This window comes from Flammeovirga sp. EKP202 (genome assembly GCF_014534745.1).
Taxonomy (GTDB): domain Bacteria; phylum Bacteroidota; class Bacteroidia; order Cytophagales; family Flammeovirgaceae; genus Flammeovirga.
Genome location: NZ_JACVVP010000010.1, coordinates 57,672 through 173,014, shown reverse-complemented (window position 1 = coordinate 173,014; position 115,343 = coordinate 57,672). Strand labels below are relative to the sequence as shown.

Below are 115,343 nucleotides of genomic sequence, written 5' to 3'. Positions count from 1 at the left end.
TTCGGATGTAATTCCTGTAGCAAGGTGAATACCGTCATCGCTCCAAACAGAAGAGAGTGAAGCCAATGATAGTAGTATAAGTAATAAGTATTTTATTTTCATTTCAATATCAAATTATGGAATTGATTTGGGGGTGTTTTTGAAGTCAGTGTGTCCATATTGATCTCGATGGTACACTTTATTTATGGTCTATCATAAGCCCACGACTTGAGTCGTGGGTTTATGATGATATCCATTCTAATGCTGTGTGAACACAAGGTGGTCCACTAACAATTGTGGCGTTTCATTAGGTTCAGCAATGAAATCAAATTGTACATTAGCATTAATGAACTCTTTTGAGATAGGTTCATTTGAGAAGTAAGTAATTTTGACCCATTCTCCGTCAATCAATTGATCTTGGAATGTTTTATTCATAGATGAACTAGAGTCTTCATCTTTCAATGTCACTTTTAATACTCTAATATTTCCTACTGCTTTCGCATAGAATTCAAAAGTATAATTGTATTCTGAAGTGATAGGGAAGTAGCCCTCCGTCATCTCGATTGTTAATTTTGATCCGTTACCATTGTTATGTTGGTAAGCATTAAAATCAACTTCTAAATAATGATCTCCATCTACAGCTGTATTGCCATCTTTGATTACTGACATTGCACCAGAACCAACCCATTTTCCATCATTGAAAGGAGCGTAAGTTCCGTTTTCAAAACTTCCATTCGTAAAGAAATTGTGTTGATATCCTTCAACAGCCATTTTTGTGAATTCCTCTAGTTTTACACCATCAATAGATTGCACATCACCAGATTGGTTGGCATGTTGGTATGTCACGAACAATTGTGAGAAAGTTGGATCGATGAAAAGAATCAAAGTATTATTGACCTCTCCAGAAATGGCTAAGTGGTTAATTGCAACTGCATTCCCGTCGGCATCTTCAATAGAGAAATTATTGACAGTGTTGTCGTTGATTTCTGTAAGGTCTAAGTCTCTGTTGAACTTCACAAAGATGTTTCCTTCTTCACTTTGCGTCATTTGATCCACTCTGTATGGAACTGTTGAAGGTACTACTTCAATGAAATCACTTTTAGTAATTGTACCTCCTTTACCATTAACAGGTTCTTTACGAGATGCTGTTAAGCCAATATCATAAATACCAGGTTTCACAAATTCAATTCTGGCTATTGAATCGTTGAAATTCTGATCTGACGGAGTAATCCATTTGAAAGTATCTGGAAAACCTTTGCTCGTACTCTTGAAAGTAACAAAAGCACCTGATTCCATGATATATTTTCCATTTGAAATAATATAATCACCTTCTACATCAATCACCTCAAAGTCTGGAGTAATTACCGAATCAAAAACTGTCACATAGAATGTAGAATCAAAATTTAGAGATTCATCTCCAAAGTCTAATGTGATATTGATCGGGACAATTCCAGTCTTTTCAAAACGTACATGGGCAATGTGTTCTGTAAGAACAGTATCGTCATTGTTAGTGAAATAAGAGGGTCCGTCAATGGTCCATTCTCTTACATATTCACCTCTAGATGCATCAGTAAAAGAAAAGTTACCGCCCACCGTAGTCACAAGGTCATTGGCATTGGATTCAGTACTGAAAACATAAATATCTGTTATCTTATCATACTCAAATTCAGGCCTACAAGAGAAGGCTGTCATTAAGCAGAAAAGTATCGTTAAGATGTTTGTTCCTTTTAATTTCATTTTACTTCAATTTATAGGTTAGGATTTGAAAGTACTTCATCAATTGGAATTGGGAAGTAGTTATGATAGTCAGGCGTATAACTCGCAGAAGCATCTTGAAACTCTTGAAGAACTTCTTCACCTTTTGGTCCTTCAGTAGCATCTTCTGGTAATTCATATAAGATTTTCTTACTCATATAGTATTTCTTCTTCGCCAAACGATCGTATTGCTCTTTGATCACGCCCCATCTTCTCATATCAACCCAACGTGTATCATGACCTTCAAACATCAACTCCAATGGACGTTCTACATACATGATGTGGTCCATTAGTTTTTCTGCCGTATTGTACTCATTATGATCCAAAGGCATTACTGCCGAACGTGTTCTGATTCTGTTGATGTAATGTACTGCTTCAAAAGTACCTGCACCACCGTTATTTTTGATTAAGCACTCAGCATATAAAAGGTACACATCTGCTAAACGAATTACTCTTTCGTTGATTCCTGAAATGGCTTTGTTGCCAATAGCTTCATATTCATCCCACCAGTTTTGGAATTTTCTTAAATAAGAAGATTCTTTGTTTTTGAAAGTACCGTGTACATCAGTAGGGTGTTTTTGATAATAATCGAAATCATCATCCGCCATTACGATAGAATATTGAGAACGGAGAGAGTGCGTCAACCCATCGTTTCTTGCATCTGTAGGGTCCATTTCATCATTTTGATAAAGCATGGTGATCCAATACGAAGGCATTGATAATCGATTGCCGTTGGCTCCACTTGGTGCCAAGAAAACACCTCTTCTAGTGCCTTCCGTACCCGAAGGTCCATCAATAATAACACCGCCACCATTTGGTTTTTGAGTATCAGAGAAAGAAACCTCAAAGATAGATTCAGAATTGAACTCGTGCTCAATATCAAAGTTCCAGCTGATGTCCGGCGTCAATTGATATAAATCCTCTCTGTCGATGATTTTCTTGAACTCATTTTGTGCTTTCAAATATTCATGTTCGTTGATATATACTTGTCCAAGAAAGGCTGTAGCCGCTCCCCATGTTGCTCTGCCTTTGTATTTGTCTTCCCAATTTTCAGGTAATCTTTCTTGAGCATACGTCAAATCACTGATGATTAATGCTAATACATCTTCTTTTGGGCTTAATGGCTTTGCAATCTCTTCTTTACCTTGTGCAACAGTGGTGTGAAGAATAATAGAACCATCGTTATAAGTGCTGTACAGCCAATAGTAGCAAATACCTCTTATGAAGTGCGCTTCTGCTAAGAAAAGTGCTCTAGATTCATCTGTAATTTCAATGATTTCTGGTACTCGGTCCAGCACTTGATTCGTTCTGAAAATGGTAGTATAAAGATCTGCCCATTTCAGTTTTACAATACTTGTATTATCGTTGATCAATAGCTTTGAAAGCTCCACATATTGGTCATTCCAAATACTAGGACGACCAATATCTGATCTTGTAGGCATTTGCGCTGCAGAGTTTCCTCCCATAGAACCGTGATTCTGAAGGCCACCGTACGCCGCCATCAATCCCATAAATGCCTCTTGCTCATTTTGCCAGAACTCACGCTCTTCAATTGTATTTTTATTCTCGATGTCAAACCAATTCTGACACCCAAAAAGGGTGAAAGCAATCAGTAATCCTATATTTATTCTTATTAGATTTTTCATCATTTGTAGTTTTTAGAATTGTAATGAAAGACCCGCTCTGTATGTGGCCGCTACAGGATATTTCCCTGTATCTACACCACGGTAGAAGACATTTTTTGAACCCACTTCTGGATCATAACCCGTATAGTTTGTGATCACAAATGGGTTTTGTGCACTCACGTATACTCTGAAATTATTGATACCTAACTTGCTCATTGTTTTTTGAGGAAGTGTGTATCCAAAAGTGATGTTTTGAATTTTCAAGTAAGATCCATCCTCCAGGAAGTAATCCGAATAAGTTCTGATATTCATATGAGATGAACTTCTTCTTGGTGTCGGAACATCTGAAGTTGGGTTTTCAGGTGACCAAGCATTTACCAATTCTTTACTTGTCTTTTGTTGGTAAGCATAAGCTCTTGGGCCGTTGTAGATTTTAGCACCATAAGAACCAAACAACATCACACTCAAATCAAACCCTTTGTAAGCCAATGCCACCGAAAGACCTGCTTCCCAAAGTGGAGTACCACTACCTTGGTACACTCTGTCATCTTGACCAATTTCTCCGTCACCATTTACATCTACATATTTCAAATCACCAATTTTAGCCGTTGGAATCATCTTTTGATATTCAATCAATTCTTCTTCTGTTTTAATTGTACCGTCAGTTGGGATCAAGAAAAATGCACCTGCTTCATAACCTGGAATTAAGAAAGTTGTTGGCTCAGAAGAGTTACCTAATGGACGTCCACCTGGTACTGATTCCATGGTTGGTGCTAAAGCTGTTACTTCGTTGAAGTTCCTTGTGAAAGTACCATTCACTGTTACTTTCAGTTTATTGATATGTGTGTTATAACCTAAACCTAGTTCAATACCTTTGTTAGTTAAGTTACCCACATTTTGCCACATTTTATTGTAGTTACCCGTAATGGTACCACCTGCTGATGGAGGAAGTTCAACAGGCAATAACATGTCTTTCTTCTCTGATCTATATAAATCAAAATTGAAGAATAAACGACCTGAGAATAACTCACCATCTAAACCGATATTTTGTGAAATATTAGTTTCCCAAGTGATGTTTTCATCCACATAAGTTGGATTTGTAGCACCCGGATATAAGATGTCGTTTTCACCAATTCCTAATACATAATCCACTTGAGGAGTGACGATAGATACATAAGGTAAATCAGCAATTAAGTTACCCAAACCTTGGCCCGCTTTATCACTACCTGTTTCACCATAACCGGCTCTAAGTTTTAAATTACTGATAGTTGGTTTTAAAGCTTCAAAGAATTTCTCTTCACTGATGTTCCAACCAGCTGAGAATGATTTGAAATTACCCCAGTTATTACTTGGGTGGAACCTTGAAGAACCATCTCTACGAATACTCGCACTTACCATATATTTACCAGCATAGCTGTATTGCACACGACCTAATATACCAATATTACTACTTGCTGCATAGCGTTGGTCAACACCTCTAATGTCTTGAGCAACACCAAGGTTAGGGATGTTGTTAGGCATATTAATCGCATGAACTGTTCTTCTGCTTGCTTCCGCTGTTTCCCAAGTATTACCACCTAATAAACTCAAATGATGCTTTCCCCATTTTTTGTTGTATGTAGCTGTATATTCTTGAATGGTTCTAAGGTTGAAAGTATCAATATATCTCAACTCATTCAAAGGCTTTGAAGCTCTAGTAATATATTCGCCGTTGTTAGAGAATACTTCAAAAGTAGGGCTAAACCAAGTGTTATTATCAGTAGAATAAGATCCACCAATATTTGCATTCAGTTTAAGACCTTTTACTACTTCATAAGAGATTTTAGCATTACCATTATAGTTGTTACCAAGCGTCTCGTTGGTTTCATTGATACGAGCCAGAAGGTTGGTCATTCTCTCAGGGTTCGCTCCTTCAATCACATATTCATCACTTCTGCTGATACCAGCTCTGAAAGGATCTTGACGAAGTGCTTGATATTGAATATTATTTGGAGGATTATCCTTAAAGCTGTTTTGGTACCCCATATTGATTTGCACCTTCAATTTATTCTTTTCAAAAGTGGTATTCGCTCTCAACGTTTTTCTTTGATACGCCGAAGATATTTGAATACCCTGTTGGTCAAATAATGTACCCACAATTGAATACGTTAGGTTTTTTGAACCACCAGACAATCTCAATGAATGGTTTTGAATAGGGGCCATATCTACCTGAAGTTCTCTTAGCCAATCCGTATTGTAATGCATCGCATTAGGGTTGTTGTCCAATGGATTGGGAGTACTAGGATCACCTTTCCACATTAAGTGGTTGATGTACATAGCGTCTGTAGTATTGGCTAAATGTATGTCAGAAGTGATTTTCTGTACACCGTAGTACGAATCCAAAGTCACTGACATTTTACCTTTTTCACCTCTTTTTGTTGTGATCAGAACTACACCAGCCGAAGCTCTTGAACCATAGATGGCCGCTGAAGCACCATCCTTCAATACCTCAATGGATTCAATTTCCTGAGGTGCAATATTAGGATTGGTAGTGTACGTGACACCATCCACCACATAAAGCGGTTCAGAACCTCCTTCTTGGAAAGAAGAAACACCTCTAATTGTAATCGTAGCATTTTCACCTGGAGCACCAGACTCAGAACTTACACTTACACCCGCCATTTGTCCCTGAATCGCCGTTGCCAAATCTGAAGTGGCCAAACTGTTGATCTGTTCAGACTTCACTTGTGCCACCGAACCGGTCACTTCACGCTTTTCTTGTTGGCCATAACCAATAACAACTACTTCATCCAATGATTCTACATCAAGTTCCATTTGAAGGTTGATCTCTGACTTTTTGCTCACTTCGATTTCAGCTGGCTTATATCCGATATATGAATAAACAAGCACACTGCCTTTTTCACTTACCATGATATTGTATCTACCGTCAAAATCAGTGACCGTACCAGTTGTCGTTCCTTTAATCAAGACATTGACTCCTGGTATAGGAGCCTGTTCTTCATCTACAATAGTACCGCTTACCTGAAAGGTCTTTTGAGCATAGAGTTTTGAGGTCATTCCAAGAGTAAATAGAATGCCTATCAAAAGCATTTTCCGAAATAGAAGTTGATAAATTACTGATAATTTTCTTTTCATTTCATAAAAAAATTAATTCTTAATAATGACTCAAAGCTAAGCGTACATCTGACACCTATTGCGTACGAATACCTCTAAAAAATGGGGGTGGTAAATATCTTGTTGGTAAATAAAAAAATCCCTTTTGAAATGGTCTGTAAATTATTTCCCCCTACTTTTTTAAAGTAATATTCAAAGTCAAGTTAAGTACAAGTAATACAGTGTTTTATGGTGTGTATTTTTCATTTCATTTAAATTAAAATAGGGCGTAAATACATAGCTTTATTCTGTTTTTGCATCTTCAACTTCCTCTTCTTTTTTCTTTTTATTGCGTAAGAAATGAGAAGGAGGAACACCAAATTCTTTCTTGAAACAGTTTCTGAAATATTTCAAATCACTAAATCCAACCTCATAGGTGACATCACTTACACCATACCTTCCCATTTTCAGTAATTGCGCGGCCCTTTTTAATCGGATATTTCTAATAAAAATTTTGGCCGTTTGTTCCGTCAATGCTTTCAACTTTTGATTCAATCGGAGAGGAGTAGTGCCATATTCATAAGCCAGTTTTTCAACTGTAAACTTAGGATCTGAAATATTTTCCTCCACAATTGCTACCAAACGGTTCAAGAAGCGTTCATCGATGGAAGTAAAGGTTACTTCACTTGGTTGCGTATCAATATTAGTTCTAAAATTCTTTTGCAAACGTCTTCTGTTTTCTACCAAAGTATTGATTCGTGCAAGCAATACTTCTGTATTAAAAGGTTTGGTAACATAAGCATCCACGCCATATTCATACCCTTTCAGTTTACTATCATTTGAGTTCTTTGCTGTCAATAAGATGATGGGTAAGTGACAAACTTGTGCATCCTCACGGATCTTCTTCGTTAACTCATAACCGTCCATGACTGGCATCATAATATCAGAAAGGATAAGGTTTGGCATCACTTCCTTGGCCAATTGGAATGCTTTTTCTCCATCTTCAGCCTTATAGACCTTGAAAGAATCTTTTAATAATTCATACAAAAGGTCTAGAATAGCAGGGTTGTCGTCTGCAATTACAATTTTCGGTTTTGTAGTCAAACTTAATTCCTCTTCCTGAGCCGTTAACTCTTCTTCTTCCTCGCTTTCAATCATTAAAGTCTCTTCAGGAAGAGCTTCTATCTTGACGTCATTTTCATAGGCTACTTCATTGAGTGGGAATTTGATTTTGAACGTTGAACCAGCATTTTTCTCACTTTCCACCTCAATAGTTCCATGATGCAATTCCACTAAACTTTTCGTGAAAGACAATCCAATACCTGTTCCTTCGCTTTTACCTTTAGATTTAGAGTGATTTTCCACTTGATAAAAGGGCTCAAATAAATATTTCAAGTGATCTTCTGAAATTCCAAAACCCGTATCTTTTACTTCAATCACCACATCTTCATACTCTTGCTGAATAGTTAATTTCACCTGTCCAGCATAAGTGAATTTAAAGGCGTTGGATAATAGGTTATTCAGTATTTTTTTGAGTTTATCTTGATCAAAATAACCTTGAATAGAGTGTGTCTTGATGTCCAATGTAAAATCGACACGTTCATGATTGGCAAATTCCTTAAAAGAATGATAGATCTGTTCTGTAAATAATACCCAATCGCCTTCTTTTACTTGAAGAGCAGTATGCCCTTGTTCCATCTTTCTGAAGTCCAGAAGTTGGTTGACTAGATTCATCAAGTGATTGACATTTTTATGAATCAGCTTATAATATTTCTCTTTTTCCAAAGAAGAATAAGTACTTCCCTTACTAATAAGCTGTTCGATTGGAGTATGAATCAATGTCAAAGGCGTTCGCAATTCATGAGAAATATTAGTGAAGAATTGCAACTTCATTTGACTCAAATGCTCTAGTTTTTCCCTTTCAAATTGTTCCAATTCTAATTGGTGTCTTTTTTTGACAGTAATCAGTGAGAATCTTGAGAAGAGATAAACAAAGAAAATAATTGCGATGGCGTATAAGATTTTCGCCCAAACAGTAGCCCACCAAGGTGACGCAATTTCTATGTCTAAGAACAATGATTTAGGGTTCCAAATATTATCTCCATTGGAGGCTTTTACTTCCAAAGTGTAACTGCCTGGCGATAAATTGGTGTATTTTGCAATTCTAAAATCAGCATCCGTTGTGATCCAATCTTTATCAAAACCATTCAGTTTATATTTGTATTTGTTTTTATAGGGAGAACCAAAGTGTAAACCCGCAAACTGAACAGCAAAGCTATTTTGATTATGGTTCAGTTGAATACTCTGCGTATATTGGATGTTTTTACTCAAAATCGTATTGCCATCCAAAGTGTCATTGACATGGATAGATTGGTTCAATACGCTCAATTCAGTAAAAACAAGATCTCCCACCAAATAGTCATCAACAATCTCATGAGGAGTGAAATAATTGATACCATTGACACCGCCAAACATCAAATCACCATTTTTTAATTTACACGAAGCCAAATCACTGAATTCATTGTCTTGAAGACCGTCACTGATGTTGTAATTTTTGATTTCTCTAGAATCTAAATTGATTTTGGTGATGCCATTATTACTACTGATCCAAAGGTTTTGATAATCATCTTCCAAAATCGATTTAATGATATTACTAGGAAGTCCATCTTTGATTGTGATATGTTCAAAATTGATCTCCTCATCTTTTACATTTTCCGGATTGAAAATACTTAATCCACCACCCATTGTACCAATCCATATCTCACCATTGGAAGCTTCAAAGACAGGTAAAACATAATTGTAAGAAAGACTATTACTTTGGTTAGGTTGATTTTGATACAACTCAAATTCAGGTTTTTCTTTCAATTTTTGATCCTTAGGAATGAAAACCAAACCTTGTGAAGAACCGACCCAAAGGTTACCATAGCTATCAATCAAAATACTGCGGATCAGTTTCACTTTCTCATTTTTAAGGTCTTTCTGATTTGTAACACTCGTCCACTCAATTGTATTTCCTTTTTTGATACCTCTAATTAAGCCATCGCCATATGTACCTAACCAAAGCACATCATCACCATCACTTTTAATGGCAAAAGGGGGAGCATCATCATTTTCAGTCAAAAGGTTTTGAGCAGTAATATCCTTTAGTTTTTCGAGGTTAAGATCAATATCGAGGTTATACACTTTTCCTTTTTTACGAATACCAATAATGAGTTGATTGCCCCATTCCGTAATATCAAAAGTGGTATTGGTTTTTATTTTTTCAAACGTCAACTTCTTGTAACCATGATCAAACCCCTCAGCTGTATTTTCCAATACATTTAATGCACCACCTTGTGTACCAATCCAGATTCTGTTTTTACTATCTTCGTAAATGGATCTGATTTTATTATATGAAATACTTGATTTGTCATTGGTTTTATAGATGTCTTTAAATCGTTTACCATTGGGATTGTATTTGATGATACCACCTCCTTTAGTGCCAATCCAAATTACGCCTAACTTATCTTTAAACACTTCTGTAATGATGTTGATTTTTAGTGCATCAAAATTATCACTATGAATATGCTTTTTCTTGACATAGGTTCCACTCACTTCATCATATTCCATAAAAAACAAACCTTTTCTAGTACCACCAAGCATGTGTTTGTTAGGATCAATACAGAGCGTATTAAAACGTTCTGTTGAAACTTTTCTCAGTGTTGACCTTTCTTCATTAAAAAGATGCACGCCGTGAGGGCCACAAAAAAAGACACCTTCTTCAGATTCCTTAATATCTTTTACCGGTGGAATTTTTACTTTTGAGATTTCTTTGAAAGTATAAGAAGGTTGATTGTTGGAAGGTTTAATAGCGATTTGTAATCCCTTTTTCGTTCCTACCCATAAGTTCCCATTTCTATCATTGAAAAGTTTAGCTACGTGATTGGATAAGATACTTTTAGAATTGTGATGATTGGCGTAATATTTTTTAGCCTTGAATTTATCTTTAGTCAATTCCTCTGTTGGAATGCAGTTGAGACCTTTTGTAGTTCCTACCCATAAGTTACCGTCCTCATCCAATGCTAACGAATGAACATTGTTAGAGCTAAGTATTTTTGATCCTTCTGTATTTCGAAAAGAAGTCATTTCACCTGTCTCCAAATTAAAACGGCAAATCCCGGAATTCAGTAATCCAATCCATAAATTATTGTATTGATCTTCTTGAAAACAACTAATGATATTGGAAGTCAATTGATGGGTGTCCATACTATAGTTTGTGAAACTGTAACCGTCAAATCTACTGATTCCGGCGTTGGTTCCAAACCACATCAGACCCTTGCTGTCTTGATAAATACTCGTAATATCATTTTGTACTAAACCGTTTTTTGTAGAGTACAATTGTATGTCAAAGACGATCTCATTTTCCTGAGCAAAAGATAAATGCGAGAAAAATGAAAGTAGTAATAGGGTAATTTTAGCAATTATAGTCCTGTTGATGACGGAGTAGTTGTTTTTCATAAATTCATTTCATTAATGTGGATAGAGTATCTAAAAAATCTTCTCAAAAGCATTGTTTATAGCCCTTTTGAAGTGTTAGTGAACGAATCACTCATTCATGTGGTGTAATTATTTACAAGGGTGAAATTAGTATTATTTATCCCTATTTTTCGCTCAATAGGGTACTTTTTTAAAATAACACCCGTTAATCAGCACTAAAATCAAGTGGTTCTATTTTCAAGGGTAGTCGTATTTAGTTTAAAAAATGATTCTTACACAAAAATAAGGTTTATGTATTAATATTATCTATTGATGTAATGAATCCATAGGTTGTTAAAGGATAATATTTACTAAAAACTACCATCGTATGGATTGATATTCCCAAAAGGTCAATCTCTCATTAAAACCACTTGTTTTTCGATCGGTAAATTATTACCCCAATTGATTTACTAAAATTCTCTAGCCTTCCCATCGTATCAATCTACATTTGTTTCAAGCAATACGGAAATACTTTTCTGTTTGCTTTTTGAAATCAAATCTAAGAGTCGTGGACTTAAGTACAAGAACAAATGAAAATGATGTCTTTTTTAATGAAAAATTAAGAATGATGAATGAAGAAAAATAGTTCGTGTTGTGGATCGTAAAGTGTTTTTTATGGTGGTTCGGCGGACGTTGCTATGCAACGTCCCTACAGCGGTATCCATCATGAAGGATATTCTACCAAAAATTGAAAGTAGACTGTAGAGATGTTGTATTACAACGTCCACTGAACCACAACAAGAGCCATTTCATTCTTGATTTTTAAAATATCTCATTTCTTTTGCCTCAGTACTCCTTTAAAAAATAAGATAGTATGAAATTAATGAAAACACTTTCGCTGTCTGTCATGTGTGCATTGGGTGCTTGCCAAATGCAACCAAAACAGCAGGAACTAAAATCAACAGAAAAATTTACGGAAGATTGGGAGTCATTGGCCAAAGTGAATAAATCTCCAGATTGGTTTAGAGATGCTAAGTTTGGAATTTATACACACTGGGGACCAATTTCGGGCGCTTTTGTCAATATGAAGCCAAAACAAAAATTGGCAGGCTGGCATGGTATGATGATGTACGGTAAAAACGGTATTCCAAATTGGAAGTCAGGTGAATTGCCAAAGCATAAAGATGGTACTGTAAATAATGACCCTACAACTAATTATTTACACCACGTAGAGCAATTTGGCGATCCTGCTGAATTCGGCTATAAGTATTTAATTGAAAATTTTAAACCAACAGGTTTTGATCCACAAAAATGGGCTGAATTATTTGAAAAATCAGGAGCAAAATATGCTGGACCAGTAGCAATGCACCATGATAATTTCGCTATGTGGGACAGTAAAGCGACACGTTGGAACTCGGTCAATTATGGAGGGATTGATGTTTCTAAAGAACTAAAATCTGAAGTAGAGAAAAGAGGGATGAAGTTTATCGCTTCTTTCCACCATGCCTTTACTTGGAAATATTTTGCACCTGCACATGAATACGGTGGTGTAGATCCAGAAGACTACGATTTATACACTGATCCACATGATTTCTATAACAATGAACCTACAGAAAGATTCTATAAAGAATGGTGGGCGAAGTTGAAAGAATATATCGACAACTATCAACCTGATATCATTTGGTTTGACTGGTGGTTGGAAAATATGAACGAAGAGAGTAGAAAGAAATTCTTGGCGTATTACTACAACAAAGGTGAGGAGTGGAACAAAGAAGTTGCCGTACTTTTCAAAGAAGAAACTTTCCCGGAAATTTCAGCAATCCGTGATTACGAAAGAGGAAGACCTAACCAGCCAAAACAAGATGCTTGGATTACAGATACTTCTCCAGGAACATGGTTCTATAGATCAAATGCAAAATTCGTTTCATCAGATGAACTTGTTGATATTTTGATTGATATCGTAGCCAAAAATGGTAACATGTTATTGAATGTTCCTCCAAATCCTGATGGTACAATTCCAGTTGAGATGGAAAACCTTTTAGTTGATATGGGTGAATGGTTAGCGGTAAATGGTGATGCGATCTATGGAACTAGACCTTGGACTATTTTTGGTGAAGGCCCAACAAGACTTCCTGCCGGTGGTCACAAGATTGAAAGAAAGAAAATCAGATACAAAGAAACGGATATTCGTTTCACGAAAAAGAGCAACAGTGAATTCTATGCTTTAGTAATGGATACTCCAAAAGGTGATATCAAAATCAAGTCATTAAGTACAGCAATCGGACTTTTAAATAACAAGATTGAGAAAGTAACGCTTTTAGGAAGTGATGAGGAATTGCAATGGGAGAGAACGGATGAAGGTTTAATCATCAAACGTCCTAAATCATTCCCAACAGAATTTGCACATGCATTCAGAATCTTAAGTGAAGGTTACAGAGAAACTGAACTTGGAGGAGAATTCGAGCAAACATTATAACCGTTGAGGTTGCACCATGTGTCTACTCACCGTATGCATTTATCCACAAATTGTGTCTATCCATATTTCGAATTGGGTAGACACATGGTTTCCTCAGCGTAACTGATCTAAATATGATATGAAATGAAGTACACTATGATCAAAGCCCTAGCAATTAGCTTAATATTTTTTGTTATTTACAGTTTTTCAATGATTCAATCTCATTCTGAAAAACCGCAACATTACGCCTATGATACAAATTGGGAATCCGTACAAAGTTATGAGGTTCCGCAGTGGTTTAAAGATGCGAAGTTGGGGATTTTTGTAGAATGGGGTATTTTTAATGTACCAAAAATCAAAACTCCTTTTTATGCCCGATGGATGGATTTTGATAGTGTACAATACAACGCAAATGGTAAAGTAATCAACAGAGGCCCTCATCCTTTACATGATTTTCATAAAGCAAATTATGGAGCCACAGTACGATACGAGGATTTTATACCTCAGTATACCGCCCTGTCTTTTAATGCAGATGAATGGGCTAGTCTTTTCAAAAAATCTGGTGCTAAATATATTATCTCAGTCGCAGAACATCATGATGGTTTTGCGATGTACAATTCAAATCACACCACTTTTAATAGTGTCAATCAAGGTCCGAAAAGAGACCTTACTAAAGAATTAATGCAAGCCTCTAAAAAGCAGAACTTAAAAGTAGGCTTGTCTTCTCACTTTGCTTACAATTGGAATTTTTACAGCTCAAAATCAGACATTCAAAAGGCGAATAGAATATTGGATTTGGCTTCTCAATTTCCAACACAACCTGTTAGTCAGACTTTTATTGATCATTGGTGGAATAGAACCATTGATATTATAGATCAATATGAACCTGATTTGATGTGGTTTGACTTCTTTATGAATAAAAATGAATTCAAGCCTTATCATGAAAGATTGGCTTTGTATTATTATAACAAAGGCATCGACTGGGAAAAAGGAGTCGTGTTGCAATCCCAAGATAAATACAGCAATGCTCTTCCAAAAGGCACAAATGTGATGAATTTCAATTACTCAAAAGTAAAAGAAATCAAGGAGGAAAAGTGGCAAGCGAATATTCAACTCGCTAAATTTTCAAATTACACGACGGGTGAAGTAAAAAACAAGAAAACACGAAGAGTCATCGAAGACTTTATTGATATCATCAGTAAAAATGGGAACGTACTTTTACATATTTATCCTAATGCTGACGGTACCATTCCTGAAGCTCAAAAAGAGATTTTAGAAAATGTGGGGGAGTGGGTAAATATCAATCAGGATGCAATTTTTGGGGCTTCCACTTGGATCACTTATGGCAAAGGGTCATTGACCACTTACAAAGGTTCTTTCTCAAAACAATTCAAACTCAATTACTCTACACAAGACAATTACCGTTTTACCAAAAACAATGGCAAGTTGTATGTCTTTTTGATGAGTAATTCAGAGGATGGAGTGCTTGAGGTCGCTGATTTGGCCAATACAGATGCTCAATATAATATCCGACAGATAAACTTGTTAGGTAGTGAAGAGAAAGTTGAATGGAAACAGTCGGAGCAAGGGCTTTCAGTATTTATCTCGAAAAACAGACCTAGTAAATATGCTCGTGTTTTTGAAATCGAATTTGAAAACAAAATCCTATAAATAGAATTAACTGAAATGAAATTACGCTTTATTACCCTATTTTTTCTGTTCATTACACAACTCGGTTTTGCTCAGAAAAAACGTTTTACCCTTACTCAGAAAGAGTGGGGCAAAGACGGTACAGAGAAGATATTTTTATTGGATATTAAAAATCCAAACGGCATGCACATTCAGCTTACCAACTATGGAGCTATTTTAGTAAAAGCTGAAGTGCCTGATCGAAATCAAAAAATGGAAGATGTTGTATTAGGTTTTGACAATCTAGCCCAATACCAAAAGCCTAACCCTCTTTTTGGAGCAACCGTTGGTCGTTTTGCCAACCGTATTAGAAATGGTGAATTTGAAATAGAGGGTGTGAAATACCAATTGAATACTAAAGGGGAAAAACACGCCATTCATGGTGGTGGTGAGTTTAGTAGTGCAGTTTGGAAAGTAGAAAGCACCTTCAAAGATAAACATAAAGCAGGAGTTATATTTTTCTATTTTTCGAAAGATGGCTCCAATGGTTTTCCTGGTAATGTACAATCCAAGGTGACTTATACTTTGACAGATAAAAATGAAATAAAAATTGACTTTGAAGCTACTACTGACAAGGATACACACATCAGTATGACCAATCATTCTTATTTTAATTTAAATGGAATGAAGAATACGATTCTGGATCAAAAAATTAAAATTGATGCCAATTCAATCACTGCAATTGATAAAGATATTGTACCTACAGGTCAACTAGAAGATATTCGGAATACAGAAAAGGATTTGACTGTTCAAAAAGCAATTGGAGAGAATATCTTCAAACTGAGTAATAACGGCTATCATTTCTGTTATGTTTTCAATAAAGAAAACGGAAAAGCAAAAAAGGTCATAGAGATTGTGGATCCTACTTCAGGAAGAACTTTGAATGTTATTACAACTCAACCTTCAGTACAATTTTATACAGGTAACTCTTTAGATGGAAAGTTTGTTGGAAAGGAAGGTAAAGCTTATGGAAAACATATTGCTTTCTGCTTGGAAACACAACACCTACCTGATACACCAAACCACCCTAATTTCCCTTCTTCATTAGTGAAAGCGGGTGAAACCTACAAGGAAACAGTGATCTATCAGTTCGGCATAGATCAAAAATTGAATAATTAATGATTGAGATGATGAATTCATTTTTTTAATCTGTATTTTAGACTTCTTAACGAAAAGACTTACAGGGTATTTTTACTAAGAATTAGGGGTAAATAACAATTATTGGTTCTTATTCAATGTCTACTAATTACATGATAAAGAAGTGAATAGATAATTTTGATCATTCTCAAACATGAAATGAATGTATACTTATTAAGCATGAAATTTAAAACTACTTTTTTATTAGCAAGCGTACTCATGATTTGCATTTCATCTGTATATGCAAACATTACTGCTCCACTTTTATCACTTTCTTCTGCTAGCAATTTAGTTCCTAATCACCAATTCAAAGACGGTGATGGAAATCCTTCTTTAGAAGAATGGTCGAATACAGTGGCTACATCTCCTAACAGTATTACCGCTGTAGCAGGAACAGGAGACAATCATCAAATTCTAATTTCTAAGACTGATGTTTCTGGAAATTGGAATACTCTTAAAATGGGGTTAAGTTGGCAAGATATTGACCTAAGTACTCAAGAAGGGAATGCCAAATTCATTTTATCTGGAAAAGTTAAAGCATCAAATGATGATGGTGTGAAATTCAGATTTTATTTCCGTTATAGAACAAAAGACGGAGATGGTCAAACTGTTAACAATAACGTTTACTCAGATGTTTTTGAGCTTACGAGTTCAGAACAAGAATTTATTGTTCCGATTGAAGTCCCTAATGATGCTTTCCAATGGAACCTTGATATTCAGTTTGGTGGTAGTAAAAGTGGTGCGGTTGCCGATATCTATTTTTACGAACCTTCATTGACGTTAGATACTGATGAGGAAGAAAAACCACAAGAGCCAAGTGATCCAGATAATCTTATTCCAGATGATAAATTTGCAGACGCTTTAGGAACCCCAACATTGGCCGTTTGGTCCAATACAGTGGCTACAGCTCCTAACACTATTCAAGCAATTGAAGGCACAACCAACTATAATAAAGTACTGATCAATAAAGTGGATGCAATAACAGGAAACTGGAGTACACTAGTGATGGCTTTACCTTGGCAAAACATTAGCTTACCCCAAGAGACTGAAAATGTAGCCTTTGAGTTATCTGCCAAAGTAACAGCATCCAATGATGATGGAGTCAAATTCAGGTTCAACTTCAGATACAGAACTCCTGATGGTGAGGGAGGTTTTACAAACCATGATGTCAATTCTAATCAATTCACATTGACATCAACTGAAAAAACATTTTTAACCTCTTTTGAAATTCCAAAAGATGCCTACCAATGGAATGTGGCAGTTCAATTTGGAGGAGTTGACAGTGGTGCTCCAGGAGAAATTACTTTTTCTCATCCATTGTTGAAAATTGTAGAAGCAAGTGGTCCTACAGATGAGGAATTAGTTGCTTCAGCAAAAGAAAATCTAGCCATCACTTATGCAACTGGTGAAGATGCTACCACTGTCACTCAAGATATCACACTTCCAACAGTCGGAGAAAATGAAGTAGCTGTAAGTTGGTCTTCTTCTAATACAGATGTCATTTCAAATGCAGGTGTTGTGACGCAACAGGAGGCAGATACTGACGTAGTATTGACAGCTACTTTGACTAAAAATGATGCTTCTGATACAAAAGAATTTACAGTTAAAGTACTAGCGAAAGAACCGACTGATGAAGAGTTAGTAGCTTTGGCAAAGGAAAATCTAATGATTACTTATGCTGCTGGAGAAGATGAAACAATGGTTACTCAAAATTTAACTTTGCCAACTTCAGCAGAAAATGATGTGGTAGTCAATTGGTCTTCTTCACATTCAGATGTTATTTCTGATGCAGGAGTTGTAACTCAGCAACAAGAAGATACAGATGTAGTTTTAACGGCCACATTATCAAAAAATGCTGCTTCAGCAACCAAAGAATTTACAGTTAAAGTGATTGCTAGAGCACCTACAGATGAGGAATTGGTTGCTTTAGCGAAAGAAAACTTGTCTATTATTTATACTGATGATGAAGGAGCAAATACTGTGACGCAAAATATCACCCTTGAAACAACAGCAGAAAATGATGTAGTGGTCAACTGGTCATCTTCTAATGCAGGAGTGGTATCGAATATAGGAGTTGTAACTCGTCAAATTGATGATACAGATGTGGTATTAACAGCTACTTTGTCAAAAAATGCAGCATCGGTTACAAAAGAATTTACAATTACGGTTTTAGGAGAGGGGACACCTCCACCAACTGATGAGGAGCTAGTAGCATTAGCAAAAGAGAATTTGGAAATCACTTATGCAACAGGTGAAGATGCTATGACAGTTACTCAAGATATTATCTTACCGACTTCAGGAGAGAATGGTGTGATTGTGAGTTGGGAATCTTCAAATTCTTCTGTAATTACAGCATCAGGCGAAGTGACACGTTTGGAAGTGGATTCTGATGTGGTGATGACTGCTACATTAACAAAAAATGATGCATCGGATACAAAAGAATTTAATATCAAAGTATTATTGGAAGTTCGAGAACCTACCGAAGAAGAACTTTTACAAGAAGCAGTTGAAGCTTTAGAGATCGTATTTGAAGAAGGGGATGATGCTGATAATGTTTCACAAAATATTACTTTACCAACAGGTGGTTTACATAATTCAGTGATTACTTGGGATGCAAGTGCACATGCTAATATTTCAGATAACGGAGAAGTTACAATTACTGATGATGCAGTTTCAGCTTCTGTAGTTGCAACTTTAACTTTAGGAGAATCATCAGCAACAAAATCTTTTACTTTATCGACTGTACCTACTCCAGATGAAGAAATCGTTGAAAAAGTATCAGACCGTTTAGCGATAGAATTTGCTGATGGAGATAATGCAATGGAGGTTACGCAATCTATGACATTACCTACAGAAGATACAGAATATCAAGATATAGTGATCGAATGGGCCTCTAGTAATGATGCTGTAGTTACTTCTACAGGAATAGTTACAGTGCCAGTGGAAGTAACAGAGGTTACATTAACAGCAACAATCACTTTAAATGATGCGGTATCAACTAAGGATTTTGTGGTGACGGTGCTGAACGATGAAGAAGCATTGTTGCAAGAAGCTTTTGATGCATTGGAAATTGAATTTGCAGAAGGTGATAATGCTGAAAGTGTGACTACTGATATCATTTTAGCAACAACCGGAATGTATAATACATCAGTGGTTTGGGTATCTGATAGAACTACAATTAATAGTGAAGGTAAAGTAACGAGAACTTTCAGAGATATCACTACAAATCTTACTGCAACGCTTCAACTTGGAGATTTCACACTAATCAAGGAGTTTGAAGTGGTTGTAAAAGCGGAAGAGCAAGTCACTTCAATTGATAAAGACAAAGCTATTTTATCGCTTTATCCTAATCCAACATTTGGAGCTGTAAGTGTAGAATCATCACAACCTATCCAATTGATCGAAGTTTATAACTTGATAGGAATAAATGTTAAAACTGTTGAATTAAGTCAACATTCTATGAAGACAACGCTTGAACTAGACGATCTTCCAAAAGGTCAATACATTTTAAGAGTAAATAATCAACCTATAAAATTTATAAAGAAATAGGGGGTAATTAAAATAGGAGAGACGGTAAACAGCCTGAGTGATTGATTTCATTCAGGCTGTTTTTTTGAGTTGAACTTTTTGGATAACAAATGGCTGTATAATGTGGATCTTGAGGGTGTTACAATACAAAAACCCTAAAGTAATGTATACTTAAAAGATCATTACAGAATACTTACCTTTTGATGTTGTAATCAGACAATCTTTTAGTAGTATTCCTTTCGGCCTTGAAGGGAAAAACGTTAAGAATTTCATGGAGTGAGCCGTTAAAAATGATTTTGTTGTTTGAGCTTTAGCGAGTTTAAAATCATTTAGGAGAGAGGAGTGGAATTTAGCTTTTGCGTTCAAAGCCTGGCTTTTTTTGCTTCGTTTTTTCAGCAATGGAAAAAATTAAGAAGAAGGAAGCTTGGAAGGAACACCTTTATAGCCTTTAGAAACGTCAATTAATGTTTAACGACGGTTTGTTTACATTGAAAAAGAAAAGCCTTAGGAAATCATCCTAAGGCTTTACACACACTATTTAAATTATTTTTAGCTACAGAGTATTTCTATGAACGTTAGTGAAAAAGGTCTTATAAATCTTTTTGATCCGCTTTGGTCTCCACGGTAATAACTGCTTTTTTCAAACCTTTGCCTGAAGCTGAAATTGTAATTGTACCACCATCACCTTGGTTGGCTCTTGCAATTACTAACGCCATTCCATTAAAGAATTTCAGTTTCTTACTGTTAGGTAAAACCAAAGAAGAAGGATCTCCGTTTCCAGTGGCTTCAAAAGTACCATCACCATTTACAGCAAATTGGATTTGGCCATTGAATGTTGCACAAAAATTGCCGTCAGCATCCAATGCCCTTGCTGTTACAAAAACAAGATCTTCACCATCTTCAGATGAAATAACTTTACGGTCTGCTGTTAGCTCGATTGATTTTGCTTTCGAAGTTGTTTTGATGATTTCTTCACCTACAATTTGACCATTGATGTAGGCTACAGCCTTCAATTCTCCTTTTTCATAAGGCACATCCCATCTCAATCGGTAAGGTGACGGGAAGTCTGTTGGACCTTCATAATACATGAATTTTACTGGGACAATTCCTTTATCTACTCCTTTGATTTTCTTTCCTAAACTTTTCCCATTTAAAAAAAGCTCTACAGCTTCAGCATTGGTATAAGCAAACACCGGAATTTCTTGTCCTTCAAAACCTTTCCAATTCCAATGAGGAAGAAGGTGAACCATTGGCGTTTCAGTCCATTGACTTTGATATAAATAGAAACGGTCTTTCTTGAAACCACATAGATCAACAGGACCAAAGAAAGAAGATTTGTTAGGCCAGTCATCATTCCAATAGCCGTTTGTGGAATTGTCTCTACCACCATAAGGAGTTGGTTCGCCCAAGTAGTCAAAGCCAGTCCACATAAACTCACCTAAAATGCTTGGATTTTCTTCTAAAAACTTAAATTCCATATCAGGAGGGTAAGACCAAATTGGGCCAATGATGTCATAACCTGTCACCTGATGATCCGTATTTTTTTCATATTTTTCTAAAAACGGAGCATGGTAAACACCTCTAGAGCTTGTGATCGATTCTGTCTCCGAACCGTATACAATCCAATCCGGATAGTTCTTTTTGATCTCAGCATACTTCGCCGCTTTGTAGTTAAAACCAACAATATCTACATGATGTGCTAGCTTGTTTTTGATTGAATTTTCATATTGATTGAAGCCAGCTGTGTTAGGTCTTGAAGGATCTTCCTCGTGACAAATTTCCCCTAACTTTTGTGCTACTTTCCAACCGTCTTTTACTTTCTGCTCTCTGATTTCATTTCCAATACTCCACATAATGATAGAAGGGTGGTTTCGGTCTCTACGAATCATATCTCTCAAATCACGCTCGTGCCATTCCTTAAAAACAGTATGATAACCATTTTCAATTTTTTGGATTCCCCATTCATCAAAAGCCTCATCCAATACCAGAATACCCATTTTATCACAAGCTTCCAACTGTTCTCTACTTGGAGGATTGTGTGAAGTCCTGATTGCATTCACACCCATTTCTTTCATAATCTCCAACTGACGTTCTGTTGCTCTTTTGTTGACTGCAGTACCCAAAGGACCTAAATCATGGTGAAGACAAACACCTTTCATCTCCGTTCTTTTTCCATTTAAGAAGAAACCATCATTGGGTGTGAATTTGATATCACGAACTCCAAATTTTGTAATGTAATGATCCAATACATTTCCATCTACATCTTTCAATTCAGTCACTAATTGATACAAATGAGGCTCTTCTAGTGTCCACAACTGAGGGTGAATCAAATTAAAAGACTGTTCATTGATAATCGTTTTACTGCCTTCCGCAATCGTTTTTTGATTCAAAATCTTTACCGTTTCTCCTTGTTCATTTTGTATTTGTTGAGCAATTGAAACAACCTTATCCGTTTCCGCATAGTTTTGAATTTCCAATTTGATATCAACAGTAGCTACTTTAGAAGATACGTTATTGGCTTTTACAAAAGTACCCCAATGAGCGATTCTAATATCTTCATGAACATTCAACCATACTTTTCTATAAATACCAGCACCAGGATACCATCTTGAAGAAAGGTCTTCAGGCTTTGCTTTTACAGCGATAATATTTTCCCCTTCTTGTTTTAAATAAGGTGTCATGTCATACTCAAAACCTAAATAACCAAAAGGCCTTTTTCCTAAGTAATGACCGTTTATCCAGACCTCAGAGTTTTTCATTACACCTTCAAACTCTACCGCTATATTTTTACCTTTTTGAGTATTTGTTAGCGTAAAACTTTTTCTATACCAACCTTCTCCATGAAAAGGTAATCCACCACAACGAGCATTATATTCTACCGAGAACGGACCTTCAATGGCCCAATCATGAGGGATCTGAACCGTTCTCCATTTCGAATCATCGAGTGTAGGTGATTGCCCTTCCTTTACTTCACCTTTATAAAACTTCCAATCTTTATTGAAGTCAGTATGTCCTGTAGACTGCCCGAAAACCGTGGTGGAGCAGAATAGCAAAACAAAGAAATTAATTAAGTAATATTTCATCTTTATTCATTTAATGATAATGTGAACATCGTTTCTATTGATTCATAAGCAATTTAATTAGTTCGGTTATGTGTAATCATGTAGGATTAATTAGAAAAAAATACCCCCCTTTTATCCTTACTATTATTAGGTTTTTAAAAGGTGAAAACGCTATTTTATTTTTAAATGATAATTAAAATGAACCATGTAATAACCCATTAGATCGTTGTGGACGATAAGGTCATAAATGTCAATTAGTAGTAATTATCCTGCATAATAGGAGGGGATTTTCGGCAATTAGGATTAACGGCCTATGACTACCTAAATATTCTCTTAGCTTTGGAACAAATCGAATTTATAAATGCAGTTGAAATGAAATTATTATATCCATTTTTTTTAAGCTCGATACTATTACTTTTTATATCGTGTAATAAAAAAGAAGAGAAAAAGACATTTGAAAAACCTAATATTATTTGGGTGATGCTGGAAGATATTTCACATGACTTTGAATGTTATGGAATGCCTGCAGTGAAAACACCAACTTTTAATGCATTAGCAGAGGAAGGTACAATTTATTATAACTGTTTTGGAACGGCATCCATTTGTTCTACCAACAGATCAGCAATGATGGTGGGTGCACACCAAAGGTTGACCAACACGCATCATCATAGAAGTAACAGAGATGAACCTTTGTCAGCACCATTCAAACCTTTTACTTATCAGTTGAAAAAACAAGGGTATACTACTATTCTTGGACACACCAATGTAAGAGGAAAAGGACGAAAGATTGATGTCAACTTCAAGCATAATAAAATAGGAGATTGGGATAAGGATTTTGGATTGTTTGATAAATACGATGAGTTCACGGTAGAAGATCAACCGTTTTTTGCTCAGATACAATTGAACGTTACACATAGAGGAGATTGGTGGGATCAAGTAAGAGAAGAATCTGCTCACCCCGTAAATCCGGCAGATGTACAACTGCCACCTGAATACGCAGACCACCCGGCTATTCGTTTGGATTGGGCAAAATATTTGGATCAGGTTGAGTATGCAGATGCTGAAATGCAGATGTTGATCGATGAATTAAAAGAGAAAGGTATTTACGATAATACAGTCATTATTGTAATTGGAGATAACGGTCGATGTAATATCAAAGGCAAAGGGTATTTGTTTGATTCGGGATCAAGAATTCCATTGATCATCAAATGGCCAGAAGGATATGAGCATGATGAGGAATCACGTCAGATCATTGCAAGTACAGATATTACAGCGACGATCTTGGATATTGCAGGCGTTGAACTACCAGACTATCTCACGGGACAATCATTTATTGATGAGAATTTTGATAGAAAAAACGTGTATTCTTTCAGAGGTTTATGGGACGAAATACCGGAGCAATCGTGTTCTATTTCAAACGAAGAATTCAGATACATCAGAAATGATAGACCTGATATTCCTTACGATGCTCACCAAGGTTACTTGGAATGGTACCGTCCAGCAGTGCATGTGATGAGAGCATTGAATGAAAAAGGAGAATTAAATGATATTCAGCAAAAGTGGTTTTCAGCATCAAAACCCAATGAAGAACTTTACAATATCAAAAATGATCCTTTTGAAGTACACAACTTGGCGAACAATCCAGAATACCGAGATGTATTGAAGAAGATGAGAAAAGAAGCTTTGGCAGAAGACAAAAGAATGACGCCAGTTTCTAGCTTCTTTGACCCTAAGCCAGTTCCAGGTTTAGCACCTATTGAATTCATAAAAGAGTACCATACCGAAGCTTACAATAAAATGCTTGCAGGTGAGGAAATCGGTCATAGTAAATACATGAAATTATATAAAAAGCACTTAAAAGAACAGAACGAAAAATCGAGATAATAAACAGACTACATTTACACACTTTCACCTATGCTTTTGTCATCATTAAAAAAACAAATATTAGACGATCTAGTGTGACTACTTGACATAGCATATCAACTTACCAAAAGGCCTTAATATTTAAGGTCTTTTTTTATGGCTTTTACATTGTAAACTAAATTATTGTGAATTATTATTCATTCTTTATGAATGGTAGATGGTTATATATTATCTACACAACTACATTTTAGGAGATTATTATAAGATCTTTGTCTTTTGATTTGTAATCAGATAATCATTTAGGCGAAAGGAATGTAATTTAGCTTTTGCGTTGAAAGCCTAGATTTTTTGCTTCATTTTTCATCAATGGAAAAATGAAGAAGAAGGTAGCTTGAAAGTAGATCCTATAATTGCTTGTAGAAAGACAAAGGTTTTTTATAATAATCTTCTATATATTAATGCGTATTGAATGTATTCAAACTAAATCAAGAAAAATGAATTGATTTGATTAATAGTCTTTTTGTTATGATTTGGTTGGTTATATATATGTTAGAAATGAAACATTATGGACTTAAACTAAGTATATATATTCAGAAGTTAGATGAATGCACTTTTAGAAAAGTGATATAAAGAATTGAGAGAGTTAAGTTCATGAAACACCTCGTTGGTATTGTCAGCGAGGTGTTTTTTTATGCTTAGAGATAACCTTTTTCTTTTCTACCTTTATTCTAGTGCTTAACTTTAGCTACTTTTTGAAATCTCAAGACAAACAAATGGACACTAAGAAATTAAGAATAGGCATTATCAATGTCTCTGATAGAGCAAGTAGGGGAGAATATGAGGACTTGCCAGGAAAAGAGGTTAGAAGATTAATGAATCTTTGGCTTTCAACTCCTTGGGAAGAAGTTTATGCTGTTGTACCTGATGAGCAAGATTTATTAGAGAAAGAAATGAAAAGCATGGCAGACGATAAAGGCTGTAGTTTAATTGTGACTACGGGTGGAACTGGTCCTGCTGTTAGAGATGTTACGCCAGAAGCTACTGAAGCAGTTTGTGAAAAAATGCTTCCTGGGTTTGGAGAATTAATGAGACAGATGAGTTTGAAATATGTGCCAACTGCTATTCTTTCACGCCAAACAGCGGGTACACGTGGTAGTGCTCTTATTGTGAATTTACCAGGTAAACCGAAATCAATTAAAGAATGCCTTGAGGTTGTTTTCCCAGCCATTCCTTATTGTATCGATTTAATTGAAGGAGCTTATATAGAAACAAATGAGGAGGAAATGAAAGTATTTCGACCAAAACAGAAATAATTGAAACTCCTTTATATGAATAGCACAAGTTTCTGAATTACATAAACTTGTGCTATTTTTTTTGATTTATTTTTTCAAATCCTCTACTAATGGAGCTAATTTCTCAATGGTCACATGTTCCATAATAACTACTTTATACCAAGAAGGATTATGATGAACATCAGGAACTAATCCGTATTTAGCCGCTATTTCAGGAGCAATGCCTTTGGCCTTCATTGTGATGATATTAGAATCTTGACTTCTAAAATACTGAATGCCAATTTCATCTAATTTATGGGTAAACCAGTCGCCTCTTTTACTGAGAATATATATTTTTTCTCGCATTCCATAAGGCCCATAAGTCAATAGAATCATCCAAATGGCAATTGCATTGGCACCTGATCGGCTTCCGATCATTGTGAAATCATCACCTTGCACATAATCGGCTTTTGTGTTGCCATATTTAATCCAACCTTTGCGAACTAAAAACAATCCAGTACCATAAGGAGCTTGAAGCATTTTGTGTGCATCTAACGTTACAGAGGAAATATCTTCATTTCTGAAGTCTAGAGAATGATTCTTATGAGAAAAAGGAAAAAAGAAACCTCCATAAGCTCCATCGATATGAAGTTTGAAAGGAAGTTTTTGTTCTTTCAAAAGATCAGTATAAACCGACACATCATCAACCGAACCAAACATGGTGGTCATCATATTGGCGATAACGATAAAATACTTCTTGCCCTCAGCTAATGCTTGTTCAATCTTTTGACGTAACGAATCTTTTTGTAAAGCTCTATCATTTTCTGACACTTCAATTCTATAATAGGAGAGTGATAAAATGTTAGAAGCTTTAGCCATAGAGTAATGACTATCTTGAGAAGCAATGATGGCAATTTCATCATTTCCAGCGTTGTACTCTTCTTTAAAATAGTTTCTGTAAATCCATATAGCTTGCATATTGGCTTCTGTTCCGCCGGCAGCTACATAGCCATCAATACTTTTGGGCTGCCCCTTTAAAATATCAACACCGCAGATCTCAATTAGTTCTCTTTCAATATCTTGAGTTCCTTTGAAAAAGCTTTCACTTTCTCCTTGAGTATGGCATCCAATATGATTAGGATTGTGTAAGAGAGAGGTGATGAATGGAGCTTCTTTAAGAAAAGGAGCATCTTCTGGAAATACTTTACTATCAAGGTGAGAACCTGGTACACCCAATGAGTTATTGCCAAAATAATCTCTATTCTCTTTTAAAGCATCAAACACTCTTTGTCTGATTTCTTCTTTGGTTTTCTTTTCCCAAATATGCATTTCGATGGTTAGTAATTTAGTGGAATGCAAAAATAAGAAAAAAATGCAGCAGTTAAATATTTAATGAAAGAAGAGGAAGGTGATATTTAATGCAAAGAAATTAGCAATACGTTTCACCTTCCTCTTCATCTTTTAAGAATTATTTTATCCCATTGTTACGATGACTTCGTGCGTGCCTTTTCCTAGAATTGGAATTAAGTTACCTTCTATTTTATCACCATTCACAAAAATTTCAGCAATTCCTTTACAGACATTGTTTAGGTTTTGAATGGTAATATTGTAAGTGCCACCTCTAAACTTACGAGTTACCGTATATCCTTTCCATTCTTTCGGAATACAAGGATTTATTAAAAGACCGTTGTATTCAGGTTGAATACCTAAAATATAATGCATCAACGTGTAGAAGTTCCATGCAGCCGTTCCAGAAAGCCAACTGTTTTTCCCTTCTCCAGGAATAAATGCATCTTTTCCGGCTATCATTTGACAATACACATAAGGCTCAACTTTATGTAATTGTTGAATATCTTCTAAGTAAGATGGACATATTTTCTTGAAGTAATCAAATGCTTGGTCACCTCTTCCTAATTTTGTTTCACCGATGATAATCCAAGGATTATTGTGACAGAATATACCTGCATTTTCTTTGTATCCTTTAGGGTAAGTAGAAATCTCACCATATTCGATTTTGTATTCTGTAAATGCAGGGTTGTTTAATACTATGCCATAGGGTGTATCTAATCTTTCTTTTACACTATCAAGTGCTTTTTCCACCATACCTTCTTCCAAACCAATTTCGGCCATTGAACACCATCCTTGAGACTCAATAAAGATTTTCCCTTCTTCATTTTCCTCAGAACCGACTTTGTTACCATAGAAGTCATAGGCACGTAAGAACCATTCTCCATCCCAACCTTTTGTTTTTACTGCTTCTTTCATGGCATTCACAAAAGTAACGGCTCTTTCAGCTTCTTCTGATTTTCCTAATTCATGACATAATTGTATGTATTCTGTTCCATAGACCACAAATAAACCCGCTATCATTACTGATTCGGCTTTAGAACCTTCAGTATTATTTTCGGTAGTTTGAAATGATTCATTGGGATCAGATGAAAAACAATTTAGATTGAGGCAATCATTCCAATCGGCTCTACCAATTAATGGTAATCCATTAGGACCTAAATTATTGATAACGTGATTAAACGATATGGTGAGATGATCAAATAACGTTTGTGCTAAACTAGGATCATTATCAAATGGAACCATTTCATCTAAAATAGAAAAATCACCCGTTTCTTTGATATAACTTACTGTTCCAAGAATTAACCACATTGGATCATCATTGAAACCTCCACCAATGGCGTCATTCCCTCTTTTTGTAAGTGGCTGATATTGATGATAACAGCCTCCATCAGGAAATTGTGTTGATGCAATATCAATAATTCGTTCTCTTGCTCTTTCAGGAACTTGATGCACAAACCCAATCAAATCTTGGTTGGAATCTCTAAAGCCCATTCCTCTACCAATTCCCACTTCAAAGAATGAGGCAGATCTCGACATATTAAAAGTGACCATACATTGATATTGATTCCAAATATTGACCATTCGATTGAGGCGGTCATCTTCGTGATCCAAAGAAATAATTGAAAGTAAATCCGTCCAGTACTCAGATAAAGCTTTAAGTGCTTGATCTACCTTTTCAACTGTATTAAATTTTTGGATTAAATCTTTTGCTTTCGTCTTATTGATAATGCCTTTCGATTCCCATTTATCGTCCTCATCGTTCTCAACATATCCCAAAATAAAAATGAGATCTGTACTTTCTCCAGCCTCTAAAGTTATCTCTTTATAATGCGATGCGATAGGAGACCAGCCATGAGCTTCTGAATTTTTAGGAGATCCCTCAATTACTGCTTGAGGGTTTGAAAATTCATTATATAAGCCAATAAATGATTCACGGTCTGTATCATACCCATCTATATCAGCATTCAAATGATAAAAAGCATAGTGATTTCTTCTTTCTTTATATTCTGTTTTATGATATAGAGTAGCTCCGTCTATTTCAACTTCTCCAGTAGATAAGTTTCTTTGAAGATTGTTCTGATCATCTTCTGCATTCCATAAACACCATTCATTATAAGAGAATAACTTGAAAGTTTTTTTAGTGTTGCTCTTGTTAGTTAAGGTCATTTTTTGGATTTCACACCAATGACCTAACGGAACGAAAAATGTAACTTCAGCTTCTAATTCATTTTTACTTCCCTTGATTTTAGTATAACTCAAACCATGTCGGCATTCATACTCGTCAAGAGGTGTTTTAACCGGTTTCCATCCGGGAGACCAAATAGTATCTTCTTCTTTGATATAAAAATAACGACCTCCATTATCCATAGGTACATTATTGTATCTATATCTATTTAATCGTCTAAATTTGGCATCCTTATAAAATGAATAACCGCCAGCAGTATTGGAAACTAAAGAAAAGAAATCTTCATTACCAAGGTAATTAATCCAAGGAAAAGGAGTAGCTGGGTTAGTAATAACATATTCTTTTTGGGTATCATCAAAATAGCCAAATTTATTACTTTTTGCTGTTGTAACTGTCATTTGTATGTCGAAATTTATAATACTTCTTCTAGTACGTCTGCTTGAGAATTATTTTCCTCTAACGAACGTCTTTTGTTTAATTCAATATTGATTCTTTCAAGGAATTTATCATTTAGAGGATACAGGTACATCAACCCCGCAGCCACCACTCCAATGAGTGCAGGCACCCAACTCATTAACATCTTAATACCTGGAATAGCTCCTTCTATGGTAGTGTGATCTAGACCATCATAATGATAAGCACTCAGCACAAAACCGATGATGGCTGCTGCGATACCTCCTCCAAATTTTGTAGCAAAAGAACCTGCGGAATAAACAAGTCCTGTCGCTCTTCTACCATTAGTATACTCTGAATAATCCGCCACATCTCCGAGCATAGCAAAGAAAAGAGTAGGGAATATAGCAGATGCAAACTCAGAAATAATTCCAAGTGTAAAAATGGCAACAATATCTGCAGTTCCACAAAAGAAGAGTAGTGCATTGACGATTGCTGAAAATAATAAAGCGTAGATAAATAACTTTTTCTTTCCAAACTTCTTACCTAATGATGCCGTAATCATTGCTCCACCAATAGACGCGATCGTTAGTGCTATCATATAAGAAGCAGCTAATAATTGATCATTGAGATAATGAGTGAAGTAAATCACCACAATACCTTGTTTGATTGAATTATAGATATTGAATAATAAACCAATGAGTAACAATACAAACCAAGGTCTATTATTTAGTAAATCTTTGAAATCTGTTCCTAAATCTGTCTTTTGTCTTTTTGGAGGAGCAATACGTTCCTTGGTAGTATAAAAAGTAATAAACATGAACAAAGTCAAGAACACACTCATTACGTAAATGGCTGTACTATATCCCTTTTTCTGATTAATGATCGAGAAACTTTCTTGAGTTAGGTTTTCTTCACCAGTTACTGAAAAAGTGTACTCAAAGTCTGCTTCCATTAAAAAGCTTTTACTTGGTGTAATGCTTTGGTCTTCAAAATTAGCATCTTCCCATTGAAAGGAGGCAATGCCGTTTTTGGTTTTGATGTTAGCATTAGGAACATCATTAGGAGCCGAGACGGTAACAAGGTAACTGTCAGCTGTTATTTGTTCTAATTGTATGCTTGGATTGACATTACCAAATGTTGCAACAAGATAAAGCAAAGCACCTTGAACAATCATTCCACCTGTAAAAGCTCCTACCATTCTATAACTACCTAGTGAAGTTCTTTCTTTATCATTTCCTGTCATTACAGCCATTAAAGCTCCATAGGGGATGTTATTGGCAGTATAAATTAATGTAAAAAGAATATAAGTGGTATATGCATAAATAACCTTGCCTTCATTACTTAAATCAGGCGTTGTGAAAAGTAATGATAGAATAGCACCTAACGGTATTGCTGTCCATAATATCCAAGGTCTAAACTTACCATATTTAGATTTTGTTCTATCACCCACAATTCCCATAAATACGTCACTTAACCCATCACTAGATCTAGCCACCAACATTAAAACCCCCACAACAGCGGGAGCAATTCCAAAGACGTCAGTATAAAATATTAATAAAAATGTTGCCACGCCTCTCCAGGCAATATTAGCAGCACCATCACCTAAAGCATAACCAATTTTTTCCTTTATCGATAAAGGTTGATTGGTTGAATTCACATGTGTATTCATTGGTTTTGTTAGTTTATAGGTTTTTTGAATCTAAGAGATGGAATTTTTTCTGAAGTGAGCCACATGTTATAATAAATTCACCGGCTTCTACTACTGGTTTATTATCTTCTCCTATAAATGATAAGTCGTTTTTATTGATTTTAAACGATACTGTTTTAGATTCTCCAGCTTTCAAATTTATTTTCTCAAATCTTCTTAGTCTTTTTACCGACGGAGAAATTGAAGCTACAATATCAGTCGTGTATAATTGCACGACCTCTTTTCCTTCACGTTGTCCTGTATTTGTGACTTTTATACTTACTTCAAGTTCGTCATCAGTAGATATTTTATCTTTTGAAAGCTTCAAGTCTTCATATTTGAAAGTTGTATAACTTAGACCGAAACCAAATTCATATTGTGCTTTTACTTCATGGTTATTATTAATATTTCCATCATTATGAGCGGTAGAGGATGAGAATTTATGATAATAAGGAAGAAGGTCATTTACAAAACGAGGATAAGTGTAAGGTAATTTACCCGATGGGTTGACTTTTCCATAAAGAATATCCGCTAGAGCATTTCCGCCTTCATTACCAGGAAGGTACAATTGAATGACAGCCTTTAGTTGGTCTTCTATCGATGAGATTACTCTTGGACGTCCCTCATTTAACACTAAGATTACAGGCTTTTTAGTTTTAATCATCGCTTCAGCAAGTTTTAGTTGATTAGCAGATAAGGTTAAATCATCTAAATCACCCGGTTTCTCAGTGTAAGAGTTTTCGCCTAAGCATAATAAGATGTAATCCACATTTTTAGCCAACTTTACAGCCTTATCAATATATACAACTTCATCAACTTTATAATCATTATTTCCTTCTGGATATCTCACGCCTTCTTCAAAAAAGATGTTTGTAGATTGGGCTTTTAATGCTTCTACAATCGTATTGTGATCTGCTGCAAACTTATTTGTTTTTTCACCTTGCCATGTATATGTCCAACCACCATTTAACGCTCGCATTGAATTAGCATTGGGTCCCGTCACTAATATTTTTGCACCTTGTTTTAAGGGCAAAATATTATTTTCATTCTTTAATAAAGTAATTACCTCATGAGCAGATTGACGAGCAATTTGATGATGCTTCTCTCCACCATAATCAGGGTAATTTTTATAATCAGTATATGGATTTTCAAATAAGTTAAGTTCAAACTTTAATTTTAAAATTCGTCTAACAGATGCATCAATACGTTCTTCTGAAATTTGTCCTTCTTTGACTAACTCCACTAAATGCTTACTGAATTCAACATCGTAAGGTACCATTGACATATCAATACCGGCAAGAATGGCTTTTTTTACTGCTTCTTTCTTATTTGCAGCAATATGATGTCTTTCTACTAAATTATTAATATCAAACCAGTCCGTTACAATTACACCTTCAAACCCCAATTCTCCTCTCAGAATATCAGTTAAAAGTTTTTTACTTGCATGTACTGGCACACCGTTTACTTCACCTGAATTGACCATTACACTTTTTGCACCTGCTTGAACTGCAGCTTCAAAAGGAGGGAGGAAGTACTCTCTTAAGAATGTTTCGGGAATCCATGCAGGTGTTCTATCTTTACCACTTCTTGGTGCTCCATAACCAATATAATGTTTCAGACATGAAGCAACATGATTAGGGTTATCGATTGCACCTCCTTCATAACCTTTGACTGATTCTGTTCCCATAATAGACTGTAAATAAGGATCTTCACCATAAGCTTCCCACATTCTTGGCCATCTTGGGTCTATTCCTAAATCCAAGGTTGGGTTGAAAGTCCAAGGAATTCCACAAGCTCTAGTTTCGTAGGCTATTATTTCAGAAGATTTTTTGACAAGTTCTGGATTCCATGATGCAGCCATGCTTATTTCTTGAGGAAACATAGTAGCTCCTGCGCTATACATACCATGAATTGCATCAATTCCATAAAGTACTGGGATTTTTAGACGGGTATCATTTGTTGCAACATCTTGAATTGTTTTGATGACCTTATACCATTCCTCAGGAGTTCTCACTTCTCCAGCGGTATTTAAGATTGATCCTACATGATAATTGATTAGTACATCCTTTAATTTATCATGATCTAATGCCCAAGGCTTATCCATTCGAAAAGGACCTTCACCTTTCGAGACTACTTCTAAAGTAACTTGAGTCATTTGTCCCACTTTTTCCTCCAGGGTCATTTGACGTAGTAACTTTTCTATTTTTTCATTTTCCGGATTGCTACTGTTTCCTTTTACTGAGTAAAGTCCTATACCAATAAGTATAAAAAGAAAGATTGCTGTAATTTTGAGTTTGTGCATGTCTAAAAAGTATAATTATGTTATTCATTTCACCTTTACAATTATACCCTAATAATATATTTAAAGCCTATTTCTCTTTCATCTTAATTCTTCAACTCGTAAAAATGACGTAATGAAATTGAGTTAATGTCGTATTATTTTTAAAGACAGAAAAAACATTTTATTTTCACTTAAAAAAATGTCTGTTGAAGCATTTATTCTCATTTTAAATGCATTATTGATAATTTTAATTTTCTTTATGTGATTTTCTTTCTTTAAATGATAGAATTAGTTTTTAATGAAATATTTTGAAAAATGAATTGATATTAGCTAATTGAATTAGAAAACTACATTACTTATTATGAAATACAAATCTAAAATCAACTATCCATTGGCTGCTTTCACAAATCTGTCAGTGATCATTCCATTCCTTCTTTTTCTGGTAAACGAACAGTGGTTAGGTGCAATTTTATTTGCTCCTGTTGTAGCCTTTGTCATACACTTATTTTCCAATACGTATTATATCGTTCAAAACGAAGTCCTAATCATTAAAAGTGGTTTTTTAGTCAATATTCAAATACCAATAAGTGAGATTACTAAAATCAGAATGACGAACTCATTGTTAAGTTCACCAGCTTTGTCTTTTGATCGGCTAGATATTAGATATACGAAATACAGCAATGTGCTAATTTCACCAGAAAATAAGCATGGATTTATTGAAAATTTGATTCAAATAAATTCAGGAATTGATGTTGACCCTAAAATTATGGTGAAGTAAAATTCTATTAATTGCAAGATCATTTTATAATAGGATAATTCATTGATATATCTGTAGTATTGGAATAATTATAAGTCTTACGTTATATAACTAAAATTAAAGATAGGCTGTTAAAATATGTAAACTTTAATTAATGATTTTATCAAAAAAACATATTTAGAAGGAATTTTAAGCAGCATAATAAAAATTTATTCAAAGTAATAAAAGTCAATATATTATACTTTTCAAGGAGAAATATATACCTAAAAATGGGTATTATTATATAAAATAAATATAATTCCTGTTTAAACAATTGAATTGGCATAAAAATTTCTTACATTTCGAATAGGTTAAAAATTGTTACTTTATCTGGAAAAAAAGACTCTTATTTCCAAACTAATTAAACTCTGTTTTATGAATACACTTCGATATTCTCTCTTATTTATGGTCTTTACCTTCGTAGGCATAACTTCAACTTATGCCCAAGAAGATGATGGTCACTTATCTAAAATCGCTATTGGTCTTTCTGCGGGATCACAAGGCGGTGGTCTTGATGTCTCTAAAAATGTACACCCTAACTTTAACATAAAGTTGGGCTTCAACTATTTTAAGCTAGATGATTTTACTCAAACTCTTACTTTTAGTGGTGAGTCAATGAACACTAACATCAACATTGATTTTACAAATGTTGAATTACTAGTGGAATACATGCCATTTAAAACAAGCAGTTTCAAAATTGTGGGTGGTTTAGCTTATTTAGTAGGAAACAATGTTCAAGCAGTTGGTGAATACGCTGATAACGTTACTTTTGGTGAAGTTACACTTGCTCCTGCTGATATTGGAACTCTTGAAATTAAGTCTGAATGGGCTCAAGTAGCTCCTTACTTTGGTATTGGAGTTGGTCGTGCAGTTCCGAAAAGACGTGTTGGTTTTGGTTTTGATATTGGTGCATATTATGCAGGAAGTCCGAAAACAACAATTACAGGTACTCGTCTTTTAGAAGAGATGAGAACTCAACAAGAAACATTAGAAACAAATTTATCGGGTTATAGCTGGTACCCACGTTTAACGTTACGTTTAGCCGTACGTATTAATTAATTTTTTATCCTTAAAAAGATTACTCTTAAAATGAAAAATAAATATACATATCTATTTTCAGCTTTCGCTCTCATGATTTTAGGTGTATTGACACAATGTAAAGACCCATTAGAAGGTTTTGCAATTGCTGTAAATACATCAGTATTTAATCATGAAGCTAATATTCAATTATTTGACCCACAAGACCAAACAAGGTTAGAGGGTAATCAAGTTTTGAATATTGAAATCCTTGGAAAAGACGCTAGCAAAGTGGTAAACAATGCTGGTGATAAAAAATTCGCAGCACAAGATGGTGTAGTGTCTATTGCATTAAAAGATCAAAACCTAACAGAGCCTGCAGAGTTTGTAGTAAAAGTAAGTGGTGAGGACTATTTGACAACAACAATTCCAGTTACAATTGATCCTGAAGATTCTCTTGTAGATCTTTCTTCATTCTTAGTGAATATGAGTAACCCTCCAGAAGGTGTACAAACTGTTAGTGAAAAAACTTCTTTAAGTCAAGGTAAATTAACGACGTCTTTTACAGTAGAAACTCCAACTACTGAGCCTTCTTGTACAAATGTTACAATTCCAGCCGAAACTTCTTTCATGGATGCTGATGGAAATACATTAACAGGAGGTCAACTTGAAGTTCAAGTAGCTAACTTTGATAGCCGTACTTCTGATGCGATTGAGTCATTCCCAGGTGGTTTTGCTCCAACAGAAGTTGTGGATGAAAATGGAGAAACTCAAGATGATATCTCTTTTATTACAGCTGGATTTGCTTCCATCGATATGTATGTTGGAAACAAAGAAGTTAAAGAATTTTCTGCTCCAGTTGAAATTACAATGCAGGTCAATTCTGATTATGTAAATCCAATTACAGGTGAAGGTCTAAAGGTAGGAGATAAAATTCCGGTATGGTCATATAGTAATGATGATGGTACATGGGAATATCATACAGAAGGTACAGTTTCACAAGGAGAAAATGGTTTAGAAGTAATTTATGAAACTACTCACCTTTCTTGGTACAACTTGGACTTCTATGGTACTCGTTGTAGAACAGGTAGTTCAACTGTAACTGTAAACCTTCCAGGTGTTACTGCAGATGATGGTTATAGACTTTATTCAGATATTGTTTATGCTGGTACAAGTCAACCAATCACAAGCTGGTCAGGTAAAACGACAACATGGTACGATGGTAAAACATTTAACTACTACAATGCTCCAAGTAACGTAAACGTTCAAGTTGTTGTATATTCTGGTACTAGCCGTTATAGAAAAGGTGAGCTGTTATATACTTCTGAACCATTTAACTTATGTAGTGGTGCAGAAGTTTCTATTCCTGCAAGTCAATTCATCAGTCAAATTCCAAAATTAGAAAATGTAACAATTGACTACACTGGATACTGTGGTGATAATATTGTAGAACCTTCAACATACTTATATATGTATGATCCAAATTATGGTTATTGGAGATATGTAGGATATGTTTACAAAGGTAGTATTACAATTTATGGTGTAGAGCTTAACCGTCCATATAAATTTAGAGTGTACTATAACAACCGTGCTTACGAACATGAGTTGACATTAACTAGTACTTATATGGTAGATGATAGTTACGAAATCCCAGATACATTCTGTAACAGATTCTTCTAGGAAGAATTAGAAAATACAATTAGGCTACTTTAAGGAATTTAAACCTTGAAGTAGCCTTTTTTTATGCAAGTTGAATTTGATGAACCTGCTTTTTTCTCAGTGTTTTTTGATTTCTGTTGTTGCTTTTAGGACTTCAGTGTACTAATTTTAATTTTCCCTTTTAGCAGTAGATCATGAAAATACTAAAGATAGAACTTCAAAATATAAATTCTTTAAAATCTGAAATACCAATTATTATTGACTTCGAGGACAATGCGTTTCTTGATACAAATCTTTTTGCAATAACAGGTAAAACAGGTGCTGGAAAATCAACAATTCTTGATGCTATTACCATTGCGTTATATGGTAAAGTAGCTCGATTAAATAAAACAAGTATTTATGAAGTGGTATCTAAAGGTGCTATTGCCGGGCACACAAGGGTAACTTTCGAAAATGAAGGTGTAATTTATAGTGCCTATCGCTCAATGGCGTTATTAACCAAATCATTTAAATTGAGGAAAAAACCTTTGGATGAGTATGAACTAAGTATACAATCCGGGGAACGAAAAGGGCAAATACTAGCGTCTTCAAAAACAGAAATGACTGCAGTTGTAAAAGATATTGTTAAGCTTTCTTTCGAACAATTTTGTAAATCAGTTCTAATTGCTCAGGGAGATTTTGCCTCTTTTCTAAATGCGAATGAAGTAAAAAAAGGAGAATTACTTCAGGAGATTACAGGAGAAGATATTTATAAGCAAATAGGTTATGAGGTACAAAACAGAGTGTCTACTGAAAAAATTAAATTAGAAAACTTAAAAGCAAAGGTCAATACAGAACATTTATTGAGTGATGAGGATAAGAAAAAACTAGAAGAAAGAGTATTACTGATTCCTGGATTAGAAACAGAACTCAATCTTAAGATTAGTAATACCACAAAGAAACTTTCAGTTTTTGAGGAGAATAAGCAATTACAAAATGAAGAAGAAATACTACAGTCTACATTCGAATCTTTTAAAGAAAAGAGAGAAAAACAACAATCTTTATTAGGTCAACTTTCTGAAATTGAAAAACTTACACCTATTTTTCAGGAGATCAATTTACTTGAAAGGAGTCAGAAACAACGTTTCGAAAAAGAACAGACATCATTCAATCTTTCAGCATCATTTGAATTAGCACAAGAGAGTTTAAAGAAATCGAATAAACTTTATAAGGAGGACTCTCAAGGTTTAGAAGAGACTAAACTTAAGTTTGAAGAGTGGAAACCTATTTATAAAGCAGTTGAAAAAATTGAAATTGAAATTGAGACCGAACATCATTCACTAACTAAGCTAGGGCAAGATTTTAAAGATAAAAAAGAGCAAATCACTTTAAAAGAGAAAGACCTTCAAACGTTATCAGAAAATATTTCTGCGCTGGATAAGAGGATCGAAATAGGTGAGGAGTATATACTTGAAAATAAAAAGTACAAGGAACTAGAACATCATTTTGAGGAATGGAATGCAATTACATTAGATTGGAAAAATGCAATTGATCGAAAGCAACAAAATAATGATAAGATAAACGAAACGGTTCAATCACTTGATAAAATAATTGTTCAATTAGAAGAAAAATCAAGTTTAAATAATCAATTAAAAAAGAAATATGAATCAGTAGAAAGTCAAGCTGATAAATATGAAGAAGTTGAACAAAAATTACTTGAAGAGTTAGAATTTTTAGATGATAAAAAATCAAAGAAAACGTCTTTAGAGGGTGCTTTAAAAATCACACAAAATTACAGTAAGTTCAGGCTAGAGATTCATGACTTAGAAAAAGCATTGGATGAACTTCAAGAACAAAAAATATTGGTTTCAAATGAGCTATTTAAGACTACAGAAACAAAGAAAGTAGCTAAGCAAAGTTTTGATGATCAATTTAAGATCTTGTCTTTGCAGAAAGAAATTTTATCCTTTGAAAAAGAACGTGAGAAATTAATAGAAGGTGAAGCTTGTAAGCTCTGCGGATCAACGGAACATCCTTTTGTGGAGGAGTATAAAGATAAATCATTGATTCAATCTGAAGAAAGTGAATTATTAAAAAGAGAAAAAGAACTAATTGAAATTACAGGAGAGGAGCAAGAACTAATTCAAAAAGAAACTCGACTTATTGAATCGATAAAAAATAAGGAAAGTGACCTGAAAAGGTTAAAAGTGAATCTAGTAGAAATTGAGAGTGATTTTAAAGTTTTGAAGCTTGATTTTTCTATTAATGCTACTTCTGAAATAAATGATAAGTTAAATGTAATTCTTCAATCTATCAAAAGTAAAACTCAGGTAATTCAGGATTTGAAAGAGGAGAAAGAAGCTATTTCAAATTTAGTGAAGGAAGCGAAGGTATTGCAGGAAAAGTTGCAATCAAATCAACTAGAAATTTCAAGATTCTCTGAACAAAAAAATCACCTTTCTCAATCTATTGAAACGCTTAAAAATGAAATAATTAGTTTAAGTGAAACTATTGAAAAATGTAAAGCAAAGATTAAAGGTCAGTTAGAAAAGTACAATTATGAAGTGATTGAATATGATGAATGGGTATCTACATTTAATTTGTTCAAAACAAATTGTAAAAACTACTTGGATGCATTAGAGAAATTGAAAAAACTGAAGGGTGAGGTTGAAAACAACAAAATCTTAGCAAAAGAAAAGCAGTCTGTATTTGCGACTGATCAAACTGAATGCATTAGGATAGAAAAAGAAATAAATACTTTAAATTTAAAAATAGAGAGGCTCAAAAGGGATAGAGGTGAAATTTTACCTTGGGAAGTAAATCTTCAGAAGGAGAATAAAAGACTTGAGGATTTAATCCAATTGAAAATAAATCAAAAAGAAAAGACCGAAAAAGAAAAGGTTACAGTAGAGAAGGAGTTGAAAGGAATTGAAGCAAAACAAGAAATTCTATTGAAAGATATTTCTCTTCTTTCTGAAGAAATAAATGAAGTAGAAAAATCGGTAAATGATTGGTTGAAAACTTCTGATTTTGAAAATATTTCTGAAATTAAATCTAAAGCTATTACAGAAGAGGAATTAAACTATTTGAGAGTGATTAAGGAAGAAATTAATAAAGAAGAAATTCAACTAAAAGAAAGACAAAGAGCTTTTAATGAAAAAAATAGTACTATTAATAGCAAGCTCGCTGATATACACGAAAAAGAGGATGACCTAGAACTTCAACTTTCAGAAGATAAAAAATTACTTACTTCTATTTTAGAAGAAAAAGGAGAGGCGAAAGCCACTTTAGAAAAAGACCAATCACTTCGAAATGATCAAACAGAATTAGTAGAAAAAATAGGAATACAAGAGGAAGAATATTTAAGATGGTCAAGACTGAAATCTGCTTTGGGTGGAACAAATGACTCCTTCAATAAATTTGCCCAACATTTGACATTGAAAAACCTATTAGTATTAGCTAACAGACACCTTTCAAAAATGAATAAAAGGTATACGTTGCAACTTAAACCTATTGAGTTTAGAGCAAATGCTATCCCTAAGTCATTTCTTACCTTTGAAATGATAGATCATCACCTTGCAGATATGCCTCGATCTGTGGATACAGCGAGTGGTGGTGAAAAATTTATGATCAGTTTATCTTTAGCATTAGGACTTTCAGATCTCTCTAGTAAAAATGTACAAATTGATTCGTTATTTATTGATGAAGGTTTCGGTACACTTGATGAGACAACACTTGAAGATGTCATTTATGCTCTAAATACGCTTCAAACCGATGGTAAAATGATTGGTGTAATTTCTCATGTTAAGACTTTAAATGAAAGGCTAGGAACTCAGATAAATGTGACAAAACATAGTGGAGGTGTAAGTACAATAGAGATTCACTAACTTGAAAATATTATGATGCATAATTAATCATTTTAGAAAGGTTAATATAATTGAATAGTGATTTATATATGAACCATTTTTCATATATTTCGTCATAATCAATTATGGGAAAAAGACTTTTATATATAGTTAATCTATCACTTGCATTTGTAACATGCATGATCACCTTTTTGTTGATGAACGAGGAGGAGAAGGAAAGCTGTTGCAAATTAAAAGATGATCCCCATAAGATTGAAATAACTAAAGAACACAAGATTTTTTCTACCCAAGGCAATCAAACACAGTGTTGTTTACCTCAAGACCACAAACCGATTGCCAACACAGTTATTTCAATTCATTCTCCTTTTAGTGCCTTATTTTTAAGTACTTTCGATAATGACACTACAGTCATTACAGCTAAAAAGCACACTCTCAAAGAAAAGAAAGATAAAAAGGCAGTTAAAGATTATAGAGCAAGTTTTTTATCCAAAAGGTTAAGTAGATATATCTTTTGGCTATGCCGCTTATTGCTATAAGTCCATTCCTTAATTACATCATCGGCATGATATAACATTGTATTTATCATGTGATTAGTATTCAAAAATTAATACTTTAAATTAAAAATATGGTTGTAAACTCCTATCAAGTTAAATTGATAAGGGTGAATTAGTGTGCTTATTCATTATAAAATCAAGCACTTTTACGATCATTGGAATGGAACTTTTCATACCAAAAAATTAATGAAAAAAGATTTAACGAAGGGTAATGTATTTCAAAATATTATTACCCTAGCGTTACCTATCATTACATCTTCGTTTTTACAATTTGCCTATAATTTTACAGACATGATCTGGGTAGGTAAATTAGGTAGTGATTCGGTAGCGGCAGTAGGAACGTCAGCGTTTTTCCTACAACTATGTTGGGCCATTGCGTCCGTTTTTATACTTGGAACAGGAATTTCTGTCTCACAACAGATTGGGTCAAAGAACTACACAAGAGCTGAAAAAATTAGTAGGGAATCACTGATTGGGTTAGGTGCAGTGGTCACATTGATGCTTGTATTGATCCAAACTATTCCTGAGTATTTAATAGGGTTCTTTAACCTAAATAATTCCATCGTTGAAGATCTTTCAGTCTCTTATTTAAAAGTTGCAGGTTTGGGTCTTTTCTTCTCTCAAGCAGTCTTTTTGTTTACCTCTATTAGTAATAGTCGTGGAGATAGTAAAGCACCCATGAAAATTACCATGATTGGTGTCGTCATTAATATCATATTAGACCCAATCTTTATCTTCTTATTTGACTTTGGAGTAATAGGAGCCGGAATTGCCACTGTTATTTCCCAAATGATTTCTTTTGTGATTTTTTACAGAAGATCATTTACAAATTTCTTCGGAAAGGGAACGTTTGAAGTGACTTTTGATGAGATCTACAATACAATACGTTTAGGGATTCCAACTTCCATTCAAAGGATTGTTTTTACTGTGATTGGAATTATTATGGCAAGAATTGTTGCTCAATGGGGGAGTGATGCTATTGCAGCACAGAAAATTGGTTTACAGATTGAATCAATGACCTTTATGATAACCGGAGGATTGATGGGAGCAATGCTATCATTCACTGGTCAAAATTATGGTGCTAAAGCTTATGATAGAGTACATGAAGGTTATCAGACTGCTATCAAAATTGCAGTGGTTTTGGGCTTGTTAATGGGAATACTATTTTATTGTTTCCCAGAATTCTTTGTCCGTTGGTTTGTGATGGAAGAAACAACAGTTGCCATAGGAGCAAGTTATTTGAGAATTATCGGCTTGTCTCAAGTATTTATGACAGTGGAAATGGTGACATCAGGTATTATAAATGGACTGGGGAAAACAAAAATTCCAGCTTCTATTAATATCACTATGACGGTGATCAGAGTTCCAATGGCTCTTTATTTATCACAAGAACATCTGTTTGGAATTAATGGTGTTTGGATGTCCATTGCTATTAGTACACTATTAAGAGCGATTAGTCTTAGTGTGGCTTATTATTCCATTCAGAAAAAAATGACCCTTTCAACGACTTACTAAAAAAATTATGCATACGATACAAAACATATTAAAAGATAATAGAACTGAACGCATCTTTGAAGGTAACTTCGGTTTAGAAAAAGAAAACGTTAGAATCACAAGAGATGGCAAAATGGCTACTACATCTCATCCAACGGTCTTTGGAAATAAATTAACGCATCCTTATATCACTACTGATTTTTCAGAAAGTCAAGTAGAAATGATTACACCTCCGTTACCTTCAATTAGAGAAGCATTAGGTTTTTTAGAGACTATTCATGATGTAGTGACAGAAAACTTAGGAGATGAACTATTATGGCCTCAAAGTACACCTCCAGAACTTCCAGAAAATGAAGATGAAATTAAAATAGCTGATTTTGGTATTGAAGGCAAAGAAAATGAGGAATATAGAAATCATCTAGCAACCAAATACGGTAAAAAGAAACAGCTTCTTTCTGGTATTCACTATAACTTTTCTTTAGAAGATAAGAACATACAGTTTTTATATCAGCAATATGATGGCGATGTAACTTATGAAGAATTTAGAGAAGAATTGTATTTAAAGATTACAAGAAACTTCCTTCGCTATAGATGGTATCTAATTGCTCTACTGGGAAATAGTCCTGCATTACATAACACCTATTTAAAGTGCTGTATTGATCAGTTACCCAAAGCAACTAAAGATAGTCATCATTTCGATCATGCGGTATCAATGCGATCAACGGTATGTGGTTATAAGAATATTGATGATTTGGTCTTGGATTATAGTTCGATGAAGAATTATAAACAAAGTATTAATACTGCTATTGAAGAGAGGGTATTGAATAGTTATAAAGAGAATTATACTCCAATTCGACTTAAGGAAGTGAACGGCAAACTGAAGTATGTTGAAGTTAGATTGCTTGATTTGGACCCTCATCAAAAAATAGGAATTAGTGAAGATACAGCAAAAATAATCCACCTTTTCTTACTTTTTTGTTTATATAAAGAGGGAAAGGAAATTACAAAAGAGGAGCAAATTCAGGCAACAATGAACCAGGAAATTGTAGCTAGTGAAGGTTTATCAGAAGAGGCACATATTGTTGTAGAGGAGCATAAAGTTAAATTAAATGATGCTATTCAGAACCTTACTGCTGAGATAATTGACATGTTCGTTGCTTTTGCACCCAAGGATTATACTTCGGCTTTTAAAAAGCTAATGTTGCTCTCTGAACATAGGAAAGAACGTCCTTCTTGTCATACGCTAAAAGAGATTCAAGGCAAGGAGTATATACAATGGCATTTAGAAAAAGCAATTGAATATAAAGAAGCTTCTGAAGGAGTTCAGTTTAAATTTCATGGTTTAGAAGATATGGAACTTTCAACGCAATTGGTTTTGAGAGAATCTATTCTTAGAGGCATAAACTTTGAAATCATGGATCGTACTGAAAATTTCATCAAATTGGACCGATGGGGTAAAGAAGAGCATGTAATGCAAGCGACAAGAACGTCATTGGACAATTATGTGAGTGTTTTGATGATGGAAAATAAAGTCATGACTAAAAAGGTCATTGAAAATGTGGGGATTAGGACACCAAAAGGTAAGCAATATACTTCTATAGAGAAAGCAAAAAGTGATTTTATCTTTTACCAAGGTCAGTCAATTGTAATCAAACCAAAGTCTACTAATTTTGGTTTGGGTATTAGTATTCTAAAAGAAAATCAAGATGCTGAGCTTTTTGAAAGAGCTGTAGAAATCGCATTTGAACATGATAATTCTATCTTGATTGAAGAGTTTGTGACAGGAAAAGAGTATCGAATTTTCATTATTAATGATGAAGTGGTTGGAATTCTTCACAGAGTTCCGGCTAATGTAAAAGGTGATGGTAAATCAACTGTTAGAGAATTAGTAATTGAAAAAAACAAAGATCCACTCAGAGGTAAGGGATATAAAACGCCTCTAGAGAAAATAGCTCTTGGCGAAGCAGAAGAAATGTTTTTAAAGACTCAAGGTTATGATTTTGATTTTATTCCATCAAAAGATCAAATTATTTACCTTAGGGAAAATTCAAATATTTCTACTGGTGGTGACAGTATTGATTACACAGATGATATTCCTGATTCTTACAAGAAGATTGCAATAGAAGCCGCTAAAGCATTAGATGTGAAAATTACTGGTCTAGATATGATGATTGACGATATCAGTGAAGAAGCTACGGATGATAATTATGCTATTATAGAAATGAATTTTAATCCGGCAATTCATATTCATTGTTACCCTTACAAAGGAGAAAATCGAAAATTGAATGCAAAAGTTTTAGATGCTTTGGGTTACTAAAGTATCGTGTTTTATGCCCAATAATATAGAAATATGTTATTGGGTTTATTTTTTACATTGTATTATAATTTATGTTATGTTAAATAGGAATTTGTAAACTATCTCCTCTTATTTATGTTGAGGTAATTGTTTTAGGTTATTAATAATATTACTGTAAATATCATCGTAGACAATGGCATATTTTGAAGCATAAAAAAAGGGATAAAAATCCCTTTTAGTGTAATGTAACCTGATGTCAAATTGATCTACATTATCTTGTATGTGAGTCACACATTTTCATTGTTGGATGAACTTCAACTTTCCCTTGTTCATTGACAAATACCTTACTTCTTTCTACTAAGAATGACAACGCTTCTTCCTTTGGAAAAGGAATACCTGAACAAGCTACAAAATGAACGTCCTCTCCCATTTTATCTGCAATTGCTTGATTTAATCCTTCTTCAGTATAAACACCGTCATTGTCTTGAACCAAAAAGATTACTTCATGTATGTGTGTAGTATTCATCTTAAATATTGTTTTGTTTCTGTATGTAACAAATATAATAAAAGATAAATTAGTCTTTTATTATATTTACATATATTTAAACTATTATTTCACAAAAAAATAGCAGCCTATTGCTAGACTGCTATTTCTACGAAAATTAGTTTTCTGAATTTCGATACAAATTCTATTTTCATTTAATTTCCTTCACCACTCGTTACACCAATTGTCATCGAACTAATTGTACTTGGCTTTTGGGTGGTTGGATGCTGCTTCCCTTCTGTCAATTCATCAACTTTCATGGCAATAAACAAATCAAGCTCTCTTAATGAAATAATATTATCTCGTGAATAATCGGCTTTGCCCTCTCCTAGTCCATCAATTAGAGCGGCAGTAAATGCTCCATGTTGCCATTTTGGAGATTCCAAAGAACTTTCGTTACCTGTTGAACCAGACATTATAACAACACCATTCTCATCAGAGGATAATTGTCTTATACTTTCCGTATTGTCTGATCTAGTGATATCTTTTCCGAGTTGACCACTATTACAAGCATCAACATACATCAATACTTGTGAGGGCAAAGATGACATTACATTGGAACAGTCCGACCAACTTACAGCTGTATTTTTAACGTCATCCAATTTTACATCATGTGGAATAATATAAAAGTTGTCTTCATGATTTAAACCATGTGATGCGATGAATACTATAGCTAAATCTTTTGAAGTGGCATTTTCGGAAAGCCATTTAAAGCCTTCAACGATGTTAGATTTATTGGCCTCTTCGTTGGTTAATTTTTTAATATTGACTTCATTGAAAACACTTCTATTCCTTTGTTTACTATAAATATCCGCAATAGCAATGGCATCATTATCAGCAAAAGTTAAGTCTAATTCTGAATTTTGATATTTGGAGACCCCAATCGCTAATAGATAAATATTAGTTTTAAGAGAAGCTTTATTTTCTACCGTGTTAAACATTGCTTCCAAGTCAAAACTCATATCTAGTGAACTATCTTTTGTAGGACCACCAGAAACCACTTTTCTTGCTTCTGAAGTAATTTTAGTAGTCGTATTAGCCGCGAAAATTTGAAAATTCACTTCTTTTTTTTCCACTTTAACTTCAGTGTTGATTGAATAAATGTACTTCCCTCCTTCTTCTACAAGGCCATCTAAAGGAATAACAGTCGGTCTACCATCAATCAATAATTTTAAAGATTTTAACTTGGACGAGCTCTCCACTTTTGCTTCAATTTTAGCATGACCACCAATCTCATGGACATTGTTAGTGAATGTTGGAGATATCCAATTGATTTTAGGTTGTTGTGCCACAACATTAGATAAAGCTACTGTTGTAAACATCATCTCTTTCTTTGCTGCCTCAAATGAACCTAATTGTATAATCTTTATTAGAATATCTTTCTTGTGAAATTCTTTTGATGCAAAGCTTACAGGATAATAAGTCGCAAGGTTACCTACTCCATTATTTTTCAGCCAGCCAATATATTTTTCACCACCTGCTGAAGCATGGTAGTATCCATGTGGTGACCAACATACCCAATCATTAGAAATACTAACAAACAATGAAGCTAACAACTCTCCTGTTTGTAAATTCCAAATCTTAGTCGTTTGATCTGTACTTGAAGAGATTAAATATTTACCTTCTTTTGAGACATTAGCAGTCGTTACTGAGCCACTATGACCTTCAAAAGATCTGATTAGATTTCCTGAGTTGGAATAGAGTTTCAAAGAACCTCCACTTGCAACAATAATATCATCTGAAGGTGTAAAACAATAAGCATTGATTCCTTTATCTCTGTTTTTATCGTTCTGAATTTTAGTAGTACCACATTGTAATATATATGCATTGAGCTTTTTCAATAAAAGCCCATTTTGTTGAATTTCGGGCATTTTGAAATCCGTTTGTATTGGTTTTTGAAGACCCATTGTGAGTGTTTCAAAATCGAAGGTCTTATTGTAGGGTTGTTTGTTTTTTGGTGTGATGGAAAGCGAAAAATTGAGTTTGTCACTCCTTCCAATTCTTTTATTGGAAATACCTTCACCATTAAATTCACGAATTACCTTTTTATTCTTTAGATCCCAAAGTTTAATATTCCCTTCAGAACCAGTAGCAATTACAGCATAATCAGAGGATTTATTAGCAAATGCCGCTGCGGTTATTAATCCATCTTTTACATTAAAAGTATCTCTCTTCAACCAAACGTCAGTACTATAAAAATAGACATTACCTTTAGCGTCAGTAACCATTAGCTTTTCATCATCCTCTGAAAAATTTAAGCTGCTGATAAAACCCTTTGTATCTGAAAGAGTCGCTACTTCAGTCCCATTAGTATTCCAAACGATAACTTTACCATTTGTTTGCCCTCCTACTACATACTGATTATCATTAGAAATATCTACATTCGTAAATTTGCTGTTTGTCTCCCAAACTTTCACAAGACTGGCATTACTCATTGCAACAGCCATGGAATAAAGTTTTACACTACCATCAAAAGAACAAGTTACAAGCTTCGTTCTATCTTCAGAAAAATCAATATTATAAACAATATCCGAGTGATCATCGATTGTCAATTTCTCATAAGGTTCATCATTAAAACCTTCCTCACCTAACTCAGGGATATACCATATTTTAGCAGTCTTATCAGCACTTGCTGATGCTAACCATTGTCCATCAGAAGAGAATTTTAAATCTGTAATCACATTTTCATGCCCTAATAAAGAAGCGATCTGTTTGCCACTTCTAAGATCTATAATTCTAATTTCATTATTTTCTAAAAATCCCCCAACTGCAACAATACTGCTATTAGGTGCTAAAGCTAAGGCATTATATCTCCCCTCTTTTCCTTCTGTATGTTGTCCCCATAGCGTTTTAATCAAAGCATTGGATTTTAAATCCCACAGTCTAATTGTTTTATCTTCGGACACTGAAATGATATTTTGATTATTGGAGGTAAAGGCAACTTTTCTTACAAGTGATGAGTGTCCTTTGGCATCAATAACTAAGTAAGTGTTTTTCTCTTGAGAAAATAAATTCCCAATGCATAGCAAAAAAATAACCAGGGTAGTAAGAATATTATTCATAAGAGTAAATTTTCTCGTTTGAGTCAAAAAAGCAAACATGATTCTATTGACTTGTTTTACAATTCCTTTTTTGAGTATTAAAGTAGACATCCATTTTGAAAAACTTAAAAGCTGAAATAGTTCATTAGCCACTAAAAAGTTATTTCAAACAAGTGCTGTTATAAAAATACATTAACTTACGTGCTAATTTAATCAAGAATTGTATTTTTACGTTGATTTAAAAACTTTTTATTGTAAAAAAATCATTTTCAGTCAATTCTATTGAATCTAAATTTTTTCACTTTTTTAAATAATAGAGTATCAGAAAATATATAAACATATTACAAAATAGCTTCATAGGAAGAAAGGTAAGTGAAATCTTTGAATTAATTAAAGAAGCATGGGACGAATTCAACTTAGATCATGCTTACATTTACGGTTCATCTTTGGCGTATTACACTATCATTTCTTTACCCGCAGGTTTGAACTTATTGTTCTCAGGTTTGAGTTTATTTTTTGATGAGAATAAACTTAAAGAAGGGATGATGGAAGAGCTAGAACTAGTGGCTGGCGATGTCGTTGCTCAGCATTTAGAGTCAATGATCAATAGTCTTACCGCTTTGAAGATAGATAATACGGTGTCTACATTAATTAGTATAGGTACATTATTATTTACTTCTACCCTCTCTTTTCATACATTAAAAATAGCCTTAAATAAGTTTTGGAAAGTACCACAAAGTCAAACTAAAATCAAAGAATTAATTATGGATCGCCTAATTGCTTTTTGTATGGTTTTGGGCTTGGGGATGATTTTTCTAATTCTTATTGCCATAGATACATCAATCAGTTTTGCTTCTTCTTATTTAAAAGAATGGTTACCTGTTGCAGCAATTCAAGTGATTACTGTTATAAGGTTCTTATCCACAATGACCATCTCGTTTACTCTTTTTTCTGGAATTTTTAAATTCATTCCAGATGTGAAGATCAATTGGACGGATGCTTTTGTAGGTGGATTAGTCACGACTATTCTCTTTCAAATAGGTCAATACGGAATACGATATTATTTAGCACATATGCAAACTGCGTCCAGTTGGGGAGCAGGATCACCCATTATTATTGTAATGGCTTGGACTTTTTACTCTGTACAAGTGATGTTTTACGGAGCGGAATTCACCTATGCCTATGCCCACAAATATGGACATGGAATACTACAACAAAAGAAAATAAAAAAGAATGTCTAATTATACTATAAAGGTTGCTTCAGAGAGAAGTTTAATCAATACAATTGCCGAGTTTCAAGTAAACATGGCAATGGAAACGGAAGATTTATCCCTTAATTTAGAAACAGTAAAAAAAGGAGTTCAACATATATTTGACAACCAATCGCTCGGAAGATATGTCATAGTAGAAGACAATGGTAAATGTATTGCCTCTATGCTCAATCTATATGAATGGTCTGACTGGCGATGCGGTAACGTTATTTGGATACATTCATTGTTTGTAATTGAAGAATATAGACGTAAAGGAATCTTTAGTGCTATGTATGAATTTGTAAAAAATGAGGTAGAATCATCTGACGAATTAATGGGATTGAGATTGTATGTTGAAAAAAATAATGACAGAGCTCAAAACACCTATAAAGCAATGGGAATGACAAAAGAACATTATGACATGTATGAATGGCTGAAATAGTTATTTTTCAGAATGTATTTTTATCATTTTTTAATGAAACATTATCTTAAATCCCGAATTAGATTTAACTTTGATGTGCTTAGAAAAGTAACTCGATTATTTTTATCTACGATCTAAATCTACCTTGAAAAAACTTTTATTTATAATATTATCTTTTCTTAGTATTTCTAATTACGCTTTTGCACAAGAGGAAAAAGGAGAAGATGACAAAGAGAAACCTAATAGTGAAGGTGTGGTATTGGAGCAAGATAGTTCTTGGTTAAAAGGCCCTCAAACTACTTGGTACATAAAGCAAGACGATTGGTACAAAATCCATTTCGAAGAGCATATGATGGACTCCTCTTATATGCACTTGCATCGTTATGATGTCCATGGTGAAAATGGCTATAGATATCAGACGTTAGGTAATAATGCATCACCATTGAGAAGTTATTGGGAAAGTCCAGTCTATAATTTAGGACAGTCTGTCGGAATCACAGGTTATGATTTATATGCACAAGATGTATATGATTGGGAATACTATAACTCTTATGTTCCTGTTACCGATTTTAATGGTGTTGTAGGGCATGAAAATAGAGGTAAAGTTGGCGGTAAAGTTTCCAACAATATTAGCCCCTATTGGTCTGTTGGTATGTTATTCCAGAGATACAGTGAACCTTACGTGGTGGGTAAAGACAGAGTAAGTAACTCTTATAATGCACAACAGCATACAGGTTTTGGTTTGAATACAAGGTATGAAAGCGAAAACAACAAATATAAATTGTTGGCAAGCTATTACCAATATATTCATGAAGGACCAGAGTCAGCAGGTTTAAATGTACCTTCTTTGATCAATGAAGATACACAACTTGATGATTTATTTCGTTTGGGTAGAGGACAATTAGCCAATTACTTTTTTGAAGGAGCCTCTTCTTTTAAATGGAATTACAATCATCACCTCTACCATCAATATGCTTTGGTAGATACAGCTAAACTTCAGGTTTTTCATGAGTTTACCAGAGTAAAATATAGATATCAATATGCCAATAGTGCTGACAAGATTTCAGATAACCGAGCTTATTATGATCAATACAATGATTATACTGTAGAGAATTTAAGATTGTTACCGGATTCCGTTTTGAACGATCCAAATGCTTCTCTTCCAATTGCAACAGATTACGAATACGGAGATCAGCCTTATGTAAGTTTAGAACATCAATATATTGATAATAAACTTGGAATAAAAAGCCGTTTAGGACCTACCTTTTGGTCTGGTTTTATGCGATTTAGGTATCAGAAATTCCAGCAAAGAACCGCTGAGGATTATTTACCTGTTCCTATTGATAATCAGCTTTTTGTTGGAGGTGACGTGGAATTTTTATTACCAAAAAATCTTGGAGCTGTAACAGGTCACGCAGAGTTTGAGATGTTGGAGCGAGATGCATATAATATTAATGCAAAAGTGGATGCAAAATACTTGAAAGGTGGTTTTACAGTAGAAAGAACATTGGCTCCTATGATTGCTCAGCATTTCACAACAGTTTTCATGTCATGGAATGAAAAGAAGGAATCAGTATCTAAGCAGCAGATCTATATCGCCCCGCAAGTTCCCCTAGGAAAGCATGGTACTTTTGAGGTATTTGGCGAGCTTAATAATATCAACGATTATATTTATTATGATAAATTCGCAAGGCCTCAACAGCACAACGATGCCATTACCTATAGTAGATATGGTACACGATTCAAATTGAAATTTGGAAATATACAGCAAGTTGCTGAAGTTATTTATACTCAAAATACACATCAGGATGTAATGCCTACACCTGACGTTTTTGCAACTTATGAAATTTCCTTTTTTAAAGAGTTCCGTGATGGTATGATAAGCTTGTATACAGGTTTTGATACAAGATATATTTCATCCTATTATGGTATGGCTTTTAATCCTGTTTCACAACAGTATCATTTACAAGATGATTACAAGACAGATGGATATTTTAATGTTGACCTTTTTGTCAATTTCAAGATGAGAAGAGCAATGGTATTTGTTAGAATTGCTGATATATTAAACCTTGTTGATCAAACTAGTGGATATTGGGCTACACCAGGTTATATGGGACCAGGATTTGGTTTCTCCTATGGTGTGAGATGGCTAATGTTCGAATAAACCTAAATGACAAATCATGAAAAAGACAATACTTCTATTTTTCCTTTTCCTTACCACAGCCCCACTTTTTGCACAGAAGTTTTTGGCTGTTGATAATTATGGACGAAATCGAAAGAAAATATATGAAGGTGATCGTATCATCTTTAAAATAAAAGGTGAAAAGGCGGTTTATAAAGATGAACTTTACGCTTTAAAAGATTCTTCTTTTGTGTTATACAAATCAGGTACTGAAATTCCTTTATCAGAAGTTGAGGTCATCAAGTTTCCTAGGGCCTACCCTAGAGTATTGTTTGGTGGGTTTGGATTGATTGGTACTGGATTTTTAATCTCAAGTGCAGTTCATCCCGTAGTAGGTAATGCCCAATATGATCAAAGACAACACTTTTTTCAAGGTGCTGCATTTTGGGCTTTAGCTTTTGCGATGCGTCCTTTCTTTTGGAAAAACTATAAATTAGGGAAAAACGGTCAGGCACAAGTATTGGATGTAACAATTCGAAAATTACCTTGATCCTTTCTTAAAACATTAGTAAGTTAATGTTGAAAATTTTTTAAATCCCTTATGCAAAAAATCAAACTTACAATCCTACTTTACTTTTTTAGCTTAGTCTTTAACTTTGTTTATGCAGAGAAATCAATCAAAATTGATTTTATGACTGAAGTTCAAGGATTTAAACTTCTTGAGTTAGCCCAAGATTCAGCAAGCATTAGCAAATTGAAAGAACTAGGAGCTGATATTTATATTGGTTTGACTGATTTTTCATCAGAAAGAGTTGAAGCAATTAAGCTTTTTCAAAACAATGGTATAGTTTGTCATGCTTGGCTTTTATTGCCTAAGGGAGAACATTATTGGCCCAATGCACACAATGGATCTGCTGTATTAAAACGCTATGAAACATTTAGAGAATGGACCATAGATAATCAACTTTCGTGGAAAACACTTACGCTGAGTTTAGCACCCTACGGAACTGATGCTAGAATTGTTGAAAGTGGACCTTTATCAATCGGCAAAGTAGTATTGAAAAGATTGATTAGCGGTTCAGTGCAAGAACATGGAGATTTGAATTATGCTCGATTAAGAGCGTTGTCAAAAAATGATAATTTAAAACTAGTCAGCATCGTTTCTCCTTATCAAGTAGACAGTCGTGAAGTAAATGTAGAAACGTGGAAACAAATTACGGGTACTTTTAATATTCTAAATGATCAGGAAGTCCTATCAATTTTTAATGCATATGAGCCGAATTCATCTTTAACATTAGCACAGCTAAAAGAATATCAACCTGGTTTTTCTACCATCTTATTAGGCTCAGCCAATGCTACAAAACCATTGAGTAATCAAGAAAACACAAGAGTTTTAAATTGGGATGAGACTTGTAAATACATTACGCTTGCACGTCAGTACGATAAGAGTATTATTATTTACGGTTTAGAAGGTGCTATCAAAAATGGGATTCTATCGCAGCTTTCTAATCATTTGACGGATGTGAAGTTACCAAACCTTCAGGAGGCGGAGAAACAAATTGCAATGGAGCGTGAGAATACACAAATTCTTTTCACTATTTTGGCTAGTCCAGGATGGGTTGCTTTTGCTTTTTTCTTTTTGGCAATAACTTTTGGAATTGCTATTCTAAGAACTTTAAAACTATTTGTGTAATGCACATAAAAGAGCACTTTAAGAGTTGCCCTAAGTGTCAAAGTGATGCGATTCAATTTGATACAAAACACTTTGTTTGTTCAAATTGTGGTTTTGATCTCTATATCAATGCTTCAGCAGCTGTTGCTGTTTTAATTACAAATCAGAAAGGAGAATTATTACTGACTGTTAGAAAATTTGATCCTTTCAAAGGTACTTATGATTTACCAGGAGGTTTTGTAGATATCAACGAGACAGTAGAAGATGCTGCAATTCGGGAAATTAAAGAAGAGTTAAATCTTGATATCACATCCTTAGAGTATTTTTGTAGTTTTCCAAATACATATACTTATAAGGAAATCGATTATTATACTTTAGATATGGTTTTTAAAGCTCAGATCGAAGATTTTTCACCTCTTCAGGCCAATGATGATGTGAGTAGTATTGAGTTTATTTCACCAAAAAAAATAGATACAACAACCATTGGATTAACATCCATAAAAGCTATTGTATCTAAATATATTGATTCAGTCCGCTAATTTTTAGTTGACATGAACTTCCTTAAAATACTGAGCAAAGATATTCTTTGCTTTTTCAATTTCTTCAGCTGTTGGAGGGTTCACTCCTTCTAGTTCATATTTCAGCCCCATGGCTTCCCATTTATGAACTCCTAATTTATGGTATGGTTGGATTTCAATTTTTTCAATTGTTTTATAGTCTTTGAAAAATTGTCCCAACTCATGTAAATATTCTTCTTGGTCAGACCATCCTGGAACTAATACATAACGAATCCACATTGGTTTACCTTGTTTCTCACGCATTTCAGCTAATTTTAAAGTAGCTGAGTTTGAAACTGTAGTTAACTTATGATGCCAATCGTCATTAATATGCTTTACATCCAACATTAATAAATCAGTATAGTCTAAAAGTTCTTCTACCTCTTTATTCACCAATCGTCCATTAGAATCCAAGCAAGTATGAATTCCGTGCTCTTTTAATCTTTTGAAAAGTGTAATTAGCTTCTTGCGGTGTAATAAAGGTTCTCCTCCTGAAATTGTAATTCCACCTTCGTCACCAAAGTAAGGTCTTTGTCTAAGAACTCTTTTTTCTATTTCGTCTAATTGAATGTGCTTCCCTCCTTTTACATCGAATGTATCCGGATTATGACAGTACAAACATCTGAACTGACATCCTTGAACAAAAACAATAAAACGGATTCCCGGACCATCATGGGTTCCGAAAGTTTCAATAGAGTGAATTCTTAATAACTCTGGGTCTTTATCATTTAAGATAGATGGATCTTGCTGTGGGAAAGTGCTCATATATAATTTTCGTTATTTCTTAACAAATTTACTTATTATATATTATTTTCTTTGACTCCAATTCTTAATAATATTCATTATATAGGGAATTCCTTCCATTATTGTGGCAGGCCCGGGTTGTAACATGAAAATAGGATCTACCTCATGGATTTCATTATTTTTATAGAAAGAAAGAGATTGAATATTCGGTCGGTTTAATACCGCTTCTCTATCCATTTTTTTTCCACACCAACAAAACAGACCAATATCTGGATTTCGCTCTACAACAGGTTCAAAATTGGCCAACACTCTACCTTGAGCATTTTGTTTATCAGCATGTTCAATAAATATATCAACCCCACCACAAAGTGTAATGATTTCAGAAACCCACTGAATTCCTGTAATGATAGGGTCATCCCATTCTTCAAAATATATTTTTGGATTTTCTTTCAAGGATTGGCTAAACTGTTTTGCTTCTTCGATAGTAGCATACATTTTATCCATTAAGGTTTTCGCTTTTGCATCAGCTCCTACTATCCTAGCAATCATCATGAGTGTATTCATGATTTCGCTAATTGAACGCTGGTTTGTAATCAATGTAGGAATCCCCTTTTTGATAAGTCTTGAGGCAATATCTGCTTGAAGGTCGGAGAAACCTATTACCAAGTCAGGTTGTGTTGCCATAATTTTCTTAAAGTTGGCACCTGTAAAACCACAAACCATTGGTTTCTCTTTTTTAGCTTCTTCGGGTCGATCTGCAAAAGCTGAAATACCAACAATTCTATCTTGCTCACCTAATAAATATAACCACTCTGTTACTTCATCTGTAAGACAAACTATCCTTTGAGGATATTGATGATCCATAAGTCAAAAAAATTAAAGTTATTCTTGCTCTAATTTAACACCAATAACTAATATATCGTCAGTCTGTCTGTGATGATTCTCCTCATCAATCTTCACCCAATCATTCAAATATTTATCCAAAATTTCTTTCTGCAATGTGAGTTCAAAATCACAATTTTCCTCTAATATTTTACGGAATCTCTTAGATCCAAACTTTCTATCATTTGGTCCTCCAAATTGATCTTGGAAACCATCAGAGTACATAAATAAGGTTGTAGAAGAATCTATTTTGAGGCGATGTTTTGTAAATGATACTTTTGGATTCGTTGAACCAATGGAATTTCGGTCCCCTTTTATCATTTCAAATTTACCATTTTGACTGTAAACTAATGGGTTACGAGCACCTGAGAACTCTAATTCTCTTGTTGTTTCATCAAAAACAATTAAACTCATATCCATTCCATCCTTCAATTGATAATTTTCTTGATGCAGACTTTTTAATATTTGAAGGTGAAGTGCTTGTAAAATTATTTCAGGAGATGTAATCTTAGTTTTCACAACAATATCTTGTAAAAGGTGATATCCTACTAACGACATAAATGCACCTGGTACACCATGTCCAGTACAATCTACAGTGGCTAATATCCTTTTGTTCCCAACTTGAGCACACCAGTAAAAATCTCCAGATACGATATCTCTAGGCTGAAAAATCAAAAATGAATCGGGAAATAAACTCTTCAGATGAGACTGAGAAGGAAGCATTGTAGCTTGAATCCTTTTGGCATAATTGATACTCGCTTGTATTTTATCTTTGGATTCAATGAGGTGAACTTTTTGTTTTTCGACCATATCTCTTTGGGTCGCTATCTCTTCATTCTGCTGTTCTAGTTCCACATTTTTTGCATTGATCTCTTCAAACGCCTCTTTCAAAGATTGAGCATTATTCTCCAATTCAATTTGTTTTTCTTGGAGTTCAGCAGTTCTTTCATTCACTTTTACTTCAAGAGTAGCATTCGTCTGTAACTGCTGTTCTAAAAGTTCTTTCTGAGCATTTTCCTTTTCTCTTTTGTAAAGTTTGTATTTATCACTTAAAGCCAACGATAAGAAGAGTACTTCTATAATACCTCCATAAGCCAATACATTTTTTGTGAATTCATTTTGCTCAATAAAATTGTATTTCATCAGTGCAAAGATAAATGTACCTGCTAAGTATGCCGTCCAAGCTAATATGAAGAAACGAGCTGACTTATTTCCTTTATACCAAATCATTAAACCGGCAACAAACATTACCAAAGAGTTGACTAAAGTAAGTTTACTGTTGACTCTTACTGCAAAGGCATAGCTACTGATGAAAGGTAATAAAATACCAACTGCTCCCAAGATCATGGTTACAATTAGGGCTATATCAGCAACCTTTGAATACTGTTTAGATTGTAAGGAAGATTTTGCATAAAAAGAGGAGGTTAGAATCCATGCTGCTATGGAAATCACCGTGACATTGTTAGCTACATTGGGAGAATTAGGAAATAAGTATTGAAAGTGATGACCACTTAAAGAAAGGAAGAACGTTGTATTTGCTAAAATTGGGAAGGCATAATACAGGTAATTCAAATCCTTCAATGATAAGAAAATGAGTATATTATATAAAACCATCACTAACATAATCCCAATGTATATGCCGTAAGCAGTTTCTGTTTTAAGGTGATTTATAAAAAATTGAGTGGGTGTAGCTATAGTAAGCGGTACTTGTAATGCACCATTTGTTTGAATTTTCAAGTACAATTCTTTTTCAGTATTGGACTCAATTTCAAAAGGATAAAGGTTATTTCTAAATTGAATAGCTCTTTCAAAGAAAGGGATTTGATCCCCCATTAGCTGAAAGTTGATGAGTTGATCATCTTTTATTTCATAAACCTCGATCACATCAAGGTTACTATTTCCAATTTCTAATATGAAGTCTTTATTTTCTTCCAAAGAAATATTAACCAAACGTAGTTTCAACCAAAGTGAAGCTTCATTAAAACCAACATTTATAATTTCCTGAGTGTTAGGAGTAAAAGCATCCGTTGTTAAAATTTTTTCAAAGGGTATAGCATTACTTGAGTCCAAGAAAATTTCAACATGTTCTGATACGTTTTCAAGGTGAATAGATGATTCATCAACTAGAAGTTTATCATTCGAAAAAGCAAGCGAAATGTTGAATAGTAAAAGAAGAGTAGTTAATAGTCGCATAAATTAAATAGACAATTAAAAAGTTGGATGCATAAGTAATAAGTCTTATCCTTCAAAATCATAACAAGTTAAAATAAAAAAGTCACTTTCCAATAATTTAGAAAGTGACTTTTCATGAGAATTTATACAGAGTGTTGAGTGTTACTTCCCTTTTATTGTCTCCATCACTCTACCGCAGTGTAACATCTCATCTCCAAAATAAGGGTTAACTACCTCATTTGTAGCACTTAGCCAGTTAGCACCTGTATTGTTAAATGCCATAGGACAATGTACTAAATAAATATCCATCCCTGCTTCACCTTTTTTGGCTACCTCTAAGAAATATGCTGTAACTGTTTCAAAACTTTTTCTTTGAGCAGCTAGGTCATCAGTATTGATAATCGCATCAATAGCTACACTTACTTCTTCTGCTGTTTCAGAAGGCATAGCACTTTTTAATCTTTTGGCATACGTTTGTGCGGCCGTGGGATTGCTTGCGATCAAGCACTCTGATAATTTCATGTATGCTTGTGGAGCCTTAGCTTTTTCAGCATTATAGATAACCGCTGTTAATTTCTCTTCCTCTTTCGTTGTTTCTTGTTTATGATGTGATTTTTGCTCTCCACCACAACTCATTAGGAAAAATCCTAAAACGAATGATAATACTATTGTTCTCATAGGTTTATAAATAATTAAAATAGATCACTTGATAAATATTTGTCTCCTCTATCACAAACGATAAAGACAATCACTCCTTTTTCAATTTGTTTTGCAGTTTCAATAGCAGCATAAGCTGAACCTCCACTACTCATTCCTGCGAAAATACCTTCTTCTAATGCCAATTTTCTAGTCATTGCAGTTGCATTTTCTTGGCTAACGTCAATTGTAGTATCTACTCTTGAGGCATCAAAGATTTTTGGTAAATATTCTTGTGGCCATCTTCTAATACCAGGAATTCGAGCTCCTTCTGCAGGTTGAGTACCTACAATAGTAATGGATGGATTTTGTTCTTTTAGGAATTTTGATGTACCCATAATTGTTCCTGTTGTTCCCATTGCAGAAACAAAATGAGTCACTTCATGCTCCGTATCTCTCCAGATTTCAGGGCCAGTTGTTTTATAATGAGCCATATAGTTATTTGGATTATCAAATTGATTTAACATCAAATGTCCTCCTTCATTGACTTTACTCAAAGCATAATCTCTAGCTCCTTCCATAGATATAGCTGCAGGCGTCAATGTCACTTTGGCACCATATGCTTTCATCGATTTTACTCTTTCAATCGTCGCACTATCAGGCATCACTAATTCAATTTCTACACCAAATAAAGATGCCATCATAGCTAAAGCAATTCCGGTGTTGCCACTAGTTGCTTCGATTAATTTCATGCCTTTTTTTAACTCACCACTTTTAATCGCTTCATTGATCATATTAAAAGCAGCTCTATCTTTTACACTTCCGCCAGGGTTTTGCCCTTCTAACTTAGCATAAATAGTGACGTTAGGATTAGGATTAAGCTTTTCAAGCTTTACTAATGGAGTATTTCCTACTAGCGATAATACTGATGACATAATCTTTATTGTTGATAGTTTAGAGATTTAAGCAAGCAAACATTTAAATGTCGAATTTATAAAGTTCAACTGCTTAGTACAAAGTACTCTTTGAAAAAATTTAAGCAAAGATACATTTACTTTAAGCAGTTGTACAATTAAAATCAGAAGTTTTGAATTTTCTTTATACCCTACTTGGTGTGTAGTTATACTCTTCTTTTCTGCATTGATTGAACGAAATAATAACTCAACTTATCCTAAGTTCGAATGTACTACTGCTTACTATCTATATAGTACTTCTAAATCATAAATTTGTTTTCCTGCATAAAAATTTAAACAAAAAAAGAGCCTATGCAATCTACATAAGGCTCATTTCTGATTTAAATTAATTAGTAATTGGGTTATTGATAAATCTTTAAATCATGTTTGAATTAAAAAAAATTAGACTCCAAACATGTTTTATTTTAAGTGAATAATATGTTGTAAAAGCTTTTTTTAAAAACACTTCCCTTTCCAGTGATTGGATTTGTTTTTTCTTCAGGAAGTGGCACTATATCCTCTTTGCTCAACTTAATTCTTTTTACTTTAGAATAGTGATCAATCGTATTGTCAATTCTGATTTGTAATTCCTTCAATGATACTGGTTTTTCAATGAAACCCGCAATACCATTGTTCAACAATTCTCCTTTTTGGGCCAAATCAAATTGTCCTGAATAAACTAATATTGGTATATCTGAATAGTGAGGTGTATTTCTAAGTTTTACGATGAAATCAAAAGTATTTTCCTGATCTAAGTTCAGGTCAGTAAGCACTAACTTAACAAATTGAGATTTTAATATTGCTTTCGCTTCATTTAATGTCTGAGCCGAAAGAACTTCGTATTTATCTTTTAGCGTGTTGATAGTCAAATCACGCATAAATTGATCGTCTTCTATAACAAGTATCGGATACTTCATATTTCTTTTTATTTGGGTGTTTTTTAGGTTATTTTACCTCTAGAACGTTGTCATTTGTTGATAAGTTCAATAATTATTAATATTTACTCACACTATTAACAAAATTCTTGACTAGGCTGATTTCCTAAACTTCATTAAATTCAAAAACCAATTCTTAAAATGAAATTCCCGCCTCTTTTTTTGCATTTTACGGGGATTACTTTGGAGTAAGAGGTCTTGAATCTTTACTTCAAGTTCATTCATATTGAAAGGTTTTTGTACATAATCAACTATTCCAAGATCAATGAAATTATCTCTGATCATTGGATCTTTGTTACTAGAAAAAATCATGACAGGGATTTCATTTGTCTGTTGTAAATCATCAAAGAGGCATTCGCTAGTTTCTTTTTCTAATTCAATATCCAACAGCACAAGATCTACATGATTATTTTGAAGTATTTTACGAGCATTTAGAACGTCATGAGCCAATAATATATCATTATTTACTCCCAAAACATGTGAAGTGATATCTCTAATAAATAGATCATCATCAACAACTAAGATTGATTTTCTCATATCAAAAAAATGTAATACTGAAATATAACAATCTTAATTCATGATAGTTATCTCTTTGCTTTATAAATACAAGACATTTATAAAAAAATACAATTCTTAAAATATTATAAAAAAATACGACTATGATGTCTAAGAAAAATGATGTGTAAATAGAACTAATTTAAGATAGATAGTGTTGAAACGAATAACTGATACAGGACATTTTATTAACCTATAATTACCTAATATGTTTAACGAAATACTACTTTTGGATGATGACAGGTTCATGCAAAAGTTTGTCAGAAATCTATTGTCTAAAAAATACACTGTTTATTGCTCAAGTACTATTGAAGAGGCATTGTCAATCTTAGAAAAACATCAGATTGACCTCGTAATTACGGATATTAATCTTAAAAAAGAATCAGGTATTACCTTTATCAAGGAAGTAAAAGATAACCCCCTTAAATCTCATTTACCGATCATTACATTGTCTGCTGAAGATTCATCTGCAAAGAAGATAGAAGTACTTGACCTTGGTGTGGATGACTACATTTCAAAACCATTTAATCCTACAGAACTAGATATCAGGGTGAAAAATGTATTGAGTCGCTACACAAAACATAAAGAGAGAAAAAGAATAGAGAGGGAAGAAAGAAAATCATTCAAAGAAACACTTAGTTATATTTATGAAAATAAAAGCTTGATTGGTAAACGTGGGTTTGATATTGTATTTTCCTTATCACTTATTATCTGCCTATTACCTATCTACCTACTCATCGCCATTGCAATTTATATTGAAAATCCAGGACCTATTTTTTACGTTTCTAACAGAATCGGTAGAGATTATGAAATCATTCCTTTTCTAAAATTTAGATCCATGAAGGTCAATGCAGACCAACTTGTCGAAGGCTTGTTACAAAAGAATAGTTATTCAAAAATTGAAAATTTGGAAGATATCACTCCATGTGATACTATGATTACAGGTGATGAAGGCTTTACGGTAAGTGAAAAGGTGTATAAGGCACAAAAGAACCGTACTACTTTTTTTAAGCTAGAAAATGATCCAAGAATTACAAAAGTAGGAGCATTAATAAGAAAAACGAGTTTAGACGAATTACCCCAGTTAGTCAACGTATTACTTGGTCAAATGTCAGTTGTTGGAAACAGGCCTCTCCCCCTTTATGAAGCCGAGCAATTGACAAAAGATACTACTGTAGAAAGGTTTAATACTCCCGCAGGAATTACAGGATTATGGCAAATTCAAAAATCAGTAGATCCATTTATGGATAGTGATAAGAGAACAAAATTAGATAATAAATACGCTGGTTCTCGAAATACTGCAATGGATTTTAAATTGATTTTCAAGACGTTACCAGCTATGATGCAGAAAGAAGAATAGTATTTATATGTTCATAAAAACCTTTCAATTGGGCCTCATTCTTTTATTTTAGAATGAGGCCTTTATTTTGTTTTATAACTACGTAATCATTTAGTAGTATCTAAATCGGCATTGAGGGTAAAAACGTCAATAAAATTATAAACAAACCGTTAAATATGATTTTTGTTTGAGCATCTCAAAACGATGAAGTTTTGATCGAGTTATCCTTTCAATAGGCGAAAGAAATGGAATTTAGCTTTTGGCTTCAAAGCCTTGCCTTTTTTGGTTCGTTTTTGTGTGTTAAGACAAAATAAAGAAGATGGAAGCTTTAAAGTAGAACATAAGAAACTTATAGAAAGTTGAGGTTAATGTAGTTTACAGTGCACATAATCATAGCTTCAATGATTAAAAATAAACTTCCTACGCTATGAGTTTAAGCTTCATTTTAGATCCTTTTGAACCTTAATCAAGAAAATAATAGATAGAAAAAGACCATCAATAATGATGGCCTTTCCATTACAACTAATATGAAACTTGAAATCTAATCTTCAGCTGCTTCAAGATCTAAATACATTTTATCAGTATTTCTATTACCCTCATCATCGGTATACCAATTTCTAAAGGATAGACCATTGGAAGTTACAAATCTTCCAAAATTATTGTAAGCAGTAGTAATATCTATGTTTTCTTTAGGAGGATGGAACTTATGGATAATACTAAGTCCCCATGGGTGACCTGTAGTTGTTCTATAATCACCTGTATCTTCTCCCGCTGTTCTGTAGGCCGTATTGAATTTAATTGTTGGCTCAAAACCTGGAAGGTGAATCTCTCTTTCTCTTTCATTAGCAAAGATGAAAGGATTAAACTCCTCAAAAGCCAATGTTTGAACTGAAATTGGTGAGGTGAAAATCATTTCCATGTCTATAACATCACTATACTTGATATTGCCGTTGTTGGTGACAATTGAGTTTTGATTATCAAAAACAATAACTACTGGGTTTTCATCACTTACTCCTGTCTCTGTTCCTTTGGCATTCAACGTGACCAAATTTGTATTCAAGATTGAACCAGTAACAGATGCAATTGAATCGATATGGAACGGTAAAGCGAAACCAAAACCAGAGTTGAATGTTGCCTTAACGCTTTTAGCCACATATTTTGATTTAATTTTCACTACTTCATTATTTGCATTTGTAATGTAGTTATGTCTGTAGTGAACTATAACGTCATTAAAGTCATAGTCTCCTTCATTTGGATATAAATCTTCAAAAGCAAATGTACCAAATCCATTTCTTCCTGGATAGTAATTATTAAATGCCATCGTAGGGTCATTTGGATATTCATCAAAACCATCACTTATGCCATCCCCGTCTGCATCATCATTCACAAAATCATTTTCAGAACAGATAAATGCAGCCAAGTCATTAATGTTTCGATTATAACGTTGGACAATGGCATAAGACCCGTCATTTTTATCCATTCTTATAATCTTAGAATTTTTTCCATTGGTCGAAACATAAATATTATCAAAACGGTCAATGGCAACACCTGTTAAATAGTAAGGGAAATTATCAGCACTAATTCTTGTGGCAGTGTAAACAGTTGTATCAGCATTCATTTCTAATCTGTACAATCCTCCACTACACGCTTGGTAAAGGTCTCCTTTAGAATCAAAGACTAAATCACCGCCTGCATTTTTATTATCTGGTAAATTTTGAACTGAAATATTTTTTAGAACCGCACCGGTAGAAGGGTCAAGAATTGCATAAGCTCCTTTTGTACCGATAAATAATTTCCCATCTTTCATCGTCATTCTTGGGTAACCATTATTAAGGTTATCATCTGTAGTTCTCATTGTGTCAATTAAAACAGACACCCCTGTTGATAAGGTATGGCTGTATAAATTACCTTTTACATCATAGTACATGACATCATTTTCCTGATCGTAAGCCATTGCATAGCTTTTCTCATAGATATCAGGGTATTCAGTAATTGTGTAATCATTTTCTTGATGAATCGTAAATGCTTTACCTTTACCGTTTATCGCTACTAAATAATCTTCACATGAACTCCTTGTTCTTTTATTTGAGGAAAATTGATCGTAAGCAAAACTATCAATAACATTAGAGTTTTCATCAAATGAGAACGTTAAGAAATTTGAGACGATATTTACTTCTTCTTCCCAAATCAAACCTACTGCATTTTTTGTCATATATAGTTTTTCTACATATGAAGGTACGGTAATGATGGTTTCAAATGCTCCCGCTTCTGTAGAAACTGCATTTTGAATTTCAACTTTTTCATCATGGTTATCAATGTAGTACAGTTGAAGCATACTTTGTCTTGGATAATTTGGAGATATTACTTTTATGTGTAACTCCTTTGAGGTTGAATAATTGAACCCTTCTGGTACTGTTACATCTGCAAAAGTACTTGTTGTAGTTTGAGGCGTGTTATCAGTGATAGATGTCGTGTCGTCAGTGATAGTGGTCGCACATGACCAAAGTAATGACAGAATCGCTATTTGTAATAGGTAGTGAACTTTCATAAGGTTTGACATTATTGAATATTTTCAAATCTGAACCTATAACCAAGAATCAAGAATAATAATTCATAGACAATAAATTACTTATGTAATGTGATCACCTGAAAAAGCACTAAAAATGGGGGTTTATGAAGTTAGATTAAGGTAGAAATTAAAATAATACCATAAAAAAACATAATAGTTCATGTACTAAACATTGGTTTATGCGTGAGTTTTTATTCAAAAAAAATACATTTTCTCATCTATCATCATTCACTTACTTGATCATTATTATAGGGAGAGTCATATATATTGACTGAAGGACCTAATGTGGATAGAAGTTATATCTTCATTTTAAATAAAGGGTATACAATTAGAACTTGTCTCCTAACCATAGGAAAAAAACATCCATACATAATGATAATTTGGAAACATCTCTCTTGTCCAATAATAAAGTACAAGACTTTCAAATAATTAACTCATTTGAAAGTCTTTTTCATTCAATAGTAACATCCTCAAAGCAGTGTCATATTTATCAAAAATGATAAATAATTACCTATTTAAAATGTACATTTTTTACCTTTTCTTATTTGAAATACCGCTTTTAAAATAAAATTTACCCATTCCTCTTACCCCGCTCGAATAGATTTGTAAACAATACAATTCTAACTCTTTATTTTAATAAGTATGTCGATGAATAAATATTACCAACTACAACTGATCGCGGGTATATTAAGTATGAGCTTAATTTTTTTAACCTCTTGTCATAAAGTAAATCAAAATCAAAAAATGAACAAACAAACCATTTCCCTATTAGATCATTGGGAATTTAAACAAGTTGAAAAGTCAGAGTGGATGAAAGCCGAGGTGCCGGGAACTGTACACACCGACCTTATGAATAATGGTAAAATTGAAGATCCTTATTACCGAATGAATGAAAGAGAGGTACAATGGATTGACAAAGTAGACTGGGAATATAAAACGACATTCAACATTGAACAATCTTCTTTAAATAATCATCATATCAACCTTCATTTTGATGGTATTGATACGTATGGTATTGTTTATATCAATGATCAAAAAATAGGTGAAACAGACAATATGTTTAGAGAATGGGATTTTGATATCAAACCATTCATAAAAGAAGGTCAAAATACTTTGAAAGTGGTATTAAAGTCTCCTATTCAAAAAGGATTAGTGGAATTAGAAAAGCATGGTTATGGACTTCCTGCAGTCAATGATCAGTCTGAAATTGGTGAATTGGGTGAGAAGCAAGTTTCAATTTTCACACGTAAAGCAGGTTATCATTATGGTTGGGATTGGGGTCCAAGGTTAGTGACTTCTGGAATTTGGAGAGATGTAACGGTTCAGTTATGGGATAATAATAAGATTGATAATGTTTTAGTTCATCAAAATACAAATCATGAAAAAGCAAATTTAACCATTACGACGGCATTAGATCAACCTTCACAAAAAGCATTGAAAGTGGTGGCTAAAATTGACGGTAAAGTGGTCAGTGAAACTACTTCTAAGGCTAATGCAACTTCTATTTCTCAACAATTTACAATTGAAAATCCTGAGTTATGGTGGCCTGCTCATTTGGGCGATCCACATTTATATCAATTGGAAATTGAGCTTTATGAAGATAGTGAATTATTGGATATTCATAAAGAGAGAATTGGACTAAGAACCATCAAAGTTGTGCAAAAACCGGATGAAGACGGCAAAGGGAAAAGTTTCTATTTTGAAGTAAATGGCCGTCCGGTGTTTGCCAAAGGTGCAAACTATATTCCTAATGATTTATTCCTTCCAAGAGTATCTGATTCTACTTACCATCATATGATTCAGTCTACTTTGGATGCCAATATGAACATGTTAAGAGTTTGGGGTGGTGGTATTTATGAAAATGATATTTTCTATGATTTATGTGATGAGAAAGGAATTTTAGTTTGGCAGGACTTTATGTTCGCTTGTTCGATGTACCCAGGTGATAAAGCCTTTTTAGAAAGTGTGAAACAGGAAGCGATTGATAATGTAAAACGATTGAGAAACCATGCGAGTATTGCACTTTGGTGTGGTAATAACGAAATGGAAATGGCTTGGGCTCCAGGTCGTGAAGATATGGGTTGGGGTTGGAAACAACAATACACTCCAGTTCAACGAAAAGACATTTGGGGTGATTATGAAAAAGTGTTCCATGAGTTATTGCCTGAAGTAGTGACTGAATATACGGATGATCAATTCTACTGGCGTTCTTCTCCTACTGGAGGCGATGGAGAAATTGCACATTACGAACATCGTTCTGGAGATATGCACTATTGGGGTGTTTGGCACGGTGAACATCCATTCTCAGATTTCAGAAAGTACATTGGACGTTTTATGAGTGAATACGGTTTCCAATCATTCCCTGAATTCAAATCGGTTAAAAAATATACAATTCCAGAAGATTATGATATTGAATCGGAAGTAATGGCATCCCACCAAAGAAGTGGAATTGGTAATTTGAGAATCAAAAAATATATGGAAGATCATTATCAAGTGCCTACTGATTTTGAGGATTTCCTTTATGTTGGACAACTCTTACAAGCAGAAAGTATTTACTCTGCAATCCAAGCACATAGAGAAAAAATGCCTTATTGTATGGGTTCTTTGTATTGGCAACTCAATGATTGTTGGCCTGTAGCTTCTTGGTCTTCTATGGATTTCTATGGTGAATGGAAAGCCTTACAGTATTTCGCAAAAGATGTCAATAAAAATACTTCTTTGATTGTAAATCATGATGATCAAAACCTTTCTGTTAAAATTGCTTCTGATATTGAAGTTAAAACTGAGTCAGAATTGAATATCAAACTAATGAATTTTGAAGGCAAAGTATTATTTGATATTTCTAAGTCAATCCAACCTATCGAAGCCAACATGACAGCAGAAGTATTCTCAAATAAAATTGCTGATGTTATAAAACAAAGTAAATCGGATGAGATCTTATTGGTAACTACTCTAAAAAATAAAGAGGAAGTTGTAGATACAGATTATCATTATTTTGTTTTGCAGAAGGAATTGAATTTACCTCAGCCTAAGGTGGAGTATACATTTACTGAGAAAGGTAATGATTTATTAGTGACGGTCTCTTCTGATCAGTTGGTTAAGAATTTATTTATTGAAGTAAATCAAGAGCAAGTGGAATTGACGGACAACTACTTTGACGTCTTACCACATCAAAAAGTAGAAGTATTAATTTCTAGTCGCAAAAATGAGAAAATTTCAAAGAATAACTTGAAATTTAAGCACCTTCAACAAACTATGGTAGAGGTTGTGAAATAAATTCATCCATCATTCAACCCACCAATACCTATGAATCGGTTATTGGTGGGTTTTGTGATTAAGAGAACTCCTCTTAACTTTGGCTCTCAATAAATAAAAAATGAAATATGAAAATTAAATACTTTACTATCTTACTTACTTCCCTCCTATTTTTTAAATGTTCTAAACCAAGTGAAAATGAAAAAACAACGGATCAGTATGAACAACAAGCCAAGCAACTCATTGGCTTTTTTGATGATCATGCATGGTCTGAAGAACTAGGAACCTATTATTCAGAAATTGATAATGAAGGAAAGGTAGTTTCCCAAAAAGTTTATACAGTAGCCACAAGTAGATTGATCTATGGCCTTTCATTTGCATCAAAATATGATCCTGCCTATTTAGAAAAAGCCCAAAAAGTTGCGGAATTCCAAAAGCAACATCTTATTGGAAAATCTAATAAGGGGTCTTTCTCGCATTCATTTGTTGAAGATGCAAAGGCAGGAAAGCAAAGCTCTTTAGATGTTTGGCAACAGGCCTACGGGTTGTGTGGATTGTCAGAGCTGTATCGTCAAACAAAAAATCCAGAATTATTGCCTATTCTTCATCAGCTTCATCAAGGGTTTATTACTCGATTTAGAGATACAGAAAAAGGTGGTCTTTGGGGAAATTATGATGTAGAAAAAGGACAGGTTTCCGGATCAAAATCATTACAATCATTGATGTATCCATTGACGGCTTATATGCTCAATCTTTGGGAAGCTGATCAAGAACATAAGGAACTTTATGAAGGTCAGATTAAGGAAAACTTATCTCTTTTGTATCAATATGGATGGAATCAAAATACAGAATGGGTAAATGTTCAACTTAATGATGATTGGTCTCCAAAAATGAAAGAAGATGGAACAATGGATTTTACCGTTACTGTAGGACATAATTTCCAGTTATCCGCATTATTATTAAGAGCTTCAAAATTTCAATTTCTAGATCATCAAACAAAAGTGCTTTATAAAAAGCTAGGTGAACAAATTATTGATATCACTTTGAAGAAAGATATTTTTCATCAGCAAAAAATACAAAAAGGATTTTATTCCGAATTTGACCCCAATACTTCTAAAGTGTTGGACGACAGAAAGACTTGGTGGCAACATGCTGAAGCAATAATAGCACTGTCATTGTATGAAGGAAAATATGGTGACGAAGGACATTTGTTTGAACAATATTTCTTTGATACCTTTGTTGACAGTAAATATGGAGGTGAGTATTTTTATGCTACAAAAGATGATCAACCGATCACTTCTGAACTGAAAGGAAGCATAGGGAAATCTACCTATCATACAATAGAAATGATACGATTTTTAAATAAGAAATAATAATTAGACCTATAAATAAAATGATGATTCTAAATGATGGGAATCAAATCCCAAGCCTAGGTTTTGGTACCTATTTATCAAAAGACGAAGAAGTAAAACAAGCTGTATTGGCTGCTTTAAAAGCAGGTTATCGTCATATTGACACCGCTATGATTTATGAAAACGAAGCTGGTGTAGGTGAAGCGATTAAAGAATCTGGTGTTCCAAGAGAAGAGTTATTTATCACAACTAAGCTTTGGAATGAAGACATCAGAAAAGAAAATGCTGAAGAAGCATTAAAATTAAGTTTAAAGAAATTACAATTAGATTATATCGATTTATATTTGATTCATTGGCCTGCAAAAGGTTATGTAAAAGCATGGAATCAATTAATTGAATTACAAAAATCAGGTTTGATCAAATCTATTGGGGTGTCTAACTTCAACCCTCATCATTTGAAAGATTTAGAGGAGTCAGGAGTAGTTCCAGCGATCAACCAAGTGGAGATTCACCCTAAATTACAACAAGCAGACTTGATTGCTTACTGTAAAGAAAGAGGTATTCAAGTACAAGCATGGGGCCCATTGATGCAGGCGGCTTTATTCCAAGACGAAACGCTAAAAGCAATTGGAGAAAAGTATAATAAATCTACTGCTCAAGTGATGTTGAGATGGCACTTACAAAGAGGTGTAAACGCATTACCAAAGTCAGTCACTCCATCAAGAATTGAAGCAAATTATCAGATCTTTGATTTTGAATTATCAAAAGAAGACATGAATCAAATTGCAGAGATGAATGAAGGTAAACGTGTTGGGCCAGATCCTGAAACATTTGATTTTTAAATTAAAGATTTAGATTTCAAACTACACAATTTATAAAACAAAGAATCCACTTCAAAACTTGGAGTGGATTTTTATAAATTACAATTTTATACTACTAAATTTATATCTAAGTCTTCGATAAACAACTTCTAGTTTGCTTTATCCATGTTACAAAAGTAGTTATTTGAACCTCCAATGATTTACACAAAAAAATCAACAATTTACACAAAAGCTCTAAGTTGACTTTTTAAATGAATTCTGAAATTAGCATCTCTTAAAGATATATCTAAAATTGTGTGCTATAGTATCTGAAACAGAGAGGTTTCAATATTAAAAAGCCCGAAAAGGATTTGTACTTTTCGGGCTTCATTTTATACAGTATTTTCAAAAAACAAGAAACAATTCCTCTACATTGCTTTCTTATTTAATTTATGATCTAATGCTGGAGTTACATCCATATTATACCAAGCAAAACCAAAGATATCAGCATACTCTTCAATAATCATACTTGTTGGCTTACCTGCGCCATGACCTGCGTTTGTAGCGATTCGGATTAACACAGGATTTTTGCCTGCATCTTTCGCTTGTAATTCGGCAGCAAACTTAAAGGAGTGAGCTGGAACAACACGGTCATCGTGGTCAGCAGTTGTAATCAAAGTAGATGGATAATTAACTCCATTTTTTACATTATGATATGGAGAATAACCCTTTAAGTATTCAAACATTTCCTTTGAATCTTCGGCTGTACCATAGTCATATGCCCAACCTGCACCCGCAGTAAACTTATTATAGCGTAGCATATCCAATACACCTACAGCAGGGAAAGCTACAGCTGCTAAATCAGGACGCTGTGTCATTGTTGCACCTACCAAAAGTCCACCATTTGATCCTCCACGTAAAGCTAATTTTTCAGTAGAAGTAAATCCTTCTTTTTTCAGATACTCCGCAGCAGCAATAAAATCATCAAATACATTTTGCTTGTTCATTTTAGTTCCTGCAGTATGCCATTTCTCACCATATTCTCCACCTCCTCTAAGGTTTGGAACTGCATAAACTCCACCATTTTCTAACCAAACCACATTGGCGATAGAAAAACGAGGTTGAAGACTTACATTAAATCCACCATATCCATATAGTATTGTTGGATTTTGTCCGTTCTTTTCTAACCCTTTTTTGTAAGTAATGATCATTGGAACTTTAGTACCATCTTTTGAAGTATAGAATACTTGCTCTGAAGTATAATCATTAGGATTGAATTTCACATTCGGGCGGATGTATTCTTTGGATTCACCACTTTCGATAGTATACTCAAAAGTAGTTGAAGGCATTGTGTAAGAGGTGAACGAATAGAATAAAGTCTTGTCCTCATCGTCTCCATAAAAACCAGAAGCTGTACCTACACCTGGCAACTTGATTTCTCTTTCTTTGTTACCTTTTAGGTCATATTGGTATACTTGTGAAATAGCATCTTTCATATATTTTGCAAAGATTTTCTTTCCACACATACTTACAGAGAGTACATTTTCAGACTCTGGAATTAAATCCTTCCAATTCTCTCTTTGAGGTGAACTAACAGGAACTACCACAACTCTGCCATTTGGAGCATTAAAGTTTGTTTCAATCCATAAATTGGTCTTATTCGAGTAAATAATGTTATGATCATTGTCAGTATTATCAACCAATGTAACAATCGGAGCATTATTTTTAGATAGTTCTTGAATATAAAGCTCATTTCCAGAAGTATTAACCGCTGCAGAAATCACCAAATATTTCTCGTCATCCGTTACATAAGCACCAACATATCTTCTAGGTGTTTTCTCACCACCAAATACCAATTGATCTTTGTCTTGCGTAGTACCCAATTGATGATACATCAATTTATGATGTTGTGTCATACCTGACAGTTGAGAACCCTCTTTAGGTTTATCATATTTGCTATAATAAAACCCTTCATTATTCTTCCATGCTATATTAGTAAACTTAGCATCTTTAACAGGATCTTCTACAATCTGTTTGGTTTCTGTATCAATCACATAGATATCTCTCCAATCTGATCCACCTGTTGATGTTGCATAAGCAGCTAATTTCCCATCATTTGTAAATTTCACGGTGGACAAAGAAGTTGTGCCGTCTTCTGAGAAGGTATTAGGGTCTAAAAACACCTCTTCTGTTTCAGAATTAGCCTTTTTTCTATAAAGTACATATTGATTTTGAAGTCCGTCATTTTTATAGAAATACAACCAATCACCATGTTTTCTTGGAGCAGTGATTTTTTCATAATTCCATAATTCAGTTAAACGATCTTGAATTCCTTTTTTGAAAGGGATTTTTGAGAGAAAAGCCTGAGTGGCTTCATTTTCTGCGGTAACCCATTGAGCAGTTTCTTCCGATTTATCATCTTCTAACCAACGATAAGGATCTTCTACATTTGTTCCAAAATACTCATCGTTTACAATTTCTTTTTTTGTTTGTGGATAGTTATATTCCATTTGCTGTTGACAAGCAGTAACAGCAACAACACTCGACAGCAAGAGAGCCGATGCGACTTTATTGTTCATGTTTAAATAATTAAAATTGGTAATCAGCTATAAATTTATAACTCAATGGGAGGTTGTCAAAAAATATATGAACAAAAGTTTATGATTAAGGTCAATTTCTGCTATTACATTTAAAAAATTGCTTGATGGTCATAAACAATCCGTTCCGTTACTTGATTCATTTTAAATGATTAGTATATTTATTCAGTATATAGTTATCTATTGAAATTCATTTCTGTCACTATTTCTTTTTTAATTTAATGAGCAAAGAAAAGTTTCAATCCTCCTCTGAGATACTCAAATTTCATCAAATTACTCAAGGAGCTTATATAGTAGGAGTAATTGGTCACATTAATGCTACATTACTTTTTTGGTACTTAGAAGTATCTGAATTGGTCTATTTTAATATATTCTTTAGTGTACCTGCATTTGCAATCGCACTTTATCTAAATTCAACAAAGCACGAAAACTTTGCTTTCTCCATAGCTTGCATAGAATTGCTTTTTCATCAAGTAGCATCAACCTATTATCTTGGATGGGACTTTGGAGCTCATTTTTGGTTGATTTACTTAGCCGGGCTTTGTTTTTTCAATCCCAATTGGCATCGCTTTTTTCAGTACGGCTTACTCTTTATTATTTGTTTTGTTTACGTGACCATTTCTTATGTTTTTCATGATGGAGTCTACACGCTATCTGAAAATATGAGCCATATTTCCTACATCACTAATGCTATCTCCACTATTTTAATTACTTCATTACTCATCAATTATTATTCAAATACCACCAAGAAGTTAGAACAAAACCTATTGGAAGAACAAAAGGTGATTGAGAATTTATTAAATAAAATCAAGTCCTTATTCGGGCAACAGATTTCACATAAAATTGCTAAACATATTATCGAAAATGAGGAAGGTATAAAAACCACTAATTTCCATGCTTCTATCATGTTTTTGGATATTCGTGACTTTACCGTTTTTGCAGATTCCAAACCTCCTTCAGAAGTGGCTAAATTTCAAAACATCGTATTTGGAGAAGTGATCAAAATAATTAGTGAGAATCATGGTGTCGTATTACAGTTGCTTGGCGATGGATTGATGGCCGTATTTGGTGCCCCTATTCGATATAAAGAACATGAAAAAAACGCTGTAAATTCAGGTTTTGGTATTTTAAAATGTATCGATAATATGATCAAGGCAGAAAAAATCCCTCCTATTAGAATTGGTATCGGTTTGCATGCTGGAAATATTGTAGCAGGAAATATTGGTAATCAAGAACGACAATCCTATTCGCTTACAGGTCGAAATGTGATTATTTCGGCAAGAATTGAATCTTTGAATAAAGACTTTAATAGTCAATTTTTGGTTTCTGAAAGTATCTTTCAAAAAATGAATCATGACGAAATAAAAGGTGAAGATCTTGGAGAGGTAAAATTAAAAGGTTTTGGAGAACCAACAAGGGTATATAAACTAGCCTAGTCTTATAGAAAATTTAGGACGAAACACGCTCATTTTTTACTTTCTAAAAAATCCTTTGCAGAGCATTATCCAGCTGTTATCAATGCACTGTTATGTGTTGTATGTATTCATAAATGAGTTGATTTTGTCAAAAGTAGAGTTAATCATTTTATACTTTTGTGTTTGACTAGCATCAAGTGAAAGTGTTGTTACCACTTCTCTCCTAATATCATGAGCATTTTGAAACTGATTGGCATGTGCTTTTTTATGAATTCAATAGTAATATATGTTGATCTTTATCCATAAAATATTGTAGTTCTCTTTCTTGATCTTTGAATGATCTTTTTACTTTACTCAAATGGAGTCTATTCCCTGATTTCATACTCAAATCACTCTTATGAATTAGTTTTTTCTCTTCCAGTTATATTCTTTGACTACAACATAGAACACCTTTTTTGTTGAGATGTTAAATCAAGTTTACCCAAAGTTATAAAGTACATTTCAATACTTTCATTGATGAAAATACACAAGGAAAAAGGAATCAGCAGTAAAAAGAAAAATAGGTTTCTTTTCATTTTTTTGAAGATTAAGGTGTATTGTAATAATACAAAAATAGAGTTACATAGAAGTAAATATTTAGATAAAATAGTTATGATATTGCACGTAATAGGAAATTTAGATGGAATAAACTAAAAATTCATTTTACCTCATAACTAAAGTGTTCAGTCTATAAATATCTATCCATTTCAAAACTCAATAGAAAGTAGACAACTATCAAAAAAAGAGGCCTTTTAGCATCAATAATGCCATATTCAAATCTCTGAAAATTAAAACTCTAAAATGATATTCTTATTAAAATTCAAGAAAATAATATACAGTTTTTATCTAGTATTTACCGTTGGGATTGTTTCAAATAGCTTTTTAATTAGAACAAAATAAAGATGCTAGCTATCTACATGTAAACTTTTAAATCGAGCCTTAAACAACAGGCATATAACTATTTTAAAATGAGAAACAACTATCTATTAATCTTATTTTTTTTACTGTTAGGAAGTAAGATTAATGCTCAAGAATGGAGCAACATTCCCGTACCAGCATGGTCAGGACCTAACTATTATTGGGAACTTCAGAGTAATCTCTCTGATGACTTTAACTATAATTTCAACGCCGTAAACTACAAAAGTAACTTTGGAAATGGAAAATGGTATAACTTCTACCACAACGCTTGGGATGGGCCAGGTACAACCTATTGGAAACACAACAGAGTAAAAGTGGATGGCGATAATCTAGTGATTACCGTTGCAAAGACTAACAACACGACGAAAATGGGAATTCCAGGTGTGTTATCTGGCTGTGTAACTTCTAATAATAAAGTGATTTACCCTGTTTATGTAGAGTCTGCTATCAGTGTAGCAAATATCTCTTTGGCATCTTGTTTCTGGCTTCTGAGTCCAGATGACACACAAGAAATTGATATTATTGAAAACTATGGCGGTGTACCTTGGTTTAAACAATTTACACACATCAGCCATCACTCATTTATTCGAAACCCTTTTACAGACTATCAACCGAGAGATTGGAATAGCTGGTACCAAGACAGCAGAGTAAATGGTAATTATGGATGGGGTGATTGGTGTTGGAATGGTGGAAACAGAAGGTATGTTAGAATGGGTGTGTATTGGGTTGGACCAAAACACTTTGAATATTTTATTGATGGACAATTAGTAAGAGTACTTTATCATAATGCTACTGCGACTAAAGTGAATGGAACTTGGCAATACCAATATTTTAATTCAATGTCTGGTCAATTTCCTACCAATAATGCAAATGGTTACACTGCTGTAACGACTTACACAACAAGTTCTAATTACAGCTTTCCAACGCTTCAGGCTGCAAGTAATAATTCAAATGGCATTAGTGTCATTGACCCAGGGAACTTCCAAAATGGAGCAGGTTTTACAAAAGCAATGGATATCATTATTAATGTTGAATCACAACATTGGTTAGCAACAAGTCACTCTCCATCGGATGCTCATTTAGCTAGTTCGGCAAGAAATCAGATGAAGGTGGATTGGGTAAGGGTTTATAAATTAAAACCTAATTCGAATGCTAGAAGTAATTCAACTGTATCTGATGTCCTTGAGGGTGAACTTACCAATGAGGGAATTAAACTTTCACCAAATCCAGCAAAGAATTTTGTAAGAATAACTGGATTGGGAGAAGGTGACTTTGAAGCTGCAATTGTTTCAGCACAAGGGAGTGTGATAACCACTCAAACTGTAAGTCAAGAAGCTAACACCATCAATACTTCTCAACTATCTCCAGGTATTTACATTATTAAAGTAGCAGGAGAAACTCAAAAACTTATCATTAAATAATAAGTAGATCATAAGCATCTTTATTTTATAGGAGTCTCAGGTTTATGAGACTCCTATTTTTGATCAGTACTTTAGTGCCATCAAATTTTGATTACAAATGGGTATAACATTTAATAAGATAGTATCTGAAGTTTTATTCCTAAAACTCTTTTTTGTATAATCAAGTTGAAATTCTTTCGTAATTCGCCTTTTGTATTAAATATTCATATCGATGAAATTGTTCTTCAGAAAAGATTCTTCTTATCGCATTTTTTCGTGCTCTATCCAACTGGTACCAATAAGCTGTTACATCTTGTTTATAGCCATAATCGGCTTTATTCATATTTAAGTAAATTTTATCAAAAGTATTATTTATGGCTTTATATTGTCTTTCTTGATAAGTATCTAAAGAAAGTAAATAAACCAACTCATTTCTTATATCCGAAGCGTAATTAAATTGCCCCGGCATATTTTCTAATATAAATTGATGAAGAGTGTCTTTCTGTGTATCATTCAAGAAATGAGATAACTCCTCTTCTTGGTTTTTGTAGGTCTTTTTTATTTCGTGAAGTAATGCCTTATTTCCTGAAGAAATTGACAACTTTGAATTCTTTATCAATTTAACTCTAGTAATATTATATTCTTTTACAACAGTAGCAAATGTTTCTTCTTGGTGAGATGATAGAGCTAACTTGTCTTTCAATACTGTAAAATCCATCTCAACTGAATCACTTTGGTGTATACAGGAGGTGAATGAAAATAATAATGTAATGAGAAATAAATATCTTTTCATTTTTACGTGATTTTAACTAATAATTTTTGATTGATTATGATACAAATGTAGTAGGTCACCAAAAGAAAAGATTGTAAAAAAGAGTCTGATATTTGTAAAAAAAGGGATTTATGAATCATGATTTAGGATACCTTCCTGTAGGGGCAGACCTATGTGTCTGCCTGCTGTACCACAATCAGGGACATAAAAAAAACAGTTAAATTATAAAATGAATAAACAACAATCGGATTTTTTGATTGTATAATATAGATCATTTCTTGTGAGTTTTAATTATGGTTGGTTTTGTAGTTTGATGGATAAACAAATGGTTTGTAATAGAGATGAATCGTATCATGTTTAGGCGGGTAGACACATAGGTCTGCCCCTACGTGGTTCTTGTGAGAAATCGTGGAATAAAATTTGTTTCAAACATGAATAAACGAACTATTCATTTATTCATAACGATTCATGTTAAAACAACTAACTTCTCGACACTCTATACGTCTGAAAGGCTATGATTATTCTCAATCTGGACTTTACTTTATTACAATATGTGTTCAGAATAAGCACCACTTATTTGGGGAAATTGAAAATCATGAAATGATAATGAATGATGCTGGTATGATGATCAAGCAATGGTATCAAGAATTGGAATGTAAATTCAATAATAACATTTGTCATGAGATGATCATTATTCCAAATCATTTCCACTGTATTCTAGAAATCAAGGAGCATCATGATAAAAATAATGCTACAATTGGAACAATTATTCAATGGTTTAAGACAATGACAACTAATGATTATATCCGAGGTGTCAAAGCCAAAAAATGGAAAACATTTGATAGACGTCTATGGCAACGTAATTATTGGGAACATATCATAAGAAATAATAATGAGCATGAAAAAATAGCTCAATATATCATCGATAATCCGTTATGTTGGTCAGATGATAAATTAAATGTATAACGTCCGTAGGAGCAGACCTATGTGTCTGCCCGCTGTACCACAAATCAGAAACACAAAAATGTCAATCACGTAAAACAATAATTTAATTGATGTTTTGTTTGATAATCATATTGTGGGATAATGAATATTATTTTGAAATGTTTCGTGATCTGTTTCGGTGGGCAGACACATAGGTTTGCCCCTACGTGGTTCGTATGTAACAATTAATCCTTTATAAAAACAAAAGAGAATGATAAAACAGATAATTGTATATAAAAAACACGCCCCATTTAGAAAACAGGACGTGTAAAAATTATTAAACTAAAATACGTGATTTTGAAATCGTTTATTATCAAACTTCTACTATTAATTTTTTAAATGTTCACTCCAAATAATAGGTGGAAGACTGAGGTATCTGGGTTGCAGACTGCTCCACAAAACAGAGAAGGACTATATTTTTCACTGACCTTTAAATCAACTGTTTTCATTAAACTTACATTGACTAATGTGAAATTATCATTGAGTGTATACTCATTGTTTCCAGCTCCTACAATCAATTCAAACCCTTTATAATTGTACCCTACTTCAACATAAATATCATATTCTTCACTGAAGTTAATGTACCCTGCAAAATGGAAATTCTTAATCCTTTGTATTACTCCTAACTCAAATGAGTGACCTACATTTGATAAGTCTTGTTCAACGTTGTGGATCGTTTTAGGACTATCAAATGTCGCTGTAGAGTAAACGTAATCTATAACCTGTAGGCTTAATCCTATTTTCTCAAAGGTATAACCTAATCTATATTCAAATTCATAAACCGAATTACTTTTAAGAAAGGCATACGTTCCCCATCCTCCAACATAAAAACCTTTGTAGTTCAATTCTATATCTGGCTGTATGGCAGGGCTATAACCGTAGTCAATTCCTCTCCATACATAGTGATTAACAAGATCAGCACCTGCTGAAAACTGCAATTTGTCTTGAGCATAAAGATTTTTACAAACCATTATGATCAACAACATTAGTATTATAGTTTTAATTATTAATCGCATTTTAGTCTTTATTTGAATGATGAGAAATGTATTCTATTTTCAACTTTGTGAAGTAAGTTTTTCCTACTCAACATTATCGTTGATATCAATCTACTTTTATTGGAAAAGTAAACTTGTCTTTTCTTTTTTCTTTAGTAAAAATGTAATGAGTAGTATGAGTATCATATTTATATTTTTAGTTTAATGATTTGTATTTGTCTTTCTGATACAATACAAAAGTAGTACTTGGCCAAACGAATCTCTTTTAAAAAAGGGTCAGGGTATTTTATAAAATGGTCAAACCTTATTTTCCTTTATTTTTTCGTTCGAATAATTTATTCACCTTAAGAGGTTTTATAGTATGATCTATTTTTACTCTTATCAACCAGCTTTCGTTCAGTATTTCTTCATTTCTAGGAAAAGAGCGTTCATTGATCAATTGAAGGGTTAAGAATGTATTTTTATACACATTATTCTTTACTCCAATTAAAGTTCTATTACTTGTCAATTGCGGACCATTGGGATCATTTAAATTGATAAAGGGTTCTACACCTAATGATATGACACCAAAAATTGTAGGTACACTGACGGATGGATTATACCTTAATCTGATATTATGATTTGAATTCCCCTCGAAGAATTGTTGTTCCAATCGGACTCTATTTGTAAAACTTATTCTATTGATTCTATTTCGAAGAATGATATCTTGATAGGGCCTTATCTCACCAACTACTGTAGGGCCATGCAAATAAAGCAAACCAGCTCTGAAATGGAGGTTATTTGACAAATCATACCTTAAACCACTTCTATATTGCCACCTTTCAAATCCAAATAAATCACTTCTGTAACCAATATCAGAATCGACTGATAAACGGTAGGATAACTTATAGGAATTGAAGTAATGCAACCATAAAACATGGTCCTGAGCCATCACTTTATTATCGGTCATAATAAAAACCAATAGAAAGGAAAGAGAGGTGATTACCTTTTTAATAGAAGTCATTTTGATTCGATTTTAGTTTGTATAGTAAAGCCCACCCTCCTACTTATTTTAAAAGAAAGCAGGTAAGGGTGAACTCTTGGATAATATGTGATGTGTGTTATTGATTCTCTCTTTTAGAAGAAATACCTCGCTTTGATCGTTGGAGCAAAGATGAAATCCGAATTTGTATTCATTGTCGGGTTTAATATGAACTGTGAACCCGGAGTAATCCAAAGGTCAGGTGTAGCTAACATCTTCCAATAAATCTCTGCTACCCATTGACCTTCTGTTCTTACATCTGGGAAGATTTGTCCTAATAATTGTTCCTTTTCGTTCATAGGATTTCTTATTTGACGAATACGTTCACGGTTCATTCTGGAGTAGTTAATACCAATACCTACTTCACCTTTGATATTAAAGGGTTGTAGATACACTAGTCCAATGGCGGCAGATTGATCTGCTTGAGTAGCCATACCCATTGTTCCACCTATTGAGGTGTTGTAAGTATAATTGGCAAAAGAAACTAAATTTCCCCATTGCTTAGTACCATGAACTTTCATACCCCAGCCAGAACTTGTTGGGAGAGGTGAAGTACTTACCTGATCAGAATAGAAAAAGAGTACATGGGCATGGTCAAAATCACCTTCACCTCTTACCCAATGTTTTCCAATTTCTAATCCTGTAAAAATCTCACCATTTCTAAATAATGATCCTAAATCAAAATCTCCTGCTAAAAGGTTATTGTCTTGAATTGAACCTGCTATGTATAACTCTGAATCTTTAATCGGTTTCCAATTAAATGCCATAGCTAATGAAGGAGCAGGAATTGGTAAAGTAGCTACAGGGTTTGTAAAACCTTGATTAGAGAAAGAAGTACGACCATCTTTAAAGCGGAAAAAATCCAATACCATTAAAGACGAAAAGTTACCTACTCTAAACCAAAGTCTATCTTGTTTTACTTTCTGTTCCCAATACAATGTTGAGAAATAAGGTCTGTCCCACATAAAGAAAGTTCCATCAATACCATTCAAAGAACCATTCATTATGGGAGTTAACGCTGGGTTTGTTCCTCCATATTGATGTCTACCATCCAATACTGCAGTAAAACTTCCTTCCCAATCTTCCCCTCTATTATAAGCAGTCCATTGTGCTTCAATGACATAGGAGCCCACACCAGCTGTGTTTACTCTGTCTGCTGAAATCATCTGTGATTGTGGACTTGCAGTAAACATGGTCGCATAACTGAAGCCTAATTTGAGACCGTGCTTTTTATATAAATCTTCTTTCCATTGAAAATAAGAACCTAAATGAGGCTTACCAAGTATCGAGCCTTGTTCAGGAAAACTATGTTCAAGATCTGTTTCTGCATCTACAGGGTTTTCAGGCCCAATATGCTCTTCATAATGATGTATATGTTCTGATTTCCCTATCTCTTTTTCTTGTGCTATTAAATTACCGCTCAAAAATAAAAGTGGCCATAGCCATTTAATGAACAGTAAAGTGTTAATATATTTTTTCATTGGTCTTGTTGAAATAGTCTAGTACCTATTTTATTTGTAGTATTCATTCAATTGAAAAGAATAATATCGAATGACTTGATTTTTATGTTTTATGTTGAAAAGAGATTTTATTAAAAAGGTAGAGAAATTACTTCCTCTACCTTTATTCATTTATCAACATAAGTCATTACTACAGTTGACAATCTTTATATTAGAACTCAGTAAAAGAGCCTGATTTTTGCCTTTTAGGGAATTCTTTGAAAGTCATCTTGAATTTTGCCATTTCAGTAATTGCATCATAAGCTACTGGAACTGCATCGTAGAAGAAACCATCATAGAAACCTGATTCTTTATGTGCTGACTCAAATGGATCTTCTCTTAAGTTGATGATCAATGGAGAGGCCAAATCAGTATAAGGAGTACGCCACACATCATAACCCTTGGCTTCTATATTTTCCTGAATACTTAAATGTACTTTCCATTCTCCTTTTCTGATTGCTGTGATTTTACCATCATCGTCACTATAAAAGTGAACTTCACGTGGAGCCTTTTCCGTTTTACCTGTCAAATAAGGCAAGAAGTTATAACCATCTAAGTGTACTTTATAATCTCTATCGATCATATTTGTACCGGCTTTTAATTCTTCTTTTACGTTATCATTACCTGCCGCTGCAACTAGAGTTGGGAACCAATCTAAGTGAGACATCATTTCGTTCGATACTTGTCCTGGTTTGATTTGTTCAGGCCATCTAATCATCATTGGCACTCTTACACCACCTTCCCAAGTTGTGTTTTTCTCACCTCTAAATGGAGATGCTCCAGCATCAGGCCAAGTACATTTCATCGCCCCGTTATCTGATGAATAGATTACAATTGTATTCTCATCAATACCTAACTCTTCTAAGTAATCTAATACAGTTCCTACCTGATGATCATGTTCTAAAAGTCCATCATGATAGACGAAACCTGTTTTCTTCGCATCCTCTTTCAAACGTGTCCAAATGTGCATTCTTGATGTATTTAACCATACAAAGAAAGGCTCATCGTTATCTACAGCATCTTTCATGAATCGCTTTGATGCACCAATAAATTCTTCATCAACAGTTTCCATTCTTTTCTTATTCAAAGGACCTGTATCAGAAATACGACCATCTGCATAAGAGTGCATTACACCTCTAGGCGTAAATCTTTTTCTAAACTCTTCTCCTTCTGGGAAGAATGGTGATTCTGGCTCCTCTTCAGCATTTAAATGGTAAAGATTACCGAAGAATTCATCAAAACCGTGATTTGTGGGTAAATGATCATCTCTGTCACCTAAATGGTTTTTACCAAATTGCCCTGTAGCATACCCTTGTTCTTTTAATGCTCCTGCAATTGTAGGATCTAATTCGCTCATCCCTTGAGGTGCTCCTGGTAAGCCTACTTTTGAAAGCCCTGTTCTTGTTGGGTGTTGACCTGTTATAAATGATGATCTACCAGCAGTACAACTTTGATCACCATAGTAATCAGTAAAAAGAATTCCTTCCTCACCAATTCTATCAATGTTAGGAGTTTTTGCTCCCATTATACCTCGGTGATAAGCACTTAAACTAAACCAACCTGTATCATCACCCCAAATTACTAAGATATTTGGCTTCTTCTTGTCTTGTGCAAAAACGGAAGAAAATGTTACCACTAACAACAGTAATGTAGCTAAATAATTTTTTTTCATTGTTCTAATTTTTTACTTTGAAATAGTATTTTGTTTTTTATTACACTACAAATGTAGGGGGTCTACAAACGGATCCTTTTTAAGAAAAGGTCAGGGTATTTTAAAAAAAGGTCAAACCGAAAAATGAGGTAAATATGGTTCGTACTGAGGGAAGTGAAGAAAGCTTAGATAAGGTCTTTCAAGCTGTTAGTGATAAATATAATGGCAATTGGGATGGAGAAGAGATGTCTTTTACTAGCGAAGAAGGTTACATTGAAGTCATTTCATTAAGGTATCTCAATGATTTCATTGTGGGTACACAAAGGCACAAACTTACTGATGGAAGTGTATGGAAACGAAAAAAGATGGACCGTAAATATATTACTATTCGTCTTGGTTCTCATAGTGATAGAAAGGAAAGGTCAAAAGGAACAACGCCTACTGAAGGAATTTTTATTTATAATTCATACGAAGACCTCACCTTCAATTACCCTAAAAATCATTCTTTGGAATGGATGGTTATTTCTATCCCTTACGATAAATTTAAATTACTCGATATTTTTCCCAATGATTCTGTATTGATGCAAATGTTTGAAATGGATACTTTTCTATTTCATTATATGCCAATGACATTTGATATAGAACTCTTGATTAGAAGCGTTTTTGATATTCGTAAAGACAAACTTTTAAGAAAACCATTATTCTTATCTAAAGCATTTGAAATTCTTGGTCGTTTAAACAGTAAAATGACGGAACAAGAGACCTTGAGCCAAAACCTTCACCCTCAAGACCTTGAACTGATGCTTGATTTGAAAGTCAAATTATTAGAAGATTACACCATTCAACCCAACTTGGATAATATTGCTTCTGATTTAGGAATGAGTAAATCTAAATTACAACGCTCCTTCAAGTCTGTGTTCAACACTTCTATTTTAAAGTATTTCAACACACAACGCTTGGAAGAAGCAAGAAGAAAAATTGAGTTTACAGATGATAGCTTGTCTTATATTAGTTATGATTTAGGGTTCAATGATATCTCACATTTTAGTACAGCATTCAGAAAACATTTTGGAGTTGCTCCTAGTGATATCAGGTAGGTTTGTAATATATTTCTAGTATGTTAAATCAATAAGAATTTATCCATTTTATAGTATTAATTTAGCACTTTTTGAAAAGTCTTCTTTACATTTACAAAAAACCTAAAAATTATGATATTATTTATTTCAATCACGGTAATTACAATAAGTATTATAATTAAAGTTAGCTCTAGTTTAATTGAATCGACATTGAATTTCAGAAAGTAAATTCTGAACAGCTTTAGTTATTTGTAGATTTTAGATGTATTCATTTGAAATGACTTAAAAAAACTCTATCGAGAACACACCTTGATAGAGTTTTTTATTTAGAAACAAGTTGAATTAATCGTGATTGTCAATTTCCAATTCAATCACATTACCGAAAACTCCGATATCAGAAATTGTATTTCCTGTTTCAAGCGGAGTATATTCTACCATATTTTTTGCTCCAAAAATATTAATGTAAGAGTTTGTTCCAGTATGAACATAAGCGAATTTTTCACTTACAGCTACTCTAACATTTTCACTTAAGTTTTCATTTACAATTGCACTATTTACAGGTACAAAAGTTCCTAAGTCATAAGCAACAAAACTTCCATCCTCTGCAAGAACATAGATCATTGTCATCATGTAGTTGATTTCGAATGCTTTTAAGCCATCGACGTCAATCACTTTTTCGATTGTTCCTTCCTCTACATCGATTTTGTAGATACCTTTTTCGTTATCAATACCTAAAGCTACTCTTAAAGTTGCTGTACCATTAAAGTATTTTCTGTAAATCAATTGGTCAAACTTCACACCTTCTTCAGGGTAAGCCAAAGTCTTTTCTTCCATTTCAATAATCGGGTCATTCCAATCACCCGTATTTTTAAAGACTACAGATAGTAGACCTTCATCAGTTGAAACAAGCCCATAATTTTCATCCCAGTTTACAGAATAAATATTTGTGGAATAGATGTCATTAAATGTATAGCTTTTATAGATTTCTTCGGTTCCAATGTGATATATATCTAGAACATTCTCTTCGCTTGTCAGTAAATAAAAGTTTTCACCAAAGCCAGAAGGGAGGTATGTAGTATTTACGCCTTCTTTTTGAATGTGATTTAGCTCAATTTCTGTTGCTGAGTTTCCATTTATAACATCTTCAGCATTAACACTAAATAAATTACCCGTTTCTTTTGATCTCCACATTGCAAAAAAGTCACTCCAATCCGGTACTGTTGTATTTGGAGTAGATGTTTCTATTTGGATGCTTGGTGGGTAGGTATGAAAATGGTTCATGTGCAAATCCAAACCAGTAAAAATAGAATAGACAGTGTTTTCGCTATATACTTTTGCATTGGCGATTTTTGCTCCTAATTCTTTAATTATTTTAGTTCCGTTTTCTTGAGTCATCAAAGTATCAATTCGATCGCTGTGTGGCTCTCTTAGCTCTACGATGTTATTGTCAGTGTAAGTGACTACAAGTTTCAACCCTTCAAATTCTCCATAAGGAGCATCTTCTGGTTTTTCTGGAGTATCGATTTCCTCATCAAGGATCTCATCTTTTTGGCATGAAAAAAAGGTACTGCCTAATAATAGTAGTAGAAATAAATAATTTTTCATTTATAGTCTAATTTGGTTTTAGAAATTAAAAATATTGATCACGGTATTTTGTCTTATATCAGAAGCAATAGCTTTTACATAGTACTCTCCGCTTGGTAAGTCCGAAGGGATAAGCATACTATCTTTGAAATCTATTACTGTTGTATTTGCGGAGCTAAAATCATAGAAGTTAGATAGGATTTCATTATCATTTGCATCCACTAATTGGATCGTCATTTCTTTGAGAATATTCAACCCTTCCAGTCTAAAAGAAATTCCAACTTGTTCATTGGGTGTAATACTTCCTTCCAATTCTATGTCTAAGAAACGGATGATAGGAACGATTAACAGCTCTCCACTTTCAATCGCTTTATCTCCCTTTTTATCGATAACGGTTAACTCTATATGATACAATCCAGTATCAAAATAAGTCGGGATAATCGGATGTTCATGAATGAATGTGTTTCTTCTTCCTTCGTAATATCTTGAATAATCATAAGTAGCTGCACTTGTATCTGTTAATGACTCAACAGTGACAATTACTTCAGACGCTACTTCTCCACCATTGACTTGTGCTTCTAAATGTAGGTCTACGCCCGCATAGCCTATTTGATTGTCGCCATGTCCTGTAGTACCTCGTCCGTATTTAAAGTTTTCGATGCTTAATTTAGATAATTCATCATCTTGGTTACATGATATCAAAGTCAATATCAATGCCACGTAGATTAGTTTTAGTTTTTTCATTTAGCTTGTTTTTGCAATACAATCGCAAATATAGACCGAGATGAAATAAATAATTTACTTTACTAGAAGTAAAATTCTTAATAAAAGAAAATTAAAGGTTGTACTTGTTGTTAACTGCAATATATTTTCAAATGAATCAATCAAACCATCCCTTTCTCCAAAAAATCCATAATTCCATAAGGGCGATCACGGTAATACTAATTAAGAAAATGAAATAACCATTCATCATATTCAATTCAGGCATATTGACGAAGTTCATACCGTAGATACCTGTCAAGAGTGTCAAAGGGACGAAGATTGCTTGGATTATCGTCAGTGTATTCAGTTTCTTATTACTTCTTTCTTGCAAAAGTAATTGATAGTGGGATTGCACCCCTTTTATATTTTCCTCCAAACGGCTGGTCAAGTCTAGAATAAAGCCATAACTTTTTATGGTCTTCCCTATTTCATCATCAATTCTGATCTCTCCATCTGCCCACCTGAGTCTTGGGATCGACTGTAAAGCAATGTATAAATCTTCTACAATATTGGATAGGTTGTGTACATTGTCTTTGACATCTATAATATCTGAAATATCTAATTCATCAGGGTCTTCATCAAGTTTTTGAGAAAGGTCATCGACCTCCGCTCTAGCTTTTTGGATACAGTGAGACGTTTTCTTGAGTACAAAGTTCACCATAAAGTAACTTAGGTAATTCAAGTCAACGGATAAATCAAAAGGATTATTATTCAATTCATTGATCATCCCGCTAAAAATCTGATTCGATTGATGAGCAATAGAAACAATGATACCCGGACGAATCATGATAGTAAGTGTTTCTCTCTTATAGATATCCTTCGAATTTGAAATGGGTAAATTCAATACCATAGTTTCAGAAGATAAACGAAGGTTCTGTAACCGGGAAGGTTTTACAAAATCTTTTAATATCTGTTCATCAAAATCGTGATCCTCCAAAATAGGTATTATCTCTTGTCGGTCATTTACTTTTATCTCTAACCAATAGTCTACATCATCCTCTAAATCATCAGAGTTATTATCGTTTTCAATCTTCGTTATTTTATTCTTATTGATTTGGTAGAGGTTTCTTATCATTTTTTGAAATAGTCGATTAAAGTTTATGAATAATTTATATTACAAATTTATTATTTATACTGCAAATCTATCATTCTTCAAGTTTAAGGCAAGTTTCTATTTTAAAGTTTCTAAATATTTTAATGCTCTTTTACTAACAGATTTTCGTTCATCTTTTGAGAGCCTAACTAAATGAGGTTGAATCCAAACTTTTAAGGTTTCCTCTTTCTTTGACCACTTAAAAAGAGTTTCCATAGTTTGATTTAAGACAATCCAATCGTTATTATTTTCAAGGTTATACTTCATAATCTGAGTAGCTTTCTGTTTTTGAACTTCAGTGATTTCTTTTTCTAGCAGAAGAAACAATTGGGCAAATGTCCATTGCGTAGAAGCTTGATCAATTTTTGAGATTTCATCAAGAAAACGATCGATATAAGGAATTAAATAGGTTTTATCCACCTTACCGATGCGTTTCATAGCATTTGATGTTCTTAACCTTACCACTTCATCTTCACTGAAATAACAATTGAACAACTCCTCAAATAATGCACTGTCATTTAATACTTCCGCCACAATTTCTATGGTATTCCCTAGTGAGTTAGGGTGTCCTCCTTTTAATCTATCTTCGAAATTTTTCATAGTTTGTTATAAATAAAAAGCCCACTAAAAACTTAATTTAGTGGACTTTCCATAAAAAGTAAATATTTTTTATGACTTATACATCATAACGATCTGCATTCATCACTTTATCCCAAGCTTTCACAAAGTCTTGTGCAAAAGCAACTTTGCTATCATCTTGAGCATAGTACTCACTGTAAGATCTTAGGATAGAATTTGATCCAAATACAATGTCTACTTGAGACGCAGTCCAATCAATCTCACCTGTTGATCTATTGACAATATGATATAAATTATGACCTGCAGGTTTCCAATTGTATTTCATGTCGGTCAAGTTCACAAAGAAGTCAGTGCTTAATTTCCCAACATTTTTAGTGAATACACCATGTTTCGTATTGTTATGGTTTGTTCCTAATACACGTAAACCACCAATTAAGACCGTCATTTCAGGTGCTGTCAATCCCATCAACTGCGCTCTGTCTAAAAGCATTTCTTCAGGTTTTACAGCATATTCTTTCTTCAACCAATTTCTGAAACCATCATGCAAAGGTTCTAAAACAGAGAATGAAGCAGTATCTGTCATCTCTTCAGTGGCATCACCTCTACCAGGAATAAAACTAGCTTTAATAGAAGGGTCAATTTCTTGAGCGGCTTTTTCTACTGTTGCTGTTCCACCTAAAACTATAAGATCAGCTATACTTACATCTTTAGAAAAATTAGATTGTATTTCCTCCAACTTTGAAAGTACTTTTCGTAGACGTTCAGGCTCATTGCCTTCCCAATCTTTTTGTGGAGCCAAACGAATTCGACCTCCATTAGCACCACCTCTAAAGTCTGATCCTCTGTAGGTGCGAGCACTATCCCAAGCGGTATTAATTAATTCTTGAGGGGTTAAACCCGAATTTAAGATTTGTGATTTTAAATCTTCTACTTCAGCATCTGTCAGCGTATAATCAACTTTAGGAATAGGGTCTTGCCAGATTAAATCTTCAGCAGGAACATCTGCACCCAAGTATCTTGATTTTGGACCTAAATCTCTGTGCGTTAATTTAAACCAAGCTCTTGCAAATACATCTTCAAAATAAGCAGGATCATTCATGAATTTCTCTGATATTTTACGGTACTCAGGATCAACCTTCATCGCCATATCAGCATCTGTCATGATCGGGTTTCTTTTCACATTCGCGTCAAAAGCATCCACCGGCTTATCTTCCTCTTTCATGTTTACAGGCTCCCATTGATTGGCACCTGCAGGGCTCTTTCTAAGTTCCCATTCATGATTTAATAGAAGATGGAAATAAGTATGATTCCATTTGTTTGGGGTCGTTGTCCATGCACCTTCTAATCCACTCGTTACAGCGTCCGCTCCACTACCTTTTCCTTTTGGGTTAATCCAACCTAAACCTTTCTCATAGATTGGAGCTCCTTCAGGTTCTGCACCTAATACTGAAGCATCTCCATTACCATGTGCTTTCCCGACTGTATGACCACCTGCAGTCAATGCTACAGTTTCTTCGTCATTCATCGCCATTCTACCAAAAGTAGTTCGAACATCGTCTGCTGTTCTTTGAGGATTTGATTTTCCTCCTACACCTTCAGGGTTGACATAAATCAAACCCATTACAACGGCAGCAAGTGGATTCTCTAATGTCTCACTATCGTCATTATTTCCATATCGGTTATTGCCTAACCATTCCTTTTCATTTCCCCAATAAATATCTTTTTCAGGATGCCAAATGTCTTCTCTCCCACCTGCAAATCCAAAAGTTTTGAAGCCCATCGATTCGTAAGCCATATTACCCGCTAGGATAAATAAATCGGCCCATGAAATCTTGTTGCCATATTGCTTTTTGATTGGCCAAAGCAAACGTCTTGCTTTATCCAAGTTTGCATTATCAGGCCAACTGTTAAGAGGTGCGAAACGTTGATTGCCTGTGTTACTACCACCTCTACCATCTGATGTACGATAAGTACCGGCTGCGTGCCAAGCCATACGAATCATAAGACCCCCATAATGTCCCCAATCGGCAGGCCACCAATCTTGACTATCGGTCATTAATGCTTTGAGGTCTGTCTTTAATGCTTCCAAGTCTAATTTCTTAAACTCTTCTGCGTAGTTAAATTTTAAAGCATAAGGTGAACTTTTCGAGTCGTGTTGGTGAAGGATATCCAAGTTTAATGTTTTTGGCCACCATTCTTGGACATTGTTTTGTGTTTGAGAATTTGTCCCTTGGTGAAAAGGGCATTTGCTTTCATCTGTGAAATTCATAATTAAGTCTAGGGTTATTGCTTCATTAATAAATTACAGTCAAATAGATTTTTAGGGATCTGTGATCACTAAAATTGAAAATGAGAAAATTTAAAATTATGTCGATTGTGTTTTTATTGGTATAAGTACGAATTCAAAATTATCAAATACTAATTCTATTTATTGTTTTGCGATTACTTCCTTCAAAAAACTTTTAATAGAACCACTATTAATACGTTTTTTAGCGTTGTACTTACAAAAAATAAATTAGAGTTAACTATGATTTATTTTTGACTTAATACTTAAAAAATTAACTCATCTTCTGAAAGAATTAATTCAATTTAGTGTATTGTTCCATACATGTATTACTATGTGTCTGTATCATTAAGTTATTTTATTTTCATCTAAAAAACAACGATTGTAAAATAACTATCAATGGAACTTGTTAGTTTCTTAAAAGTTTTCAAATTTGACTTATAAATTTGATGGATTTAATCATAAATCACTTGTTTTTAATTCATTACGATTATTAAAAAAAGTAAGGTTACCTTTATCGTGATCTCCTTTTTAATATCACTTCAAAAGATAACCTTGTAGTAAAAAAACGTTAGTCGCTGATGGTTTTATTCCTGGCTAAGCTGGTATATTAAAATGAAATGTTGTGCCTTGATTTAAATGAGAATCAAGCCAAATATTTCCTCCATGGAGGTCTAAAATCTTTCTGCAATGTGCCAAACCAATACCGGTTCCTTCGTATTCACAAGCAGGATGTAACCGTTGAAAGATGGCAAAAATTTTATCCTTATATTTTTTTTCAATGCCTATTCCGTTGTCTTTGACAAAGAAAATCCATTGATTCGTTTCTAAAGTAGCTCCAATTTTAATAACTGGAGTTGATTGTTTTCCTTGAAATTTAATAGCATTGCTAATTAGATTTTGAAACAATAATCTTAATTCAGTTTCATATCCATTGATTTCAGGTAAATCATTGATCAGTAATGTTGTATTTGTTTTTGAAATAAGTGCATCAATATCTGACCTTACATCTTTTAGAATCAGGTTACAGTCCACTCTTTCAATATTCATATTATGGCCTATTCGACCATAATCAAGTAATGCTTTTACTAAGTCACTCATTCTATCCGTAGCTTGCTGAATAAAATCGAGGTACTTGTCCGCATTTTCATCAATTACTCCTTTATATTGTTTATTTAATAAACTGCTAAAACTATTTATCGTATTTAAAGGTTCTTGCAAATCGTGACTCGCTATATAATTGAATTGTTCAAGTTCCTTATTTTTTATTTCAAGTTTAGACGTGTAGACTTTCATTTGATGGTCTAATAAGCGATGCTTGACAACAATAAAGTAAATAATCCAAACCGCCAATAATGATATTCCTCTATTCACAAATGCCATCCATGTCGTTTGATCATTAAAAGTAATGATCGGAACAATAACAGTGAGAATAGTAGCAAGAATAGAAAACCTTCTTGTTACTTTTATTCTTTCTCGAATTAAAAGTGCTATGCAACATACATATAAAACACCTACAGCTACGCCCAATGGTATTACTAAATCTATGATAAATACTATCGTCATTAGTAATGTACATTGTATTGTAGGTCTTTTAAAATAATATTTCATGTTCATAAAATAGTATCTACACAAAGATCACCTATCAAATATATATTGGATTAAAATAAGATAGTTCTTTTTGGGTTGTGTTTAAGTGAGTAATTTGGAAATGAGAAATAGATGTAATTTTTATTCTGTTCTTTTTGGGTATAATTGAAGATAACACTGAGTAATAGATAATCCTAATTTTAACGATCTGATTATTATACAATTTACAAAGGTTCTATGATTCTTCTTTTTTTGTATTAAAATAGTCCTAAACCATTAAAATACACCTATTTTGTTTTATATAAACGCGATATTATCGCAAAATGACTAACTAAAATAAAAAAAGATTAAACAAAGTGATAAAATAAAACAATTATTTATTTCTAAAGAATTACCTCAATGTATTCAAATAGTTACATTTTAACACTGTGCTTTTTTATATAACAAGTTTTGAAGGCTTTTTAGATTAAAAAAAACAGCTCATGATTTATTTCATGAGCTGTTAATCTATAGAATGATAACTTTAAACTTATTTCGTTTTTTCAGCTACCCAATTTTTAGCATTTACAAACGCCTCGATCCAAGGTGATACCTCATCAGTTCTATCTGATGGATAGTGTGCCCAGTTCCAAGGGAAGATTGCTCTTTCTAAGTGAGGCATCATTACTAAGTGACGACCGTCTTCTGAAGCTAATGCAGCAGTGTTGTAATCAGATCCGTTAGGGTTGGCAGGATAAGAAGTATAACCGTATTTACCTACGATGTTGTATTTCTCTTCTGCATAAGGGAAGTTGAATTTACCTTCACCATGTGCAATCCAAACACCTAAACGAGTATCCGCTAATGAATTCAACATTACTGTGTTATTTTCAGGAATCACCATGTTTACGAAACCTGACTCAAATTTATGAGAGTTGTTATGTAACATCTTAGGTTTTTCATCATGACCTTTTGTCACTAAACCTAATTCAACCATCAATTGACAACCGTTACAAACACCTAAACTTAATGTATCCTCTCTTGCATAGAAGTTCTCTAAAGCTTGTTTTGCTTTCTCATTGTATAAGAATGCTCCAGCCCATCCTTTTGCTGAACCTAATACGTCTGAGTTAGAGAATCCACCTACGAAAACAATAAAGTTTACATCAGATAAATCTTCTCTACCAGCGATCAAGTCCGTCATGTGAACGTCTTTTACATCAAAACCAGCTAAGTGCATAGAGTAAGCCATTTCTCTATCTCCATTCACACCTTTCTCACGGATAATTGCCGCTTTGATTCCAGAACGCTCTTTACGATCAGGATCAATTCCTAATGCAGCAAGTTTTCCTTCAAATCCTTCAGGGAATGAGTAGTGTAAAGGAGCATTTTTATAGCTTTCATAACGCTCTTTTGCTAATTCCTCACCACTTTGCTTTTGATCTAATAAGAATGAAGTTTTCGACCAAACGTCTCTTAATTCTTCTGTATTAAAGGCTAAAGTAGTTCCGTTGTAAGTTACTTCTGTTTGAGCACCTTCTACTGCCTGACCGATCACGTGATAAGCAACACCTGCTTCATTCATTACTGATGCTAAAGCTGCTTCGTCTTCCACTTGGAAGATGACTGAAGGCGTTTCAGAGAACAATACATTTGTCAAGTCAGCATTAGAGATTGCTGATAAGTCTACTTTGTAAGCAACATTTTGCTCAGGGAATGTCATTTCCAATAAAGCAGTAATTAAACCACCTGCTGAAACGTCATGACCTGAAACTACATTTCCTGCTTTAATTGAAGTTTGAATTGCTTCGAAACCATTCTTAAAGAAATCAGGCTTAGTAACTGTAGAAACTTTGTCACCTACTTTATTTAATACCTGTGCTAATGATGAACCACCTAATTCATGACCACCTTGAGCGAGATCTACATAAACTAATGATTTACCTACTTTAGCTACTGGCTCAACTACGTTTTTCAAATCGTCTACCTCACCTACTGTAGAAATAATTACAGTACCTGGAGAGTACACTTTTTCATCACCGTACTTTTGCGTCATCGAAAGTGAATCTTTACCCGTTGGGATATTCACTCCTAATGCTACTGCAAAATCAGAACAAGCTTCCACTGCATCGTATAAACGAGCATCTTCGCCTTCGTTCTTACAAGGCCACATCCAGTTGGCAGATAATGAAACATTACCTAAACCATGAGCTAGTGGAGCCCAAACTAAGTTCGTTAATGACTCAGCAATTGCGTTGATAGAACCTGCTGCAGGATCAATCAAGGCTGCTACTGGAGAATGACCAATTGTTGTAGCGATACCTGCTTTTCCTCTGTAATCACAAGCCATCACTGAAACGTTGTTCAACGGTAACTGAAGACTACCTGCTGTTTGTTGTTTTGCTACACGACCTGTTACAGAACGGTCCACCTTGTTTGTTAACCAATCTTTTGAAGCAACAGATTCTAATTGCAATACATCATTTAAGTACTCATGTACTTTTGAAGCTTCCACTTCAACAGCTGAGAAATTAGGAGCTACTTTTGTATCCTTCATGATTGTTTTTGGTGCTTTACCAAACATATAATCTAAAGGCATATCAATAGGAGCATTTCCTGTAGTTGTGTCTTTAAAAGTGAATTGCATATCGCCTGTCGTCTCACCTACTACGTAGAATGGAGCACGCTCACGCTCAGAAACTCTCTTTAAAGTCTCAATATTTTTCTCGTTGATTACTAATCCCATTCTTTCTTGAGATTCGTTACCCACGATTTCTTTATTCGATAACGTTGGATCACCTACTGGCAATTTGTCCACATCGATCTGTGCTCCTGTTTCTTCAACCAATTCAGAAAGACAGTTCAAGTGACCACCTGCACCGTGATCGTGAATCAATACAATTGGGTTTTCATCCGCCTCTGACATTGCACGAACCGCATTGTACACACGTTTCTGCATTTCAGGGTTAGAACGTTGAATTGCATTTAATTCGATAGAGTTAGAGAACTCACCTGTTGCTACAGAAGAAACGGCTCCACCGCCCATTCCGATACGGTAGTTATCACCACCCATTACAACAACTTTGTCACCTTTCTCAGGAGTATCTTTTAAGGCATCTCTTCTCTTACCGTATCCGATACCACCTGCCATCATGATTACTTTGTCGAAGCCATGTTTTTTAGCTTCTTCCTCATGTTCGAAAGTAAGTACTGAACCAGCAATCAATGGCATACCGAATTTGTTACCAAAATCAGATGCACCATTTGATGCTTTAATTAAGATTTCCATTGGAGTTTGGTAAAGCCATGGTCTCTCAGCCATACCTTTTTCCCACTGACGGTTATCTTCCAATCTTGAGTAAGATGTCATATAAACCGCAGTACCTGCCAATGGCATAGAACCTTTACCACCTGCCATACGGTCTCTGATTTCACCACCAGCACCTGTAGCAGCACCGTTAAATGGTTCAACCGTTGTTGGGAAGTTGTGCGTCTCTGCTTTTAAAGAGATCACTGATTCGAAATCTTTTGTTTCAAAGAAATCCGGTTTGTCTTGAGTAGCTGGAGCAAATTGTTCCGCTACGGGACCTTTAATAAATGCTACGTTATCTTTGTAAGCAGATACTAAGTTATCTGGAGTTTCGTTTGAAGTTTTACGGATCAATTGGAATAACGAAGTAGGTTTTTCCTCTCCATCAATCACAAAAATACCGTTAAAGATTTTGTGTCTACAGTGCTCTGAGTTTACTTGAGCAAAGCCATAAACTTCAGAATCAGTTAAAGGACGATTTAGTTTTTCGCTTACTTCTTTTAAGTAAGATACTTCATCATCACTTAATGCTAAACCTTCTTCATTGTTATAAGAAGCAATGTCTTCGATATGACGAATTGGTTCAGGCTCTACATCAATTGTGTAGATCGAACCGTCTAACCCTTCGTACAAAGCTTGTAACATTGGATCAAAATCCGCAGATTTTTCAGATTCAACGTGTAGGAATTCCTCAATACGGATAATTCCTTCAATACCCATATTTTGAGTAATTTCAACCGCGTTTGTACTCCAAGGAGTTAACATTTCTTTGCGTGGTCCTACGTACCAGCCGTCCAAAGATGTTTTTTCTGACAATACTGCATTGCCAAATAACCAAGAAAGTTTTTCTAGATTTTCTTTTGAAAGTGCCTGACCGGCGTGTACTGCAAATACATTGTCTGTATTGCCTTGGAAAAAGAGTACCATTTTGCCCAATTGATTTTTCAGAAGCCCAATAATGCCCCCAAAAGTAAGGGTTAATTTGCGATTTCTACACATTTGGACAAAAAAGTCACTAAAAAATTAAGTTAATATGAAGTTTTAGGTCTATTTAATAAAAAAATACATCCATTTACAGAGAAACGGATGTATAATTAACTTTCATTTATTGTCGTTAATAAGTAATCAGTGTACTTTCAACTAATTTAGAACTATATCCACATTGGCAATTGATATCGCTTTTTCTGATTCTAAGAAACGAATCAATTTAAAATTATCATTTGCGGGATCTTTAATATCCTGTAAATATTGATTGGTAAAATGCTCTGCATGAACAATGTTTCCATCAATATCTTTCCATTTGATAAATACGCCATTTATAGCTTTATCTGATTTCATTATTTCTCCTTGTAAAACTAAAGCGGCTTTTCTTTCAAATATTTTAATGATGTTATCATTCACTCTAAAATAACTGTTATTGTACTCAGCATTTAAGAAATGAACTTTAGGCTTAAACTCGGTGGTTCTTATCTCTACCGTTTCGGCAGTGTAAGGGATAGTTGTGACAACAATGTCTGAAAATGATAAATAGGCTAGTGCTGTAAAAATAATCGCTCCAAAAGAACAGGCTACAATCAGTGTTTTCAAAGATTCTTTTTCAATGACTCTTCTTTGTCTTTCTTCTTTCTTTAAAGAACTAAGTAACTGTAATGCTTTTTCATCTAAAGGATTTACCTCAAGACATTTGTTAGCAAAGCTGATCGATAAGTCTCTATCTTCTCTTCTTTCTTCCTCGTAGTACTTGTTAGCATAACAAGAAGAAATCATAAATAGGGTTTTTGAATCAAAAGGGTTAATTGTTAGTGCTTGATCGAGTTCGAATATTGCATCATCCCAATTTTTGTATTTATGATATCCGATTGCCCTTGCTAAATGCGAAGAAAAAAGATCCTGCAATTTTACCCATTCTCTGTCAGTAACGCCGATTTCTTTCGCCGCAGCTTTCAGATCGCTTTGGGTAATTACATTAGCACGACTTTCTTTGATTTCATATATCCGCTGGATGAACCTGGATAAATGATCTGAACTCATTATAGTATCTCGCATAAGGATCGTTTTGGGTATTAGTAACGTACTTTGTCTAATTAAATATAAACATTGTAGCGATCAGTTAATAATTATCTGATTCAACTTGCTTCTTCAATGAACTATATTCTTAGAATAATATAATTTTCTTATGGTATTTTATATTTACAACAAAGAATGAGGAAAAATTATCCTTAATATTCTATTTTTGATAAAATTTAATGGAATTAATCAATTTTAATCATGGATCTATCTCCCATCAATAATTTACCTGAAAAAGGAGAAAAAATATTTAAGGTTTGGAAAAGGTATGCTAAAGAACACTTCCCATATACTGACTTATATATTGAAGATCTTAAGAATGATATCCTACAGGCTTTATCAAAATCATTAAAAGATATTGAAAGAAAAGGGTATCATAAGCACAGAGAAAAGAAGAGCTGGGTAGTTGGTGTTTTCATGGAGATTCTAGCCAAAAACATCAATCAATATTGGTATAACATTTTCATTATCAGAGATAATAAAGATTTCAGTGGATTGCTATGGTTAAAGGCAATGTTAACGCATTTGGCTTCAAGTCAACAAGGACAAATTGAAGTCAACCGTATTTATAAACATTTATTGGATAAGCACTACCCTTTTGATCAATACGACATGCCTTCCAATGAAGAGGTAGATCAAAATAACCTTATTGCTGATCTAAATTATCAATCCAACTGGACAGAATCTGAACAATACCTTACTTCATTATTAAAAGACAGACTTTCTGTTACTATTGATAATAGAGGTCCTCGATTAATCACTGCTGAAAAGCTGTATGACATCTTTTCTGTTGATGACATTTATAATTTTACCGAATTAAACCTTTACATAAAAGAATAGATGTCACTGTAAATCTGATAGATATAATTCACACACAAATTGAAAATGTATATTTATTTTGATATTAAAATAAAAATAATCTAACTTTGTGTCATCATCAAGAATCCTTGAATGGATACCAACCGAGTTTAATCCACGGTGGTAGAAACGATGTGGTCCGTAGGATGGACAAAAACCTACCCCCACTTAATTTTCACGTTTTTTCTTGATGTCATTCAATGATTATTCACTTTATAATCTAAAAAAAATGACATTAAAAGAAGAATTCTACACACAGAAAGTCCACGAACTTTCAACACTACGTAACGAAGCATTGATTGATACATTTAATGCTGAAGTTGGAAACACTGCTTGGAGTAATCCTAGAGGTGTATTTCTTAGTGCCCTCAATGATGAAATCAGTAAAAGAAATTTCAAGGATGATCGATTGATCATAAAAAACGGTAGACTCTCCATTAAAAAGAGAGTTAAACTAATTGATAATCAACTTTCAACCCTTTAATTCCTATTACCATGAGTTTAGCACAAGATATTTACATACAGTTCGTAGATCATTATTCTACTTTAGATGACAAATCTTTAGTTCGAATTTTCAAAAAAGTGGGCCATAAGGTTTCTCACCACAACCATAGTTTAGTAGCAGCTTTAAAAGATGTTTTAGAAGCTAGGGGGTTAGTGGTGGCTTAATCCTATACCATTCGGGAGGAGATCACTACTCCTCCCTTTTCCTTTTTTCATGACAATCATTTCTTGTCTACTTTCAAAAAAATAGTTGAGTGTAAGGAGCTAACGTTATCATAGATATGTAGTATACAATCTTTGTATTGTGATTCGTTTATTCAATAAATCAATATCTTTTATTGATTAACGAAGAGTTTATAAATGAAATGTAAGCAATTTTGTATATTTCCATAAAATATTCAGCCTGATCTAACATTTATGAAAATTCTAATTTTTTCCGTTTTCTGCTTTACTTTCTTTCCGCTTTTTACATTTTCTCAAGCTACATTTATACCTAATCAAGAGGAGTATCTAACCATAGAAGATTGGAAAGATGAAGAAAATTGGACTTACGTAAATGGTAATAAAGAAAATAATTATCCCTCTAGTAATGATATCATTCTAACTCAAAATACTCGATTAAATATTGAATATTTAAGGATTGGTTTTAACCTAGATCAAATTAGTACTCAGCTCACCTATACTTTAGACCGACAAAACTTCAGATTAGTTATTGATCCAGGAGCTACCGTATCTTTCAAAATTGACTTACTGGGAAATATCACAACTTCATTTGAAATTGCTGGTCATTTCACACTTAATGAAAGTGTTACCTTCAATGGTAGTAGGGTTAAATTTACTATTGATGGCACCATGAATGTAACAGAAGATATTACTTTCAATAATGCGAACAACCAATTTGTTATTAATGAAGGAGGAATTGTCAATGTAAATGGTGATTTTAATTCATTGAATGGAGGAAGTAGTACTTATAGCAGTGACGGTGAACTTATAATCAATGGTGATTATAGAAATGATGGAAAAGCAGTTTTAGAAATTGGAGAAAACGGTAGTGGACGTATTAAAGGTAATATTGATTCCAATAGCGGAGGAGGTGGAACAATTAATGTTTATGGTCTGCTCCATATTGAAAACTCTGTAGATTTCTTTGGTAAAGAAACTTTATATGTAGATGAAAAAGGATGTTTGGTAATTAGTGGTAATGTATTTCTTACTTGCAATAAAGACATTAATGCTAACATATACGGTAAAGTTCAGTTTGGATCAACGACAAAATGCTCAATAACTGACGATGAAAATTGTAGAGAAAATTCCCCCAACAATCAGATTTGCGAAAAAATAAATGATGAAGATCTGCCTGTTGAATTGACCTATTTTTATGGTATTGCGGAGTCCGGACAGAATACGCTTTATTGGGAAACAGCATCTGAGATTAACAATAGTCATTTTGAAATTCAGAATTCTAATGATGAACAGCAATGGATTACATTAGATACCATTCAAGGAGCTGGTAATATAAATACCAAAGTAGAGTACTCTTATGTTGATTCTGTATCACTACAAAGGTTTTACAGATTGAAACAAGTTGATTTTGATGGTAATTATACGATTTATGGTCCTATCAATATTATCAATAATAGCGGGCCAATATCAGGAAAAATCTATCCTAATATCGTTACTAATGGAACAACTATAACAGTTGAAATACTAGGTGTAAAAACGAATTCAACTGTTAAGTCATTTTTAATTTCTTCAAGTGGCCAAATCATTGATGAAAATATATTATCGGTTAACATTGAAGGTGATTTCATCACAAACTACACTGTTCCAGAAGTTCCCTCCCCTGGAATTTATATTTTCCGAATATTATCTAGTAATTCAACAAGTGAAATGAAGTTCTATGTCTATTAGAAGGTAATCCAATTGCTTACATATACTTTTCCATCATTTCTTTATGCTTTTTAAAAGCCTTCACTTTCGCTTTTCTTTCCTCCATTAAGTCTTCCCTATTTAAAATAATTGAATCATCACAAACGGGACGATTACCACAGGCTAATTTCTTTTCTCCACCTATTTCTACAAGGCAAGAGTTACAAGTGCCAAATTGCCTAAGTGTTCTATAACAGGGAGCAGTAATACTCTTTTTGGCATTTCTAATTGTATCTACCAATGTTTTATCATTCTCACTGATTTCTACTTTTTCGCCATCAATACATAAAAAGTTCATAACACAAAAGTATTTGAAAAAAAGCAATAATTGATGTTTTAATTATTAATCAATCGAATAATAATTTATATTTAATATAATCGTATAACTGTATATTAAATTTATTTACTCATTTGTATAATTGCTTATACATTATTTAAATGAATATATAACATTCATTAGTATATTTACTTCTACATTTTTTATACTTAAATTTAATATGATATCATAGTACAATCAGATCAAAGATGAATTCAAGTTCCTCCCCTATTTACAAATTATTGTCTATTGCTTACTTTTCAAGGGTAATTGTTAAAGGTTATACATGTTATTTTAGTTGCAACTTGCAACTTTTATTTATACTATAATAATTACTTATATGATTATATGTAGTACTTTTATAAATGTTTGCGATAAACTAAAACTATTGTAAAAAAAATTATCTTATTTAAATAGTTATCACCCTTTATGACCTTTACATTTGAAAAAGCTATTACCATTTTTAGATAAATATCCTTTTATAACAACCTACTCACTCACCGTTTCAGAATTACTTTTTGGATACATACTTCTCTTTTTCATAACACGAGAATATAGTGCTGAAGATGTAGGTTTATGGTTTATATTCTTTTCCATATTTAATTTTTCAATTAATATAAGAGAAGGTGTTACTTACGTAGCATTAGTTAAGTTTTCATCAGGTAAGGATCATAAGGAAGCGTATAAGACCTATAAAACGGTAATTATAGCTATTCTTATCATTGAAGCCGTCATAGGATTATTGATTGTTTTCACTGGATATATTGATGTATTTCCTGATATCTCCTATTTTCTAATGGTCTACCCTATCTTTTCAATCACAAATAATTGTTTAAAATGGGTTGAAAATATTCATAAAAGTAGACATACTTTATATAGAGCTGTTATTATTAATCTTATCTCGCTCACATTACTTGGCTTCGCTCTCTATTATGTACACTATAATGCATTGAGTATACAAAACCTTGTATTGGTGATTGTAGCTGTTTATGGAATATCTTTCCTTATCTCCTTGACTACAATACCTTTTAAAGCCATTTTAATAAGTCCTTTTGATAAGAAAACTTTTAAAGAAATTATGCACTACGCTAAGCAAGGTACATTAAAAGCTTTATTTGGTACAGCTTCTTCCAAAATGACCTTATTTTTATCGGCAGGTATTATTTCCTTAAAAATTACAGCGATGTTGGGGCTAGCTCAACGTTATTTAGTTATTATTCTCTCTATCTCAAATGCAATTCAGCTGAGCTTCTATCCAAAAATAGTTGAGCTTTATGAGAAAGGAGACATTGAAGAGTTCAAGAAATATTTCTTACAGACTTTAGGTAAAGTCTACTTAATTATTCTTCCAATTTCCATTGGTTTCTTATTGTTAATCAAACCTTTTATCGTATTACTTCACGGTGATCAATATTCAGATTCTTTTCATCTATTGGTGATTCTTGTTGTTACCTCTTTATTTGCACCACTGGGAGCTTTTTTTGCGAGCTATACTAACGCAAAAGGTAAACCACAACTAAGCACCAATATAGTTGTAATGAACAGTATTGTATTGATAGTTCTTTCCTATGTGATGGTAGCTTACATGGGTGAAATTGGAACTGTATTACCTGCCTTAGTCACTGAAATATTAGGAGCTGTTGTGATATTTATATTCTATTTAAGAAATGAAAATATCAACCTTTTTAAGATTATCCCATTAATGCGTTTAGAGGCACTCACAATGATCTATCAATTAAGAAAGAAGATATTGAGAAACGTATAAAAATAAATGCTGAATTATTATGGTGTATTGACCTTAATTAATTCAGCATTTTTTATTTAAAACATCGAAAGTTAAACTTTAGAATAAACCTCTTTTGTTTTCCTAACACTCTCCTCCCAGGTAAATTTTTTCACCCACAGACTTCCCCTTTTTATAAGATCTTGTCTATAACTTTCATCATCAATAACTTTCATCATTTTCGATTGAAGATCTTCTTTCTCATATTCGAAGAAATCTCCACCTTCTCCTACAACTTCTCTTAATGATCCTCCTGTAGCACTCAAAACAGGTACATTAGATGCCATAGCTTCCAATGGAGCAAAACCAAAACCTTCATATAAAGAAGGAAAAACCAAAAGGTCTCCGCTATGGTAGAAATCAATTAATTGTTCATCAGGAATATATCCTTCAAATACAACATTCTTTAGGCTAAGTTCTTCCGCAATTTTAGGATAAATAGTTCGCTCTGGATACATTCCTGCTATCCTTAATTTGACGTGAGGGTATTTTTTCTCAATTGCTTGAAAAGCATGTAATAACAGTTGAAGGTTTTTTCGTTCCCCTAATCCTCCTGTATATATAATATTGAAATGGTTCTTTCTTTTATTCTCTTCTTTTGGTGGGTAAAATTGGTCGAAATTAATGCCATTATGAATTACATGTACTAATTCTTCTGGGTAATTTGCGTATTGGATTGTATCTTTTTTGGCACTTTCGGAAACTACAATAATTGGTACTCTTCGTTCTTTAAAACGTTGAATTGCCCATTTATAATACTTCATAAACCACTGATCTCCTTCATGAATATGTAATAATGAAACGTCATGCATGGTCACTACGAATTTAGCATTACTAAAATATGAAAGTGCTAATCCAGAGAGAAACCAATGAGCATGATATATTTTGTTTGGATCAAAAGATTTATTGAGCGCCTGTTTTATAAAGAGCGGTAAAACATATGGATGTAAATTTCTAAAAGATTTATAGAAATAACCTTTAATCCAATCGTATTGATCTTCATAAAAATGGTCTGCATTTGATGGTTTTGAAGGTTTAAAAAGTTGTATTGGAGAAGATTTATACATCTCCTCACCTAACTCAAAACTATACCGTCCTATCCCCGAAAAGAAATGCTGACAGCTCACTAAATTGATTTGATCTTCCATTAATAATCTAGAATTTTAAATTCTGTTCTTCTATTCAGCTGATGCTGAGATTCAGTACAAGAAATACAATCTACAGCATTTACTTTTTCACCATAAAATTGATAAATGAGTCTATTTGTATTAACCCCTTTTGCATTTAAGTAGGCAATAACAGACTTCGCTCTTCTTTTTGAAAGGTCAATGTTGTAATCATCACTACCACGCACATCACAATGCGATCCTAATTCAACTACTAGAGAAGGATTATTTGTCATAATCCTATGTAAATCGTTTAAGATTACTTTGGCTTCGGTCGTTAGATAAGCTTTATCAAATGGATAATAGATATTTTCAATTTCAAGTAGATCGTTTTTGATCATTCTCTTCAGGTAGACATCTCTACGAATTACTCCATCTTTACTAATATTTTGAGCATTTACACTAGCATCTTTTGTTAAGTATCCTGATGCAGAAACACTCAAATTCATGTTTTGATCTGGTGCCTTTTCTCCAAAAATAAATTGATAATGTCCGAAACGATCAGAAGCGTTTTTATCAAGTTGAATGTATTTGCTGTCTTGTAAAACAATTTGAGCATTAGGTATTTTCTCTTTCGTATTTTCATCAATAATATCACCTTCCATCCTAATCTGATTTCCTCTGACTAAGTCAACAATGACATACATTCCTCCAAACTCTTTTTCTAGGTATTTTGTATTAATTGTTTTTGGAATGTACCCCATTTGTGCAGCTTCCACTTGACAAAAATTATGTAGATCAACAGAAGTTGAGTAAAATCCTTTATTATCCGTTAAACCATTAGAAATTGGTTCTTTATCACAATCAGATAAGACGACAGTAGAGTTAGGTAATGGTTCCTTCGTTAAACTATCAACTACTAGCACTGATATATTATCTGGTACTTCTCTAAACCTGTAAATATCATCTGCTCCAGTTCCACCGTCTCTATTAGAGGAGAAATACCCGTTAAACTCCTCTATATCATGATCGATTGCTAAACCAAAATCATCCTTTGATGAATTAAAAGGATAACCCATATTTTCTACTGAAACTACCCTGTTATTTCTAATATTGGCTTTATAAATATCCAAACCTCCTAATCCAATATGTCTATCGGAAGAGAAGAAAAGCGTGCTATCATTATAAATAAAAGGAAATACTTCATTTCCAGAAGTATTAATCATTTCTCCTATATTATACGGAGGATCCCAACCTCCGGAAAGATTACGATGACTGACATATATATCTGTCCCTCCTTTTCCGTCAGCCATATCAGATATAAAATAAATAGTGTTACCGTCTTTGGTTAATGTGGGGTGTCCTACTGAAAACTCCTTGTTATTCAGTTCAAAATCAGTCATGCGTTGGAACTGCCCATCTTTGTATTTAGTGGTTCTTATTTCTAAATGATGTATATCAAAATTTTCTCCATCAATTACTTCATTTTTATCGACATTGATGGTTACATACATAGTATTAGAAGATTTATCAAAATAAGATGGGCCTAAATGATGGTTTGAGAATATATCTTTATCTAATACTTCTACATTGGTGTAAGCTCCAAGTTTTGTCTTATTTACCTTTACGAGATTAATAAATGAATACCCATCACGGTTATGAACATTGATTCTCTTTTTAAGAGGTCTTGATGAACAAAATGCAATTCCATTATTAAATATAAGTGGGCTAAAATCTTTCTGTTCAGAATTAAAAGATAAACCCTCAATGATGACATTAAACTTATTCCTTCTTAATTGTTTTAATTGATTGCCTTGACAAGATAAATAGAGATCTCTAACCTCATGATCTCTAGGATTTTTAAATAAATATTTTTGAAAGGCTTTTCCTGCTTTACTGTATTGTTCTAAAGACTTTAACATAAGTCCATAGTTCAACAATACTTCATCAGAAAGCTCCCAATTAAAGTTGACTAATTTTTCATAAACGCGTACAGATTCTTGATACTGTAGTGTATGCTGATAAGAATAAGCTAATTTATATTCTGAAATAATATCCAATTTATTGGCTTTTTCAAAATAATCGATGGCTAAAATATAGTCGCTTCTTTCAAAATATTCATTTGCTTTTTTCATGTACTTCGTATCATGAGTAGACTGAGCAAGTACAATAGTTTGAGACAATAGTTGAAGCAATAAAGTAAGTACAATCGTGTATTTCATATTTAAAAATATCTTGGACTCACAATCACATTATTCGTTCTTGATTTGATATTAAAACCCAATATTATTTCATGTGAGCCTGAAGTGGCTGTTTGTATATCTGTAACAGGAATATCATATCCATATCCAATCCTAAACCTCTTTTTGACGTCAAGTTGAGCCATTAAAGCAAAGCCATCTTGTGATCTGTAAGTGGCTCCCAACCACAACATTTTTTGTAAGATAAAAGTGGCTGTAATGTCAAGCTGTACATCATTATTGGTTACATACTTCAAGAGTGCCGATGGGACAAAATCGACGTTTTCGGACAGATTAAAATGAACGCCTCCCTTTAGAAAATAGTGCCTGTATTCTTGAGCTTCTGATGTATTTGTGATCTTGTTTTCAAGAATATATGGGATTGAAAAACTAACATAGTACTTATCACTATATAAGTATAAGCCAAAACCTGCGTTGATATTTGTCAGGTTTTCATTGTTTGCTCCAAAAGTTGGATCAGAGGGATTTTGAAGACTTATATTATTCCAATCATGCTTATATGAAGTTGTTGAAAGCGCTAGACCAAAAGATAAAGTTAGTTTTTCATTTAATCGAGTCATATAGGAACCTGCAAGTTGCATAGTATTGGTGGTAGAAACTCCAATTTTATCATTTACAAAATTCACTCCCATTCCCACTTTATCGGCTACTTTAAAAGAAGAATTAAAATTAAATGTATTTGGAGCACCTTCATAATCTACCCATTGCCATCTATTTAGTAATAGAAAGTCAATACCATCTTTAGTTCCTGCAAAAGCAGGGTTTATCGCCAATGTATTATAAGCATATTGGGTGAACATTGGTAATTGTTGTGCCTTCCCCTCATTTCCCATTATGTATATTAGTCCTAGAATTATAATTAGTTTTCTCATTTTTTTATCTCTTCAATACTACATAGCCATTAAATGTGTTGGTCTTATTGTTTAATTCAATCATTACCACATAGAAATAAGTACCATCAGGCAACGGCTCTCCATTATTATTATCTCCAGTCCATTCATTCGCATAACCATCTTTATGATATATTTCCTGGCCCCACCTATTATAGATCTTCAATTGATTGTCTTTATATCTCTCAATATTCTCAATAACAAACACATCATTAATCAAGTCATTATTCGGTGAAAAGCCATTATAAATAGTAATATCAATGGGTTCTTCTATGACTGTACCTGTTTTATAAACATCGATAATAAGCAAACCATACCCACAATCTTCGTCAGTATTACATAATCGATAATAAACAAAATCTCTTTCGCCGTCATCTCCTACTGAATCAGGAGCAGTATATAAAATGTTCAATGAATCTACTGCATCAGCAGATGCTCCTTCAAGGTTTGGAGAACCAAATAATGTAGTAACAGGTGAGGATAGATCAATATCAGTGACTAGATTTACTTTCTCTTCTAATGGGTGATTATAACTTTCACCCTCATATATTTTAACTGAATCAATCCAGTATAAAGAGGAGTTTTCAGAAACATAACCTTCATCTCCAATCAAAATTATACCCAATGCTTCATCTTTCTTTCTTGGACTACCGTTGTCATAAACTTCATAAGTGAAAATATCAACACCAGTATATCCTTTATTTGGGAAATAATGAGCTACCACAGAAGTATCACCATCTGAGATATTACCATCAAACAAAACAGAACCATTTAAAGGAGCTGTGATTTGGGAAACAGTGAAATAATCTAATCCGCCATCTTGGTCGTAATCATTTTCAAGAATAGGAAGCGTTACAGAAACATCTACATCAGTAACAGCAAAATCGTCCTTTGCTACTGGTGGTAAATTCTCAACAGGTGTTGGATCATCATCAACAACTGTGATAACTACTACAGCTTGATCACAATTGGCAGGTGTCGCAGCATCACAAATCTCATAAGTCAACTCATAAGTTCCTTCAAAACCTTCAGGTGGAGTATGTATAATTTCTCCATCAACAACCTCAAATTCTACACCATCAATATCTGGTTCTTCAATAATCTTTAGAGTTGAAGGATCAAGGTCATCTTCTGGGTGAAAATCATTTGCAATTACATCTATTGTTGCTACATCTCCATCTGGAAGAGTTAAGGTATCATTGACTGCTAGTAAATCATCATCAAAGACAGTGATATAAACGACAGCTTGATCACAATCAGCAGGGGTTGAATTATCACAAATTTCGTAAGTCAATTCATACTCTCCTGCAAAACCTTCAGGTGGTGTGTGAGTAATTTGACCATTTACAACTTCAAAATCTACACCCTCGATTGAAGGTTCTGAGACAATTCTTAAGGTAATTGGATTGATATCATCTTGAGGATGGGTATCGTTACCCAATACGTTTATAGTTACCGGATCACCATCTGGGAGCATTAAAGTATCATTAGTCGCAAGAGGATCATCATCAAAGACAGTAATTGTTAAAACTGCCTGATCGCAATCAGGAGGTGTTGAGTTGTCACATATTTGATATGTAAGATCATAAGATCCTACAAAATCTTCTGGAGGTGTATGTACTATCTCTCCATCAACAACCTCAAATTCAACTCCTTCAATATCTGGTTCATCGATAATAGTTAAAGTTGATGGATCTAAATCATCATCAGGGTGAGTATCATTGGCTAATACATCGATACTTATTTCATGTCCATCCGGAAGCGTCACCGCATCATCTACCGCCACTGGTAACACCGGAAAATCCACTAAAAAGAATCCTGTATCACAATAAATCGGTGTTCCTAAATCACATATTTCAAAGAATGCCGTATCAATGCCACTCGCATTCAATTGAGGTACAATTTTGATGTGACCATTATCTGATATTGTAAAGAATAAATCATTTACAGTGGATAAAGCTTTTAAATGATTTAGATTGAGGTTATCATCAGGATCGGATCCTAATTTACTTAAAGGAATACCTGTTGTGGTAAGGGAGATATCATATCGTACTACCGAATCTCTTAGAGCAATTGGTGGTTGATTAATACTACCTAATGCGATGTAAATAATGCCCGTATCACATAGGTTAGTAAAATCTTCATTACAGATTCTATAATCTAAGGCTAAAGTATCAAATAAGCCATCAGTTAATCCTACAGTTAGGTCAGTTCCGTTAAATGAGATTAGTGAAAGGTCATCACTATCAACAGGAGTCAATATTTCTAAACTCGAATAATCAATGTAATTATGATCTGCTAATAAACTATCAATAGTGAAAGTAACCGTATCATGCTGAAAAACGGTTACTAATGTATCTTCTGCAGTCGGTTCAATTAAAGCCTCTGGAACAAATTGTGCTAATGAAGCCTCTGGCGATGACTCTAATTGAAAAACGGCATCATTATAATCATAATCACCTGCTGAAATATCTACATTGTCTTCCATACAGAGTAGGAAGTCAAAATCTTTGGCTGAAGTTAAATCATTCGCAAAAATGATGGTCATCTGATTGTATAAAGTACCTGCTGTAAATGCTGCATTAAAGTCGCCATTCGTATAAAGTGTGTAATCACCGTCTGTAATGCCTCCGTTCCAACCCTGGGCAACGAGAAAGAAACCAAAAACTGTATTTTTAGGATAGGTACCCAAACTAATTCTCATTCCATTATCTACCACATCCGGACTTTCAATATTTGGAAAGATGATAGTTAGATCACCCACTTCACCTGTAGATTGAGGGATATCATCCACTGTGTAAGTATAAAAACCGAGGGTATTTCTCCACCCTGCATCTTCATAGAGCAAAGTAACAAATACTTCTCCTTCTGTTTTTAAATATATATCCGTTGCATTTCTATCTAAAAATGCATTACCAGAAATTCTTAATGAGTCTTCGATAAGTTCTCTAGTTCTATCTACTACTTCTGTGGGCACAGATATTCGTCCATCTAAATAAGAAGGTACACCTTTGTCATTCCAAGATCCTAGCGTAAGGTAATCATAGTGGGTTTTCAAAGGAATCATTGCCAATAGCAATGTCAACAATGGTGTAAGAAGAAGTCGATATGTTTGGGTGGTTTTGAACATTTATTGTCGGTTTACTTTTTCCCAGATGGAGGAATGGTTACCCTGCAAAAATTTGAAAAAGCCTAAAAGAACGCAGTAGTTCATAAAAGCATAGTAATAAGGGAATAACAATCCTTTGATCTGTACTTTATTTTTCTTTAAAAATCTTCCAACTAATGCTGTTGCATAAGCGAGAATCTGCATAAAAAGTGTGAACTCATATATTCCTCTTAACTCAAATGCTAAATAAATATTGAGAACGAATATTAATGGTAAGGCAAAAGGGACGATCAACCACCTTAATACCCTATGTGATATATATTGAAAAGAAACCCAACCATATTTGAAGAAGTTGAGCATTGGTAATAACACTAGCATAATCTGAAAACCTCCTGATGCAATTCGAACTTTACGTGTCATCTCATCATTTACAGAAGCTGAAGATGTTTCAGTGGCATAGGCATTTTTTTCATATGCCACCTTAAACCCTTTTTGAACAATATGCATAGTAATGAAAAAATCATCTAAAATTATTTCTTTGGGAATTGAAGGATATAAAGAAGTGCGGATTGAGAAAAGTTCTCCAGCACCTCCCATTACACTGGTCAGTTCTGCGTCCCATTCTTTTAGTTTAGATTCATAACGCCAATAAGCTCCTTCTCCCTCGGATGCTGCACCATTTGATGTTGGTGTAACAACCTTCTTTTCTCCGCATACTCCCCCTACTTTAGGATCTCTGTAATGATTCGTCAAATGAATTAATGCGTCTCTATTAATCATAGTATTGGCATCGCAACAAACCACAATATCTGTCTCCACAAATGTCATGGCTCTATTAAGTGCTTCCGATTTTCCACATCTCTCAGGAGAGTGTAGCAACTCAACACCTAGATCTTTGTATTTCCTGACAATGTCAGGTGTTTCATCAGTACTTCCATCTGTAATGAAAAGTATTTTTTTCTTTTCTGTAGGATATTGAAGTGCTAATGTATTTTGTACTTTCTCATCTATTATTGATGCTTCATTATATGCAGGAATAATAATTGTCACCTCAGGACAAGCTTCATCCGTCCATATTGAGTGATCTTCCCTATGGTTAAAAATTCTTCTAATTAAAAGAATTGTATAAAGCAATATCGGATATCCAACAGCACTGTAAAGTACAATAAATAGGAGTCCCCAAAATAATAATTGGTAATTAGCAGTCATTTCTAGGTTATTTAACTGTTAGTACTAAGACTAATTCTTTTAATTTTATTTTTTTGTATAATCTCATTCTATTGATTTAACTACATAGCAGTAAAACTAGACAGTAAAAAAGGTTATAAGATTTAAAAAAAACAGCTTAAAAATTTCAATGATTTAGATTTTAGTACATAAACAAAGTACAAAATTTAAGTGGAATTTCTAAGCGTATTTTAGTCCATCTTTGGGTTGTGCCATACTTTTATTAAAAAGATACAATAGTGCTGATAAAAGACCTGCCCTTAATGCAGTATTTAATTTTTTATCTTTATTGAGCAAAAACACATATCTTTTAGGAAAGGAGAGCACCATAAAAAATAAAAGGAAACCAATAAAATAAAAAATGGGGTAATTCCGGTACATAAATAAAATTCTATTTCTAGTCATATAATATTCTTTCAATGGACTCAATTTTCCAACTGAAATAGACTCTTTATGTAGAATCATCGCATTACCGTTATATTGAATTTCATAGCCTGCTTTTCGAATTTTTTTACACCAATCCATTTCTTCATAATAAAGAAAAAAAGCTTCAGGTATACCTCCAACTTCCTCCACAACTTTCCTTCTGAGCATCATCGCAGCTCCATGACCAAAATAAGTTTTCTTGATATTATCATATTGTCCTTGGTCCTGTTCTCTTTCTCCAATTACACTATTTCTACCTGTAAAAGGATTGATATCTGTGAAACCCGAATATTGAATTGTATTAGGTGTGTAGTAGTAGTGAATTTTTGGACAAACCATCCCTACTTTCTCATCTTCAAGTGATTTTAATAAAGGTTCAAATGAATTTTTAGTAACAACGGTATCATTATTAATGAAAAAAAGAAAATCTCCTTTTGAAGCTTCAATACCTAAATTATTTCCACCTGCAAATCCTAGATTTTCTTCCGATACAATTACTTTGACCCTAGGGTCTAACTTTTCTAAAATAATAGAGATATCTTTTTGTGAACCGTTATCTACAATTATCCATTCTGAATCTTTGGGAGCAAATTTCATCAACGATTTCACTAATTCTAAAGTCACATCTAGTTGCCTAAAGTTTACTGTAATAATAGAAAGCATAATATCAAGTTTTGGGGATTTTCTCCCAGTTTTTGGTTTCGAAATTATATTTTTTAACTAAACGAATTGGATTTCCAATAGCCACATGATAGTCGGGTATATCTTTATTCACTACACTTCCTGCTCCAATTACGCAATGCTTGCCAATATTTACACCTTGTGTAATTGTTACGTTAGCTCCGATCCATGAATTTTCACCAATAGTAATTTTTTTTGTATTTACTCCCTGATCCACAATGGGAAGATTAGGGTCTTCAAAAACATGGTTTAATGCTGAAGCAACTATATTTTGAGCAAAAAGTACATTATCTTTTATTTCAACTGGGCCAATGATTGTATTTCCAATACCTACGATTACATTATTACCTATGACTAAATCTCCAACTGCATTATTGAGTGTCACAAAATCTTCAATGATACTTTTTTCTCCGATTGATATTTTGTTAAATGGGAATAAGTCTAGCCGAGCAGACGAACGAATTACGGCCTTTTTCCCCCGTTTAATATAAAATGGAAATAAAAACAATCGTACCCAAAAACGGGGTCTGTAATACAACACCAAAGATTGATGAATAAACTGTTTGAGCCAGTCATTATTCTGAACATATAGTTTTAAACTACTGAGCATTTCTATTTATTTTATTGAGGTAAATATTGTGAAATTGACTTGCTCTGTTTTCCCACTTATTATTTTTGGCAATTTTTTTCCTTTGAGTGACTTGCTCCTTCGAATCTTTCAAAGCTTTTGTTAACTCTTCCACAAAAGAAGCGTCATCGTTATAAATATGAATAACATCTTTAAAATCATCCAAATTTGTAAAAGGCGTGGTCAAAACTGGTTTTCCTACACTTAGATACTCATTGATTTTTAAAGGATAAATACATTGTGTCAAATCATTACAAAGAAATGGGATTATACAGGCATCAGAATAATAAATTAAATCAGGTACATCCTCCATTTTCTGAGGTCCTAAATAATGCACATTATCATAATCTAATAATTTACCACCTCTGAATTCTCTTTGATTAATTGGTCCCACAAGAATCAGTTGCAATTCTGGATCATTACTAACAATTTTCTCCAATAATTTATAATTAATTCTCAGCCCTATATTTCCTACATAAGTGATCCTTTTTCCTTTTGGAATATTTTTTAGAAGATGGGATTCAGAATACTGGTCTCTTTGGAAAAAATCATAATCAGCTCCATTATAAACTGTTTCAATTTGCTTCGCATAAGGTTCCAATCGATATCTTAAATCATCTGAAGTAGTAATTACTAAATCTGCATTTTCAGCTGCTTTTTTCTCCGCTACAACCCCATGTTTTGCGATATATTTCTCCCCTTCAATCAGATCTACACAATGATAGATTGACATAATGTA

The 115,343-nt window shown here is 33.7% G+C and carries 75 protein-coding genes and 1 riboswitch (2 of these 76 cut by a window edge); of the genes, 32 read left to right on the top strand and 43 right to left on the bottom strand.

Translation table 11 applies throughout. The annotated features are described in order from the left end of the window. From IC221_RS08675 to IC221_RS08655, 5 genes are all read right to left on the bottom strand, one after another. Nucleotides 1-102 carry the 5' portion of a T9SS type A sorting domain-containing protein gene (locus tag IC221_RS08675; RefSeq protein ID WP_188168587.1) on the bottom strand. Its footprint begins 3,501 nt before the window's first position, so the window shows 102 of its 3,603 coding nt (coding positions 1-102); its start codon is at nucleotides 100-102; its stop codon lies beyond the left edge, outside the window. A 135-nt stretch (nucleotides 103-237) separates the two neighbouring features. Continuing rightward, nucleotides 238-1,716, bottom strand: a complete 1,479-nt coding sequence (locus tag IC221_RS08670; RefSeq protein WP_188168586.1) for a hypothetical protein — start codon at nucleotides 1,714-1,716, stop codon at nucleotides 238-240. A gap of 11 nt (nucleotides 1,717-1,727) precedes the next feature. Beyond that, the gene (locus IC221_RS08665; RefSeq protein WP_188168585.1) at nucleotides 1,728-3,380 is read right to left on the bottom strand and encodes a RagB/SusD family nutrient uptake outer membrane protein; all 1,653 of its coding nucleotides are present in this window, start codon (nucleotides 3,378-3,380) and stop codon (nucleotides 1,728-1,730) included. Nucleotides 3,381-3,392: 12 nt separating this feature from the next. Beyond that, nucleotides 3,393-6,494 carry a TonB-dependent receptor gene (locus IC221_RS08660; protein WP_188168584.1) on the bottom strand — a complete coding sequence of 1,034 codons (3,102 nt, stop codon included), beginning with the start codon at nucleotides 6,492-6,494 and terminating at the stop codon, nucleotides 3,393-3,395. Between the two features lie 261 nt (nucleotides 6,495-6,755). Beyond that, entirely contained in the window at nucleotides 6,756-10,949 is a 4,194-nt protein-coding gene (locus IC221_RS08655; RefSeq protein ID WP_188168583.1) for a two-component regulator propeller domain-containing protein, read from the bottom strand. An 832-nt stretch (nucleotides 10,950-11,781) separates the two neighbouring features. Here IC221_RS08655 and IC221_RS08650 point away from each other — a divergent pair. The 4 genes from IC221_RS08650 (at nucleotide 11,782) to IC221_RS08635 (ending at nucleotide 19,737) form a co-directional block, all read left to right on the top strand. Next, nucleotides 11,782-13,383 carry an alpha-L-fucosidase gene (locus tag IC221_RS08650; protein ID WP_188168582.1) on the top strand — a complete coding sequence of 534 codons (1,602 nt, stop codon included), beginning with the start codon at nucleotides 11,782-11,784 and terminating at the stop codon, nucleotides 13,381-13,383. A gap of 189 nt (nucleotides 13,384-13,572) precedes the next feature. Beyond that, the gene (locus IC221_RS08645; RefSeq protein WP_188168581.1) at nucleotides 13,573-15,033 is read left to right on the top strand and encodes an alpha-L-fucosidase; all 1,461 of its coding nucleotides are present in this window, start codon (nucleotides 13,573-13,575) and stop codon (nucleotides 15,031-15,033) included. 15 nt (nucleotides 15,034-15,048) lie between these two features. Continuing rightward, nucleotides 15,049-16,170: an aldose epimerase family protein gene (locus tag IC221_RS08640; RefSeq protein WP_188168580.1), complete on the top strand. Its 1,122-nt coding sequence runs from the start codon at nucleotides 15,049-15,051 to the stop codon at nucleotides 16,168-16,170. A gap of 198 nt (nucleotides 16,171-16,368) precedes the next feature. Further along, a complete protein-coding gene (locus IC221_RS08635) occupies nucleotides 16,369-19,737 on the top strand; it encodes an immunoglobulin-like domain-containing protein (RefSeq protein WP_188168579.1) in 3,369 nt (1,122 codons plus the stop codon). Between the two features lie 569 nt (nucleotides 19,738-20,306). On the opposite strand, the gene IC221_RS08630 is transcribed toward IC221_RS08635, so the two are convergent. After that, on the bottom strand, nucleotides 20,307-22,799 hold the full coding sequence (locus tag IC221_RS08630; RefSeq protein WP_188168578.1) for a glycoside hydrolase family 2 TIM barrel-domain containing protein: 2,493 nt from the start codon (nucleotides 22,797-22,799) through the stop codon (nucleotides 20,307-20,309). Between the two features lie 351 nt (nucleotides 22,800-23,150). Between IC221_RS08630 and IC221_RS08625 the strand changes: the two genes are divergently transcribed. Further along, a complete protein-coding gene (locus IC221_RS08625; protein WP_188168577.1) occupies nucleotides 23,151-24,662 on the top strand; it encodes a sulfatase in 1,512 nt (503 codons plus the stop codon). Between the two features lie 752 nt (nucleotides 24,663-25,414). Continuing rightward, nucleotides 25,415-25,954, top strand: coding sequence for a molybdopterin adenylyltransferase (gene mog / locus IC221_RS08620; protein ID WP_188168576.1), 540 nt, complete (start codon nucleotides 25,415-25,417; stop codon nucleotides 25,952-25,954). Between the two features lie 66 nt (nucleotides 25,955-26,020). On the opposite strand, the gene IC221_RS08615 is transcribed toward mog, so the two are convergent. The 4 genes from IC221_RS08615 to IC221_RS08600 all read right to left on the bottom strand — a co-directional run bounded on the left by IC221_RS08615 (nucleotide 26,021) and on the right by IC221_RS08600 (nucleotide 33,832). Next, nucleotides 26,021-27,241 (bottom strand): pyridoxal-dependent decarboxylase, encoded by a 1,221-nt coding sequence (locus tag IC221_RS08615; protein ID WP_188168575.1) that lies wholly within the window; start codon nucleotides 27,239-27,241, stop codon nucleotides 26,021-26,023. 144 nt (nucleotides 27,242-27,385) lie between these two features. Further along, nucleotides 27,386-29,845 (bottom strand): glycosyl transferase, encoded by a 2,460-nt coding sequence (locus IC221_RS08610; RefSeq protein ID WP_188168574.1) that lies wholly within the window; start codon nucleotides 29,843-29,845, stop codon nucleotides 27,386-27,388. Between the two features lie 14 nt (nucleotides 29,846-29,859). Next, nucleotides 29,860-31,512, bottom strand: a complete 1,653-nt coding sequence (locus tag IC221_RS08605) for an MFS transporter (RefSeq protein ID WP_188168573.1) — start codon at nucleotides 31,510-31,512, stop codon at nucleotides 29,860-29,862. A 13-nt stretch (nucleotides 31,513-31,525) separates the two neighbouring features. Further along, nucleotides 31,526-33,832 (bottom strand): glycoside hydrolase family 3 N-terminal domain-containing protein, encoded by a 2,307-nt coding sequence (locus IC221_RS08600; RefSeq protein WP_188168572.1) that lies wholly within the window; start codon nucleotides 33,830-33,832, stop codon nucleotides 31,526-31,528. A 340-nt stretch (nucleotides 33,833-34,172) separates the two neighbouring features. Here IC221_RS08600 and IC221_RS08595 point away from each other — a divergent pair, with 340 nt between their 5' ends. From IC221_RS08595 to gshAB, 7 genes are all read left to right on the top strand, one after another. Continuing rightward, nucleotides 34,173-34,589: a PH domain-containing protein gene (locus IC221_RS08595; protein WP_188168571.1), complete on the top strand. Its 417-nt coding sequence runs from the start codon at nucleotides 34,173-34,175 to the stop codon at nucleotides 34,587-34,589. 393 nt (nucleotides 34,590-34,982) lie between these two features. Beyond that, the gene (locus IC221_RS08590; RefSeq protein ID WP_188168570.1) at nucleotides 34,983-35,666 is read left to right on the top strand and encodes a hypothetical protein; all 684 of its coding nucleotides are present in this window, start codon (nucleotides 34,983-34,985) and stop codon (nucleotides 35,664-35,666) included. A gap of 30 nt (nucleotides 35,667-35,696) precedes the next feature. Beyond that, the gene (locus tag IC221_RS08585; RefSeq protein WP_188168569.1) at nucleotides 35,697-37,304 is read left to right on the top strand and encodes a hypothetical protein; all 1,608 of its coding nucleotides are present in this window, start codon (nucleotides 35,697-35,699) and stop codon (nucleotides 37,302-37,304) included. A gap of 173 nt (nucleotides 37,305-37,477) precedes the next feature. Next, nucleotides 37,478-41,149 (top strand): SbcC/MukB-like Walker B domain-containing protein, encoded by a 3,672-nt coding sequence (locus IC221_RS08580; RefSeq protein ID WP_188168568.1) that lies wholly within the window; start codon nucleotides 37,478-37,480, stop codon nucleotides 41,147-41,149. A gap of 104 nt (nucleotides 41,150-41,253) precedes the next feature. Continuing rightward, nucleotides 41,254-41,664 carry a hypothetical protein gene (locus IC221_RS08575; protein WP_188168567.1) on the top strand — a complete coding sequence of 137 codons (411 nt, stop codon included), beginning with the start codon at nucleotides 41,254-41,256 and terminating at the stop codon, nucleotides 41,662-41,664. A gap of 204 nt (nucleotides 41,665-41,868) precedes the next feature. Next, the gene (locus IC221_RS08570) at nucleotides 41,869-43,197 is read left to right on the top strand and encodes an MATE family efflux transporter (RefSeq protein WP_188168566.1); all 1,329 of its coding nucleotides are present in this window, start codon (nucleotides 41,869-41,871) and stop codon (nucleotides 43,195-43,197) included. A 7-nt stretch (nucleotides 43,198-43,204) separates the two neighbouring features. Further along, nucleotides 43,205-45,493: a bifunctional glutamate--cysteine ligase GshA/glutathione synthetase GshB gene (gene gshAB, locus IC221_RS08565; RefSeq protein ID WP_188168565.1), complete on the top strand. Its 2,289-nt coding sequence runs from the start codon at nucleotides 43,205-43,207 to the stop codon at nucleotides 45,491-45,493. Between the two features lie 250 nt (nucleotides 45,494-45,743). On the opposite strand, the gene IC221_RS08560 is transcribed toward gshAB, so the two are convergent. Then, on the bottom strand, nucleotides 45,744-45,998 hold the full coding sequence (locus IC221_RS08560) for a DUF2492 family protein (protein WP_188168564.1): 255 nt from the start codon (nucleotides 45,996-45,998) through the stop codon (nucleotides 45,744-45,746). A 173-nt stretch (nucleotides 45,999-46,171) separates the two neighbouring features. Beyond that, nucleotides 46,172-49,078 carry a caspase family protein gene (locus IC221_RS08555; protein WP_188168563.1) on the bottom strand — a complete coding sequence of 969 codons (2,907 nt, stop codon included), beginning with the start codon at nucleotides 49,076-49,078 and terminating at the stop codon, nucleotides 46,172-46,174. A 425-nt stretch (nucleotides 49,079-49,503) separates the two neighbouring features. On the opposite strand from IC221_RS08555, the gene IC221_RS08550 reads away from it, so the two are divergent. The 6 genes from IC221_RS08550 to IC221_RS08525 all read left to right on the top strand — a co-directional run bounded on the left by IC221_RS08550 (nucleotide 49,504) and on the right by IC221_RS08525 (nucleotide 55,061). Further along, nucleotides 49,504-50,298 (top strand): YihY/virulence factor BrkB family protein, encoded by a 795-nt coding sequence (locus tag IC221_RS08550; protein ID WP_188168562.1) that lies wholly within the window; start codon nucleotides 49,504-49,506, stop codon nucleotides 50,296-50,298. Next, nucleotides 50,291-50,749, top strand: a complete 459-nt coding sequence (locus IC221_RS08545) for an N-acetyltransferase (protein WP_188168561.1) — start codon at nucleotides 50,291-50,293, stop codon at nucleotides 50,747-50,749. Before IC221_RS08550 ends, IC221_RS08545 begins: the two co-directional genes overlap by 8 nt. A gap of 124 nt (nucleotides 50,750-50,873) precedes the next feature. Next, the gene (locus tag IC221_RS08540) at nucleotides 50,874-52,892 is read left to right on the top strand and encodes a putative porin (RefSeq protein WP_188168560.1); all 2,019 of its coding nucleotides are present in this window, start codon (nucleotides 50,874-50,876) and stop codon (nucleotides 52,890-52,892) included. Between the two features lie 16 nt (nucleotides 52,893-52,908). Continuing rightward, the gene (locus tag IC221_RS08535; RefSeq protein WP_188168559.1) at nucleotides 52,909-53,400 is read left to right on the top strand and encodes a hypothetical protein; all 492 of its coding nucleotides are present in this window, start codon (nucleotides 52,909-52,911) and stop codon (nucleotides 53,398-53,400) included. 51 nt (nucleotides 53,401-53,451) lie between these two features. After that, nucleotides 53,452-54,543, top strand: a complete 1,092-nt coding sequence (locus IC221_RS08530; RefSeq protein ID WP_188168558.1) for a hypothetical protein — start codon at nucleotides 53,452-53,454, stop codon at nucleotides 54,541-54,543. Then, nucleotides 54,543-55,061: an NUDIX domain-containing protein gene (locus IC221_RS08525; RefSeq protein ID WP_188168557.1), complete on the top strand. Its 519-nt coding sequence runs from the start codon at nucleotides 54,543-54,545 to the stop codon at nucleotides 55,059-55,061. Before IC221_RS08530 ends, IC221_RS08525 begins: the two co-directional genes overlap by 1 nt. Before the next feature lie 3 nt (nucleotides 55,062-55,064). Here IC221_RS08525 and pflA read toward each other — a convergent pair whose 3' ends face one another. From pflA to IC221_RS08490, 7 genes are all read right to left on the bottom strand, one after another. Further along, a complete protein-coding gene (gene pflA / locus IC221_RS08520; RefSeq protein ID WP_044207138.1) occupies nucleotides 55,065-55,844 on the bottom strand; it encodes a pyruvate formate-lyase-activating protein in 780 nt (259 codons plus the stop codon). A 42-nt stretch (nucleotides 55,845-55,886) separates the two neighbouring features. Continuing rightward, nucleotides 55,887-56,687: an ABC transporter substrate-binding protein gene (locus tag IC221_RS08515; protein WP_188168556.1), complete on the bottom strand. Its 801-nt coding sequence runs from the start codon at nucleotides 56,685-56,687 to the stop codon at nucleotides 55,887-55,889. Nucleotides 56,688-56,705: 18 nt separating this feature from the next. Next, nucleotides 56,706-58,898, bottom strand: coding sequence for a 7TM diverse intracellular signaling domain-containing protein (locus IC221_RS08510; RefSeq protein ID WP_188168555.1), 2,193 nt, complete (start codon nucleotides 58,896-58,898; stop codon nucleotides 56,706-56,708). A gap of 141 nt (nucleotides 58,899-59,039) precedes the next feature. After that, nucleotides 59,040-59,555 (bottom strand): DUF3347 domain-containing protein, encoded by a 516-nt coding sequence (locus IC221_RS08505; RefSeq protein WP_188168554.1) that lies wholly within the window; start codon nucleotides 59,553-59,555, stop codon nucleotides 59,040-59,042. 14 nt (nucleotides 59,556-59,569) lie between these two features. After that, the gene (gene cysM, locus IC221_RS08500; protein ID WP_188168553.1) at nucleotides 59,570-60,448 is read right to left on the bottom strand and encodes a cysteine synthase CysM; all 879 of its coding nucleotides are present in this window, start codon (nucleotides 60,446-60,448) and stop codon (nucleotides 59,570-59,572) included. 443 nt (nucleotides 60,449-60,891) lie between these two features. Continuing rightward, a complete protein-coding gene (locus IC221_RS08495) occupies nucleotides 60,892-61,383 on the bottom strand; it encodes a PleD family two-component system response regulator (protein WP_188168552.1) in 492 nt (163 codons plus the stop codon). 111 nt (nucleotides 61,384-61,494) lie between these two features. Continuing rightward, entirely contained in the window at nucleotides 61,495-61,938 is a 444-nt protein-coding gene (locus tag IC221_RS08490) for a response regulator (protein ID WP_188168551.1), read from the bottom strand. 226 nt (nucleotides 61,939-62,164) lie between these two features. On the opposite strand from IC221_RS08490, the gene IC221_RS08485 reads away from it, so the two are divergent. Beyond that, nucleotides 62,165-63,316: a sugar transferase gene (locus tag IC221_RS08485; RefSeq protein WP_188168550.1), complete on the top strand. Its 1,152-nt coding sequence runs from the start codon at nucleotides 62,165-62,167 to the stop codon at nucleotides 63,314-63,316. Between the two features lie 520 nt (nucleotides 63,317-63,836). Here the strand turns inward: IC221_RS08485 and IC221_RS08480 are convergent. Further along, nucleotides 63,837-65,843, bottom strand: coding sequence for an LruC domain-containing protein (locus tag IC221_RS08480; RefSeq protein ID WP_188168549.1), 2,007 nt, complete (start codon nucleotides 65,841-65,843; stop codon nucleotides 63,837-63,839). A 765-nt stretch (nucleotides 65,844-66,608) separates the two neighbouring features. Here IC221_RS08480 and IC221_RS08475 point away from each other — a divergent pair. The 3 genes from IC221_RS08475 to IC221_RS08465 all read left to right on the top strand — a co-directional run bounded on the left by IC221_RS08475 (nucleotide 66,609) and on the right by IC221_RS08465 (nucleotide 71,313). Continuing rightward, on the top strand, nucleotides 66,609-69,140 hold the full coding sequence (locus tag IC221_RS08475; RefSeq protein ID WP_188168548.1) for a glycoside hydrolase family 2 protein: 2,532 nt from the start codon (nucleotides 66,609-66,611) through the stop codon (nucleotides 69,138-69,140). A 107-nt stretch (nucleotides 69,141-69,247) separates the two neighbouring features. Next, complete coding sequence (locus IC221_RS08470; RefSeq protein WP_188168547.1) at nucleotides 69,248-70,492, top strand: AGE family epimerase/isomerase; 1,245 nt, start codon at nucleotides 69,248-69,250, stop codon at nucleotides 70,490-70,492. A 20-nt stretch (nucleotides 70,493-70,512) separates the two neighbouring features. Next, a complete protein-coding gene (locus IC221_RS08465; protein WP_188168546.1) occupies nucleotides 70,513-71,313 on the top strand; it encodes an aldo/keto reductase in 801 nt (266 codons plus the stop codon). A gap of 386 nt (nucleotides 71,314-71,699) precedes the next feature. On the opposite strand, the gene IC221_RS08460 is transcribed toward IC221_RS08465, so the two are convergent. After that, nucleotides 71,700-73,850: a prolyl oligopeptidase family protein gene (locus IC221_RS08460; protein WP_188168545.1), complete on the bottom strand. Its 2,151-nt coding sequence runs from the start codon at nucleotides 73,848-73,850 to the stop codon at nucleotides 71,700-71,702. A gap of 239 nt (nucleotides 73,851-74,089) precedes the next feature. Here IC221_RS08460 and IC221_RS08455 point away from each other — a divergent pair, with 239 nt between their 5' ends. Beyond that, nucleotides 74,090-75,304 carry an adenylate/guanylate cyclase domain-containing protein gene (locus tag IC221_RS08455; RefSeq protein WP_188168544.1) on the top strand — a complete coding sequence of 405 codons (1,215 nt, stop codon included), beginning with the start codon at nucleotides 74,090-74,092 and terminating at the stop codon, nucleotides 75,302-75,304. Between the two features lie 986 nt (nucleotides 75,305-76,290). Continuing rightward, nucleotides 76,291-77,661: a T9SS type A sorting domain-containing protein gene (locus tag IC221_RS08450; protein ID WP_188168543.1), complete on the top strand. Its 1,371-nt coding sequence runs from the start codon at nucleotides 76,291-76,293 to the stop codon at nucleotides 77,659-77,661. Nucleotides 77,662-77,821: 160 nt separating this feature from the next. Here the strand turns inward: IC221_RS08450 and IC221_RS08445 are convergent, their stop codons facing one another. Then, a complete protein-coding gene (locus IC221_RS08445) occupies nucleotides 77,822-78,433 on the bottom strand; it encodes a hypothetical protein (RefSeq protein WP_188168542.1) in 612 nt (203 codons plus the stop codon). A gap of 447 nt (nucleotides 78,434-78,880) precedes the next feature. Between IC221_RS08445 and IC221_RS08440 the strand changes: the two genes are divergently transcribed. Next, nucleotides 78,881-79,378 (top strand): transposase, encoded by a 498-nt coding sequence (locus IC221_RS08440; protein WP_188168541.1) that lies wholly within the window; start codon nucleotides 78,881-78,883, stop codon nucleotides 79,376-79,378. Between the two features lie 353 nt (nucleotides 79,379-79,731). On the opposite strand, the gene IC221_RS08435 is transcribed toward IC221_RS08440, so the two are convergent. The 4 genes from IC221_RS08435 to IC221_RS08420 form a co-directional block, all read right to left on the bottom strand. Beyond that, complete coding sequence (locus IC221_RS08435; protein ID WP_188168540.1) at nucleotides 79,732-80,382, bottom strand: TorF family putative porin; 651 nt, start codon at nucleotides 80,380-80,382, stop codon at nucleotides 79,732-79,734. Between the two features lie 313 nt (nucleotides 80,383-80,695). After that, nucleotides 80,696-81,394, bottom strand: a complete 699-nt coding sequence (locus IC221_RS08430; RefSeq protein WP_188168539.1) for a DUF2490 domain-containing protein — start codon at nucleotides 81,392-81,394, stop codon at nucleotides 80,696-80,698. A gap of 113 nt (nucleotides 81,395-81,507) precedes the next feature. Further along, nucleotides 81,508-82,893 carry a carbohydrate porin gene (locus IC221_RS08425; protein WP_188168538.1) on the bottom strand — a complete coding sequence of 462 codons (1,386 nt, stop codon included), beginning with the start codon at nucleotides 82,891-82,893 and terminating at the stop codon, nucleotides 81,508-81,510. A 190-nt stretch (nucleotides 82,894-83,083) separates the two neighbouring features. Beyond that, nucleotides 83,084-84,583 (bottom strand): arylsulfatase, encoded by a 1,500-nt coding sequence (locus IC221_RS08420; protein WP_188168537.1) that lies wholly within the window; start codon nucleotides 84,581-84,583, stop codon nucleotides 83,084-83,086. 134 nt (nucleotides 84,584-84,717) lie between these two features. Between IC221_RS08420 and IC221_RS08415 the strand changes: the two genes are divergently transcribed. Next, nucleotides 84,718-85,659 (top strand): AraC family transcriptional regulator, encoded by a 942-nt coding sequence (locus IC221_RS08415; RefSeq protein WP_188168536.1) that lies wholly within the window; start codon nucleotides 84,718-84,720, stop codon nucleotides 85,657-85,659. A gap of 321 nt (nucleotides 85,660-85,980) precedes the next feature. Here IC221_RS08415 and IC221_RS08410 read toward each other — a convergent pair whose 3' ends face one another. The 8 genes from IC221_RS08410 to IC221_RS08375 form a co-directional block, all read right to left on the bottom strand. Then, nucleotides 85,981-87,243, bottom strand: a complete 1,263-nt coding sequence (locus IC221_RS08410) for a hypothetical protein (protein WP_188168535.1) — start codon at nucleotides 87,241-87,243, stop codon at nucleotides 85,981-85,983. A gap of 18 nt (nucleotides 87,244-87,261) precedes the next feature. Further along, entirely contained in the window at nucleotides 87,262-87,966 is a 705-nt protein-coding gene (locus tag IC221_RS08405) for a DUF4625 domain-containing protein (RefSeq protein ID WP_188168534.1), read from the bottom strand. Nucleotides 87,967-88,102: 136 nt separating this feature from the next. Then, nucleotides 88,103-89,059 carry a magnesium transporter CorA family protein gene (locus tag IC221_RS08400; RefSeq protein ID WP_188168533.1) on the bottom strand — a complete coding sequence of 319 codons (957 nt, stop codon included), beginning with the start codon at nucleotides 89,057-89,059 and terminating at the stop codon, nucleotides 88,103-88,105. Between the two features lie 96 nt (nucleotides 89,060-89,155). After that, nucleotides 89,156-89,677, bottom strand: a complete 522-nt coding sequence (locus IC221_RS08395) for a hypothetical protein (protein ID WP_188168532.1) — start codon at nucleotides 89,675-89,677, stop codon at nucleotides 89,156-89,158. A 76-nt stretch (nucleotides 89,678-89,753) separates the two neighbouring features. Further along, nucleotides 89,754-91,925, bottom strand: coding sequence for a catalase/peroxidase HPI (gene katG, locus IC221_RS08390; protein ID WP_188168531.1), 2,172 nt, complete (start codon nucleotides 91,923-91,925; stop codon nucleotides 89,754-89,756). Nucleotides 91,926-92,537: 612 nt separating this feature from the next. Next, complete coding sequence (locus IC221_RS08385) at nucleotides 92,538-93,506, bottom strand: ATP-binding protein (protein ID WP_188168530.1); 969 nt, start codon at nucleotides 93,504-93,506, stop codon at nucleotides 92,538-92,540. A 553-nt stretch (nucleotides 93,507-94,059) separates the two neighbouring features. Further along, the gene (purL, locus tag IC221_RS08380; RefSeq protein WP_188168616.1) at nucleotides 94,060-97,746 is read right to left on the bottom strand and encodes a phosphoribosylformylglycinamidine synthase; all 3,687 of its coding nucleotides are present in this window, start codon (nucleotides 97,744-97,746) and stop codon (nucleotides 94,060-94,062) included. 213 nt (nucleotides 97,747-97,959) lie between these two features. Then, entirely contained in the window at nucleotides 97,960-98,865 is a 906-nt protein-coding gene (locus IC221_RS08375) for a hypothetical protein (protein WP_156152488.1), read from the bottom strand. Between the two features lie 222 nt (nucleotides 98,866-99,087). Here IC221_RS08375 and IC221_RS08370 point away from each other — a divergent pair, with 222 nt between their 5' ends. The 4 genes from IC221_RS08370 (at nucleotide 99,088) to IC221_RS08355 (ending at nucleotide 102,159) form a co-directional block, all read left to right on the top strand. Further along, nucleotides 99,088-99,726 (top strand): hypothetical protein, encoded by a 639-nt coding sequence (locus IC221_RS08370; protein ID WP_188168529.1) that lies wholly within the window; start codon nucleotides 99,088-99,090, stop codon nucleotides 99,724-99,726. Nucleotides 99,727-99,815: 89 nt separating this feature from the next. Continuing rightward, nucleotides 99,816-99,912: riboswitch (SAM-I-IV-variant riboswitch) on the top strand. A gap of 61 nt (nucleotides 99,913-99,973) precedes the next feature. Then, the gene (locus tag IC221_RS08365; protein ID WP_188168528.1) at nucleotides 99,974-100,228 is read left to right on the top strand and encodes a hypothetical protein; all 255 of its coding nucleotides are present in this window, start codon (nucleotides 99,974-99,976) and stop codon (nucleotides 100,226-100,228) included. 11 nt (nucleotides 100,229-100,239) lie between these two features. Beyond that, on the top strand, nucleotides 100,240-100,413 hold the full coding sequence (locus tag IC221_RS08360; protein WP_188168527.1) for a hypothetical protein: 174 nt from the start codon (nucleotides 100,240-100,242) through the stop codon (nucleotides 100,411-100,413). Nucleotides 100,414-100,665: 252 nt separating this feature from the next. After that, nucleotides 100,666-102,159: a hypothetical protein gene (locus IC221_RS08355; protein WP_188168526.1), complete on the top strand. Its 1,494-nt coding sequence runs from the start codon at nucleotides 100,666-100,668 to the stop codon at nucleotides 102,157-102,159. Nucleotides 102,160-102,175: 16 nt separating this feature from the next. On the opposite strand, the gene IC221_RS08350 is transcribed toward IC221_RS08355, so the two are convergent. After that, nucleotides 102,176-102,475, bottom strand: a complete 300-nt coding sequence (locus IC221_RS08350) for a 2Fe-2S iron-sulfur cluster-binding protein (RefSeq protein WP_188168525.1) — start codon at nucleotides 102,473-102,475, stop codon at nucleotides 102,176-102,178. A gap of 460 nt (nucleotides 102,476-102,935) precedes the next feature. Here IC221_RS08350 and IC221_RS08345 point away from each other — a divergent pair, with 460 nt between their 5' ends. After that, nucleotides 102,936-104,258, top strand: coding sequence for an oligosaccharide flippase family protein (locus tag IC221_RS08345; protein WP_188168524.1), 1,323 nt, complete (start codon nucleotides 102,936-102,938; stop codon nucleotides 104,256-104,258). A gap of 71 nt (nucleotides 104,259-104,329) precedes the next feature. On the opposite strand, the gene IC221_RS08340 is transcribed toward IC221_RS08345, so the two are convergent. The 8 genes from IC221_RS08340 to IC221_RS08305 all read right to left on the bottom strand — a co-directional run. Next, on the bottom strand, nucleotides 104,330-105,424 hold the full coding sequence (locus IC221_RS08340) for a glycosyltransferase family 1 protein (protein WP_188168523.1): 1,095 nt from the start codon (nucleotides 105,422-105,424) through the stop codon (nucleotides 104,330-104,332). Beyond that, nucleotides 105,424-107,604, bottom strand: coding sequence for an OmpA family protein (locus IC221_RS08335; RefSeq protein WP_188168522.1), 2,181 nt, complete (start codon nucleotides 107,602-107,604; stop codon nucleotides 105,424-105,426). The genes IC221_RS08340 and IC221_RS08335 overlap by 1 nt, the downstream gene beginning before the upstream one ends. 2 nt (nucleotides 107,605-107,606) lie before the next feature. Then, on the bottom strand, nucleotides 107,607-108,515 hold the full coding sequence (locus IC221_RS08330; protein ID WP_188168521.1) for a type IX secretion system membrane protein PorP/SprF: 909 nt from the start codon (nucleotides 108,513-108,515) through the stop codon (nucleotides 107,607-107,609). A gap of 4 nt (nucleotides 108,516-108,519) precedes the next feature. Further along, nucleotides 108,520-111,663 (bottom strand): Ig-like domain-containing protein, encoded by a 3,144-nt coding sequence (locus IC221_RS08325; RefSeq protein ID WP_188168520.1) that lies wholly within the window; start codon nucleotides 111,661-111,663, stop codon nucleotides 108,520-108,522. Further along, nucleotides 111,664-112,851, bottom strand: a complete 1,188-nt coding sequence (locus tag IC221_RS08320) for a glycosyltransferase family 2 protein (RefSeq protein WP_188168519.1) — start codon at nucleotides 112,849-112,851, stop codon at nucleotides 111,664-111,666. Between the two features lie 198 nt (nucleotides 112,852-113,049). Then, entirely contained in the window at nucleotides 113,050-113,958 is a 909-nt protein-coding gene (locus tag IC221_RS08315) for a glycosyltransferase family 2 protein (RefSeq protein WP_188168518.1), read from the bottom strand. A 4-nt stretch (nucleotides 113,959-113,962) separates the two neighbouring features. Beyond that, the gene (locus IC221_RS08310; protein WP_188168517.1) at nucleotides 113,963-114,586 is read right to left on the bottom strand and encodes a DapH/DapD/GlmU-related protein; all 624 of its coding nucleotides are present in this window, start codon (nucleotides 114,584-114,586) and stop codon (nucleotides 113,963-113,965) included. Continuing rightward, nucleotides 114,576-115,343, bottom strand: the 3' portion of a protein-coding gene (locus IC221_RS08305) for a glycosyltransferase (protein WP_188168516.1). 438 nt of this gene lie beyond the right edge of the window; 768 of the gene's 1,206 nt are visible here — the last part of the coding sequence; its start codon lies beyond the right edge, outside the window — the gene reads right to left on this strand; it ends in the stop codon at nucleotides 114,576-114,578. The genes IC221_RS08310 and IC221_RS08305 overlap by 11 nt, the downstream gene beginning before the upstream one ends.

Coding starts and splice junctions, on each gene's coding strand:
- IC221_RS08455 (WP_188168544.1), top strand. CDS start 74,090: ATGAGCAAAGAAAAGTTTCAATCCTCCTCTGAGATACTCAAATTTCAT.
- IC221_RS08375 (WP_156152488.1), bottom strand. CDS start 98,865: ATGCGAGATACTATAATGAGTTCAGATCATTTATCCAGGTTCATCCAG.
- IC221_RS08360 (WP_188168527.1), top strand. CDS start 100,240: ATGAGTTTAGCACAAGATATTTACATACAGTTCGTAGATCATTATTCT.
- IC221_RS08365 (WP_188168528.1), top strand. CDS start 99,974: ATGACATTAAAAGAAGAATTCTACACACAGAAAGTCCACGAACTTTCA.
- IC221_RS08485 (WP_188168550.1), top strand. CDS start 62,165: ATGTTTAACGAAATACTACTTTTGGATGATGACAGGTTCATGCAAAAG.
- IC221_RS08660 (WP_188168584.1), bottom strand. CDS start 6,494: ATGAAAAGAAAATTATCAGTAATTTATCAACTTCTATTTCGGAAAATG.
- IC221_RS08350 (WP_188168525.1), bottom strand. CDS start 102,475: ATGAACTTTTTATGTATTGATGGCGAAAAAGTAGAAATCAGTGAGAAT.
- IC221_RS08505 (WP_188168554.1), bottom strand. CDS start 59,555: ATGAGAACAATAGTATTATCATTCGTTTTAGGATTTTTCCTAATGAGT.
- IC221_RS08325 (WP_188168520.1), bottom strand. CDS start 111,663: ATGTTCAAAACCACCCAAACATATCGACTTCTTCTTACACCATTGTTG.
- IC221_RS08410 (WP_188168535.1), bottom strand. CDS start 87,243: ATGAAAAATTATTTATTTCTACTACTATTATTAGGCAGTACCTTTTTT.
- IC221_RS08595 (WP_188168571.1), top strand. CDS start 34,173: ATGAAATACAAATCTAAAATCAACTATCCATTGGCTGCTTTCACAAAT.
- IC221_RS08625 (WP_188168577.1), top strand. CDS start 23,151: ATGAAATTATTATATCCATTTTTTTTAAGCTCGATACTATTACTTTTT.
- IC221_RS08525 (WP_188168557.1), top strand. CDS start 54,543: ATGCACATAAAAGAGCACTTTAAGAGTTGCCCTAAGTGTCAAAGTGAT.
- IC221_RS08510 (WP_188168555.1), bottom strand. CDS start 58,898: ATGCGACTATTAACTACTCTTCTTTTACTATTCAACATTTCGCTTGCT.
- IC221_RS08615 (WP_188168575.1), bottom strand. CDS start 27,241: ATGCATATTTGGGAAAAGAAAACCAAAGAAGAAATCAGACAAAGAGTG.
- IC221_RS08560 (WP_188168564.1), bottom strand. CDS start 45,998: ATGAATACTACACACATACATGAAGTAATCTTTTTGGTTCAAGACAAT.
- IC221_RS08370 (WP_188168529.1), top strand. CDS start 99,088: ATGGATCTATCTCCCATCAATAATTTACCTGAAAAAGGAGAAAAAATA.
- IC221_RS08425 (WP_188168538.1), bottom strand. CDS start 82,893: ATGAAAAAATATATTAACACTTTACTGTTCATTAAATGGCTATGGCCA.
- IC221_RS08600 (WP_188168572.1), bottom strand. CDS start 33,832: ATGCACAAACTCAAAATTACAGCAATCTTTCTTTTTATACTTATTGGT.
- IC221_RS08570 (WP_188168566.1), top strand. CDS start 41,869: ATGAAAAAAGATTTAACGAAGGGTAATGTATTTCAAAATATTATTACC.
- gshAB (WP_188168565.1), top strand. CDS start 43,205: ATGCATACGATACAAAACATATTAAAAGATAATAGAACTGAACGCATC.
- IC221_RS08535 (WP_188168559.1), top strand. CDS start 52,909: ATGAAAAAGACAATACTTCTATTTTTCCTTTTCCTTACCACAGCCCCA.
- IC221_RS08670 (WP_188168586.1), bottom strand. CDS start 1,716: ATGAAATTAAAAGGAACAAACATCTTAACGATACTTTTCTGCTTAATG.
- IC221_RS08580 (WP_188168568.1), top strand. CDS start 37,478: ATGAAAATACTAAAGATAGAACTTCAAAATATAAATTCTTTAAAATCT.
- IC221_RS08575 (WP_188168567.1), top strand. CDS start 41,254: ATGGGAAAAAGACTTTTATATATAGTTAATCTATCACTTGCATTTGTA.
- IC221_RS08405 (WP_188168534.1), bottom strand. CDS start 87,966: ATGAAAAAACTAAAACTAATCTACGTGGCATTGATATTGACTTTGATA.
- IC221_RS08460 (WP_188168545.1), bottom strand. CDS start 73,850: ATGAACAATAAAGTCGCATCGGCTCTCTTGCTGTCGAGTGTTGTTGCT.
- IC221_RS08590 (WP_188168570.1), top strand. CDS start 34,983: ATGAATACACTTCGATATTCTCTCTTATTTATGGTCTTTACCTTCGTA.
- IC221_RS08315 (WP_188168518.1), bottom strand. CDS start 113,958: ATGCTTTCTATTATTACAGTAAACTTTAGGCAACTAGATGTGACTTTA.
- IC221_RS08385 (WP_188168530.1), bottom strand. CDS start 93,506: ATGACGATAGTATTTATCATAGATTTAGTAATACCATTGGGCGTAGCT.
- IC221_RS08415 (WP_188168536.1), top strand. CDS start 84,718: ATGGTTCGTACTGAGGGAAGTGAAGAAAGCTTAGATAAGGTCTTTCAA.
- IC221_RS08545 (WP_188168561.1), top strand. CDS start 50,291: ATGTCTAATTATACTATAAAGGTTGCTTCAGAGAGAAGTTTAATCAAT.
- IC221_RS08310 (WP_188168517.1), bottom strand. CDS start 114,586: ATGCTCAGTAGTTTAAAACTATATGTTCAGAATAATGACTGGCTCAAA.
- IC221_RS08630 (WP_188168578.1), bottom strand. CDS start 22,799: ATGAAATATTACTTAATTAATTTCTTTGTTTTGCTATTCTGCTCCACC.
- IC221_RS08470 (WP_188168547.1), top strand. CDS start 69,248: ATGAAAATTAAATACTTTACTATCTTACTTACTTCCCTCCTATTTTTT.
- IC221_RS08655 (WP_188168583.1), bottom strand. CDS start 10,949: ATGAAAAACAACTACTCCGTCATCAACAGGACTATAATTGCTAAAATT.
- IC221_RS08355 (WP_188168526.1), top strand. CDS start 100,666: ATGAAAATTCTAATTTTTTCCGTTTTCTGCTTTACTTTCTTTCCGCTT.
- IC221_RS08330 (WP_188168521.1), bottom strand. CDS start 108,515: ATGAGAAAACTAATTATAATTCTAGGACTAATATACATAATGGGAAAT.
- IC221_RS08450 (WP_188168543.1), top strand. CDS start 76,291: ATGAGAAACAACTATCTATTAATCTTATTTTTTTTACTGTTAGGAAGT.
- IC221_RS08665 (WP_188168585.1), bottom strand. CDS start 3,380: ATGAAAAATCTAATAAGAATAAATATAGGATTACTGATTGCTTTCACC.
- IC221_RS08400 (WP_188168533.1), bottom strand. CDS start 89,059: ATGATAAGAAACCTCTACCAAATCAATAAGAATAAAATAACGAAGATT.
- IC221_RS08320 (WP_188168519.1), bottom strand. CDS start 112,851: ATGACTGCTAATTACCAATTATTATTTTGGGGACTCCTATTTATTGTA.
- IC221_RS08430 (WP_188168539.1), bottom strand. CDS start 81,394: ATGACTTCTATTAAAAAGGTAATCACCTCTCTTTCCTTTCTATTGGTT.
- IC221_RS08445 (WP_188168542.1), bottom strand. CDS start 78,433: ATGAAAAGATATTTATTTCTCATTACATTATTATTTTCATTCACCTCC.
- mog (WP_188168576.1), top strand. CDS start 25,415: ATGGACACTAAGAAATTAAGAATAGGCATTATCAATGTCTCTGATAGA.
- IC221_RS08465 (WP_188168546.1), top strand. CDS start 70,513: ATGATGATTCTAAATGATGGGAATCAAATCCCAAGCCTAGGTTTTGGT.
- IC221_RS08640 (WP_188168580.1), top strand. CDS start 15,049: ATGAAATTACGCTTTATTACCCTATTTTTTCTGTTCATTACACAACTC.
- IC221_RS08480 (WP_188168549.1), bottom strand. CDS start 65,843: ATGAAAGTTCACTACCTATTACAAATAGCGATTCTGTCATTACTTTGG.
- IC221_RS08490 (WP_188168551.1), bottom strand. CDS start 61,938: ATGAGAAAATCAATCTTAGTTGTTGATGATGATCTATTTATTAGAGAT.
- IC221_RS08395 (WP_188168532.1), bottom strand. CDS start 89,677: ATGAAAAATTTCGAAGATAGATTAAAAGGAGGACACCCTAACTCACTA.
- IC221_RS08555 (WP_188168563.1), bottom strand. CDS start 49,078: ATGAATAATATTCTTACTACCCTGGTTATTTTTTTGCTATGCATTGGG.
- IC221_RS08530 (WP_188168558.1), top strand. CDS start 53,452: ATGCAAAAAATCAAACTTACAATCCTACTTTACTTTTTTAGCTTAGTC.
- IC221_RS08495 (WP_188168552.1), bottom strand. CDS start 61,383: ATGAAGTATCCGATACTTGTTATAGAAGACGATCAATTTATGCGTGAT.
- IC221_RS08515 (WP_188168556.1), bottom strand. CDS start 56,687: ATGGATCATCAATATCCTCAAAGGATAGTTTGTCTTACAGATGAAGTA.
- IC221_RS08605 (WP_188168573.1), bottom strand. CDS start 31,512: ATGAATACACATGTGAATTCAACCAATCAACCTTTATCGATAAAGGAA.
- purL (WP_188168616.1), bottom strand. CDS start 97,746: ATGGTACTCTTTTTCCAAGGCAATACAGACAATGTATTTGCAGTACAC.
- IC221_RS08435 (WP_188168540.1), bottom strand. CDS start 80,382: ATGTTGTTGATCATAATGGTTTGTAAAAATCTTTATGCTCAAGACAAA.
- katG (WP_188168531.1), bottom strand. CDS start 91,925: ATGAATTTCACAGATGAAAGCAAATGCCCTTTTCACCAAGGGACAAAT.
- IC221_RS08585 (WP_188168569.1), top strand. CDS start 35,697: ATGAAAAATAAATATACATATCTATTTTCAGCTTTCGCTCTCATGATT.
- IC221_RS08650 (WP_188168582.1), top strand. CDS start 11,782: ATGAAATTAATGAAAACACTTTCGCTGTCTGTCATGTGTGCATTGGGT.
- IC221_RS08440 (WP_188168541.1), top strand. CDS start 78,881: ATGTTAAAACAACTAACTTCTCGACACTCTATACGTCTGAAAGGCTAT.
- IC221_RS08635 (WP_188168579.1), top strand. CDS start 16,369: ATGAAATTTAAAACTACTTTTTTATTAGCAAGCGTACTCATGATTTGC.
- cysM (WP_188168553.1), bottom strand. CDS start 60,448: ATGTCATCAGTATTATCGCTAGTAGGAAATACTCCATTAGTAAAGCTT.
- IC221_RS08335 (WP_188168522.1), bottom strand. CDS start 107,604: ATGAAATACACGATTGTACTTACTTTATTGCTTCAACTATTGTCTCAA.
- IC221_RS08645 (WP_188168581.1), top strand. CDS start 13,573: ATGATTCAATCTCATTCTGAAAAACCGCAACATTACGCCTATGATACA.
- IC221_RS08610 (WP_188168574.1), bottom strand. CDS start 29,845: ATGACAGTTACAACAGCAAAAAGTAATAAATTTGGCTATTTTGATGAT.
- IC221_RS08420 (WP_188168537.1), bottom strand. CDS start 84,583: ATGAAAAAAAATTATTTAGCTACATTACTGTTGTTAGTGGTAACATTT.
- IC221_RS08475 (WP_188168548.1), top strand. CDS start 66,609: ATGAACAAACAAACCATTTCCCTATTAGATCATTGGGAATTTAAACAA.
- pflA (WP_044207138.1), bottom strand. CDS start 55,844: ATGAGCACTTTCCCACAGCAAGATCCATCTATCTTAAATGATAAAGAC.
- IC221_RS08340 (WP_188168523.1), bottom strand. CDS start 105,424: ATGGAAGATCAAATCAATTTAGTGAGCTGTCAGCATTTCTTTTCGGGG.